95 protein-coding genes and 1 pseudogene (1 of these 96 running past the window's edge) are annotated in these 115,343 nt (G+C 41.5%); 58 read left to right on the top strand and 38 right to left on the bottom strand.

Annotation, left to right across the window (positions count from 1 at the left end):
• Positions 1 to 4: 4 nt before the first annotated feature.
• Together R0123_RS06675 and R0123_RS06680 are read right to left on the bottom strand one after the other, a co-directional pair.
• Complete coding sequence (locus R0123_RS06675; RefSeq protein ID WP_323843507.1) at positions 5 to 142, bottom strand: hypothetical protein; 138 nt, start codon at positions 140 to 142, stop codon at positions 5 to 7.
• Positions 135 to 1,145 (bottom strand): class 1 fructose-bisphosphatase, encoded by a 1,011-nt coding sequence (locus tag R0123_RS06680; protein WP_323843602.1) that lies wholly within the window; start codon positions 1,143 to 1,145, stop codon positions 135 to 137. Before R0123_RS06680 ends, R0123_RS06675 begins: the two co-directional genes overlap by 8 nt.
• Positions 1,146 to 1,557: 412 nt before the next feature.
• Between R0123_RS06680 and R0123_RS06685 the strand changes: the two genes are divergently transcribed.
• The 6 genes from R0123_RS06685 to R0123_RS06710 all read left to right on the top strand — a co-directional run bounded on the left by R0123_RS06685 (position 1,558) and on the right by R0123_RS06710 (position 8,885).
• On the top strand, positions 1,558 to 2,202 hold the full coding sequence (locus tag R0123_RS06685; protein ID WP_323843508.1) for a hypothetical protein: 645 nt from the start codon (positions 1,558 to 1,560) through the stop codon (positions 2,200 to 2,202).
• A 186-nt stretch (positions 2,203 to 2,388) separates the two neighbouring features.
• The gene (locus R0123_RS06690; protein WP_323841978.1) at positions 2,389 to 2,985 is read left to right on the top strand and encodes a hypothetical protein; all 597 of its coding nucleotides are present in this window, start codon (positions 2,389 to 2,391) and stop codon (positions 2,983 to 2,985) included.
• A 28-nt stretch (positions 2,986 to 3,013) separates the two neighbouring features.
• Positions 3,014 to 5,479, top strand: coding sequence for a carboxypeptidase-like regulatory domain-containing protein (locus R0123_RS06695; RefSeq protein WP_323843509.1), 2,466 nt, complete (start codon positions 3,014 to 3,016; stop codon positions 5,477 to 5,479).
• Positions 5,480 to 6,352 carry a hypothetical protein gene (locus R0123_RS06700; protein WP_323843510.1) on the top strand — a complete coding sequence of 291 codons (873 nt, stop codon included), beginning with the start codon at positions 5,480 to 5,482 and terminating at the stop codon, positions 6,350 to 6,352.
• A 183-nt stretch (positions 6,353 to 6,535) separates the two neighbouring features.
• Entirely contained in the window at positions 6,536 to 7,558 is a 1,023-nt protein-coding gene (locus R0123_RS06705; RefSeq protein WP_323843511.1) for an aspartate carbamoyltransferase catalytic subunit, read from the top strand.
• 175 nt (positions 7,559 to 7,733) lie between these two features.
• A complete protein-coding gene (locus R0123_RS06710; RefSeq protein WP_323843512.1) occupies positions 7,734 to 8,885 on the top strand; it encodes a dihydroorotase in 1,152 nt (383 codons plus the stop codon).
• Between the two features lie 126 nt (positions 8,886 to 9,011).
• On the opposite strand, the gene R0123_RS06715 is transcribed toward R0123_RS06710, so the two are convergent.
• Positions 9,012 to 10,508: a YihY family inner membrane protein gene (locus tag R0123_RS06715; RefSeq protein ID WP_323843513.1), complete on the bottom strand. Its 1,497-nt coding sequence runs from the start codon at positions 10,506 to 10,508 to the stop codon at positions 9,012 to 9,014.
• 398 nt (positions 10,509 to 10,906) lie between these two features.
• On the opposite strand from R0123_RS06715, the gene wrbA reads away from it, so the two are divergent.
• Complete coding sequence (gene wrbA, locus R0123_RS06720; RefSeq protein WP_323841984.1) at positions 10,907 to 11,506, top strand: NAD(P)H:quinone oxidoreductase; 600 nt, start codon at positions 10,907 to 10,909, stop codon at positions 11,504 to 11,506.
• Between the two features lie 162 nt (positions 11,507 to 11,668).
• Here wrbA and R0123_RS06725 read toward each other — a convergent pair whose 3' ends face one another.
• Positions 11,669 to 12,382: a DUF3108 domain-containing protein gene (locus tag R0123_RS06725; protein WP_323843514.1), complete on the bottom strand. Its 714-nt coding sequence runs from the start codon at positions 12,380 to 12,382 to the stop codon at positions 11,669 to 11,671.
• Between the two features lie 361 nt (positions 12,383 to 12,743).
• Here R0123_RS06725 and R0123_RS06730 point away from each other — a divergent pair, with 361 nt between their 5' ends.
• From R0123_RS06730 to R0123_RS06775, 10 genes are all read left to right on the top strand, one after another.
• Positions 12,744 to 13,031 carry a co-chaperone GroES gene (locus tag R0123_RS06730; protein WP_416381511.1) on the top strand — a complete coding sequence of 96 codons (288 nt, stop codon included), beginning with the start codon at positions 12,744 to 12,746 and terminating at the stop codon, positions 13,029 to 13,031.
• 73 nt (positions 13,032 to 13,104) lie between these two features.
• Entirely contained in the window at positions 13,105 to 14,739 is a 1,635-nt protein-coding gene (gene groL, locus R0123_RS06735; RefSeq protein ID WP_416381512.1) for a chaperonin GroEL, read from the top strand.
• 311 nt (positions 14,740 to 15,050) lie between these two features.
• The gene (locus R0123_RS06740; protein WP_323843515.1) at positions 15,051 to 16,697 is read left to right on the top strand and encodes a peptide ABC transporter substrate-binding protein; all 1,647 of its coding nucleotides are present in this window, start codon (positions 15,051 to 15,053) and stop codon (positions 16,695 to 16,697) included.
• Between the two features lie 167 nt (positions 16,698 to 16,864).
• Complete coding sequence (locus tag R0123_RS06745; protein ID WP_323843516.1) at positions 16,865 to 18,418, top strand: U32 family peptidase; 1,554 nt, start codon at positions 16,865 to 16,867, stop codon at positions 18,416 to 18,418.
• A 464-nt stretch (positions 18,419 to 18,882) separates the two neighbouring features.
• Entirely contained in the window at positions 18,883 to 20,178 is a 1,296-nt protein-coding gene (locus R0123_RS06750; protein ID WP_323843517.1) for a porin, read from the top strand.
• 41 nt (positions 20,179 to 20,219) lie between these two features.
• Positions 20,220 to 21,359 (top strand): hypothetical protein, encoded by a 1,140-nt coding sequence (locus R0123_RS06755; protein ID WP_323841991.1) that lies wholly within the window; start codon positions 20,220 to 20,222, stop codon positions 21,357 to 21,359.
• Positions 21,360 to 21,472: 113 nt separating this feature from the next.
• Positions 21,473 to 24,223: a prolyl oligopeptidase family serine peptidase gene (locus tag R0123_RS06760; RefSeq protein WP_323843518.1), complete on the top strand. Its 2,751-nt coding sequence runs from the start codon at positions 21,473 to 21,475 to the stop codon at positions 24,221 to 24,223.
• Positions 24,224 to 24,801: 578 nt separating this feature from the next.
• Positions 24,802 to 25,176, top strand: coding sequence for a DUF4298 domain-containing protein (locus R0123_RS06765; RefSeq protein ID WP_323841993.1), 375 nt, complete (start codon positions 24,802 to 24,804; stop codon positions 25,174 to 25,176).
• Positions 25,176 to 25,433, top strand: a complete 258-nt coding sequence (locus R0123_RS06770) for a YfhL family 4Fe-4S dicluster ferredoxin (protein WP_323841994.1) — start codon at positions 25,176 to 25,178, stop codon at positions 25,431 to 25,433. The genes R0123_RS06765 and R0123_RS06770 overlap by 1 nt, the downstream gene beginning before the upstream one ends.
• Before the next feature lie 302 nt (positions 25,434 to 25,735).
• A complete protein-coding gene (locus tag R0123_RS06775; RefSeq protein WP_323843519.1) occupies positions 25,736 to 27,769 on the top strand; it encodes a TonB-dependent receptor domain-containing protein in 2,034 nt (677 codons plus the stop codon).
• 510 nt (positions 27,770 to 28,279) lie between these two features.
• Here R0123_RS06775 and R0123_RS06780 read toward each other — a convergent pair.
• From R0123_RS06780 to lptM, 4 genes are all read right to left on the bottom strand, one after another.
• Positions 28,280 to 29,299 (bottom strand): tyrosine recombinase XerC, encoded by a 1,020-nt coding sequence (locus tag R0123_RS06780; protein WP_323843520.1) that lies wholly within the window; start codon positions 29,297 to 29,299, stop codon positions 28,280 to 28,282.
• A gap of 73 nt (positions 29,300 to 29,372) precedes the next feature.
• Positions 29,373 to 30,275, bottom strand: a complete 903-nt coding sequence (gene dapF, locus R0123_RS06785; protein ID WP_323843521.1) for a diaminopimelate epimerase — start codon at positions 30,273 to 30,275, stop codon at positions 29,373 to 29,375.
• Between the two features lie 250 nt (positions 30,276 to 30,525).
• The gene (gene lysA / locus R0123_RS06790; protein WP_323843603.1) at positions 30,526 to 31,866 is read right to left on the bottom strand and encodes a diaminopimelate decarboxylase; all 1,341 of its coding nucleotides are present in this window, start codon (positions 31,864 to 31,866) and stop codon (positions 30,526 to 30,528) included.
• Positions 31,867 to 32,036: 170 nt separating this feature from the next.
• The gene (gene lptM / locus R0123_RS06795; protein ID WP_323841999.1) at positions 32,037 to 32,201 is read right to left on the bottom strand and encodes an LPS translocon maturation chaperone LptM; all 165 of its coding nucleotides are present in this window, start codon (positions 32,199 to 32,201) and stop codon (positions 32,037 to 32,039) included.
• Between the two features lie 241 nt (positions 32,202 to 32,442).
• On the opposite strand from lptM, the gene R0123_RS06800 reads away from it, so the two are divergent.
• Both R0123_RS06800 and pta read left to right on the top strand, forming a co-directional pair.
• Positions 32,443 to 33,630: an acetate kinase gene (locus R0123_RS06800; RefSeq protein ID WP_323843522.1), complete on the top strand. Its 1,188-nt coding sequence runs from the start codon at positions 32,443 to 32,445 to the stop codon at positions 33,628 to 33,630.
• A 643-nt stretch (positions 33,631 to 34,273) separates the two neighbouring features.
• Positions 34,274 to 35,314, top strand: a pseudogene (gene pta, locus R0123_RS06805) (phosphate acetyltransferase); the annotation flags it as partial.
• Between the two features lie 110 nt (positions 35,315 to 35,424).
• Here the strand turns inward: pta and R0123_RS06810 are convergent.
• The 9 genes from R0123_RS06810 to R0123_RS06850 form a co-directional block, all read right to left on the bottom strand.
• Positions 35,425 to 37,842: a PBP1A family penicillin-binding protein gene (locus R0123_RS06810; RefSeq protein WP_323843523.1), complete on the bottom strand. Its 2,418-nt coding sequence runs from the start codon at positions 37,840 to 37,842 to the stop codon at positions 35,425 to 35,427.
• 208 nt (positions 37,843 to 38,050) lie between these two features.
• Positions 38,051 to 39,229: a 2-methylaconitate cis-trans isomerase PrpF gene (gene prpF, locus R0123_RS06815; protein WP_323843524.1), complete on the bottom strand. Its 1,179-nt coding sequence runs from the start codon at positions 39,227 to 39,229 to the stop codon at positions 38,051 to 38,053.
• A 65-nt stretch (positions 39,230 to 39,294) separates the two neighbouring features.
• The gene (locus R0123_RS06820) at positions 39,295 to 40,047 is read right to left on the bottom strand and encodes a HEPN domain-containing protein (protein ID WP_323843525.1); all 753 of its coding nucleotides are present in this window, start codon (positions 40,045 to 40,047) and stop codon (positions 39,295 to 39,297) included.
• Positions 40,026 to 40,676, bottom strand: coding sequence for a hypothetical protein (locus R0123_RS06825; protein WP_323843526.1), 651 nt, complete (start codon positions 40,674 to 40,676; stop codon positions 40,026 to 40,028). The genes R0123_RS06820 and R0123_RS06825 overlap by 22 nt, the downstream gene beginning before the upstream one ends.
• An 84-nt stretch (positions 40,677 to 40,760) precedes the next feature.
• Entirely contained in the window at positions 40,761 to 43,352 is a 2,592-nt protein-coding gene (acnD, locus tag R0123_RS06830; protein WP_323843527.1) for a Fe/S-dependent 2-methylisocitrate dehydratase AcnD, read from the bottom strand.
• 29 nt (positions 43,353 to 43,381) lie between these two features.
• Entirely contained in the window at positions 43,382 to 44,197 is an 816-nt protein-coding gene (locus R0123_RS06835) for a hypothetical protein (RefSeq protein ID WP_323843528.1), read from the bottom strand.
• A 78-nt stretch (positions 44,198 to 44,275) separates the two neighbouring features.
• The gene (prpC, locus tag R0123_RS06840) at positions 44,276 to 45,436 is read right to left on the bottom strand and encodes a bifunctional 2-methylcitrate synthase/citrate synthase (RefSeq protein WP_323843529.1); all 1,161 of its coding nucleotides are present in this window, start codon (positions 45,434 to 45,436) and stop codon (positions 44,276 to 44,278) included.
• 206 nt (positions 45,437 to 45,642) lie between these two features.
• A complete protein-coding gene (prpB, locus tag R0123_RS06845; RefSeq protein WP_323842007.1) occupies positions 45,643 to 46,521 on the bottom strand; it encodes a methylisocitrate lyase in 879 nt (292 codons plus the stop codon).
• 264 nt (positions 46,522 to 46,785) lie between these two features.
• Positions 46,786 to 47,721, bottom strand: coding sequence for a LysR family transcriptional regulator (locus R0123_RS06850; RefSeq protein ID WP_323843530.1), 936 nt, complete (start codon positions 47,719 to 47,721; stop codon positions 46,786 to 46,788).
• Between the two features lie 353 nt (positions 47,722 to 48,074).
• Here R0123_RS06850 and R0123_RS06855 point away from each other — a divergent pair, with 353 nt between their 5' ends.
• The 7 genes from R0123_RS06855 (at position 48,075) to R0123_RS06885 (ending at position 57,067) form a co-directional block, all read left to right on the top strand.
• Complete coding sequence (locus R0123_RS06855; protein WP_323842009.1) at positions 48,075 to 48,341, top strand: DUF4212 domain-containing protein; 267 nt, start codon at positions 48,075 to 48,077, stop codon at positions 48,339 to 48,341.
• 3 nt (positions 48,342 to 48,344) lie between these two features.
• Complete coding sequence (locus tag R0123_RS06860; protein WP_323843531.1) at positions 48,345 to 50,120, top strand: sodium:solute symporter family protein; 1,776 nt, start codon at positions 48,345 to 48,347, stop codon at positions 50,118 to 50,120.
• A gap of 240 nt (positions 50,121 to 50,360) precedes the next feature.
• The gene (locus R0123_RS06865; RefSeq protein ID WP_323842011.1) at positions 50,361 to 50,831 is read left to right on the top strand and encodes a hypothetical protein; all 471 of its coding nucleotides are present in this window, start codon (positions 50,361 to 50,363) and stop codon (positions 50,829 to 50,831) included.
• 146 nt (positions 50,832 to 50,977) lie between these two features.
• A complete protein-coding gene (gene tsaD / locus R0123_RS06870) occupies positions 50,978 to 52,027 on the top strand; it encodes a tRNA (adenosine(37)-N6)-threonylcarbamoyltransferase complex transferase subunit TsaD (RefSeq protein WP_323842012.1) in 1,050 nt (349 codons plus the stop codon).
• A 300-nt stretch (positions 52,028 to 52,327) separates the two neighbouring features.
• Positions 52,328 to 53,773 carry a C13 family peptidase gene (locus R0123_RS06875; protein WP_416381702.1) on the top strand — a complete coding sequence of 482 codons (1,446 nt, stop codon included), beginning with the start codon at positions 52,328 to 52,330 and terminating at the stop codon, positions 53,771 to 53,773.
• 282 nt (positions 53,774 to 54,055) lie between these two features.
• Entirely contained in the window at positions 54,056 to 55,396 is a 1,341-nt protein-coding gene (gdhA, locus tag R0123_RS06880) for an NADP-specific glutamate dehydrogenase (RefSeq protein ID WP_323842013.1), read from the top strand.
• Between the two features lie 276 nt (positions 55,397 to 55,672).
• Positions 55,673 to 57,067, top strand: coding sequence for an FAD-binding oxidoreductase (locus R0123_RS06885; RefSeq protein WP_323843532.1), 1,395 nt, complete (start codon positions 55,673 to 55,675; stop codon positions 57,065 to 57,067).
• 61 nt (positions 57,068 to 57,128) lie between these two features.
• Here the strand turns inward: R0123_RS06885 and R0123_RS06890 are convergent, their stop codons facing one another.
• Positions 57,129 to 57,944: a sulfite exporter TauE/SafE family protein gene (locus R0123_RS06890; RefSeq protein ID WP_323843533.1), complete on the bottom strand. Its 816-nt coding sequence runs from the start codon at positions 57,942 to 57,944 to the stop codon at positions 57,129 to 57,131.
• A 43-nt stretch (positions 57,945 to 57,987) separates the two neighbouring features.
• Positions 57,988 to 58,161: a cbb3-type cytochrome oxidase assembly protein CcoS gene (gene ccoS / locus R0123_RS06895; protein ID WP_323842016.1), complete on the bottom strand. Its 174-nt coding sequence runs from the start codon at positions 58,159 to 58,161 to the stop codon at positions 57,988 to 57,990.
• A 305-nt stretch (positions 58,162 to 58,466) separates the two neighbouring features.
• On the opposite strand from ccoS, the gene R0123_RS06900 reads away from it, so the two are divergent.
• Positions 58,467 to 58,982: a hypothetical protein gene (locus R0123_RS06900; protein ID WP_323842017.1), complete on the top strand. Its 516-nt coding sequence runs from the start codon at positions 58,467 to 58,469 to the stop codon at positions 58,980 to 58,982.
• Between the two features lie 138 nt (positions 58,983 to 59,120).
• On the opposite strand, the gene R0123_RS06905 is transcribed toward R0123_RS06900, so the two are convergent.
• Together R0123_RS06905 and R0123_RS06910 are read right to left on the bottom strand one after the other, a co-directional pair.
• A complete protein-coding gene (locus R0123_RS06905) occupies positions 59,121 to 60,587 on the bottom strand; it encodes a protein adenylyltransferase SelO family protein (RefSeq protein WP_323843534.1) in 1,467 nt (488 codons plus the stop codon).
• A 140-nt stretch (positions 60,588 to 60,727) separates the two neighbouring features.
• Complete coding sequence (locus R0123_RS06910; RefSeq protein ID WP_323843535.1) at positions 60,728 to 61,909, bottom strand: acyl-CoA desaturase; 1,182 nt, start codon at positions 61,907 to 61,909, stop codon at positions 60,728 to 60,730.
• 355 nt (positions 61,910 to 62,264) lie between these two features.
• On the opposite strand from R0123_RS06910, the gene R0123_RS06915 reads away from it, so the two are divergent.
• The gene (locus R0123_RS06915; protein ID WP_323842020.1) at positions 62,265 to 62,864 is read left to right on the top strand and encodes a TetR/AcrR family transcriptional regulator; all 600 of its coding nucleotides are present in this window, start codon (positions 62,265 to 62,267) and stop codon (positions 62,862 to 62,864) included.
• 76 nt (positions 62,865 to 62,940) lie between these two features.
• On the opposite strand, the gene nhaA is transcribed toward R0123_RS06915, so the two are convergent.
• Positions 62,941 to 64,170: a Na+/H+ antiporter NhaA gene (gene nhaA / locus R0123_RS06920; RefSeq protein WP_323842021.1), complete on the bottom strand. Its 1,230-nt coding sequence runs from the start codon at positions 64,168 to 64,170 to the stop codon at positions 62,941 to 62,943.
• A 132-nt stretch (positions 64,171 to 64,302) separates the two neighbouring features.
• Between nhaA and R0123_RS08520 the strand changes: the two genes are divergently transcribed.
• The 6 genes from R0123_RS08520 (at position 64,303) to R0123_RS06945 (ending at position 70,355) form a co-directional block, all read left to right on the top strand.
• On the top strand, positions 64,303 to 64,557 hold the full coding sequence (locus tag R0123_RS08520; RefSeq protein WP_416381704.1) for a 4-fold beta flower protein: 255 nt from the start codon (positions 64,303 to 64,305) through the stop codon (positions 64,555 to 64,557).
• Between the two features lie 235 nt (positions 64,558 to 64,792).
• On the top strand, positions 64,793 to 65,542 hold the full coding sequence (locus R0123_RS06925) for a TSUP family transporter (RefSeq protein WP_323842022.1): 750 nt from the start codon (positions 64,793 to 64,795) through the stop codon (positions 65,540 to 65,542).
• 213 nt (positions 65,543 to 65,755) lie between these two features.
• Positions 65,756 to 67,012: a bifunctional phosphopantothenoylcysteine decarboxylase/phosphopantothenate--cysteine ligase CoaBC gene (coaBC, locus tag R0123_RS06930; RefSeq protein ID WP_323843536.1), complete on the top strand. Its 1,257-nt coding sequence runs from the start codon at positions 65,756 to 65,758 to the stop codon at positions 67,010 to 67,012.
• A gap of 275 nt (positions 67,013 to 67,287) precedes the next feature.
• A complete protein-coding gene (locus R0123_RS06935; RefSeq protein ID WP_323843537.1) occupies positions 67,288 to 68,997 on the top strand; it encodes an AMP-binding protein in 1,710 nt (569 codons plus the stop codon).
• Between the two features lie 186 nt (positions 68,998 to 69,183).
• Entirely contained in the window at positions 69,184 to 69,900 is a 717-nt protein-coding gene (rph, locus tag R0123_RS06940) for a ribonuclease PH (protein WP_323842025.1), read from the top strand.
• Positions 69,897 to 70,355, top strand: coding sequence for a hypothetical protein (locus R0123_RS06945; RefSeq protein ID WP_323843538.1), 459 nt, complete (start codon positions 69,897 to 69,899; stop codon positions 70,353 to 70,355). The genes rph and R0123_RS06945 overlap by 4 nt, the downstream gene beginning before the upstream one ends.
• 241 nt (positions 70,356 to 70,596) lie before the next feature.
• On the opposite strand, the gene R0123_RS06950 is transcribed toward R0123_RS06945, so the two are convergent.
• From R0123_RS06950 to serB, 4 genes are all read right to left on the bottom strand, one after another.
• On the bottom strand, positions 70,597 to 70,986 hold the full coding sequence (locus R0123_RS06950; protein WP_416381705.1) for a CopD family protein: 390 nt from the start codon (positions 70,984 to 70,986) through the stop codon (positions 70,597 to 70,599).
• A 129-nt stretch (positions 70,987 to 71,115) separates the two neighbouring features.
• The gene (gene bioB / locus R0123_RS06955; protein ID WP_323842028.1) at positions 71,116 to 72,171 is read right to left on the bottom strand and encodes a biotin synthase BioB; all 1,056 of its coding nucleotides are present in this window, start codon (positions 72,169 to 72,171) and stop codon (positions 71,116 to 71,118) included.
• Between the two features lie 201 nt (positions 72,172 to 72,372).
• Positions 72,373 to 72,852: a hypothetical protein gene (locus tag R0123_RS06960; RefSeq protein ID WP_323843540.1), complete on the bottom strand. Its 480-nt coding sequence runs from the start codon at positions 72,850 to 72,852 to the stop codon at positions 72,373 to 72,375.
• Positions 72,853 to 72,956: 104 nt separating this feature from the next.
• Positions 72,957 to 74,072, bottom strand: a complete 1,116-nt coding sequence (gene serB, locus R0123_RS06965; protein WP_323843541.1) for a phosphoserine phosphatase SerB — start codon at positions 74,070 to 74,072, stop codon at positions 72,957 to 72,959.
• A gap of 363 nt (positions 74,073 to 74,435) precedes the next feature.
• On the opposite strand from serB, the gene R0123_RS06970 reads away from it, so the two are divergent.
• The 7 genes from R0123_RS06970 (at position 74,436) to R0123_RS07000 (ending at position 82,445) form a co-directional block, all read left to right on the top strand.
• A complete protein-coding gene (locus R0123_RS06970; RefSeq protein WP_323843542.1) occupies positions 74,436 to 75,740 on the top strand; it encodes a hypothetical protein in 1,305 nt (434 codons plus the stop codon).
• Positions 75,741 to 75,893: 153 nt separating this feature from the next.
• Complete coding sequence (locus R0123_RS06975; protein WP_323842032.1) at positions 75,894 to 76,112, top strand: hypothetical protein; 219 nt, start codon at positions 75,894 to 75,896, stop codon at positions 76,110 to 76,112.
• A gap of 179 nt (positions 76,113 to 76,291) precedes the next feature.
• Positions 76,292 to 76,813 carry a YecA family protein gene (locus tag R0123_RS06980; protein ID WP_323843605.1) on the top strand — a complete coding sequence of 174 codons (522 nt, stop codon included), beginning with the start codon at positions 76,292 to 76,294 and terminating at the stop codon, positions 76,811 to 76,813.
• Between the two features lie 163 nt (positions 76,814 to 76,976).
• Positions 76,977 to 79,823 carry a valine--tRNA ligase gene (locus R0123_RS06985; protein WP_323843543.1) on the top strand — a complete coding sequence of 949 codons (2,847 nt, stop codon included), beginning with the start codon at positions 76,977 to 76,979 and terminating at the stop codon, positions 79,821 to 79,823.
• A gap of 72 nt (positions 79,824 to 79,895) precedes the next feature.
• Positions 79,896 to 80,780: a DNA adenine methylase gene (locus R0123_RS06990; RefSeq protein WP_323843544.1), complete on the top strand. Its 885-nt coding sequence runs from the start codon at positions 79,896 to 79,898 to the stop codon at positions 80,778 to 80,780.
• Positions 80,781 to 80,783: 3 nt separating this feature from the next.
• Positions 80,784 to 81,626, top strand: coding sequence for a type II restriction endonuclease (locus R0123_RS06995; RefSeq protein ID WP_323843545.1), 843 nt, complete (start codon positions 80,784 to 80,786; stop codon positions 81,624 to 81,626).
• Positions 81,627 to 81,686: 60 nt separating this feature from the next.
• A complete protein-coding gene (locus R0123_RS07000) occupies positions 81,687 to 82,445 on the top strand; it encodes a site-specific DNA-methyltransferase (RefSeq protein WP_323843546.1) in 759 nt (252 codons plus the stop codon).
• 545 nt (positions 82,446 to 82,990) lie between these two features.
• On the opposite strand, the gene R0123_RS07005 is transcribed toward R0123_RS07000, so the two are convergent.
• Together R0123_RS07005 and R0123_RS07010 are read right to left on the bottom strand one after the other, a co-directional pair.
• On the bottom strand, positions 82,991 to 83,902 hold the full coding sequence (locus R0123_RS07005) for a histone deacetylase (protein WP_323843547.1): 912 nt from the start codon (positions 83,900 to 83,902) through the stop codon (positions 82,991 to 82,993).
• A 26-nt stretch (positions 83,903 to 83,928) separates the two neighbouring features.
• A complete protein-coding gene (locus R0123_RS07010) occupies positions 83,929 to 84,561 on the bottom strand; it encodes a hypothetical protein (protein ID WP_323842038.1) in 633 nt (210 codons plus the stop codon).
• Positions 84,562 to 84,702: 141 nt separating this feature from the next.
• Here R0123_RS07010 and ccmA point away from each other — a divergent pair, with 141 nt between their 5' ends.
• Both ccmA and R0123_RS07020 read left to right on the top strand, forming a co-directional pair.
• On the top strand, positions 84,703 to 85,338 hold the full coding sequence (ccmA, locus tag R0123_RS07015; protein ID WP_323843548.1) for a heme ABC exporter ATP-binding protein CcmA: 636 nt from the start codon (positions 84,703 to 84,705) through the stop codon (positions 85,336 to 85,338).
• Positions 85,335 to 86,009, top strand: a complete 675-nt coding sequence (locus R0123_RS07020) for a heme exporter protein CcmB (RefSeq protein WP_323843549.1) — start codon at positions 85,335 to 85,337, stop codon at positions 86,007 to 86,009. The genes ccmA and R0123_RS07020 overlap by 4 nt, the downstream gene beginning before the upstream one ends.
• 261 nt (positions 86,010 to 86,270) lie before the next feature.
• Here the strand turns inward: R0123_RS07020 and R0123_RS07025 are convergent, their stop codons facing one another.
• From R0123_RS07025 to R0123_RS07050, 6 genes are all read right to left on the bottom strand, one after another.
• The gene (locus tag R0123_RS07025) at positions 86,271 to 87,662 is read right to left on the bottom strand and encodes an APC family permease (protein WP_323842041.1); all 1,392 of its coding nucleotides are present in this window, start codon (positions 87,660 to 87,662) and stop codon (positions 86,271 to 86,273) included.
• Positions 87,663 to 88,024: 362 nt separating this feature from the next.
• Positions 88,025 to 88,798: a pteridine reductase gene (locus tag R0123_RS07030; protein ID WP_323842043.1), complete on the bottom strand. Its 774-nt coding sequence runs from the start codon at positions 88,796 to 88,798 to the stop codon at positions 88,025 to 88,027.
• 13 nt (positions 88,799 to 88,811) lie between these two features.
• Positions 88,812 to 89,975, bottom strand: coding sequence for a tRNA nucleotidyltransferase (locus R0123_RS07035; protein ID WP_323843550.1), 1,164 nt, complete (start codon positions 89,973 to 89,975; stop codon positions 88,812 to 88,814).
• A gap of 116 nt (positions 89,976 to 90,091) precedes the next feature.
• Positions 90,092 to 92,425, bottom strand: coding sequence for an NADP-dependent malic enzyme (locus R0123_RS07040; RefSeq protein WP_323842045.1), 2,334 nt, complete (start codon positions 92,423 to 92,425; stop codon positions 90,092 to 90,094).
• 238 nt (positions 92,426 to 92,663) lie between these two features.
• Entirely contained in the window at positions 92,664 to 93,668 is a 1,005-nt protein-coding gene (gene hemB, locus R0123_RS07045) for a porphobilinogen synthase (protein ID WP_323842046.1), read from the bottom strand.
• Positions 93,669 to 93,812: 144 nt separating this feature from the next.
• The gene (locus R0123_RS07050; RefSeq protein WP_323843551.1) at positions 93,813 to 94,973 is read right to left on the bottom strand and encodes a D-alanyl-D-alanine carboxypeptidase family protein; all 1,161 of its coding nucleotides are present in this window, start codon (positions 94,971 to 94,973) and stop codon (positions 93,813 to 93,815) included.
• A 279-nt stretch (positions 94,974 to 95,252) separates the two neighbouring features.
• Between R0123_RS07050 and R0123_RS07055 the strand changes: the two genes are divergently transcribed.
• From R0123_RS07055 to R0123_RS07065, 3 genes are all read left to right on the top strand, one after another.
• On the top strand, positions 95,253 to 95,606 hold the full coding sequence (locus R0123_RS07055) for a helix-turn-helix transcriptional regulator (RefSeq protein ID WP_323843552.1): 354 nt from the start codon (positions 95,253 to 95,255) through the stop codon (positions 95,604 to 95,606).
• An 89-nt stretch (positions 95,607 to 95,695) separates the two neighbouring features.
• Positions 95,696 to 96,754, top strand: a complete 1,059-nt coding sequence (locus R0123_RS07060; RefSeq protein WP_323843553.1) for an NADH:flavin oxidoreductase/NADH oxidase — start codon at positions 95,696 to 95,698, stop codon at positions 96,752 to 96,754.
• Between the two features lie 156 nt (positions 96,755 to 96,910).
• Positions 96,911 to 97,573 (top strand): NAD(P)H-dependent oxidoreductase, encoded by a 663-nt coding sequence (locus R0123_RS07065; protein WP_323843554.1) that lies wholly within the window; start codon positions 96,911 to 96,913, stop codon positions 97,571 to 97,573.
• 166 nt (positions 97,574 to 97,739) lie between these two features.
• Here R0123_RS07065 and R0123_RS07070 read toward each other — a convergent pair whose 3' ends face one another.
• Positions 97,740 to 98,207 carry an MCR_0457 family protein gene (locus tag R0123_RS07070; protein ID WP_323842051.1) on the bottom strand — a complete coding sequence of 156 codons (468 nt, stop codon included), beginning with the start codon at positions 98,205 to 98,207 and terminating at the stop codon, positions 97,740 to 97,742.
• A gap of 431 nt (positions 98,208 to 98,638) precedes the next feature.
• Between R0123_RS07070 and ruvB the strand changes: the two genes are divergently transcribed.
• The 10 genes from ruvB (at position 98,639) to R0123_RS07120 (ending at position 111,678) form a co-directional block, all read left to right on the top strand.
• Positions 98,639 to 99,625 (top strand): Holliday junction branch migration DNA helicase RuvB, encoded by a 987-nt coding sequence (gene ruvB / locus R0123_RS07075; RefSeq protein WP_323842052.1) that lies wholly within the window; start codon positions 98,639 to 98,641, stop codon positions 99,623 to 99,625.
• A gap of 191 nt (positions 99,626 to 99,816) precedes the next feature.
• A complete protein-coding gene (locus R0123_RS07080) occupies positions 99,817 to 101,064 on the top strand; it encodes a phospholipase A (protein WP_323843555.1) in 1,248 nt (415 codons plus the stop codon).
• Positions 101,045 to 101,809 (top strand): hypothetical protein, encoded by a 765-nt coding sequence (locus tag R0123_RS07085; RefSeq protein WP_323843556.1) that lies wholly within the window; start codon positions 101,045 to 101,047, stop codon positions 101,807 to 101,809. Before R0123_RS07080 ends, R0123_RS07085 begins: the two co-directional genes overlap by 20 nt.
• A 30-nt stretch (positions 101,810 to 101,839) precedes the next feature.
• The gene (locus R0123_RS07090; protein WP_323842055.1) at positions 101,840 to 102,382 is read left to right on the top strand and encodes a type IV pilus modification PilV family protein; all 543 of its coding nucleotides are present in this window, start codon (positions 101,840 to 101,842) and stop codon (positions 102,380 to 102,382) included.
• 25 nt (positions 102,383 to 102,407) lie between these two features.
• The gene (locus R0123_RS07095) at positions 102,408 to 103,412 is read left to right on the top strand and encodes a PilW family protein (RefSeq protein ID WP_323843557.1); all 1,005 of its coding nucleotides are present in this window, start codon (positions 102,408 to 102,410) and stop codon (positions 103,410 to 103,412) included.
• A gap of 11 nt (positions 103,413 to 103,423) precedes the next feature.
• Entirely contained in the window at positions 103,424 to 104,095 is a 672-nt protein-coding gene (locus tag R0123_RS07100; protein WP_323843558.1) for a hypothetical protein, read from the top strand.
• A complete protein-coding gene (locus tag R0123_RS07105) occupies positions 104,085 to 106,121 on the top strand; it encodes a PilC/PilY family type IV pilus protein (RefSeq protein ID WP_323843559.1) in 2,037 nt (678 codons plus the stop codon). Before R0123_RS07100 ends, R0123_RS07105 begins: the two co-directional genes overlap by 11 nt.
• 383 nt (positions 106,122 to 106,504) lie before the next feature.
• On the top strand, positions 106,505 to 107,314 hold the full coding sequence (locus R0123_RS07110; RefSeq protein WP_323842059.1) for a hypothetical protein: 810 nt from the start codon (positions 106,505 to 106,507) through the stop codon (positions 107,312 to 107,314).
• Between the two features lie 348 nt (positions 107,315 to 107,662).
• Positions 107,663 to 110,230, top strand: a complete 2,568-nt coding sequence (pepN, locus tag R0123_RS07115) for an aminopeptidase N (RefSeq protein ID WP_323843560.1) — start codon at positions 107,663 to 107,665, stop codon at positions 110,228 to 110,230.
• An 86-nt stretch (positions 110,231 to 110,316) separates the two neighbouring features.
• Positions 110,317 to 111,678, top strand: a complete 1,362-nt coding sequence (locus R0123_RS07120) for a 3-deoxy-D-manno-octulosonic acid transferase (RefSeq protein WP_323843561.1) — start codon at positions 110,317 to 110,319, stop codon at positions 111,676 to 111,678.
• Between the two features lie 69 nt (positions 111,679 to 111,747).
• Here R0123_RS07120 and asd read toward each other — a convergent pair whose 3' ends face one another.
• Positions 111,748 to 112,587, bottom strand: a complete 840-nt coding sequence (asd, locus tag R0123_RS07125) for an archaetidylserine decarboxylase (RefSeq protein ID WP_323843562.1) — start codon at positions 112,585 to 112,587, stop codon at positions 111,748 to 111,750.
• A 150-nt stretch (positions 112,588 to 112,737) separates the two neighbouring features.
• On the opposite strand from asd, the gene dtd reads away from it, so the two are divergent.
• Positions 112,738 to 113,190: a D-aminoacyl-tRNA deacylase gene (gene dtd, locus R0123_RS07130; RefSeq protein ID WP_323843563.1), complete on the top strand. Its 453-nt coding sequence runs from the start codon at positions 112,738 to 112,740 to the stop codon at positions 113,188 to 113,190.
• Positions 113,191 to 113,198: 8 nt separating this feature from the next.
• Here dtd and R0123_RS07135 read toward each other — a convergent pair whose 3' ends face one another.
• Together R0123_RS07135 and R0123_RS07140 are read right to left on the bottom strand one after the other, a co-directional pair.
• On the bottom strand, positions 113,199 to 114,530 hold the full coding sequence (locus tag R0123_RS07135) for a D-amino acid dehydrogenase (protein ID WP_323843564.1): 1,332 nt from the start codon (positions 114,528 to 114,530) through the stop codon (positions 113,199 to 113,201).
• Positions 114,508 to 115,182, bottom strand: coding sequence for a folate-binding Fe/S cluster repair protein (locus R0123_RS07140; RefSeq protein WP_323842065.1), 675 nt, complete (start codon positions 115,180 to 115,182; stop codon positions 114,508 to 114,510). The genes R0123_RS07135 and R0123_RS07140 overlap by 23 nt, the downstream gene beginning before the upstream one ends.
• Positions 115,183 to 115,339: 157 nt before the next feature.
• Here R0123_RS07140 and R0123_RS07145 point away from each other — a divergent pair, with 157 nt between their 5' ends.
• Positions 115,340 to 115,343, top strand: the 5' portion of a protein-coding gene (locus tag R0123_RS07145; RefSeq protein ID WP_323842066.1) for a zinc ribbon domain-containing protein YjdM. 335 nt of this gene lie beyond the right edge of the window; only the first 4 of its 339 coding nucleotides appear in the window; the start codon lies at positions 115,340 to 115,342; its stop codon lies off the right edge, out of view.

Here is a 115,343-nt window from a genome sequence, read left to right on the forward strand (position 1 = left end):
TTGTTTAGGAGTTTTTTGATGATGTTTCACGTGGATTCATTTTATTTTTGGTTGGGTGTGTCATCAGGTGTTCTCCAATCAAATGGCTGATACCAACCATTTGATTGGGCGTAGCGGTGATGTCAAAAGTTGGCTTATTCATTAAAGCCTTGTTTTTCTCCGTTGGCCAAAATCCCTGCCTTGGCGTGCAGTGCTTTGACATACTCAACTTCTTGTTTTGCACCCAGTACCACAGGAATACGCTGATGAATGCCAGTCGGCTCAATGTCCATGATTCTTTGTACGCCGTCTGTACTGGCACCGCCTGCTTGCTCGATGATAAAGCTCATTGGATTGGCCTCGTACATCAAGCGAAGTTTGCCTGCTTTGCCTGCGATTTTGGTGTCAAATGGGTACATAAAAATGCCGCCACGAATCAAGATGCGATGCACATCAGCAATCATCGCCGCCACCCAACGCATATTATAATCTTTGTTGCGTACGCCTGTATCGCCTTGGGTCAGCTCTTGTATGTATTGCTGAATTGGTGCAAGCCAATAGCGACGATTTGATGCATTGATGGCATATTCTGCGGTATGCTCGCTGATGGTAACGCTTTGGTTGATTAAGATATAATCTTGAGAAACAGGATCAAAGCTAAACATGGCAACGCCTGCCCCAAAGGTGAGTGCCAACATGGTAGATGTGCCATAGATGAAATAGCCTGCACCCACTTGGTGCTTACCTGCTTGCAAAAAGTCGGATTCGCTGACAGCTTGCCCTTGGTTGTTGTGTGGCAAGATAGAAAAAATCGTGCCAACCGTCATGTTGATGTCAATATTAGACGAGCCGTCCAGTGGGTCAAAAGTAACCAATAGAGTGCCGTTGTCATTGGCAGGGCTGATGTCTTCTAGCTCTTCTGAGGCGACGCCTGCACAATGAGGGTTTTGGATTAGGGCGTTTAGCAACAAATCGTTTGAGATGACATCAAGCTTTTTTTGGTTTTCGCCTTGCGCATTTTGACCGCCTGCCTCGCCATGAATACCAGCCAATGCCCCTTTGTCAAGCAAATCGCTGATGGCGATGCTGGCTGTGGCAAGTGTCATGACGGTGCTGGCAATCTGTGGGGTGGTGTGTGTGTTTAGATACTGAGCAAGTGTGGTCATGGTGGTCATAAGAATCCTTGTATGCTTAGATGATAAAACTAGATGATAAAAAATGATGTATAAGATGGGCTATTTTAGCATGATTTGACAAGATTTTGGCGGTGGTGTGGATTTTTGTGGTCAGCATTTTATGGTGGGCATTAAACATGACAGCAAGCAACAGTTACCCAAATGCCCAGAATGATTGGTTGTTTTTTTACAAAAACATACACGATGAATATAATATTACGCAAAAGTGGATAAAAACTACATAAAACCGTTTTTTTTTTTTTGGTTTTTTGGGTATAATAGCAAAAATTAAACCGTATCGCTGAAAAACTGATATCGCCAGTAAAGTTGTATAAAATGATTGGCATCATGGATTGGTGGTATTATTGGCTTTTTGCCATTTTTTTATCAATGGAGATTTAACATGAATATGTTAACAAAATTAGTAACCGCCCTAGCGGTGGTGGGTGCTAGCGTGTCTGTGGCGAATGCTCAGCAAAAAACAGTGTCAGGTACTGTGGATTTTAAAGTGAATATGCCAAGCGTGCTGGTGCTGTATCATTGGGACGAAGCAGGTATTGACTTTCAACCCCAAGTTGAAGCACAAATATCAGGTCACGGCGTTGAGCAAGTTGATGCAGGTGAAGCCAATGTTTCGGTGACTACCAACAATAATACTGCGAATGTTTTAGCTCTCAATGATGAAGCGCTATCAGCAACTCAATTTAAAGGTCATGATGCTCAAACAGTTAAAGTAACTTTACAAGACGCTTGGGCTGTGCGTAGCATATCAGAAAATGGTGTAGAATTAATTGTTGAGACTACCGATAAGGCACACAAGAATGACCTTGATCCTACCTCTGTAATTAATGTAGAAAATACTAAGGTTAAATCCACTGAAGCCGTAGGTGTTGATACAGGGATAGGAGCTGACAGAATTCAACTGCCTTCTAAATGGGTACCCATCAAGGGTGATATTACCTTTGATCTTGATTTGTCAGGTGCAAAAAAATCAGGACTTTACGCATCTCAAGGTCAAACTTTTACATTAAAATTGTCAGCCAAATAATGTCTGATACTTAATTGGACATTGACCAGTTAATCCAAAAAAAAGAGTATTAAACCTTTATTAATACTCTTTTTTTAATACCTTTTTATGGCACATTACTGGATAAATCTGTTAAAATTTGACACGCTGTTATTTGGCATGGTTTGCCATCTGTGATATCCACCCAACCGATTGAGTAACTGTCGTATGATCCCAACAAAACCTACCACAAATCCCACCACAAAACACGCCCCACTCGCCATGCGTGCGATGATTGGCCTGACGGCTGTATTGGGCATGACAAGCCATGCCACCACCTTGCAGACCACCTTAGAGCAAGACGCACAAGGGGCAAAACTGGTGGTGGTACAAAAAGACGCACAAGGACGCCAGCTGGATATGCCCCCAGCCCAATTGGGCATCTCGCCACCAAGCATCAATCTACAAGCCCATGGCAAAAGAACCGATACTTCGGTTACTTTTTATAATTATAGCGATGAGCCAAAACGCATTGAATTGTCTTTGGTGGATACCGATGAGCAGTTTGAGCCGATTGACAGTAGTGCAGACACGCTCAAATCTTGGACGGTGGTCGCTCCGCAGTCTTTTGAGATTGTGGGTGGCGGTCATCAGACCATTCGTCTGTCGTTTCGTGTGCCTGAAAACTTCCCAAAAAAGACACATCATGCTTTTTTGATGATTAACCAAAAAATAGACAAGCCCATCGTAGAGCAAACAGAGGCACTGACGGTGGTCAAAATCGGCTCTCAATATCAGTTGCCGATTCGTCTGACGACTGACTGATGATAAAATGACAAATTGAGGCGTAGCGATGATTGATAAGGTACTTCGTGGGGCAATGATTGGGGCGATGACAAGCCTTGTGGCATTGCCTGTGTGGGCAGGCGAGCTACAATTGGTTGGGCTAAAAGTCAATCACGAGGACAAAGGCGGTATTGATGCTTTGTGGCATGATGAGCGTTATCATGTCAGTGTGGCTGATTTGGCATCGCTTGATATCAGCACCAAGAGCCAAGATGATGGCATGCAGTTTCAGACACCGCTAGGGGAGGCAACCTTAAGTTTTGATCAACTGGTTTATCATGACGGTGTGGCTTATGTGTCATTAGATACGCTAAAAATACTGGGGATTACAGCGGTCTATTCGCAGGCAGATTTACAAATTCATTTGATCATGGCAACCCTACCCAAACAACAACCAACCCAAAAGGCTGAGCCTATCATCACGCATACGCCGAGTGTGGCAGGTTTGCAGGGTTTGAATTTTGATAGCCAGGTTACAGGTCGCACACATGGGGTGGATAATAGTCATCATCAATTAGACGCTTTTGGCTATGCACTGGGTGGCACTTGGGGGGTGGCAGTCAGTAAGAGCGATGGCAATAAGACACAGCTTGACAATGCCTATTGGCTGACATCAGATGATGATATGGCGGTCAGATTTGGTAGTACCGATACGCCATTTGGCACCATCACAGGGGCAAATTTTGCTTATAGTAATGCCAATATCGCACGGCATTTGACAACCCATGCGGACGGCAGAACCACCACGCTGATCAATTCATCTAGCCATGACTATCAGCATATCAAAGGCGTAGGGGTTGCAGGTGGCTTGGCAGAGCTTCGTATCAATGGCAGGGTTGTGGCTCGTGTGCAGAGCTTGCTAGATGGTCGTTATGAGTTTTTGAATTTGGATATGTCTGCCATAGACCGCCAAAGTCTGATTGAAGTGGCGATATTTGACAATCCATTATCGGCTGTGCCAATGCGTGTAGAGCGGGTATCTTTGGCTAAACGCTATGGCTCGGTGGCGACAGATGAGCTTTTGGTACAAGCAGGCGTGGGGCGTGTTGGGGTGTTTGATGATCGTACTGCCAAAACCGCCTATACCAATGTTGCCTATGGCTTAAATAATAAGGTAAGCCTAAGAGCTGGCTTAAAATATCAGCAAAATGGTAATACCAGTTGGCAAATGGGGGCAAATATTGCCCCAGACCCACACACCAATGTGGATTTGGATTATCGGCATAATGGTAATTTTCGTTTAGACGCACGCCACGAACAAAAAACATGGCAAGCCAATTACCGCTATACCTCGTCTGCTCATCGTGATGGTCGTCATTATTTGGGGCTGTACTATACTCCTGATGATCATAGGCATTTGTCATTAACTCAAAGTAGTAAGAATACCAGTGTGTATGCTCGCTATAAAATCAATGACCGCTTAAGCCATGACATACAGTATCAATCGCACAAGGGTTATTGGCGTTATCATGTGAGTTATCGGCAGATTGGTGGTCGCTTTGATGGTAGCTATCAATACAGCATTGACCCACACAAGCACCATCTATCGTCATCGCTACGCCTAACAGGCGATACCACGCTACAACAAAGCGTATATATTGGCCATGGTGCTAATAAAACCCATGATAACAAGCGAGCCTTTGGTGTGGAAAGTAGCTTGCAGCACCGCATTTCTAATAATCAATCGCTGTCTTTGGGTGCGTCATGGCATAATCTTACCCATAAAGATAACATTTTGCTACAAGGTCAATGGCAATACCAAAGCAAACACGGCATCAATGTCAGTGCAGGCTATCGTCATGGTGGCAATCCTTGGCATGGGCAGTATGAAGACCGAATTGGCAAGGGTTATTTTAATGATACAAAACAAAGTGCAGGCGAGTGGTTTTTGCGTATTGGCTTAAATGCTTATAAAGCCCCTGCCAGTTTGCCAAAACTTGGTAAATATGTTGCCAGTGGCGGTACTGACGGACAGGCGGTAATTACTTTATTGCATGACCGCCAAGATTTTCGCAAATCAGCTGATGAGCCGATGTATTTTAATGTCGATCACAAACTCATACCAGCCAACGCCCTAGCTGGTACCGATAAAAAAAGTACCTATCTGTTAGATTTGCCCAAAGGCGTGTATGAGATTAAACTGGACGGACGCAGTCTGCCCATTGAATACGCCCTACCGACCAAGGCGGTGGCTAAGATAGATGCACGCCTACCTACCTATATTGAGTGGCAGATGACCCAAGTCTATGGTATTCGTGGGCAACTGTCGCTGGCCGATGTGCAGGTGGAAGTATGGCAGGGCGATAAGCTCATCGCTGATACCAAGACGGATACAGACGGCTATTTTTTGCTAGACGGATTGCCAAAGGGTGAATATGTCTTGCGTGCCGATGGCTATCTGCCCAAACAAGTGGTGGTCGTAGATGATTATGTGTTGGGTGTGGTGCTAGATAGGGCATTTAATGATCAATAAATGACAAGTGAGATGGTGATGAAACAGCGACTGACAACAAAAATGCTAAAACTTGGCTCAAAAACCCTGCCGATCATACTGACTGCACTGCCTTTTATGATGATGTCGCAGGCGTTTGCAGACCAAGCTAATTGTGGTCCTAATACTGCTTTTAAAGGTGTTTTTGATTCTCAGATATTCAAACAGGTAAATAACGACCCCGACCCAGATAAAATTATTTATTTTTGTGCTCGTGGAGATGCCCCTACCCAAGAGATTTTTAATATCCCAGATGGCGATCTCATCGAAAATAGCAGAAAAGTGATTAATATGGGTCGAACCAAAGCAACGGTAAATATCGGTACAAGCCGTATTGATGTGGCGGGCTTTAATGTTAATGATAATTTACGCTTGCCAACAGCCTATGTTTTTAGGCCATTAAAAACATTAGATAGAGACATTCTTAGAGAGAAGTTTCATTTTGTTACTTATAGGCATAACAATGATAACAGGGTGAGAGGTAATTCTACTAACTTTTACGATTACTGTCAGGGTGTGCAACCCACCAATCCACGAGGCGTAAATTTTTATCAAAATATTTTTGATTACCTAAAAGGCAATGCTCATCTATTTACAGTAAATGGCACACCTGCTCAACCTTTTGTTAATGGTGTCAATACTGGAGCGGATAGTCAGTTTGCCTTTGCAAGAGTAACGGTTGATGGTGCAGACATGATAGTAAAATTTTTTACTAGGCAAAAAAGCGGTTTTTTTCATAGGCATAAAAATCATGATGCCATTTATTGTCTATTGACCGTGGAGGTAAAAGCGGAGATTGATGTCAATACTGCCCAAGCCAGAAGCTACAATTTACGAGTAAGATTTGCAAATTAGATACGCTGGTAATTAACCAGTCATCAATGACAAAAGGGCAGGAAAATCTTGGTTCTTTTGTGGATATGTTGTGATGAATTTGTGATAAGGCGATACAAATTTTACTTTTCAAACATAGATGAAATTGGTAAAATGTATCATTTTATTGGCTAATTTGGTTTTATTGTACACACAGGAAGCACCATGACTGACATTGACATTCGTACTTGCTTGCACCAATCTTTGGCTCGTCCACAATGTACCAAAGATGGCGGTATTTGTCATTTTATTGGTGTAGAAGGGCTGACTCGCATTCAGCTTGAAGCCATTATTGATAAGGCGATGGGCTATTTTGATGAGTCTGGTCGGCTGATCAATACCAATGAACTTGGTGGCTGTACTGTGATGAATTTGTTTTTTGAAAATTCAACTCGTACCCGCACGACTTTTGAGGCAGCCCAAAAGCGTCTTGGGGCCAATGTTTTAAACCTTGATATTGCTCGCTCATCAGCCAGCAAAGGCGAATCTTTGCGTGATACGCTGTGGAATTTGGAGGCGATGAGTGCAGATATGTTTGTGGTGCGTCATTCATCAAGTGGGGCAGCACACTTTATGGCGACAGAAGTTACACCAAATGTTGCCATCATCAATGCAGGCGATGGTTGGCATGGCCACCCTACGCAGGCGATGCTTGATATGCTGACCATTCATCGTGAATTGTGTCTTAAATCAGGCAAATCATTTGACGATCTTTCTGTTGCCATCATTGGCGACATCAAGCATAGCCGTGTGGCTCGCTCGGACATTTGTGCATTGCAGACTTTGGGCGTGCGTGATATTCGTGTCATTGCCCCTAGGACTTTGTTGCCAAAGGGCATTGAGCGCTATGGCGTATCCACTTTTAACGACATGGATAAGGGCATTGTGGACGCTGATGTATTGATCGGTTTGCGTATCCAAAATGAGCGTATCGGTTCACCCTTACTGCCATCTACATCAGAATATTTTAAAATGTATGGCATTACCGAAAGCCGCCTTAGACTTGCCAAGCCAGATGCTTTGGTCATGCACCCAGGCCCTATGAACCGTGGGGTAGAGATCGCTTCAAGCGTGGCAGACGGCGATCAATCCGTCATCTTAAAACAGGTGAATAATGGCATTGCAGTTCGCATGGCGGTCATGGCGATGGCGATGCGTGGTCAAGATAAGAATAAAGGGCTTATTTAAAAGCGGATTGTGCTTAGGGTTGTACTTAGGGTTGGACGATGAGTTGTCGGTGTAGGCCGTGTATTGTCCAAATCAGAGGATAAAAATCATAAGATGCTAAGCCAAGAACACTGGGCAATAAGCAGTGATGAATTGAATAACAAGATTGATTAACTAAAAAACAAAAGAAAAAGCCATGAAAAATCTACTTCCCAAAAACTGGCAACAACCAAAGCTGGCCAATGTTGATACTGATGGAAAATGGCTTATGCCACCCATTGTGGATTTGTGTGGTCGTCTGCGTGAACCGGGTCATCAGTCGTATGGTACGCTGGCAAGTGAAGGTAGGGCGGCTCGTCAAAATGGCATTTTGCACATCGTATTGCCACCTGACACCAATCCTGTGCTAGAAAATGGCTCCTTATTCAAAGGATTGCGTGAAAAGGCATACCAAGATGGCAGTGTTTATCTGCATATCTTGGGTGCATTGACCGCAGGACTCAAAGGTGAGCAACCTGCCAACTTGGCGGGTCTAAAACAAGGCGGTGCAATTGGTGTAACCAATGCCAGAGCGGGCTTTGATGATGATATGGTCATGCTAAGAACGCTAGAATATGCAGCCACCTGTGGTCTTAAAGTGTTCTTTTATCCTGATGAGCCTAGCCTGTCTAGGAGTGGCGTGGCTCATGATGGTTATATTGCTTCGTTTCATGGATTGGCAGGCATTCCATGGCTTGCTGAGACCATTGCACTGTCCAAACAGCTTTTGATGGTTGAAGAGACAGGCATTGTTGCACATTTTGGCCAGATTACTTGCCGTACTTCGGTAGAGCTGATTCGCTGGGCAAAAGCCAAGGGCTTGCCAATCACTTGTGATGTTGCCATGCATCAATTGCATTTGACCGATGATGATCTAGAAGGCTACAACACCAATGCTTTTGTTTATCCGCCACTTCGTTCCAAGACCGACCAACGAGCGTTGATTGCAGGTTTGCAAGATGGCACGATTGATGCGATTTGTAGTCATCATGAGCCACTGTCAAGCAGTGCCAAGCAAGCTCCGTTTGGTGAATGTGTTGCTGGGATTAGTAATTTTGATACCTTTGTATCGTTGGGTTGTCAGCTTGTGGCAGATGGTATTTTGACTGCCGAGCAATTGGTTGAAAAAATTTGTACCAATCCTGCCAAAATTGCAGGCATTAAGGATTATGAGACCATCGGTGGGGCAGTTTTGATTGACCCTGATTTGTCATGGCAAGTGGATAAGAATACCATGCTGTCTAGTGGTAAAAATACACCATTTATGGGTGAAAAGCTGACTGGCAAAGTGGTGGAGATTTTCTTTTAAAAATTGAGTGCTAAAGATGTTCAAAACATGAGCCAACAACAAAAAATACCAATAATAAAAAGACCATCAATTTTGTGATGGTCTTTTTATTATTGGCTCATGTCATCAACTGCCTAAAACAAGTGATCATAAGCCTTTTTTAACATCGTTCATGGCTTTTTTGCTTTGACCAAACAGATGGTAGGCCTTTTTGAGTAGGCGAATCACTTTGGTTAGGCGGCTTTCGGTCAGCATGGCTTTGCCATCTGGGACGATAAATACATCGCCGTTGTCGTCAATTTCTTGGCGTGTACCGTGATTAAAGCCGTCAACATCACTTTGTGCATCGGCATCTTCATCAACAATGCGTACAATTTCTTCTTTTTGACGAAGTGGCGTACTTTCAAATAAATTTGACAACCGCACATCAAGCTCGCCTTTGGCGGCCCGCTCAATTTTAGTGAGGTTTTTGTAGATTTCTACAAACCAAGGGTCATAGTCTGCCTCTTTGAGGGCGTCCAACTCATCTTTGATGGGCAATGGGTAGGGCAGGGTTTTATAAAATTGCCATAGACTGATGCTACTAAGGTCTGTTTTGAGTAAATATTCGTCTTCTTTGGTGCGAGTAATGAGCTCGGCATCAACAAGCTGTTCAATGTATAACCCCCATTTTGGCAATTCTCTGCGACCTAATACGCTACGCAATTCATGCTCGCTGACGGTTTTGCCTTCTTTGTAGCGTTTGTAGGTCAGATTTAGCATATCAAGCAGACTTAATAGCGGATGACGAACAGGCACTTCCTTGGTGTCAAAGATGGTCAAAGTATAGCTGATTTCAACACCCAAAAGAATGATGTTCCATGACAAATAAATCCAAAGTAGGAAAATTGGCAAGGCAGCAAAAGCACCATAGATGGCTTCATAGCTTGTAAAATTGGTCATTACCATGCCAAAGACAGAACGCAAACTTTCAAACAACACAGCCGAAGCCAACCCTGCAATGACAGCATTTTTAAACGGTACCTGCACTTTTGGAATGAGCCAATACATGCCAATAAATCCTGCAACGGTAATCAGTATTGACACCAAATATGCCCACACCGACCAATCTATCCCATAGCCTGCGATTTGGCGATTTAAAAAGTCCGCGCTTTGAATGGCACTTGATGCACCAAATGTGATGCCAAGCACTATTGGGCCTAGCGTGATGAGAGTCCAATAACGAATGATGCTGGCTGTACCGCCTGAGCGTTCTTTGACACGCCAAATTTTATTAAAAGCAGTTTCAATTGTTATTAGGGTTATGATGGTTGTGATGAATAAACCAAGCACACCGACGATGCCCAAATTGCTGGATTTTTCAGCAAAGCTGTCAAAATATTGCCCAATTTGTGCACCTGATGACGGCAATAGATTGTTATAAATCATTGCTTGCATTTGTTCACGCATACCAGAAAGAGCAGGTATGCTTGAAAACACCACCAAAATCACCGTCAGAATCGGTACCAGTGAAAGTAGGGTGGTATAAGTGAGACTGGCTGCTTTTTGTTGGCAATCATCTTCCATGAAATGACGCACAAGCAAGCGTAGATACATGAACCATCTGTGATGGGCGAAGGGCAATTTGTTCAAAAAATTTGTCATAATCTTCAAAAGTAAATACAATCAATAAAGTAATCAATGTATCAAAAAAATGCACTGAGAAAATAGTAAGTAGATAGTGTAGCAAATATCACACATTTTTAAAAACTTTTTGGTGAAATATTACAAAATTATTAAAATGGCAATGCTTTTAATGTCATTTGATGGCGTTTTTGGTTAATTGATGTTATGGGTTAATTAATGTTAAATGTTAAATGATTTAAGCCATAAAATCCTTTTTGGTGCTTTGTGTATTTTGGTGGGTTTTGGGCTATAATGACAAAAGCCGATGAGTCAAGCTGGCTTGATGTTTGAATATGGTTGAGTGGTGAATTTGCCACCAATTATTTTAAAGCACAAACCATCTCAAATTAAAATCAGTGAAAAAAATAAGGAAAAATATGACAGACGATTATTATGTTCTTGTTTTGTATGACACAAATCATGATCGCACCAAAGAGCTTGCTTATGCAATTGCTGAGGGCGTGTTCAATGCAGGCATGGCGATCAAAATTCGCCGAGTGCCAAAAGTATCTACTACCACCGAGCAGGTCGCACCTGATATTCCTGATGAGGGTGATTTGTATTGTACGGCAGATGATTTGTCTGATTGTGTGGGTTTGGCGGTGGGTAGTCCAACCCATTTTGGCAATATGTCAGCGAGCATGAAGTATTTTTGGGATAATACAATAACGCATTGGCTTTCAGGTGATTTGCAAGGCAAGCCTGCTTGCGTTTTTACCAGCACAGGCACCATGCACGGTGGCAATGAGGCGACATTGCTTTCTATGATGATGCCATTGCTACATCATGGCATGATGCTATTGGGTTTGCCTTATGTACATGAAGAACTAAATCGCACGATGCGTGGTGGCACCCCTTATGGTGCAAGTAGCGTGTCAGGTGTGTCGCATGAACTTGCCATGACTGCAGATGAGCGTGTCTTGGCCGTCCATCAAGGCGAGCGACTTGCTCATGTCGCCAAAAAATTAGCCAAATGATTGACAAGCTTAAAACTTGGCTAAAAAAAAACACTGCACAAGCAAAAAACTAAGTTTTTAAGTTGATTTTTATCAAAATAAGGTCTTAAATCAAAAAAAGTGAACAAATCTTTATGTTGTGCAGATTGTTTATCAGCTGTGTTTGGTTAAGTTGCTTTGATTTTAGTGATTGATTTTAGTCAGCTCCATTGAAATCATCTTGCCACCGCTGGTCTGGCTGACCTTAATGGGTAGGTAATCTAAGCTGGGTGCAAGCCAAAAACTTGTCGCACGGCTTTTGTCATCATGGATTCTATCAATACGAATTGCTTCATAAGTTCCTGCTGGTACGATGATTTTTGAAGTGCCAGATTTTTTGAATTTGGTGGTCTCAATGTCGGTTTTTTTCACCAATTGATAAGTGCCACTAAATTTGCCATCAATCAGGTCTTGGCGAATTTGTGATTCTAGGCTCAAATCATCATAGACTTGCCCATTCATTTTTAGCGTGGCTGTTTTGTTTTTATAAGTAGATGAGATGGTTTGTGCGTCATGACTAAAAATGACTTTATGTGTATTGCCCACACCAAAAACTTTGGCTGACATAGAGGAGTTTTTTGGTGTGATTACGCCGTCTGATAGGCTAAACTGTGCTGATTGATTTAGGTTGATGATGCCTGCTACCAAACCTTTGACACGATAATGATAGTCATTGCCTGATTTGGTGAGTGTGCGAGTAGCGGTGCCAAGTTTGTCATAGGCTTTGACGGTATAAGTTGCTGAAAATGTTGCCAATTCATTGGCATGAGTGGGTAGGCTTATGCACAGTATGCTCATGGTCAGTGCGACAGTGCTGATGTTTTTTCTTAAAAACGACCTTACGGCTTTATTTTTCATGTTGCTTCGCTATATTGCTGTATTGTTGGCTATATCTATGGATTATATGAATAAAATTGTGATGATTTCAAGCACTTTATGTGATTTTTCATTTGCGACTGCCAAAAAGGATAAAGATATGAAATAAAGAGATGTTATTCTTAAAATGTATTTAATTGTTTAATAAAGTCGTTTGTCCATAAAGACAATGTTTAAGAGCAAAGAACTGGCGTATTCATGATTTGTTATAAAAATTTTTTTTTGGGCAACGGCTTGAAATTTTTTGGATAAAACCCTATCTTTATAGCCATCCTGACATTGTCAGTTGTGATCATTTATTTTTATAATTTATTGTCATTTCATCGTAAGTTTAATGGAGAAAATTATGTCAATTCGTCCTTTGCATGACCGTATTGTCGTACGCCGTACCGAAGAAGAGCAAAAAACCGCAGGTGGCATTTTGTTGCCAGGCTCTGCCCAAGAAAAACCACAACAAGGTGAAGTCATTGCTGTGGGTAATGGTCAGGTAACTGACAATGGCGTGCGCGCCTTAGATGTTAAAGTTGGCGACAAGGTATTATTTGGTCAATATGCAGGCCAAACTGTAAAAGTTGATGGCGAAGAGCTTTTGATTATGAAAGAAAGTGATGTGCTTGGGGTGCTTGAATAATCACAATCACACCGATTAGCAATATTTAACAATGATTCATCAAAAACAATGATTTATTATTAAGAGAGAAATTATTATGGCAAAAGATGTAAAGTTTGGCGTATCTGCCCGTGAAAAAATGATTGATGGCGTAAATGTCCTAGCCAATGCTGTTAGAGTTACCCTAGGGCCAAAAGGTCGCAATGTTGTGATTGACAAATCTTTTGGTGCACCAACCATCACCAAAGATGGTGTGTCTGTTGCCAAAGAGATTGAACTAGAAGATAAATTTGAAAATATGGGTGCACAGCTTGTGCGTGAAGTGGCTTCTAAGACCAACGATGTGGCAGGTGATGGCACAACAACTGCAACTGTCTTGGCACAAGCCATCTTGACCGAAGGCATGAAAACTGTTGCTGCTGGCATGAATCCAATGGATTTAAAGCGTGGTATTGATAAGGCAACTCGTGCGGCTGTTGAGCAAATCCACGCACTATCAACGCCAGCAGATGATTTTAAGGCGATTGCACAAGTTGGTTCTATTTCTGCCAATTCTGATACCAAGATTGGGGAGCTGATCAGTGAAGCCATGAAAACTGTTGGCAAACAAGGTGTGATTACCGTTGAAGAAGGTTCAGGCTTTGAAGATACTTTGGAAGTTGTTGAGGGTATGCAGTTTGATCGTGGTTACATCAGCCCTTATTTTGCCAATAAGCAAGACAGTTTGACTTGTGAATTTGACAATCCATTTATCCTGTTGGTGGATAAAAAAATCTCAAACATTCGTGAGATTGTACCACTACTTGAACAAGTGATGCAGACCAGCCGTCCGCTACTGATCATTGCAGAAGATGTGGAAAATGAAGCATTGGCAACCCTTGTGGTGAACAATTTGCGTGGCGGTCTAAAAACTTGTGCAGTAAAAGCCCCTGGTTTTGGCGACCGTCGTAAAGCCATGCTACAAGACATTGCCATCTTAACAGGCGGTATTGTGATTTCTGAAGAAGTGGGCCTAAGTCTAGAAACCGCAACGGTAGAGCACCTAGGTACTGCCAAAAAAATCACTGTTGGCAAAGAAAACACCGTCATCGTTGATGGTGCTGGAGAAAAATCACAAATTGACAGCCGTGTAGATGCAATCAAGCGTCAGATTGAAGAATCAACTTCTGATTATGACAAAGAAAAACTACAAGAGCGTGTTGCTAAGCTGTCTGGTGGTGTGGCGGTCATTAAAGTTGGTGCTGCTACCGAAACTGAAATGAAAGAGAAAAAAGATCGTGTAGATGATGCATTGCACGCCACTCGTGCAGCGGTAGAAGAAGGCATTGTCCCTGGTGGTGGTGTGGCTCTTGTGCGTGCCTTATCAGCACTTGAGAGCCTAACAGGTGATAACGATGATCAAAATGCAGGCATCAATATTCTGCGTCGTGCGATGGAAGCCCCACTTCGCCAAATCGTTACCAATGCAGGTGATGAGGCAAGTGTTATCGTCAATCAAGTTAAAAATGGCTCTGGTAATTATGGCTATAATGCAGCGACTGGTGAATATGGCGATATGCTAGAAATGGGCATTCTTGACCCAGCCAAAGTAACTCGTTCTGCCCTAGAGCATGCAGCATCTGTAGCAGGTCTGATGCTGACTACTGAAGTGATGATTACTGACCTACCAAAAGAAGAACCAGCTATGCCAATGGGCGGTGGTATGGGTGGCATGGGCGGTATGATGTAATTATCGTCAAACCTAGCCATCTAAAAATCCTCCAACAAAGTTTGGGGGATTTTTTTTATAAAGTAATCAGATGGCATGATTTGTGTTGTTAATTTTTGTTGGCTTGGTAAATTTGATGATAAAAACTTGTTTAATGAGATTTTTATTGAGATGGTGAAGTATTGTTATTTTATGAAAATTTTTTTGTCATTTGGTATAGACTTTGTGCTGAATTTAGGGTAAATTGCGATGGCAATATTTGCCACACCAATTGTAATTATTGATGGTCTGTCTTTTGTATTATGGTATTTCTCACAAAAAAAGGATGATTTATGAAACTCAAACCTACCTTGTTATTTGCCAGTCTAACCGCAAGTTGTTTATTGATCACTGCTTGTGGTGATAAAGCTCCTACCTCTGATAAAGGTGCTACCAAGTCGTCAAGCGTAAAATCTGCCAACAAAATCGCTGATGTCGTTATCGTCAATGGCGTTGAGCCAGAATCACTGGATCCGCAAAAAGCCTCTGACATACCTTCTTTTTCCATTCATCGCCAGATGTTTTTGGGTTTGACTGCCTCTGACAAGGAGGGTAAAACCGTCCCTGCCATGGCGACCGAATGGGAAAGCACTGATGATAAAGTATGGGTTTTTAAGCTACGCAATGATGTCAAATGGTCTGATGGCTCGCCTGTAACGGCGCATGACTTTGTTTTTGCATTGCAGCGTTTGACCGATCCAAAGACAGCATCGCCTTACGGTACTTATCTGGTGGATGCCAAAGTGGTGAATGCACAAGCAATCAGCGAGGGCAAGGCTCAGCCAAGCACATTGGGTGTCAAGGCGCTAGATGACTACACTCTTGAAATCACGACCACAGACCCTGTTCCTTATTTGGCGGATTTGATGCTGTTGCCTGTGACATTTGCCACACCAAAACAGGCCATTGAACAGCACGGCAATAAATGGACAGATGCTGCCAATATTGTGGTCAATGGTGCTTATAAGCTACATGATTGGCAGGTTAATGGGCACATCATCTTAAAGCGTAATAAAAGCTATTTTGATGATGCCAATACCAAAATCAATAGCGTGGCATTTTTACCAGTAACAGCACAGGCAGCGATGTCTCGCTATAAGGCTGGTGAGGTGGATTTTTCTGGCGTGCCTGCTGAGATGTTTAAGGACTTAAAGGCGGAGCTGCCTGACGAGGTGGTGGTTACACCGACATTGTGCACAAGCTATCTTGAGTACAATACCAAAAAAGCACCGCTGGATGATGTGCGTGTGCGTAAAGCCTTGTCGATGGCACTGGACAGAGATTTAATCACTAAAGAGGTGCTGGGTCGTGGTGAGGAGTCAAGCTATCAACTCACACCGCATTACACTCAAGGCATGAGTCAAGTTTTGCCAGATTGGGCAAGCCTGCCAATGCAAGAGCGTGCCAAGATGGCAAATGATTTGCTGGCACAAGCTGGATATAGTCAGCAAAACCCTGCCAAAGTAGAGATTTTGTATAGTACCAGTGAAGGTGGCAAGCGTTTGACATCAGCGATTTCATCACTATATAAGCAGTATTTGCCAAACGCACAAATTTCGGTCATCAATCAAGAGTGGAAAATGTTTCTTGATGCTCGCCATCAGGGCAACTTTCAGATCTCGTTCCCTTCATGGTGTGCAGATTATAATGAACCATCGACTTTCTTGAACTTGATGCGCACTGGCAGTAGTAATAACACCAGTTTTTATAGCAATCCTGAGTACGACAGGCTGATGAACTCTACATTGTCTGTCGGTGCAACAGATGAAAGTCGTCGTCAGGCGTATGTCGAAGCTGAACGATTGCTACAAAAAGATGCGGCGATCATGCCTTTGTTTACTGGGGTAAGTCCAAGTCTGATCAAAACATACTTAAAAGGCATCAGTCCAAACGATCCTCTTAAGAACTGGTATATTAAGGATTGGCAAATTGCGGAATGATGTTAAATCATCAGTTGCAAATAACAGTCATCGTCAGATGGCTGTTTTTTTATTTGCCCTTATAATCAAAGTGGCTGGCAATGTGATAAGCCTTATAAATTTACTATGATTTTTGTCTGCAAAATTGCTATAATGCAAGCAATTTTCTTTTAAAAAAGCCAACTGCCATGACCAATCCACAAATTACCAACCAAACCGAACTTCTTTGCCCTGCTGGTACTTTTAAAAATATGCAATACGCTTTTGCCTATGGAGCGGACGCTGTGTATGCAGGGCAAGCACGCTATTCTTTGCGGGTGCGTAATAACGATTTTGATGAAGACAATTTAAAAAAAGGCATTGACTATGCCCACTCAATCGGCAAAAAGTTTTATGTGGTGGTCAATATTCAAGCCCACAATGCCAAATTAAAAACTTTTATAGAAGACATTACGCCTGTTATTAATATGAATCCAGATGCACTGATTATGTCGGACGCTGGTATGATTATGATGGTGCGTGAGCATTTTCCCCATCAAGAAATTCATTTGTCGGTACAAGCCAATGCGGTAAACTGGGCAACCGTTAAATTTTGGCAACAAATGGGCATTAGCCGTGTGATTGTTAGCCGAGAGTTGTCCTTAAAAGAAATTGGCGAGATTATCAAAGAAGTGCCTAATATGCAAATAGAAGTCTTTGTACACGGTGCATTGTGTATGGCGTATTCTGGGCGTTGTTTGTTATCAGGTTATATCAATAAACGAGATGCCAATCAAGGCACTTGCACCAATGCCTGCCGATGGAGCTATAATACTTATAAAGCGGTGGAGAATGAAACAGGCGATATTGTGCCAGTTATGCAAAATGACAGCCAAAATAATACACAAAATAATATCGCCAATGCCGAACTTTTTATTCCCAATCCCAATAAAAACAGCATTGACAATGTTAATTTAAATGATAGCCAAACCGTTCACCCTGAGCTTGTCGAAGGGTCGGTTTCGCTTAATGGTTCGACAAGCTCACCACGAACGCAAAACCGTAATTTAAATGGCGATAGAGTAATGGGCGATGATTATGCCCAAAAACCAAGTGATGAAGTGGTGTTATTAGAAGAACAAGGTCGCAAAGGCGAATTGATGGCGATGTATGAAGACGAGCACGGCACTTATATTATGAATTCCAAAGATTTGCGTGCGGTGGAATTGGTGCCTGATTTAATTAAAATGGGCGTGCATTCACTCAAAATTGAAGGGCGTACCAAATCGCATTATTATGTGGCACGCACCGCCCAAGTGTATCGCCGTGCCATTGATGATGCCCTTGCTGGCAAAGAGTTTGACGCAAGTTTAATAAGTGCTTTGGACGGTCTTGCCAATCGGGGCTATACCGAAGGTTTTTTAAGACGGCATATTCATTCGGATTATCAAAATTATGAACACGGTTCATCAAAAACCGACCATCAACAATTTGTCGCAGAAGTAACCGAATTAAAAGACAATAAATTGGTTTTGCAAATCAAAAATAAACTGTCGGTGGGCGATGAAATTGAAATTATGACCCCCAAAGGCAATATTATTTATCCTTTGCGGGCAATGTGGGACAAAAAAGGCAATGCCATAGAATCCGCCTTAGGCTCTGGCTGGATTTGCCAAATTGACAATCCCTTTACCGAGCTTGGTTTTGATGTCTTGCAATTTGCTCTTGTAATGAAAAAGGTTGATGAGCCGATGTTTAGTTGAAATCTAGTAAGGCAATCAAAAGCATTATGGCATTGGCTATAATGCTTTTTTATGGATGTGAAGTAAGGGGCGATTGGTGGATTTGCTGTATCCTATTGAACGGGTTTAGAATTGGATTAAGGAATTGAGGCAGGGTTGGGGGAGTGGACTGTATTGACAAGTTGTTCTTTTATTTTATGTGGATTTTTGGTGGTTTTTGGGTTTAGTTGGCGTACAAAAAACTTCAATGTAATAAAATATCAAAATCCATCATGCCAGAAAGATTGGCACTGTATAAAAAACATTCATTAATATATTAGATATTTTTGATTGTTTTTGGTAACATTATGTGTTATAAATGTTGCGTCAATCAGACAGGCTTAGGTTGTGATGGTGCATATGTCCACCCTCACAGTCAAATTGATAAATCCGCCCCATGACTTTGTCATGTTTTTTATGTTTTGCAAGTTAAGGATTACTTGTTTATGAAATTAACGAAATTAGCATTTGCACTTACCATTGGTGGTAGCTTGATGCTGACTCAAACAGCATCCGCTACATGGATTGAAAATATTCATGGCAGCGATGGCGTGCGTGGCTTTTTGATCGGTGGTTCACTTAATCCTGAGTTGAGTGGTTACAATCGTGAGTTTAACTATGTTTATGGCAACCCAAATTTGATTGGCGACCCAGATGGCGATACACCGCATCTGCAAAGCTTCTTTGAAAGCCTAGATGAAGAGGCTCGCATTGAGAGAAAATCACTAAATGCACAAATGGGCGTGGATAATGCGATCATCATGCGTGTGAATCGTCGCATCAACGACAAAGACTATGTGGTCGGCAGTCTTGCTCTTTCTCCAGATAGTCAGAGAAAACTGCTGTCTGCAGAACCAATGTGGGGCGTGCAGTATATCCGTGAGGATTTGGGCGACATTTCATTTGGTCGTATGGGCGTAACCATCAACCCACAAGCGACCAACACTTATTCGCCATTTACTTCAGTAAACCGCAACAGTGGCATCAACGGTGCAACCGTGACTTTTGATAGATATAAAAACTGGAATGCCAAAGCGTTTTATTCATTGCCAACCACCGACAATGTCCTTAAGCCAAGCGCGATGACACATAGCGGTTATGGTGCAATGGCAAGCTACACCCAAAAAATTACCCCAAATCATTATGTGACAGTTGAGGGTGGTTATAGTACATTTGAGCGTTCGCCAGCACATAATCGTGCTCAGCTCATACCGAATGTCGGTGGTCGTAATATTTACCAAGCACCGATTAAAGAGCATAACTATGGCGGTTCGATTACTTATCGTTATGTAGACTGGACGGTCGCACTTGATATGGGTCGTAAAGAAGGTAAGATTCCAGGTGCACCGATTGTTGATTCGGTGATTATTAATAACTTGGGTCTAAAAGTTGCTTATCAAGCAACACCACGCTTGACGCTTGCTGGCACCTACGGCATCCAAAAAAGTAATGCCAATGAAGTGGAGAAATGGGCATTGTCTGTGCCACAGATTTTTCCAAAACCAAAGCCAGACTCAAGTAAACGCTTGAAAGACTATCTACAACGCCGTATTTTTGAACAATATTTGTTTAAGCAAGTGCATAGCCGACAAGTGAAGCTAGAGGCTGACTACAAATTCAGCGACAACTTCTCTGGCAAGGCCGTATTTGTGCGTGAAAAAATCGAAAACTTCGCACCAGAAGGTAAGTTTAGTGAACGACAAAATACGGAATATGGTCTTGGCTTGACTTATTTATTCTAAGTATTTTTTAAATCATCATTTTATTTTTTAAGGACATGACAATGAAACTAAAACTGCTTACTCTTAGTGTTGCACTGATAGCGACCAGCTCGGCCCATGCTGTATTTAATGTATATAATAGCGGTGACGGCACAACTTTGGACATTCATGGTGAAGTCAATCTACAACTTCAAAACAAGGGTGACTTTATTGAAGATGTGTACAGTAATGCATCAGCAAAAGCAACCGATGAGCGTACTCGTTTTGGTAACGACTCTGGTAACACTTGGGTTGAATTTCGTGCTGCACAGACTTTTGGTAAAGACTACCGTGCAACGGGTGTCATTGGCTATGGTTATAAAAATGTCAAATTGGGTGGTTCCCAAGACACCACTTTCTTGGCAATTGACAAGAAAAATGTTGGTTCGATTGCAATCGGTCGCCAATATCTACACTCTGGCTATGTGCTAAGATCAGGTACTTTTAGCACGCTTGATGATTACGGTATCTCGGTAATTCGTGGCGATTTCACCAAAATTCCAAACTTACACCTAAGTGCATACCACAACTTACCCGATACAATTGATACTCGTGCAGAGGATGGCTTGACTCGTACCGGAGGTAAAGGTGCGTCATTTAGCTATTTAGTCCCTCTTAAAGGCAATCAAAGTGTTCGTGTGGCGGGTGGTTATACTCAGCATAAAGTCAATGTGGACGAAGGGTTCAAAACGGTATTGCCAAGCGAGCGTGAAGGCTATGCTGGCTCGCTTGAATACAGAAACGACCGTATCGTCGTTGGGGCGGATCTTGGTAAACAAAAGCTGACACATGATAAAAACACACTGGTCGATACTGGCGATATTAATATTATTGGTGCTAAAATCGGTTTCTTTGTTAATCCAAAAGTAACGCTGGCAACTGGTTATGGCGTTGAAAAAACCAAGCGTGTCGGTGGCATCACTTCTACGCCAATTGAATCGATCAAACAAGAATTGCCACAAAACGCATTTGGCATCACTGAGTTTATTCATGACGATGAAGAAACCAAGCGTTTCTATGTGCGTGGTGACTACTATGCTCGTGAAAATGTGCGTTTCTATGCTCGTTATGATTTGCACGAAAAAACAGGCAAGATTCAAGGACAGCTGATCAGCAGAGAAAAAGCCCCAGAATATCGTGTGGGCGTGAGTTTGAGCTTCTAATTGCTGACAGTTGACTGTGATTTTTTTTGGTAAAACTGTGATTGCCCTAAAAATGTTTTAGGGGTGATTGCAGTGACCACTTTCTTTGCCTGATTTTTTATGGATTAAAAATTATGAAATTAACCAAATTAGCATCAATGGTAGCGTTTGGCTTGTCGTGTGCTTATTTGACGCAATGCACCAGCATGCCAAGTAGCGTAACACCATCAATCCCAAGCAAAACCAATGGGCAATACCCACAGGTACGCATACATCAAGACTCCTTGGATCATTATCTGCACGGCGAATACGGTCGTCCAGATGGTCTATCTGGCGAACAGTTGCGTCCTGAGACAGCGCCCATCGCTCGTCCTGATGATGGCGTGGATCATTATACACACGAAATAATGACCGACCGTTATCGCTGGATGGAGCGTGCGGTAGGCAATATCGATGCTGACTACAACTCAGACCCCATCTATGGTAAGGACAATGCCAAATCTCGTGATCGCAATTTGTTTGGTTCTCGTACCGAAGCAGACATAGGCGATAGCCAATTAAACGATCGTCAAGCGTTCCGTTCTGAGGCTCGTGTTTTTAATGGCTCGGTGGGCGGTGCAAAAATGGGTCAGAATTCCACTATGGTTGCTGATGGACCATTGGACAACCGTGCCAGAGATTTCATCAAAAATGCACCACGAGAGCAAACCAGTGAGGAATTGACAGACTGGATCAATACGCAAGACCAAATGATGCAAGATTATTTGGTTAAAGATCCGATTTGGCAAAAAGTCAAAGGCAACCTAAACGAATTGTTAGATTATGAAACCGTCGCCAGCAAAGAAAAATTTGATGGTGTTGGTACGATTGAAATGATCCGTGATTTTAAAAGAGGTATCCGTGTTGAGCTGACCGATATTTACGGCGAAAAACGCACCATTTTAGATGAGCAGGATTTTCGTTATCACGGCTTGGGTGGGTTTGGTTATACGGGTAAGCCAGTGGTTAGTCCAGAGGGTACTTACATCGCTTATGCCACTCAGTTGAGCGGCTCAGATGATGACGAGACCACGCTGTATGTCAAAAAAATTGCCACAGGCGAGATTGTTGCCGAAATTTTCAAGGCAGAAACCGAGAGTTTTGTTTGGTATGATGATGACAGCTTCATTTATCGTAAATTCCCAAGAATTCTACGCCATGACATTGGTGTAAAACGCCAAAACGATCCCATCGTTTTGGACATGAATGACGTCAACATGCGTCTGGGTAAAGAGGCGAATTCACCTGCATTTGACTTGTATGATGCCAGCGAAACCGATAAAAATCGCTATCTTGCAATCGGTGGTGGCATATCAATTTCAACTTTCTTTATTGTTGATATGAAGACTGGCTACATTCATCAAATCCATGATGAAGCTTACTTCCAAAAACACAATAAACCATATGCATCAACTTATACAACGCCTGCTAAGTTGGTACATTTTGATCCAAAAACGCTGGATGTATGGTTTATCTCAACGGAAAATACCGAAAAAGGCGAAATCTTAAAGATTAACCTAAAACAACCAAAAAATCGCCAAGTGGTTGTCAGAACGCCAGCTGATTATAACTTCATGAAAAATGCGGCTTATTATAGCGAAAGTGGCGGTCATTTCTTGGTCAGCTTTTCAAAAGATGCATCTGATAAAGTTCTGTTAATCAGTAGTGATGGTAAGACAGCCAAAGACTTGACCCCTATGGAGCTTGGTGTTGCTGATAAGCTAAAAGCTTATGTGGTTGGTCAAGACGATAAAGACAAAAAAGGCAATGATGGCAGCGATGTTGAATCAGACGAAAGCTATGTTCGTTTTGACTACTCAAATACCGTCAGCCCAATCAAACGCTACAAATATAGTGTAGAAAAAGATCAACTGATTGATGAACGCTATCCATTCCCAACACCTAAATTTAATGCAGAAGACTATGAAATCAAGCGTGTCTTCTATCGCTCAAAAGACAATACTGCCATTCCGATGGTGATTGCTCATAAAAAAGGCATTAAGCTCGACGGCACAAACCCAACCTTGCTATACGCATACGGCGGTTTTGGTGTGAAGGGAGACATGGCATTTAGCTATGGCAACGCATCTTACCTAGACGCAGGCTTGGTTTATGCTGAGGCGTTCATCCGTGGTGGTGGCGAATATGGTCGTGATTGGCATAAAGCTGCCCAATCAGTCAATCGTGATCGCCAGTTTGAAGATGTGGCAGCTGCAGCAGACTTCCTAAAAGAGCAAGGCTACGCTGACAGTAAGCACTTGGCGTTGTCTGGCTGGTCACAAGGCGGCTTTATGACAGGTGTCATGTTGACTTTGTATCCTGAGAAATTCCGTGCGGCGATTCCGGGTGCAGGCGTGTTTGATATGTTCCGCTTCGACACCATGGACCGTGAAGACTACTTCATGAAAGAGTATGGTCTGTCATGGGGTTCAAAAAAGCAATTTGATGCAATCAAGCGTTGGTCACCATACCAAAATGTCAAATCAGGTGTGTGCTATCCATCGACTTTAGTGGTCGTGCCAACCCGTGATGACCGTGTGTGGCCTGCCCATTCGTATAAGTTCACCGCTGCACTACAAGAACATCAATCGTGCGATAACCCTGTGCTGATGTTCCCTGTGCATGGCGAGGGTCACAACCCAATCACTCGTGAGGGTCAGGTTGATCGTTTGCATCGTACCATCGCCTTTACTCTAAAAGAGATTGGTGTGACCGATGTGCCCAAGAATGTTCGTCCAGATTTTGAGACGCTAAAAACACAAGCTCAAAAGGACGAAGAAGCCAAAGAACAGGCCAAAAACGAAGCCGAATGGCAAAAAAACCGTCAAGAAAGAGATCGTAAATAATTTGCGATTCAATTCAATCAAAGCCGTCATCATCGTATGGCGGTTTTGTTTTGAGAATCTTGACAAAGTGGAAGACCGATCAATTTGTGATTTTTAAGTTTGAGGGTATGATAAAATTGCCCATATTCACAAAGAATGAATCTTAATAACCGCACCCACCCAACAATCAAGACTTTATTGAAACCAAGACTATAAAGATATTTAAAAAAAGCTGATCAGATCAATCATCAAACCACACTTAATCATTTTCATCATCGTAAAACCAGATCAAATAAAACTTGGCTTGATGAATGTCGTTAGTTTACTTTATATAATTTATTGATATGATTGTAATTAAAAAATAACAAAAATATGATCAAGACACTTTCAATCAAGTAAAAAAATGTGAAAGTTTTGATAAGCAAGAAATTTATTTCCCAAAACGCAAAAAGGCCATTAGTTTAAAATGCCAATGAAATTATTTTTATCAATGCTGGCTGTTTGGTTGTGATAGCTGCGGCAATTTATTTGATGATGCTTTGTCGGGTGGTGAATGATGTGCTATAATGGTTAAAAATTTTTACAAAATATAAGTAGTCATGACCCCTCAAAACCGCATTAACGAAATCCAAGCCATCTATAAAGAGTGGCAAGATCTGCACACACGCCTAGAAACCGCTTGCCAAGAGCTAAAAGAAAGCCAAGCACTCATCAAACAAATGGAGCGGTTTTATTTTGATGGGCATTGGATTGAAATTTACGAACAAATAGAAAATGGCCTGAAAGTGGATTTGATCACATCTGGCGAGTACAGTGTGATGAGTGAAGACACGCTGTGGAATGCTTTTCACGAACAGCAGGTTTTGCTTTGGGATTTTTTGCGTACCGCCACAAAGGCACTTGACAAAGATAACCCAAGTTTTTATGCCCAAGATACCGATAACCAAACAGGCAAGCAAGCCCAAAAAGACTGATGGCACTTAAAATCACAACCGACTGTATCAACTGCGATATTTGTGAGCCTGAATGCCCCAATGACGCCATTTTTTATGACCAAAAAGGGCAAAAAACCTATGTCATAAAGCCTGATTTATGCACCGAATGCGTGGGCTTTTATGACACACCCACCTGTGATAAAGTCTGCCCAATAGACTGTATCATCAAAGACCCTGAGCATACCGAAAGCGATGATGCGCTTTTGGCAAAGTATAAAAGAATTTGGGGAAAGTAAACCGCTTATGGCGGTTTTTTCATGCCAAGCTGATGGTATATGACCAAAAATCTTTTCTAACAAGTTTTTATATAAATCTGCCATATTTTGTATTTTGCCTAATCAAATCTATGGCTGAGTTAGTATGTTAATTGTTTATATCATATGGGAATTGTTTATTAATATAAATAATAATAATTTTTGTTTGCAAAATATTTTATATTTGATATAATTGTTGATAGTTTCTTACTTAATGCTAAGATTATGGCAAAATTGTCAAGAGTTTTAGCATATCATTAATCATAGACATCATGGGGTAACACATGAAAAAAATATTAAGACATTTGCCATTGACTGTGGCGGTACTTAGTGCATTAGCAACAAATGCAAGTATGGCCCAAGAACTGCCGACCATTCAGTTGAATAAGATTAAAGTAACTGTTGACCGTCAGGGTTCTAAAGTTAAAACAAATGTGGTCAATCTAAAACAAAAAGATGAAAGCACCGCTACCGAGCTTAGAGATTTGCTTAAAGGTGAGCCTTCTATTGATTTTAGTGGTGGTAATGGTACTTCTCAATACATTGCTATTCGTGGTATGGGTCAAAACTCGGTAGATGTTAAGATTGATGATGCTTATACTGACAGCCAAATTCTTTACCACCAAGGTCGCCATATGTTAGACCCATCTTTGGTAAAAATTGTTTCTGTTCAAAAAGGTGCTGGTTCAGCATCGTCTGGTATCGGCGGTACAAACGGAGCAATCGTTGCCAAGACCTTGGGAGCAAATGATTTATTAAAAGACGCTCAGAATCTTGGCTTTAAAGCAGGGGCGGGTTATAGCTCTAATAATGAGCGTTCCTATAATGCCGCCGCCTATGGCAAAGTAGGTGATTTTGATTTTCTGTTAAGTGCTAATAAGGTTGATCAAGGTGATTATAAAGCGGGTAAAAAAGTAGGCAAAGATGAGAAAATTGCTTTTACTGCTCTAGATAAGGTCAACTATTTGGCAAAGGTGGGGGCAAATTTTGGTGATCATCGCTTTGAGCTTAGCCACTTACGCCAAGAAAATAAAGGCACTCGCCCAATTCGTGAAGAGTTCATTAATTTTGATACCAATAGCCAAGATCCACAATATCGTGAAGTTAAGACTGAAAATACCAACCTTAGCTGGAATGCTAAGAATCTGGGCATGGTCAATGAAGCAACTGCTAACGCATATCACATTGTAAATTCTCGTTATACTGCCGATGATAGCAAAGCAGGCTATGCAGGCAAGTTGGCAGGTGCGAGCAAATCTAGCATTGATACCAAGGGTTTTAACGTCAATCTTGATAGTCAAATCAATGATGAAGTGTTGCTTAAATATGGTGCTAACTACCGTCAGCAAGAAATCATCCCAAACAGACGCAAGACTGGCATTGTTAATCAAGAAAAAACAGACGCAGGCGTGTATGTGGAGGCGATTGCTGACATTGGTGATCTGACTGCCACTGCAGGGGTTCGTTATGATCACTTTAACATCAAAGACATGGTAGGTGGTCGAGTTCAGGGCGGTAATTTGAATCCAAGTATTGGTCTTATTTACCAAGTAACCCCAAGCTTGAGTTTGAGTGCTAACCATAGCTATGCCACTCGTAGTCCACGCCTATATGATGCTTTAACAGCCCATGGATACCGTGCCGTTGTTAAAGTGGTAGATGGTCTAAAAGCAGAAAAAGCTCAAAATACTGAGATTGGTTTTAACTTTAATCAAGGTAATGCCTTTGTCAATGGTAGCTATTACTGGCAGAGAATTGATAATCTGTTAAAAAGTGCAAAAAATGGTACAAAGCACGCCAATGGCACAGATATTGATGAAATGAAAAATGTTGGCTATGCTAAAAACAGAGGGTATGAGCTCAATGCTGGCTATACATGGCAAGGTCTGACTGCTCGTGTAGGTGTGGCAGATGGCAAGCCTGAATTCCACAGCTCAGAGAATTTTAGCAACCGTGAGTATGCTTCTCGTTTGGGTCGTACTTGGACGGCAGCTCTATCTTACCGATTCGCTCAGCCAAACCTAGAAGTTGGTGTGCGTCATCGCCGTGCTGATGATGTAAAAGGTGATTCGGCTTGGTTAGGTAAGGTTGTTAATACTGACCCAAGAAAGAATCATGATCCTGAAAAATTGCGTGCTGGCTATAATACTACTGATGTTTTTGCCAACTGGAAGCCTTTGGGCGATGACAAAGTGAATGTCAATATGTCAGTTAATAATATCGCTGACGCATACTACACTCCGCATCTTTCTAGTTCTGGCGTAGCAGTTCCTGCGGCAGGTCGTGAATATCGTGTTGGCGTGAACTTCACTTACTAATTGTTGATTCACAAATTTTTATTGTTGGATTAAATTTTTCTCCACCCACCTTGTCTCATGGCAAGGTGGTTTTTTATGGCTAAATTGATGAATTCTTACAAGTTATCCACAATTGTATAATGAAATTCTAGAAGATTTTGTGAAACATTTAATGGCATTTCCGCAATCGGCAAAAAAGTCAATATATAAAATAAGATATTTTTATAAGTTATTGATTTTATTATAAAATTAAAATAATTGCATAATTATACTTAACAATTAACAGCACGGTCAATACACCATGAAATAAAGGATTGGAGGGTAAAATCATCTCTTTTCCACAAAGTTATCCACAGATTTTGTGGATAATGAATTAAACCGAATGGTAGTAAGGCTTTTGATGGTGTTTTTGTAAATTTTGATAAAAAAGAAGTTGGTGAGGCGTGTCTATTGTTGAGGTGTTTTTTGATTGGTTTCACAGCGATCTAAATTTGGCATTTTGACCAAAATATCACTCATTTCAAAAATGGCTTAAGGATTACTTATTTTTTTAGATTTATTGATGAGATGGGTTACTGCTCTGGGGTGGGCTTTATCATAGACACGAGTTAGGGCATTAAAATCAACCTGAGTATAAATTTGGGTGGTGCTGATATCGGCATGACCGAGCATCTCTTGGATTGCACGCAGATCACCACTTGATGAGAGCATATGAGAAGCAAAGCAATGTCTTAGTAGGTGAGGGTGTAGGTTTTGGGCAATGCCTGCATTGGTGGCACAGGCATTTAGGCGTAGTTGCACGGCTCTGGTGGAGAGCCGTGTGCCGTACCGCTCACTGATGAATAGTGCTTTGGTGTCTTCTTGCCATAGCTCACGATGTGGCAGATAGATATTGATGGCACTGATGGCTTTTTTGCCAATGGGGACAACACGCATCTTGTTGCCTTTACCAAGTACTCTTGCCATACCAGAGGATAAATCAATATCGTCAATATTTAGCCCCACCAGCTCAGACAGTCTTAGGCCACTACTGTACATCAGCTCAAACATTGCACGGTCTCGTATCCATAGGCGTGCTTTAGTAGCATCTTGTGGCATGGGCTGGTCAAGAAGCTGTGCCATCATGTCCACATCAGCAATTTTAGGTAGTGGGCGTGGCTCGGCTTTTAGGCGGTAGCCTGAGGTGGGATTGTGTGTGGTTCTTCCTGATTTGATGAGATGAGCATAAAACTTGCGAATGGCAGAAAGTTCTTGTTTAGCACTGACCGCCTTAATGTTGTCTTTTTCTAGGCGAATGCCGATAAACCTTGTCAAATCTTTTTTATCCAATGCTAAATAATCGCCTTGTAATCGCACATCTTTTTCTGTGAATAGCATCAGTCGCATGAGTGTGGCGGCATAGGCACTGATGGTGTTGTGCGAGTAGTTTTGTAAGCAAAGTTCGTCTAGCCAAGATTGTGCATCTGACCAATTTTTGGGTAGTTCTGTTTGAGGCTGTGAGTCGTTGGCAACGCTTGGGTGGATTTTTGCTAATAAATTGGATAGTCGCATGGCTGTAGTTTGGCTGTAATGACCAAATAAGGCGTGAAATTACGCCTTATTGAATGTAAAAAATGCCAAATGGCTATTGGTGGTTTTCTGATTCATTGGGGGTTAGGTTGATGCCTGCTTGGGCGGCAAGACCATCTGGGCTAAATACACCTTCAAAAACGAATGCTGTCGGACCTGTCATGATGACAGAATAACCATCTTGCCAGCGAATTGCAAGACTGCCACCATAAAGTTGTGCACGAATATCCACGCCCTCATCAAGCCAGCCTTCTCGAACGCCAATAGCCACAGCTGCACACGCGCCTGTGCCACACGCTTGGGTTTCGCCCACACCTCGTTCGTAGACTCTTAGGCGAATGTGACGCTGATTGATGACTTGCATGAAGCCAACATTGACACGCTCAGGAAAAGCGGGGTGGTTTTCAATGGCTTTGCCCAGTCGTTCAACATCAGCAGTCAACACATCATCAACTTTGATGACGGCGTGCGGGTTGCCCATGTTGGCAAGATATAGTTGAATGGGCGTACCTTCCACATTCAGTCTGTAAGAATTGCCCACTTTGGTGATGGACTGTGGGGCAAATGGAATCTCATTTGGGGAGAATTTTGGTTTGCCCATGTCTACTTGTACCCAACCATAGCGGTCGATGGCCAATGTGATGATGCCACTGGCTGTTTCGACACGCAGACGCTGTTTAAAAGACAATTTGCGAGCCTGTACAAATGATGCAAAACAGCGAGCACCATTGCCACATTGGCTGACTTCCTGCCCATCGGCATTAAAGATACGATATTTAAAATCAACATCAGGACGGCTTGGCGGTTCAACGATGAGCAACTGGTCAAAGCCTACCCCAAGATGGCGATTGGCAAGTAAACGCACAAGATCGGTGGTTAGGTTCATACGCTGGGTAACTAGGTCAATAACCATAAAATCGTTGCCCAGTCCGTGCATTTTGGTAAATTCGATGAGCATTGTTGTTCCTTTTTCTAAGTTGAGACAAACATCCTTGTGGTTGCATTTTGGTCATCACATCCGTGTGGGTTCATGACTATCTTATCATGATGTAGGGTGATTTGCCTAATAAATTTGCCCAAAGCTTAAGTGATGGAATCAATTTTACTAAAAATTTTGTTAATGCTTTTTAAGCCATCATCGGTCAAGCTGACATTAACAAAGCCACACCCAATTGTGGGTGTGGCTTAAAATTGATTGGTTGCTAGAATCAAATACTTTCACCACGCCATAAATCGTCTAAGGTTTCACGCATACGCACCAAGCGGTGTGTACCATTGTCCGTCATGACTTCTGCTGGGCGTGGGCGAGTGTTATAGTTGCTTGCCATGGTAAAGCCATATGCCCCAGCTCCTGTAACCGTGAGCAAATCGCCAACAGTTAATGACAAATATCTGTCTTTGCCAATAAAGTCACTGGACTCGCATACCGCACCAACAATATCCCAAGTTTGAGCGGTTGGGACTGTCTCATTTTCACATGGCAAATTGGCAGGAATGATTGCCATTACCGATTCATACAAAGCAGGGCGAATCAGCTCACTCATAGACGCATCAACGATGGCAAAGTTTTTATGTTCGGTAGGTTTTAGCACATCAACTTTGGTCAAAAGCACACCAGCGTTAGCGGCAATATTACGCCCTGGTTCTAGATGCAAACCTATGTTGTATTTGGCTTGCAGGGTAAGTAATTTTGGTAGCAGTGCTTCGGCAAATTCATGCACACTGACAGGATTTTCATCAATATAACGCACACCCAAGCCACCACCTAGATCAAGATGTTGCAAGTTGATGCCATGAGTGTGCAACTCATCAATCAGCTCAATCATTTTATCAAGTGCATCAATAAACGGCTTCACTTCGGTGAGCTGTGAACCGATATGGCAGTCAATGCCGATAATATTAAGATTTGGTAGGCTTTTGGCGTATTTATAAGCTGTTATTGCCATATCGTGAGAGATGCCAAATTTGTTGTCTTTCATGCCTGTTGAGATGTATGGGTGTGTTTTGGCATCAACATCTGGGTTGATACGCAAGGCAATCGGAGCAATTTTTCCTAGATTTTGAGCAACTTGATTGATGGTATCAAGCTCGCTGAGAGCTTCAACATTAAAACACCCAATGCCTGCTTCTAGTGCCTTTTGTATGTCTGCTGGGCTTTTGCCCACACCAGAATACACCACGCGTGAGACATCACCACCTGCTTTCATCACTCGTGCCAACTCTCCTGATGATACGATATCAAAGCCTGCACCTGCTTGGGCGAGCGTAGCCAGTACAGCAAGGTTGGCATTGGCTTTAACTGCATAGCAGATTTGCACATCGTTTAAGGCACTAAAACTCTCCACATAGGCGGTGTAATTGGCAAGTAGGGCATTCTTAGAGTAGGCATAAAGTGGCGTGCCATATACTTGGGCGAGTGTGTTTGTATTCACACCGTCAATGTGAAGTTTGCCGTTTTGATAATCAATAAAAGGCAGGGTGTCGGTTAATTTTTGTGCGTTAATGGTCAGTGCACCATCGTGATTTTGGCTGGCTGTACTAAAAGTCATCATCTTATCTCGTTGTTTTTATCTCATTGTTTGGCCAGTTAAAAGCTTTGGCAATTTAGGGTCTAAATGATTAAATTAAAAGGCTGGGCGGTGATTAAAGCAAAGTTAAAGTTAAAAAAAAGTGTGATTGTGTTGCTGTTGTACTTATTTCTTTTTTGATTTAAAAAATATCAACCATTGCTTGGGCTATTGATGACTGCATCTAAGGTGGATTCATCAATAATATTTGAATTTAACTTTGTGGGGGTGGGCGTATTTGGTAAATATAACGCACCTTTTTGACCACAGGCGGATAACAAGGCACAAAGCATGGCTAAAATAAGGGTGTTTTCCATGGTGATTTTTTGTTAAAAATTGCAAAAATATTTTACCTAAATTTTATTAAAATACCAATAAATTTTCGTTAATTACAGCTAAGTTTATGATTATCAAAGAAAAACACATGACAAAAATTGATAATTTCTTAAAGGTTAAAGACTTTTGATGATTTTATTGCTATAATGCTAAAGAAAAAGACTGATTTATTTTTATTAGCAGTCAATCCAATTTAGACAAGTAATGCAATAGGAAACGACAATGGCATTAATCAACCCAACACTGGTATTAAACTGTGGTTCTTCATCATTAAAATACGCCTTGATCAGTGAAGATGGTGAAACTCGTATTGAGGGCTTGGCAGAAGCACTTGGAAATAGTGATGCACGCATTAAACATAAGGGTCTTGATGGCTCTAAGGTTGAGATTAATATTCCAAACTCAGGTGCTCATACAGAAGCACTTCAAATCATTTTAGGTGAGCTTATCGCCGAGCATAAGCCTGTGGCAGTAGGCCATCGTGTGGTTCATGGTGGTGATAAATTCACCAAAGCAACCATCATTAATGATGAGGTGTTAAGTCATATTGAAGAGCTTGCCAGCCTTGCACCATTGCATAACCCTGCTAATGCCGCAGGAATCAAGGCGATTAATGAACTATTCCCAGGGTTGCCACAGGTTGCTATTTTTGATACAGCGTTTCACCAAACCATGCCCGATGTTGCGTTCCGTTACGCCATTCCAAAAGAGCTTTATGAAAAAGACCGTATTCGTCGCTACGGTTTTCACGGCTCTTCACATGCTTATGTATCAAATCGTGCCAGTGAATTGACCAGCAAAGATGGTCAGCATGGCTGGTTGGTGGCGCATCTTGGCAATGGTTGCTCAGCAACAGCCATCTATAACGGCAAGAGCCTTGACACTTCAATGGGTTTGACGCCACTAGAAGGTCTGATGATGGGTACTCGCTCAGGTGATGTAGACCCAAGCTTGCACATTCATTTGCATCGTACATTAGGTTTGTCCATTGAAGAAATTGACACGCTATTGAATAAAAAAAGCGGTATTTTAGGTGTCTCTGGGCTATCAAATGATATGCGTACCGTTGAGCAGGCTGCCGATGAAGGCAATCAAGATGCAATCCTTGCTCTAGATATTTTTGCTTATCGTGTGGCTAAATATTTGGCAAGTTTAAGCTGTGCTTTGCCTGATTTTACAGGCATTGCCTTTACAGGAGGTGTGGGTGAGAATGCAGCGGTCATGCGTGCTAGCATTGTTGGTCATTTACGCCATTTTGGTATCAAAATCAATGAGGCTAAGAATGCTGAGTTGTCTCGGGGTGCAGAAGGTAGCTTCCACGCTGATGATTCGTCAGTTGAGCTGTGGGTAATCCCAACCGATGAAGAATACCAAATCATGAGCGAATCTCGTGCAGCGTTAGGCTTGTAGACCCTAAATAAAAGCAAAATAAAAGCTTGAGCATTTTTTGGCTTGATATTGGTTGTGTTGTGCAGAGCGACCTTAAAGGCAAACTGTCTGACAAGATGAATTATCCTTTGGTTTGTCATCTTTTAAAGTAAGGCTACTGCGGTTATTGTGATCATAAAAATATGTTTGCCGGTGGTGCATCAAGCTATTGTTTAATCATTTGTTAAGGAAAGTCATGAAAACATTACTACTAATTCCAACAACTCGTCAAGTGAACATTGATAATTTGGCACAAAATGTCGCTCAATTATTGGACGCTTCGGTGCTAAACATTCCAAGTCATCATGAGCTTGGCGATGCCATCAGTCAAGGGGGGCTAGACAGTCTGCTTGAGTCGTTTATTGCCAAGCAAAATGCCCCTGTGAATGTGGTGGCAGGTGTTATGGCTGATGAAAATGCACCATTTGCCAATGAAGTAAACAGTGAGTTGGCAACAGGTCTTGATGCTCAAATCATTCTTGTGGGTGATGATTCTTCTCGTATGCGACTGTTTGCATCTGCCTTTGGTGGCATCAAGGGTGAGCGTATTTGGGGTTTGATTGGCACTTCTGAATTATCTGGTACACTACAAGTGGTAGCACGCACCGATGTAGATGGTCAGCTGTCTGAAATTGATACTAATGCTTTTGAGGCCTACAAGACCGCTGAGCGTACTCAAAAATTATCGCCATATGCGTTTCGCAATCAGGTGGTGCGTTTGGCCCAGTCTGCTAAAAAACGCATTGTTCTGCCAGAAGGCGATGAGCCACGCACCATTGAAGCGGCGACAATTTGTCAAAATCGTGGCATTGCACAATGCGTACTACTTGGCGATGCTGCTAAAATCCGTGCGGTAGCCGAGCAGCGTGGCGTGGTGTTGCCATCAGATATTGAAATCATTGAGCCTAGTGCGATTATTGAGAAATATGTTGACCCAATGGTTGAGCGTCGTAAGGGTAAAATTGATCAAGAAGGTGCAAGAGTTGCCCTGCAAGATACGGTGTATCTTGGTACAATGATGTTACAAGTTGGTGATGTTGATGGCTTGGTTTCTGGTGCAGTGCATACCACAGCCGACACCATTCGCCCAGCATTTCAGTTGATTAAGACCGCACCAGAGTACAGTTCGGTGTCTTCTGTCTTCTTTATGTTGTTGCCTGAGCAAGTGGTTGTTTATGGCGACTGTGCAGTCAATCCAAATCCAACGGCCGAACAGCTTGCTGAAATTGCCATGCAATCGGCCGAATCTGCCAAAGCATTTGGTATTGATCCAAAAGTGGCGTTAATCAGCTACTCCACCATGGATTCAGGTTCAGGTCCTGATGTGGATACCGTTAAAGCGGCATTGGAAATCGTGCGTGAAAAAGCACCAACACTTAAAGTTGATGGTCCATTGCAATTTGACGCAGCATCTGTACCGAGTGTTGGTAAGCAAAAAGCACCAAACTCTGCTGTTGCAGGTGAAGCCAATGTGTTTATATTCCCTGATTTGAACACAGGCAATACCACCTATAAGGCGGTACAGCGTACTGCAGGTGTGATTAGCGTAGGCCCTATGTTGCAAGGCTTGAATAAGCCTGTTAATGACCTGTCTCGTGGCTGTTTGGTAGATGATATTGTTTATACCATCGCTTTGACTGCCATTCAGGCGATTGGCAATAAATAAGCATGATTAGGTGCCTAAATCGCACAACAAAACCCTGTCAAACGACAGGGTTTTGTTGTATGAAAAGATTGTATTGGGCATCGGTCGGCTAATGAAGCATGAAAGGCTAATCAAGGGCTTGATTTTTGACCAGCTGGTACATCGTCGGTAAAGTTGATGATGTGCTGAGTTGCTTTCTTGGATTTTGAGCGGTTATCGGCCGAAACCCATTGTACGGGCGTGTCATGCAACTGCTGGCGAGTAAAATTCATCCAAATTGGTAATGCCGCCACACCGCCATATTCACCTGCACCCATAGGGGCGGGGTTATCAAAGCCAACCCATACGACAGTTGAGCTTGTTGGGTGTACGCCAGCAAACCACGCATCTTTAGCTTGGTTGGTTGTACCTGTTTTGCCACCAACATCAGCACGACCCAACGCTAAGGCCTTTTTGGCCGTGCCACTTGTGATGACTTCACGCAACATTCCTGCCATTTCGTAAGATGTTTTTTGACTGATGACTCGTGGTGCTTGGTTGGCGTTGGCATACAAAGCAGGGGAGATGGGTTTTAGGCGGTCGTGCTTGGGGGTTGCGTTTGGTTGATTGTCTTGTGTGATAGACTTATCTTTTTGATTTTGACCAAAGGATATGGCAAGCGATCTATTTAAATGTTTTAGGTTGTCATTAAAACACAATGCACACGCCTGAACAGGGTTGGCCTGAAAAATAACTGTGTTTTTAAAATCATAAATGCGTTCGATAAAATAGGGCTGTATTCGATGACCGCCATTAATTAAGGTTGCAAAGCCTGTCGCCATTTGTAGTGGCGTAACACTGGCTGCACCAAGTGCAAGTGCCAATGTTGTGGGCAGGCGTTCTTTTTCTAAGCCCATCATATTAAGTGTCTGCCGTGCATTGTCAATGCCTGTTGATTGCAACAAGCGAATTGACGGTGTGTTACGAGACAAAGCAAGTGCACGGCGTATGGGCATGGCACCTGTATAATTACCATCGGCATTTTTGGGCCGCCAGTTACCAATACTGATGGCGGCATCAGATATGAGACTGTCTGGGGTGAATTTGCCTGTTTCAAGGGCAGCGGCATAGATGAGTGGTTTGATGATAGAGCCAGGTTGGCGATAACCTTGGGTAACACGGTTAAATTTACTGTGATTAAAATTAAAGCCACCAACAAGTGCTCTTACTGCACCATTATCAGGGTGAATGGATACTAAGGCACCTTGAATTGATGGTGGCTGTGCCAATCGCCAAGTGTTTTTTTCTTTATTCAGCGGTGTTACACGCACAATATTGCCAACTTGAAGCATCTGATGCGGGTTGGTAAAATAGCTACCAGCACGACCAGGTCCAAGTGAGCGACGCGCCCAGTTCATGCCACCAGACCAAGCCACATTGATGATGTTGCCTGATTGTAATTTGGCTTGAAATCCGCTGTTTGTTACTTTAATGACCTGAGCGGCATACATGTTATCATAAGTGCTAAAATTATTTAGTTTACCAGACTTGGCTTCTATCCCTTGCCAGCCATTACCATGGCGAGCATCATAGCTTTTTAGACCTGAAATCAGTGCATCTTCGGCAGCAATTTGTTCGTTGCTATTAACGGTCAGTTGTATACGCCAACCGCTGTCCATGACTTGCTTGCCATATTTTTCTACCAAACTACTACGAGCCATTTCTGCCAAATAGGGCATATTTAGATCAAGTTTTTCACGATACAAATGCAGTCCAATCGGTGCATTGATTGCCTCATCATGCTCGGCTTTGCTGATGTGTCCGTCTTGGAGCATTCTTCCAATAATCCAGTTTCGGCGAGTTAAGGCTCGTTGTGGATTAGCGACAGGATTGTAAGCAGAAGGGGCTTTTGGTAGGCCTGCAATCATTGCCATCTCAGCAATGGTTAATTTGTCTAAAGTTTTGCTAAAATAAACACGAGCAGCAGCGGCCACACCGTAAGAGCCTTCACCCAGATAAATCTTGTTGACATAAAGCGTCAAGATTTCATCTTTGGTCATCTCGTTTTCAATTTTGCGAGCAATGAATAATTCGGTCAGCTTTCTGTTTAAGGTACGCTCGGTGCTTAAAAAATAGTTTTTGGCAACTTGCATGGTGATGGTTGAGCCACCTGTTTGTGTGTCATCGTTGGTAATCACTTCGGTAATGGCACGCCCAATACCTTTGACACTGATGCCACTATGTTCAAAGAAACTCGAATCTTCTGCGGACAAAAAGGCATTAATGAGCTGTTTGGGCATTTGCTCATAAGTGACAGGCATTGAAAAACGGTTGCCGTATTGGCCGATGAGCTTGTTGTCCGCTGTGTAGATTTGCAATGGCATCTCAAATTTGCTGGTGTTGATATTTTTGACATCAGGCAGATTTGGTTGTAGATACATTGCCATGCCATAAAAACCAATAGGAAAAGCAAGCACCAAAATCAAGATGAATGCAATGATTGCAACCAAAAACCGAAAAATTATGGAAAGTATTGATGCGTTAAGTGGGGTGTCTGGAGTGTCAGTCATGGCATTGTTTTTTTTGGATTTGAGTACAAAGATGGGCTTAGGTGGCACGATTTTATTGGACCGAATTCAACTAATTTCCCATTTTACCATGTTGTGATAAAAATATCAGCATTGTGTGATATTTTATATGATTGTGTTTGTCATATCCCTTGGGTGTTTTTGATTGTTTAAAATGGGCAGACTTAAAAAGATTTGTTGTGGCTTTTAATCATATTTTAATCAAAAAACTATCCATAGGAACAAATACCTGCCCCACCATCAGCCGTCTTGCCGAACGGCTCATAGATACTTTGCGAGCGAGCCATTTGCCGTTCACGTATTCAGACTGTGCACCAACAGTAAGCACCCCTGATGGATGTCCAAAACAGACTTCTGTCAAATTCCCACCACCTGCCACATCATTGACAATCGTGCCGACTATCGTCCCTGCTGTACCGATTGCCACGCTAGCCGTACCCATCATCGCATGGTGCAACTGCCCCATACTCATCGCACGGGCTAATAGGTTGATGTCGTTTGCTTTGACTGTCTTTCCACTTGACGACACATAGTCGCAAGGCTCTGCAACCCAAGCGATTTTTGGCGTGTGTTGGCGAGTTTCGGCTTGCTCTATATCGTCAATCAAGCCCATTTTGACCGCCCCAAAGCTACGGATTTTTTCTAATTTGTCTAAAATTTCGCTGTTTGAATTGATGTCTTTTTGCAATTCTGTCCCTGTAAAACCCAAATCTTTGGCACGCAAAAATATCGTTGGAATGCCAGCATTGATAAGTGTTACTTCAAATTCACCCACATCAGGCACACTCAAAGTATCTTTTAAATTGCCTGTTGGGAACATTTCGCCTGTATCTTCCACAGGGTCAATAAATTCAATTTTAATCTCGCTAGCTGGGAATGTTACACCGTCTAGCTCAAAATCGCCTGTTTCTACCACTTGTCCGTTTTTGATTGGAACATAGGCGATAATGGTTTTACCGATATTTTGTTGATAAATTCGTACTGTGCAAATGCCATTGTCAGGGATTTTATCTTTTGCAATCAAGCCATTAAAAATCGCAAAACTGCCGACTGCCCCTGTCAAATTGCCACAGTTGCCCGACCAATCAATCATCGCCCTATCAATCGCCACTTGCCCAAACAGATAATTGACATCGTGCGTGCCGTCTGTGCAAGGCGAGATAATCACGACTTTGGAAGTGCTTGATGAGCCATTGCCCAGTCCGTCAATTTGCTTGCCGTAGGGGTCTGGACTGCCGACCACTCGGAGCAAAAATGCGTCTCGTGCTTGTCCTGCCACTTGGCAAGGCTCTGGCAAATCCGCCAAATTAAAAAATGTGCCTTTTGATGTGCCACCACGCATATAAGTGGCTGGGATTGGGGTTTGCATTTTGATTACTCCTTGATTAATCTGATAACGAACTATAAAAATTGATGATGTATTTGCATTTGAGGTTATTCCTTAACTATGGGTAAATCTTTTATATCTTTTAGCTCCCAATTTGACTCAACAATTGCATCGATTTCTTCAACCGATAATCCAATCAAATGAAGTATATTAACAATAATTATTAAATAAACTTTTTGAGTAACATTAATTAATTGTTTGCCGTTTGCTCTTTTATTTTTTAAAACTTCGTCATAATGAGTAAGATAATTCCTAGTATCTAAGATTAAGTTAATCAATTTATTTTTCTGCTTACGCAAAATAATTATATCTTCAAATGGTTCAATAGTTCTTTGAATTCTTTTTCTAAAACTGATTTCATTTCCATGAAAAAACTTAGGCTCTAACCATTGTGAATATTTTTCTGGACACACTCTTTTAAGTTCAGACACCAATAAACTAAATTCTTCTTCATTTAATAACTTTTCATTTGAAGTTCTACGATGAAGAGACTCTAAAGCTTGAGCCAAGAATAAAAACTGTGATTCACAATGTGTGTATTTACCATACATTATTGAAAAGAATAAATTTAGAGTTGGTTCTATGGTATTGTATAAATCAATCCATTTAGGTAAATATGATTCAAATTTATTTTCGACTTGATAAAACAAAAAAAGAGGTGTTTTAATATCTTGATTATCAAAATTATCGAAAAAATTAGAACTATGATAAATTATTCTGGTTTTTTCTAAATTTAGCGAATCCTCATTGTTTTCATAAAGTGAGCAATAAACCTCTTCTATGGAAAGTGGAGTTTGCATAATAAAGCTAAAAAATTGGTAATTTTATAAGTTTCTTTTATAAATTCATCAATTTTTTTTAAATTATTTTTTGAAGTTAATCTAATACTAACATCTTCATGAATTTTATTGCAACCAATACGAAAAGTTTCATTCATTGATACTTGATATAATATTTCAAAGTCAAAATCATCAGAAATTGAAAAATTTACATCTTGTGGTTCATTGTAGGTAATTGAAAATCCGGAATTTTGCGTAAAATTTGAATTCACATTACTACTAAAAAAAGAATTTACCCCATCAATTTTGAATCTTATAGAATAAAACTCAGCATCTCTTATATCAACCAACTCTTCTGAGAGAAAAGCATAATTGGCAATTATTTTTGTAGATGTGGGATAACAAGATGAGTATCTTACATTAGTATAGAAGCAATCAAATAACTTTACCATTGAAAAACCATCTACTTTTCCATAGATATCAAAAAAATCATTAGAAACATTTGGGAATTTCGTGTCGTGAAATTCTCCCAATACCTCTAATGAAATATCTCCATTATTTGCTACGGAAAGAACTCCTGCAAGTTTTGAGTTTTCTAGACCTTCGAGCCAAAACTCACCGAGCATTTTCATAGGTTGTTTGATTTTCATACTTTATCCTTGAGTAAAAACCAAGTATTTATACTTGATACTTGGTTTTTAAAAATTCAATAACTACAAATCAAAGGTATATAACTATACTATATTACCACCCAAAAACCTCCCCGCAAACTCCCTAAGCACACCACCTGCCTTATAAGTTCTCACATCACTATCGCTATCAAGGCGACATAACACAGGCACGGTTTGGGTCTCGCCATTTTTGCGTTCAATGACAAGCTCTAATTGAGAGCGAGCCGAAATATCGCCTTGTACCGCATAAATTTCCGTACCGTCCAATTTTAGCGTATGGCGATTTTGACCGCCCACAAATTGCAATGGCAACACACCCATTCCCACAAGATTGGTGCGGTGAATGCGTTCAAAACCTTCTGCGACAATCACTTCCACGCCAGCCAGTCGCACGCCTTTTGCTGCCCAGTCTCGGCTTGACCCTTGCCCATAATCCGCCCCTGCGATGATGATTAAAGGCTGACCACGCTCCATATAGGTCTCAATCGCTTCCCACATTCGCACAACCGTACCGTCTGGCTCAATCCTAGCAAGCGAACCTTGACGCACTGTACCGTCTGGATTTTTTACCATTTCATTAAACAGTTTTGGATTTGCCAAAGTCGCTCGTTGTGCGGTCAAATGGTCGCCTCGGTGCGTGGCATAGCTGTTAAAATCTTCTTCTGGCACGCCCATTTTTGCCAAATATTCGCCTGCTGCTGAATTTTTGACAATGGCATTGGACGGCGATAGGTGGTCAGTTGTGATATTATCAGGCAAAATGGCAAGCGGTCGCAAATTGGTTAATTGACATTCTTTTGCCAATGCCCCTTCCCAATAAGGCGGACGGCGGATATAAGTGGACATTTCACGCCAGTCATATAGCGGATTTGCCGATTTTTGTGATTTATCCAAATCAAACATTGGGATATAGATTTCACGAAATTGTTCAGGGCTGACGCTTTCTGCGACAATGCGGTCAATCTTGTCATCGCTTGGATAGATGTCTTTTAGATAAATGGGCTGGTCATTATGATAACCCAAAATATCATTTTCAATGTCAAAACGAATCGTCCCTGCAATCGCATAGGCGACCACCAAGGGCGGGCTTGCCAAAAAGGCTTGTTTTGCTTGTGGGTGAATGCGTCCGTCAAAATTGCGGTTGCCAGAGAGTACCGCTGTGGCGTATAAATCTCGCTCTACGATTTCTTGCTCAATTTCAGGTCGTAATGCACCGCTCATGCCATTACAAGTAGTGCAAGCATAAGCAACAATACCAAAGCCCAATTTTTCAAGTTCTGTTAATAATCCTGCTTTTTCAAGATACAATTTGGCAACTTTTGAACCCGGTGCAAATGATGTTTTGACCCACGGCTTTTTGCTTAAGCCCAATTCATTCGCCTTTTTCGCCAAAAGTCCTGCGGCTACGGTATTTCTAGGATTTGATGTATTGGTACAAGATGTAATCGCTGCGATAATCACCGCACCGTCAGGCATTAGACCGTCTGTGCGATTTTCCACCACGCCTGCAATGCCTTTGGCTTTTAATTCATTGGTAGCCACTTTAGCATGTGGGTTAGATGGACCTGCGATATTGCGTGTAACTTTGGATAAATCAAAGGTCAATACTCGTGGATAAACTGCCTTGGTCATTTTATCTGCCCACAGCCCCACAGTTTTGGCATAATTTTCCACAAGTTTTACTTGCTCGCTCTCTCGCCCTGTCAAGGTCAAATAATCTAGCGTGTTTTGGTCAATATAAAACAGCCCTGCGGTTGCACCATATTCAGGGGTCATATTGGCAATGGTCGCTCTATCGCCCACCGATAATGAGTTTGCCCCTTCACCAAAAAATTCAAGATAAGCCCCAACCACTCGCTCGGCTCGCAAAAATTCGGTTAAAGCCAGTACGATATCAGTCGCCGTTATCCCTGCTTGGCGTTTTCCAGTCAAATGTACACCGACAATCTCAGGCGTACGCATCATAGACGGTTGCCCTAGCATGACGCATTCGGCTTCAAGACCACCCACGCCCACCGAAATCACGCCCAAAGCGTCCGTGTGTGGGGTATGGCTATCTGTGCCAACACAGGTGTCAGGGAATGCCACACTGTCTTTAACCTGCACCACAGGCGACATTTTTTCAAGGTTAATCTGGTGCATAATGCCATTACCAGCACCAATCACATCTACATTTTCAAAGGCGGTTTTTGTCCAGTTGATAAAATGAAAACGGTCGTCATTTCGGCGGTCTTCAATGGCACGGTTTTTGGCAAATGCGTCAGGGTCATCGCCACCGTGTTCTACGGCAAGCGAATGGTCCACAATCAGCTGAGTTTGCACCACAGGATTGACACGGCTTGGGTCGCCCCCTGCTTCACTAATGGCATCACGCAGTCCTGCCAAATCCACAAGAGCGGTCTGTCCCAAAATGTCATGACATACCACACGGGCAGGATACCAAGGGAAGTCCAATTCTTGTTTATTATCAATGAGTTGTGCTAAATACTCGCCTAATTGTGGGTCATCAGGCTTATTGCGAACCAGTTGTTCAGCAAGTATTTTTGCGGTATAGGGCAATTTATCGTAAGCGTTGGGCTTGATATCGTTAATCGCCTGTTCTACATCGTAATAATGTAGCTCGGTATTTGCTAAGGGTTTGCGGTAGTTTTTCATTGCTGTTTCCTTTTGGCTGTGATATGTCGTTATTTATTCAAATCATTAAATGATTTAAAATTGGTTGGTGTAGCACCAGAATTTTGGTTACTTAAATTTAATGTAGAACATAATCTTGCATAAAATTTTGGGTCAATTCCACCGATAAAATCCCAAGTATCTGAACCCTTACTCATTTCCAAAACACCAGCAAGGTGTCTATATTTGTTGCCTAAGCGATTTCTTTTTATATAGTTTGAAACTTGATTGCTATGAGTAAAGCTGAAACTTTGAACTTCATTAACTAACTGCTCAAATTCACGCTCTTGAATTTGTTCAAGTTCTTTCCTTTTTTGAATTTCTTGTTGTCTGATAGCCATTAATCTATCATTTTCCGCCTGTATTTCTCTTTGACGCTCAATTCTTTTTTGGTTTTCTATCTGTTCTAAAATATTTCTTGCATTTTTTAGAATTTCTATTTCTTTTTTATCCAATACATCATTGACCGCTAACTCAATCCATTTTGGTAGCGAAGTAGAAGTATCAAGAAATTTATTTTTTAAAATTCCAATAAGTGTAGGGTTATTTTTAATTTGTTCATCATCTGGCTTTAATAATCTTAAAACTTGCTCTCCTTTGTCTGTTTTTTCAATTTCAAACCAAAAATAAATGTCGTTAATATTACCATTTTCTAGATTGTTGAAAATTTCATCATTAAACTTTTTGATAGCTTTAATGTGGAAAAATGCCTTATGATTATTGCTACTAAATGGATAATTATCATTTGCTCTTTTAAAACAACAAATGACAAAACCAAACCCCCTGTTTTGGATATATTTTTCAACTTTACCAAATTCAATAGCCATACAAAAATACCTTTTATAAAATTAACACCTTAAAAACAAAGGCACATTTTTCCATAAAATATGCCCTTGTCTTATCAATTAACGCTCATTCATCGGCATAAATTTTAAATCTTCAGGGCCAGTATAATTGGCACTTGGGCGGATAATTTTGCCGTCTGCTCGCTGTTCTAAAATATGAGCTGACCAACCTGCCGTCCGTGCAATCACAAACAATGGGGTAAACATCGCCGTTGGCACGCCCATTTTTTGGTAAGAGACCGCAGAGAACCAATCTAAATTTGGGAACATCTTTTTCTCATTCCACATCAAAGTTTCTAAGCGTTCAGCAATATCAAACAGTCGCATATCGCCTGTTTCTTCCGATAAATCTTTGGCGACTTGTTTAATCACTTTATTTCTTGGGTCGCCTGTGGTATAAACAGGGTGTCCAAAACCGATGATTATTTCTTTTTTGGCGATGCGTTCTTTAATATCGGCTTCGGCTTCATCAGGCGTACGATAGCGTTTTTGAATGTCATAAGCGACTTCATTGGCTCCGCCGTGTTTTGGACCTTTTAACGCCCCAATCGCACCACAAATGCACGAATACATATCCGAGCCTGTTCCTGCAATCACTCGGCTTGTGAAGGTGGACGCATTAAATTCATGCTCGGCATATAATATTAGGCTAATGTGCATCGCCTTTCTGTGGTATTCATCAGGACGCACACCGTGCAATAAATGCAAGAAATGCCCGCCAATAGAATCTTCTTCACTTTCCACGCTAATGCGTTTGCCATTATGCGAATATTGATACCAATACAACAAAATAGAGCCAAGACTTGCAAGAAGTTTATCGGCAATATCACGGGCTTCACTGGTAGGCATACTTTCTCGCTCTGGAAAAACACAGCCCAACATTGACACGCCCGTCCGCAAAACATCCATGGGGTGCGTATGAGCAGGCAAACTTTCCAATACTTCAATGACACGAATTGGCAAGCCTCGCATTGATTTTAATTTTTGCTTATAGGCGATGAGTTCATAGCGATTTGGCAAATGTCCGTGAATGAGCAAATGAGCGACTTCTTCATATTCGCAATTATTTGCCAAATCCAAAATATCATAACCACGATAATGCAAATCATTGCCAGATTTACCAACGGTACAAAGGGCGGTATTGCCTGCAATTTGTCCGCTTAGTGCCACGCTCTTTTTGGGTTTAAAGCCGGGGGTTTGCGGTAGATTTTGTTCACTCATAATATAGTTCCTTTTGTCCTTAATGGGAAATGATAATTTATTGAACGCTTTAAATGTCAAATAAACTATCGGTTTTGGGATAATTATTTTAAACTGATTAAATAATTATCCAATTCTAAATATCTGTTTATAAGATATTTAAAAAGGTTAAAATTTGGTTTTAAACGGTGAATAATACACATCTTACGCACAATATTATCACAGTATTATTTAGCAAAAGATTTATCCAAATAATTCTCAAATTCGTGATAGTTAATGCGTTCGTACAATTCGGCACGAGTTTGCATGGTATCCACAACATTTTTTTGCGTACCGTCCGCTTTAATCGCCTGATAAACATTCTCGGCGGCCTTATTCATCGCACGAAACGCCGACAGCGGATACAGCACCAAACTCACATCAACCCCAGCTAACTCATCGGTGGTATAAAGGGGCGTTGAACCAAATTCGGTGATATTAGCAAGGATTGGCACGCCTGTTTTTTGGGCAAATTCACGATACATGGATAATTCGGTAATCGCCTCTGGAAACAGCATATCAGCACCCGCCTCAATGTATGCACCTGCACGGTCTATTGCCCCTTGCAGACCCTCTACAGCCAGTGCATCGGTACGAGCCATAATCACAAAATTCTCGTCCGTGCGAGCATCTACACACGCTTTAATTCTATCTACCATTTCTTGCGTACTGACAATCGCTTTGTTGGGGCGGTGTCCACAGCGTTTTGCCCCCACTTGGTCTTCGATGTGCATTGCCCCTGCTCCAAACTTAATCAGCGATTTGGTCGTGCGTGCGACATTAAACGCACTTGCCCCAAAACCTGTGTCAGCATCTACAAGCAGTGGCAAATCGCACACATCAGTGATACGGCGTACATCGGTCAGCACATCGTCAAGATTGCTAATGCCCAAATCAGGCAAACCGAGCGACCCTGCCGCCACACCGCCACCTGATAAATAAATCGCACCAAAACCTGCTCGTTTGGCAAGTAAGGCGTGGTTGGCGTTAATTGTGCCAACGACTTGTAGTGGTTTTTGATTGGCGACAGCTTGACGGAATTTTAGACCTGCAGATGTGATATTCATGATGATTGTCCTTTGTCCTTAAAAGCAGCAAAAAAGCTGGCTGTGAGTGAATATGAGTGATTTAAAGCAAAATTGAAAATGATGCAATTTAGTATAGCCATAAGTTTGAAAGATTGCCATAGATGAATGGCAACAGGCTATTGCTGTACAAAAGAGCTTTACGATATTATGCAAAAATTAAATAATATACCCCATTTATTGGATATTATTAGGGCTAGATTTATGCATATTCTGGATATTTCTAAGAATATTTGAATTATTTTGTTACAAATTTTGCAACAAAGGATTAGTTTGGGTGATATTTTTTTGCTCATAAATGGTATGAATTGATTTTAGTAGAGCAAGAATGTTTGGGTTTTGGTCGCCTGACAGCGTATTTAAATAGATAGACGAGGTGATATCGTTGGGGCTAAATGGCAGATAGGTGATTTTGTCTTGATGAATTCCCTTTAAGCTCATGGGTACGATGGTAATGCCTTCACCTGCCGATACCAACCCTAAGGCAACTTGTATGTCCCTGACTTTTTGTGTGTGTTTTGGGGTGAGGTGCCGTTCATAGAATAAGTGCAAAAGCGGATCAAATGTCTGACCTGTACTAAGAAGCATGGGCGTACGATGATATAAAATCAGCATTTCATTGCTTAGTGCTTCAAAGGTCATGCTGTGATTTTTGGCAAGTTGATGTTGTGTAGGAAGTGCAACAACAAGCTGTTCGTGTCTTAAAAACAGTTGTTGTATGAAAGCTTGGGAAGATAAAAAGCGACCAAATCCAACATCAATCTCGCCTGTCTTTAACGCATGAGTTTGCTCGTCAGAACTGACCTCTATGAGCCGTATGTCAAGATGTGGCAGGCGTGTTCTTAGTTCACTGATCACATCAGGCAGTAGCCCATATAAAATAGATGCGACAAAACCAATATTAAGAGTATTTGGTGTGGATTTACCAAAATTTTTGGTCAAAGTGATGAGTTCGGTCAATTCGTGTAGATTTTTCTTGGCGTGTTGATAAAAAAAGTTGCCTGCTGGCGTCAGTTTTATCGGTCGGTGCTGGCGGTCAATGAGCTTTTGTCCAAGAGTGTGTTCTAGCTGAGTGATGTGTCGTGAGAGTGTGGGTTGTGGGACGCCAAGCATCTTAGCAGACTGGCTGATGTTGCCTGTCTTTGCTACATGAATGAAAGTGTTAAGATGAGATAAATCCATGATACGCACCAAGCTACGCCATAAACTGGTGTCATTAGAGTAGCACAAAATGATGGCTTTGTGGAGAGTTGTTTAATTGGGTTGCTATATTGTTGCAATAAGGTTAAAAAAATTCTCATATTTTGTACAAAAGTGCTTGAAATGCTAAAAAATTGTGATATTATGCGGTTACTGGTGTATTTATGGGTTTTATACTATCAATGTGTAATCAACATGATACATTGGCTTGTTTATGGTCTGCTTTCTTAACAGGATTTAAGTGGTAGATTTTTTTAAGGTAACTTGCCTTAAAAACGATTTTGTTAGGAAAGCGTATTATTAAAATTGCTATCGCAATTTACAAGGAGGTTACCATGTTACATGGTACAGACAAAGACATTTCTGGCTATTGGAAAGCCAATGTCCGTATTATTATTGGTTGTTTGATCGTTTGGGCAGTTTGCTCACTTGGTTTTGCCGTTCTATTACGCCCAGCATTAATGGGCATCAATTTCATGGGCACGGACTTGGGGCTGTGGTTTGGTCAGCAAGGTGCCATTCTTACCTTTGTTGCTTTGATTTTTTTCTATGCTTGGAGAATGAACAAGCTGGACAAAGAATATGGCGTAGAGGAGAATTAAGCCATGAGTCAATTTGTTATCAACCTTATTTTTGTTGGCTTGTCATTTGCTTTGTACTTTGGCATTGCATGGTGGGCAAGAGCAGGTTCAACGGAAGAATTTTATGTTGCAGGGGGCGGTGTTCACCCTGTGGTCAATGGTATGGCAACAGGTGCTGACTGGATGAGTGCTGCGTCATTCATCTCTATGGCAGGTATGCTTGCCATGGGTGGTTATGCGGCCTCTGCCTATCTGATGGGTTGGACAGGTGGTTTTGTATTACTTGCCTTGTTACTTGCCCCTTATCTAAGAAAATTCGGTAAATTTACCGTGCCTGACTTTATCGGCGACCGTTTTTATTCTAAGCCAGCTCGTCTGATTGCAGTTGTTTGTTTGATCCTTGCTTGTACCACTTATGTTATCGGTCAGATGACAGGTGCAGGGGTTGCTTTTTCTCGTTTCTTGGAAGTTGATAAAAATACAGGGCTTATCATCGCTGCGGTCGTTGTGTTATTTTACGCAGTCCTTGGTGGCATGAAGGGCATTACCTATACTCAGGTTGCTCAATATGTGGTATTGATGATTGCTTATATCGTTCCTGCCATATTCATCTCACTAAACATTACTGGCAACCCAATCCCAGCTTTGGGTATGTTTGGCAATGATGTGGAAAGTGGTATGACCATGCTATCAAAACTTGATGCATTGGTTACCGATCTAGGTTTTGCTGCTTATACTGCTGATGTGCCAGATAAGCTAAATATGTTTTTGCTAACCCTATCGCTCATGATTGGTACAGCTGGTTTGCCTCATGTTATCATTCGTTTCTTCACAGTAAATAAAGTCTCTGATGCTCGTTCATCAGCAGGTTGGACATTGGTTTTTATTGCTTTACTATACACAACCGCTCCTGCGGTAGGTTCAATGGCTCGTATGAACTTGGTTGAGACAGTTTATCCAAATGGCACGACTTCTGCACCTATTGACTATGAAGCGCGTCCAGAGTGGATGAAAAATTGGGAAGCCACAGGCTTGCTAAAATTTGAGGATAAAAACGCTGACGGTAAGATTGACTACTATAATGACAAATCGAAAGATGAAGCATTTGTAGCTGCCGCTGAAACTAAGGGTTTAAAAGGTAATGAGCTTGATGTCAATAACGACATTATGGTATTGGCCAACCCTGAAATTGCCAATCTGCCAGGTTGGGTTATTGGTCTGATTGCAGCAGGTGGTATTGCAGCAGCACTCTCAACAGCAGCAGGTTTATTACTTGCCATTTCATCAGCCATTTCGCATGATTTGATTAAAATGGTTATTAAGCCAGATATTTCAGATAAGGGAGAACTGAATGCTGCTCGTATTGCGATGGTGGTATCTATTGCGGTGGCGACTTGGCTTGGTATGAATCCACCGGGCTTTGCAGCACAGACGGTTGCTCTAGCGTTCGGTATTGCTGGTTCATCGCTATTCCCTGTGTTGATGATGGGTATTTTCTCAAAACGCATCAATGACAAGGGTGCGGTTGCAGGTATGCTATCAGGTTTGATTGTTACTTGTGTGTACATATTCTTGTTCAAAGGCTGGTTCTTTATTCCAGGCACAAACTCTCTACCTGATGATGCATCAGGCTGGATTATGGGCATTAACCCACTGGGCTTTGGACCAATTGGTGCTTTGATTAACTTTGTGGTTGCATTTGCAGTATCTTATATGACTGCACCACCACCAAAAGAAATCCAAGACCTTGTGGAAAGTGTCCGCTATCCAAAAGGTGCAGGCGCAGCGATTGACCATTGATTGGCTCGCAAAACCTAATAAAAAAATGCAGGTCTTAAAAGACTTGCATTTTTTATTTAATATTAATAAAACCATGATAATAAAAGAAATTTTTATTAAAAATAAGTTGAATGACATCAAATTTTGCTACTCAATTAATCATCTTTGTGCTATAGTGAAAGTGGTTTTTGAGTTGTCTGCTTGATTGAGCGATACCAAATTATGATATCTGTTAGTTGCATTTTACTTTAAGGAAAAAAGATGTTTTGGGAATTGATTGCAACCATTTTATCAGGGTTTATGGCGGCGGGTGTTGCATTGTCATTAAGACTTGTGATAAAAAAACTGCCTCGCTGGATAGTACCTGCGGCAGCAGGACTTGGTATGTTGGGGTTTCAGATTTTTAGTGAATATATCTGGTTTGATCACACCAAATCACGCCTGCCAAAGAATGCATTTGTCGTAGCAACGCACAGTGAGCCTGCATTTTATAAGCCGTGGTCGTATCTAAAAGCACCAACTTTTAAATTTGTGGTGGCTGAGAAACCATCTCATGAAATGAATCAAAGCATCAAAAAGGTTAATTTGTACTTTTTTGAAAGACGCATGGCCACGCAACATACTCAGATTTTGGTGGATTGTGAAAATGGCGTGCAGTCAGACTTTTCCCAAAACCCAAATTGGGGCAAGGTGGTGATGACTGATGATATTGTCAAAGTGGCGTGCGATTGATTTTAATTGATAATGATTCACTTGTGGTCATTTAAAAAGTTAAAGAAAAAAGTGAAAAGCTGTCCTAGATGGCTTTTTCTCGTCTAAGCGATGTGCCAAAATGTGCTATAATGGTTAAATTTTAGAATTGTTATCAAGTGGAAATCATGAAAGTTTTAGGTTTGGAAACTTCTTGCGATGAGACGGGTCTTGCTATTTATGACAGTAAGATGAATGATGGTCAAGGTGGTGTGCTTGCCCAAGTGTTGTATAGTCAAATTGAGTTGCACGCTGTTTATGGTGGTGTTGTACCTGAGTTGGCAAGCCGAGACCATATTCGTAAGCTTGTGCCATTGTTAAATGAGTTGCTAGATAAGGCGAATCTGAATAAAACAAGCATTGATGCTGTTGCCTATACTAAAGGGCCTGGGCTGATTGGGGCATTAATGACGGGGGCGTTGTTTGGTCGAACACTTGCTTATGCTCTTGATATACCAGCTGTTGGCGTGCATCATATGGAGGGGCATCTGCTGGCTCCGATGATTGAGAATAAGGACATTAAATTCCCTTTTGTCTGTTTGCTTGTGTCTGGTGGTCATACCATGCTTGTACGAGCAGATGGTGTGGGGCAATACACGATACTTGGTGAAAGTATTGATGATGCGGTGGGTGAGTGCTTTGACAAAACTGCCAAAATGCTCAACCTTCCTTATCCAGGTGGGCCAAATGTGGAACGCTTGGCCAAAGGGGGTAATCCTAAGGCCTATGAGTTGCCACGCCCTATGATTGGCAAAGGGTTGGATTTTAGTTTTAGTGGCATGAAAACAGCAGTGCACAATCTCATCAAAGATACTAAGGGTTCGGACGATGATGCTGGCATACGCTCTGACATTGCCAGTAGCTTTCAGTATGCGGTGGTGGATACATTGGTTAAAAAATGCACAAAAGCACTTAAAGAGACTGGACTAAAAACGCTCATCATTGCTGGTGGAGTTTCTGCCAACCAAACCTTACGCACTGAGTTGGAAAAATCTCTTGCCAAAATAGGAGCTGTTGTTCATTATGCCCCCTTGCACTTATGCACTGATAATGGAGCAATGATAGCCTATGCTGGCTACCGTCGTCTAAGTATGGGGCAGACAGATGGTTTGTCTGTGGCTTGTGTGCCAAGATGGAATATGCAAACGCTTGATGTTCACGCATCAATCAGCCGATGATAAGACTAAGGGGTATGGGTGCAAGCTTATACCAATGCCATCTTGCGATGACCTGCGATACATTTTATTTGTCGTATATTAAATTTTGACCAAAAAAGTTAATGCCATTTATCTTTATCCGCCATAAACAGTTTTGGGTAATCGATAGGCTTTAAGCAATAGGCTTTAAAGCATACTGACCGTCCTATCATTTGTGTGAATCATCTTAATCATACAGAATCCTTGTGGGCAAATACATCTTGCATGACGAGGTGTATTTTGAGAAAATAAAATGATTTTAACTTAAAAAAGAGCTTTGTCTTGTCGTTATCATCTCTAAAAATTGAATCCTTACCTAAATTTTCTGCAAATTTACTTTCTAATATCCATGCTGCTTTGCATATGTTGGTTGGCAGTGTTCGTGCGTTTGCATTGGTGCGGCCAACTTTTGCACAGTTTGCGGTGTTGCTGTTGGCGGCGTTAGGAGCTAATATTTTATTTGGCTTTTTGGCGGTCAGTGACAGAAGTTATTTTAATGAACAGGGTTTGATTAGCTATTTGGTCTGGCCAGTGATTATTTTGGTTGTGGGCATCATTTTGGCCAGACGCACAATGAATTATTCGCTAATTTTTGTGCCTGTGGTGTTGTGGCTGACAGCTGATACCATGCTGGTATTATCACAAAGTGGCATTCAGTTTTTAGACATCAAAGGCTGGTTGCCATCAATTTTGTACGGTTTTTTACCTAATCTGTTTACTTTTTTATTTGTGTGGCAGACGGCATCTTTGTTGTGGATTTTTGCCAAAAAGTTACGCTGGGTGTGGTGGGAGCGTCTATTGATGCTAGCTGGCGCGGTGGCACTGCTTGTTGTTTGGCAAAAAAATGTTGTTAATCAGCCGATTTTTAAGGTAGAAAATGTTGCACCAACCTTAAATGAGCGTCAGTTTCATGAGCAACACACCCTGCTTAATAAAGGCTTATCCGATATTGCTAAGGGTGTCAAGGGTAAAAATGAATGGTATTTTGTTGGCGTGGCAGGTTATGCTGAGCAAGATGTATTTGCCAGTGAAATTGAGCAGGCAAATCAGCTGTTTGATGTGCGATTTGGTATGAAAAATCGCTCAATAGCCCTTATTAATAATCACCATACTTGGGAAGAATATCCAATTGCATCTCGTACAAGTCTTGCTCAGACACTAAAAGAAATTGGCACCAAAATGAATGCAGATGAAGATGTGCTGTTCTTGACGCTCAGCTCGCATGGAGCAGTTGATGAATCTGGCAGTATTTTGGGCGATTTGGTGATGACCAATCCGCCTTTGACACTAGATGTGATTGACCCTGTATGGTTGCGTGGTGCACTTGATGCATCGGGGATTCGCTGGCGTGTGATTGTGATTTCATCATGCTATTCAGGGTCGTTTATTCCAGCTTTGTCAAGTCCGACAACCGTCATCATCACTGCCAGTCGTGCCGATCGTGCATCCTTTGGGTGTAGCAATGATGCGGACATGACCTATTTTGGGCGTGCATTTTTTGCTGAGAGTCTGCGTGAACAAAATACGCTGATTGATGCATTTAAACAAACGCGTCGTCGTGTCAGTGAGCGTGAGGCACTGATGGGTTTTGAGCCCTCTGAGCCACAGATGGTGGTAGGTGCAATGATGCAAATGGTACTGCCTGAGTTTGAAAAAGTACTTTTTGATCATACCAATAACCCTAGTATCCAACTGCCTAAATTTACCGAAAGTGAAGGGCTAAGATGATTTTTTGGCTTAAAGTCAAAAGTTCATTATTGGCTATTTTTTAATCTATCACAAGACAAAAAGCCCTTCAAAGCCTGTGGATATATCTGTAAAAACTGATTGATGAGCATTGATATATCATAATTTTTAATATATATATTAAAATTTTTGAATAATATTTGCAATTTGTCATGGTTTTTATTATATTATGTTTGGCGATAGACATATCAGTCAAAATAATCAATCAAAGTAGCTGACTGCATTTTGCAGTCAACCCAACTACTCTTAATAAGGAAACTCGTCATGACCATCAAAACAGCCATCGAAAAAGTTGAAAAAAATTATGCTCACCAACCAGAATTCATTCAAGCAGTGAAAGAGGTTGCCATGACCATCGAGCAGGTCTATGCTGATAATCCAAAGTTTGAAGCACTTCAAGTTTTTGAGCGTCTGTGTGAGCCTGACCGCATCATTTCTTTTCGAGTAAATTGGGAAAACGACAAAGGTGAGGTGCAGGTGAATCGTGGCTGGCGTGTACAGTTTAGCAATGCCATTGGTCCATATAAAGGCGGTATCCGCTTTCATCCGACTGTTACTGAAGGCACTTTGAAGTTTTTGGGTTTTGAGCAGATTTTCAAAAATGCTTTAACAGGTTTGCCGATGGGCGGTGCTAAGGGTGGATCGGATTTTGATCCTAAGGGTAAATCAGAAGCTGAAATCCGTCGTTTTTGCTACGCCTTCATGCGTGAATTGCACAAAAATATCGGCAAGGATATGGATGTGCCAGCGGGTGATATCGGTGTGGGCGGTCGTGAAGTGAACTATATGTTTGCGATGTACAAAAACCTAACTCGTGAGTTTGAGGGTGTGTTGACTGGCAAGGGTGTAGGTCATGGCGGTTCTTTGATTCGTACCGAAGCAACAGGCTATGGCTTGGTATACTTCCTTGACAATATGCTAAAAGTCAACAATGAAACCTTAGAAGGCAAAACAGTGCTAATCTCAGGTGCAGGTAATGTGGCACAGTACGCTGCTGAAAAATGCCTACATTTGGGTGGCAAGGTCATTACTTTTTCTGATTCAAAAGGTACTTTGGTGGACAAAGATGGCTTTACCCAAGAAAAGATTGACTGGGTGAAATCAGCCAAGCAAGATGGTAAGGCATTGGCCGACTATGTGGCGGAGTTTGGTGGAGAGTGGCTGGCAGACCAAAAACCATGGCAGTTTGATGCTGATGTGGCATTGCCTTGTGCTACCCAAAACGAAGTGGACGCAGACAATGCTAAGGCTTTGGTTAAACATGGCATCAAGTATATTGGCGAGGGTGCTAATATGCCATTGACAGCTGAGGCCATTGATGTGGTGCGTGATAATGGCATCGCCTATGCACCGGGCAAAGCTGCTAACGCTGGCGGTGTGGCAGTTTCGGGCTTGGAGATGAGTCAAAACAGCGTGCGTCAATATAAGAGCTTTGAAGAGCTTGATGAAAAACTACAAAGTATCATGAAAAACATTCATGATAATTCACTAGAGGCTGCCAAAAAATATGGCACAACCAAAGGTGCGGTAGATTATATGACTGGTGCGAATGTCGCAGGCTTTACTCAGGTGGCGAATGCACTTGTGGCATATGGCTACTTGTAATGAAAATTGCTTAACTCTTAAATATGGCATTTAAGTGTCTTATTTGATAACAATCCGTCCTTATGGGCGGATTTTTTTGGTAGATGCTTGGTAATTTTATCGTGCTAAGATTAGATTTGGACTGATTTGCCTTGCTGTCTGTATCATGTTAAGGTGGTTTTTGGGTGGTGTGCGTTTACACCATCTATTGGAAAGGTTATAATGTACACTGCCGTTAAGCATTGTCATAAAATTCACAAAGTTTGGTATCCACATACTTATTCATAGAGAACCACCATGAGCCACAGCAATTTTTTGGTAGATGTCGCCAAGATACTCACCGACAACCAAATCAAAACCGATGCAGATAGCCTGATGAATTGGGGAAAAGATTGGACAAAGCACTTTACGCCCAATGCTACTGCCATATTATTTCCAAAAACGACCGAAGAAGTCGCCCAAATTGTCAAACTTGCCAATGCTCATCATGTCTGTTTGGTGCCAAGTGGTGGGCGTACTGGTTTGTCAGCTGGGGCGGTAGCAAGCAATGGTGAGGTGGTCATTAGTCTGGATAAAATGAATGCGATTGGGGTGTTTTATGAAGCTGACCGTATGGTGGAAGTAGAAGCTGGCGTGGTTACCAAAGCGTTGCAAGATTTTGCTGAGAGTAAAAACTTATACTATGCGGTAGATTTTGCATCAAGTGGTTCTAGCCAAATTGGTGGCAATATTGGTACAAATGCAGGCGGTATCAAAGTGATTCGCTACGGCATGACAAGAAACCAAATTTTGGGTCTTACGGTAGTTACTGGCAAGGGCGATATTTTGGAGCTTAATGGCGGTATGCTAAAAAATGCTACTGGCTATGACTTTCGTCATCTATTTATTGCTGCAGAAGGTACGCTTGGCATTGTTACTAAGGCGTTGATTAGGCTGGAAAAGCAACCTGTAAACTTGACGGCCATGGTGTTGGGTGTGCCTGATTTTGATTCGGTGGTAAGATTGCTTGACAGGTTTGGTGGGGCGTTAAGCCTAACTGCTTTTGAGTTTTTTGACAGTGTGGCGATTGATAAGGTGTTGTCGGCAGGTCATGCCAAAGAGCCGTTTGAAAGTCGCACACCTTTTTATGTTTTGCTTGAATTTGAGGCAATCAGCGATGGCGTACTAGATACCGCCATGAGTGTTTTTGAGGCGTGTATGCAAGATGGCTTGATTGAAGATGGTGTGATGAGTCAAAGTGTCTCACAGTTGCAAGAGCTTTGGAAACTGCGTGAGAGTATTTCAGAGACAATCTCGGCATTTACGCCATACAAAAACGATGTTTCGGTGTTGATTACACATTTGGGTGATTTTATTCACGACATTCAGGCAGTTGTTAAGGACAGCTATCCAGATTTTGAGATTTGCTGGTTTGGGCATATTGGTGATGGCAATCTGCATCTCAATATCTTAAAGCCTGACGATTTAAGCAAAGAAGACTTTTTTGCTAAATGCCAAACAGTCAATCAGTATGTTTTTGAGGCAGTGAAAAAATACAAAGGATCAATCTCTGCTGAACATGGCGTTGGCATGACCAAAAAGCCCTATTTAGATTATACTCGCTCGTCTGTTGAAATAGAATATATGAAAGCTATTAAGGCGGTATTTGACCCTAATGCAATCATGAATAGAGGCAAGATTTTTGATGTGTGATGATTGATTGCTAAAAAAATGAAGCACTCTTTTGAGTGCTTCATTCTATTGATGCTGTTAATCAATGATGGCTGTGTGAACTGTGGTCATCATGACTGTGATTTTCATGATTGTGTGTATCATGTCCATGCTCATGTCCATGTTCATGTCCGCTGTGATGAGCATGTCCAGCATGATGATGGTCATGTCCGTGCATCATATGCATGATGGTTGGTGATAGGGCGATTGCAAGCCCTGAAACCAACATCAACACGCCACTGAATTTTCTTAAATTAAATTTAGCAACGATTTTTTGTAAAAAACCAATCATCGTATCGGTGGCGACAAGCATTGGTAGGGTTCCGAGCCCAAAAAATAACATGAATAACGCACCAGACAGTATGTCAATCTGTGCGACTGAAATACTGACCGCCATCACAAGTGCACCATAAACCAGGCCACAAGGCAGGAATCCCCAAAGTATGCCTGCACCCAATGCCTTTGGAATATTGTCAATGGGCAATACTTTTTGGCGAATGGGTGCAAGTCGGTTCCAAAGCCCTAAGCCAAGTTTTTCAAGCCGATTTAATAATGGCAATCCCAACATGAGTAGTGCAGCAAAAATCATCGCACCACCTAACAAAATTCTTGGTAGGGCGTTATCGGTCAAAAATGGAGCAATCACTTGGCTGCCCAAAATGCTGGCAATAATGCCAAGTGTCATGTAGCTGATGAGTCTGCCTATGTGGTAGGTCGTGATGAGTATTTTGCGTCTGGCAGGGCTGAGATTTTTCATAGAAATGCCAAAAGCGGCAACGATACCGCCACACATACCTAAACAGTGAGGTGAACCAAAAAAGCCCATGGCAAGTGCAGCTGGCAAAAGAGTTGATATCATAAATCACCCATAAATTGTAATAAATTAAAAAATGTCTGTTGTGTTATTTTGCTTGTTTTAAGGCTTTGCGACGCTCTTGGCGATCGTCTAGAATGATCTGCTCTGGTGCGTTGTCTAGGTCTTCAAATTGGTTAGACTTTACAGCATACCAAATCGCCCAAATTGCCACCACAAATAACATGAGGCTGAGCGGAATGAGCAAATAAATGCTTAGCATCGTTATTCCTTATTAAAATCAGTATGGAGGGAAAGTGCTTAATAATGACTGTAAACTGTCAATTGCATTATAACATACTATTATTGTGGATATGAAATAAAAGTGTGATGTATTACGCCATAAGCTATAAGTCATCTGACCACTTATGGCTACAAAAGTATAACGAATAGATGGGGTGAAAATCTTGTATTTTTATCAAAAATGCGTAATACTCAACATACTCACGGCTTTCATGGTATTTTGTCTAATGCGGTTTTTATTCGTTTGATATGTTATTATTGGTTATTAAGATTAAGTTGGCAGTTATGATGATCATTAAAAAGTGGCAGGCCATGACTGTGCTTGTTGCCTTCGCATCACTACTTGTGGGCTGTGACAATCTCATGTCGTCAAATCCTCATACCAAGATGGATACAACAGCAGCCATGTCTATTGACAGTATGCCCAGTGCTGCTGTCGTAATGGGAAAAACTAAGGCCACAGAGCAATTTATTGCCAGACAATGGCAAGTGGTTAGTATGAATAATAGGCCTGTTGGTGGTGATCTGGTGCTGGATCTAACAGATTTTCGCTCTGGTAAAGGTGAGTTTCGTGATGGCTGTGAGCGGATTTTGGTAACTTTTAATACAAATGATTTGTCTGATGAACGCCTGCTTATTGACCGCTCTGCCAGAAAGAGTCGTGGCTGTCATAGTGAGCTGATTGATGAAGTGATGTGGACGCTTAGTGATGTTTATGCTTTTAAGAGAAATGGTAATGAGCTAAACATTATTGCTGTCCAAAATATGATCCGTCTGGTGCCAGTCAAACAGCCTTCATGAGACAACCTTTCATTCTTGGTTTCTTTTTAAATTTTCAACGATATTGTTCTTAAATTCACTTAGAGCAATCATTTGCCCCAAGTGAAGTTAGACCTATTTGCAAATTTTTTTTAACCGATAAAGCCAATGTTGGTCAAGCTAGGACATACAACTTATGGGCATCATGTCGTATGGGTGTGTTGGTGTGATATCGTCTGCTGTGGCAATTTCTTGCACAACAAAAGGGTTGGCCAGTAGTTCAAACAATCTTGCCGCCTCATTAAAATCGTGATGAATGGTATGCTCAATCGCACGCTGCGCCATATCGTTTCTAAGTATATAAACAGGATTAACTTGCCTCATGGCATCAATTGCCGTCTTTATTGTGGTACTTTTGTTGATTTTGGTGTGATAACGCACTACCCAGTCTTGCCAACTTTGCAATCCATTTTCTTGTGCATTAAGCTCTTTTGTCATGATGTGTAAGAGCGTTTTTTCATGTTTATTATCATTGGTATTGTCCAATACACCAATCAATGCACGAAAACTGTTGGTATAGTCAAGCTGATAGGTTTTTAATAAGCTAACAAATTCATACGCCAAAGCCAAACTGTCATCATCAAGTGGCAGGCCAATTTTTTGGCAAATGCCCGTGTTGTATTCGGTGTAAAAAGTCTGTTCGTATTCATCAAGACAAAGTGCCATCACGCTTTGTTTTATGGACAATAGATCAAAGCAAGCAAGCCATTTTTTTAGATTCCAATGCCCTATAGTGGGCTGATTTTGATAGGTGTAGCGACCAAGATGATCGGATTGATTGTTAATCCAATCTGGGTTAAAACGCTCCATCATGCCAAACGGACCAAAATCCAATGTTGTACCTGTGATGTTGATATTATCTGTATTCATCACGCCATGACTAAACCCAACCAATTGCCACTGGGCGATGAGTTTGGCGGTATTTTGGCAAACTTGTTTCAAAAAGCCACTGATGTCATGTCTGTCAAGTTGTGGATAATAGGTATCTATCATTTGGTGAGTAAATTCACCAAGCAGTTTAGGGTGATATACAGCAAGCCATTCAAAGTGTCCAAGCCGTACATGACAGTCGCTTACTCGTAACAAGGCAGCAGCACATACCATTTGATGGCGAGCAATGATGGTATCTGATACGACAAAGCCAAGTGCGTTTGAGCTGGGAACGCCAAGGCAGGATAAAGCATGACCACATAAATATTCACGAACGGTGCTGTCTATCATCGCACGCCCATCACCAAAACGAGAAAAGGGTGTTTTACCTGCACCTTTTAGATGTAGGTCTTGTATTTTTCCTTGATGATTGATGACTTGGGTGAGTAGTAAGCCACGCCCATCACCAAGTTGTCCTGCCCATTGACCAAACTGATGTCCTGCATAGACCATGGCAAGTGGCCTAAACTCACTGGGAAAAGTATCGTTGTCTGCACCGATGATACCACACCAATCAAAATGATCAAATGGCAAGTTGCTCAGAGTTTTATATAACGCATGATTAAAATGAACCAGCCTTGGATTGTCAAGTGGGCTGGCGTGTTGCTTGTGATATAAAATGGGATTTAATGTCAGATAATGTTGATGATGTTTCATGATGGATTGGTTTGTCAAGATGAATTTGATTGTACCATAAAAAAAGACCCTTTATCATAAAGATAAAGGGCGAGGAGAAAATTTTGTATGTTTTTAAGACTTACCTTTTTGCTTTAGAAAAAAATAAGAGCAGATTTTAATCATTGGGCTGATTTACCTTTAAGATGCAAATAGGCGTTTTCAATATGCTCACTATGTGCCAAAATTTTAGCCTCAATTTGTGCAAATTGTTCTTTGAGTTTTTCATCAGCTTCATGCAAGCGATTGGCAAATTCGGTGCGTTTTAGTTCAACTGATTTGGCTTTTAGGGCGTGCCATTCTTCGACTGTCTGTGTGAATGCTTCGTATTCTGCACTGATGCGTTCTTTAAATAGTGCCAGTCTGCCATCAAGGTTAGTCTCACCACCTTGTGCAATGCGTTTTTGTGCTTTTTTAAATTTCATGGTAACTTCGGCGTGTTTGATGGTTACATCATCAACGCGTTTTAAATCTTGGGCAAGTCCAACTTTTTGTAGTGCTTTAATGAGCCACTTGGTTGGGTCATATTGCCACCACTTGACACCATTGCGATAGTCGTATTGAAAGTAGTGATGGTAGTTATGATAACCTTCACCCCAAGTAAAAATTGCTAAAATTGGATTATCGCGGGCTGTATTCTCGTCAGTATAAGGGCGGGTGCCAAACATATGACACAGTGAATTGATAAAAAAAGTAAAATGATGTGTCAATACCATGCGTAAAAGACCTGCGATGAGAAATGTGCCCAGCATATCGCCTGTCAAAAGACCTGCAAAACCGACAACCACAACATTTGTCAAAATCACCCAAATGCCATAATATTTGTGTTGTAATTGTAATATCTTGTCTTTTTTTAGGTCTGGAATATTTTTGTAATCATATTGACCGCTTGGGTATTTGTGGAGCATCCAATCTATGTGGCTAAACCAAAAGCCTCGCTTAGAAGAATATGGGTCGTCGTATATATCATCAACATGGCGATGATGTGTGCGATGCCCAGAGCACCAATCAAAAGCTGAACTTTGTACCGCCAAAGTAGCACCCAGTAGTAAAAAATACTTTACGACTGGGTGTGCGTCATAAGATTTGTGTGCCCACAAGCGATGATAGCCTGCGGTGATGGACAGCCCTGTCCATGCCATAAAAAAGGCAAATGCTGTCCAAACAGCAGGATTGACACCATGCACCCATAAATACCAAGGCACAAGCACGATGGCCAGCAATGGGGTGGATAACAAGACAATGGCAGGCGTCCAATTGATTGGTGCCTTTTCAAAGGCTTGTGGATTTCTTTCGACGCTCATAGTATTTCCTATTGGTCAAAAAATTAAAGAAAAAAGATGAGATTTTATTGATGTTTTTAGCCATATTATAGCTGAAAAATCCAAAAAAGTGAACAAATATTCACATTAAATCGTGAATATTTGTAACTGATCTCATCTACAGCTGATGACCGATGAAACAAAGGCTTGAGGGTGTTGTCATTTGTGTTGGATTTTTATGAAAATGGCTATTATTCGTCAGATGAGTTTGTTATAATTTTTGGCTTATGTATCATGATTATTGTACCATTAGGATCGAACCCACTCATCAATAGATTAGATATAGATTGAATACTGGCAATGATAATACAATCAAAAAGAAGCGATAAGGAAAGTTATGTCAAATCGTAAGGAATTATTTGAAATGCGGGAATCAAAAATCCTTGAAACTGCTGAGCAATTGCTTTTGGAGTCTGATGAGGGGGATTTGACACTTGACAGTTTGGCGCAACATTTAGATGTGGCAAAAGGCACGCTGTATAAGCATTTTTCTAGCAAAGATGAGCTATTGCTTCGTATTTTGATCAATCATGAGCAAAGATTGCTTTGCATGAACATGACGCAAGATGGTGCAGGAGCAGGTGTGGCACGCATGGCATTACTACAATTACGATTGCCACAACGAGCGATGTTGTTTAATCACATTGAAGAGCGGCTGGCTGGTACATCGGTGGGGCTAAATAAGGTTTTTGGTGAGCTGTATCAAGTACGCCGTCAGCGTATGAAGCGACTGATGGAGATTGCTGAGCAATATCTGAATGAGCAAAACAGTGCCATGGCGGTGCGTGACTATGTGGCATTCATTTGGGCAGTGGGGCAAGGGGGTGCTGGGTTGCTCAATTCTAGCTTTTACCAGCGATATTTGGGCAGTCGTGAATCTTTAAAGCTCGCTTTTGTTCAACAGCTACTTGATTTACCAAAAATGTATCCAAAATAACGCCCTTAAAACCCAAACAAGGTGGAAACTTAATCTCCACCTTGTTTGTTTTTGTATTGATGTATGATATATGGTTTTAATGTTTTGGCAGTTCGCCAGTCCCAAGATACATCTCATCATTTTTGGTCAGTGTGGGGTGGTCGGCATTTTTGATGTTGCGGCGTAGTATGACATAACCTGCAATGCCAGCAATGAGCGAGCCTAAGATGATACCAAGTCGTGGGTCGTATTCTTTGGGAATGCCAGCATATGCCAAACCAGAGATGAATAAAGACATGGTAAAGCCAATGCCACACAATAAGGATACGCCATAGATTTGCTTCATATTGGTGTTGGTGGGTAGCTTGACCAGTCCGAATTTGACGGTCAAAATGACAGGCAACATGACGCCGACTTGTTTGCCGATAAATAGACCCAATGCAATGCCCAAAGGCACGCCATGCATGAGGCTATCAATGCTTGTGCCAGCCAATGAAATGCCTGCATTGGCAAAAGCAAATAATGGCAAAATGCCAAAAGCCACCGTATTGTGCAAGTCGTGCTCCAACTCTTCTAGGGGTGAGTGTTCTGGGTCTTTATGATTGCGTAGAGGAATGAAAAACGCCAATAATACCCCTGCTAATGTTGCGTGTACACCTGATTTTAACATTGCTGCCCAAAGAATCAGACCGATGAGTAAATAGGGGGTGAGGCGTACAATATTTAGACGGTTGAGAAAGAATAGAAATGGCAAGCACACCGCTGCCACACCAAGTGAAACAAGTGACAATTCGGAAGTGTAAAACAGGGCAATGATGACAATTGCTCCTAAGTCATCAAAAATGGCGATGGATACCAAAAATACTTTGAGTGCATTGGGTACTTTATCACCCAGTAGGCTTAGTACACCAATGGCAAAAGCGATGTCAGTTGCGGTTGGGATTGCCCAACCCTTCATGGCACTTGCATCACCATGATTGAGTGCGGCAAAAACAAGGGCGGGTGCTGCCATGCCTCCGACAGCACACAAAGCAGGCAGGACGATTTGCTTGATGTCAGACAGCTCGCCAATTAAGGCTTCTCGCTTTAATTCCAAACCTACCAAAAAAAAGAATATTGCCATCAGGCCGTCATTAATCCAATGATGAGCATCTTTGGCAATTTCAAATGTTCCGATTTTTACCAAAACAGGGGCGTGAATGAAAGCGTGGTACAGGTCGTGCAAAGGTGAGTTGGCAATGATCATTGCCAGCATTGCAGCAATTGCAAGTATGATGCCACCTGCGGCTTCTAGTTCAAAAAATTTTTTGATGCGGTTCATCGGCATGGCTGATTCTCTTATGGCTTTTGTCGGTGAATGGTGAATATTGATAAAAAATGATTAAAAAAACGATGAAATAAAATATGATTAGAATATTTAGAAATATATCATAAAAACTAATGGGGCTAAATGGTTTTTATGATATTGAGGCCAAAAAATTACAAAAAACCTATTAAACCTATTAAACCTATTAAACCTATTAAACCTATTAAACCTATTAAACCTATTAAACCTATTAAACCTATTAAACCTATTAAACCTATTAAGAGGATAAGATATTGCCATCTATCATTTAAGATACAATCAAAATTAAGATATGATCAAAATCAATTTAAAAAAACAGGCAAACTGATAACCAAAAAAATCTGGATTTTAAGCGGATCAATGTCGTGATGAGTCTTTGGTGGTGTCATTTGTTGTCTGATGGCTATTTTTTTTAGGGCTAAATTTGATATCAAATTTTAGTCGTATTTTATGTCGTAAGAAGCCACACTCTAAAATTTGCTTGAAAGTCTGTGAGTTAGTTTGTATGATGAATGCCTTTATCTATATCTATATCCAATCTATATCTATCAATCTTGTTGATTGATGACGCCAGTCCACCGAGAGGTAAAAAGAAGGAATCTTTATGGTGCTTACCATTCAAATGCTTGTGGTTTTATTTTTTGTTGCGATGGTGGCAGGATTTGTTGATGCAATGGCGGGCGGTGGCGGACTTCTGACCATTCCTGCCTTGCTTTTAACAGGTATGAATCCTGTGGCAGTGTTGGCAACCAACAAGCTCCAAGCCTGTGCAGGCTCATTCTCAGCAAGTTTGATGATGATAAAAAAAGGCCTAATTCACCCAAAGATGATGAAAACAGCACTCATCATGGCGTTGCTTGGCTCTGCCATCGGCACAATTTTGGTGCAGATGTCCCCACCTGATTTTTTACGAAAAATATTACCCTTTGTGATTGGTGCGGTGGGTCTATATACACTATTTTCCCCCAATCTTGGCAAGCTACAAACCACGCCAAAAATCAGCCAGACCGTCTATGATAGGACTTTTGCTCCTTTGATTGGTTTTTATGATGGTTATTTTGGGCCGGGCGTGGGGACATTTTTTAGCTTATCTCAGGTTGTATTGCGTGGGCGTGATTTGGTGCAAGCAACAGCAAGGGCAAAATTACTAAACTTCGCCACCAATATGGCATCTTTGATATTCTTTATTGTGGGCGGGCAAGTGGTGTGGCTTGTTGGTTTTGTGATGATGATTGGGCAAGTATTTGGTGCGTATTTAGGTTCTCAGATGGTCGTAAAAAACGGCACAACACTCATTCGCCCTGTGATTGTCATCGTTTGTTTTATGATGGTGGCAAAATTGGTATTTTTCTAGGCTTATTTTTGCCTACTTTGATGGCAGGTCAAATCAATGGTGCTTATAATGCTCTTTGTGGTGCTAAGATGATGGGGTGTTTGTCATCAGTGATTTTGTATTTTTGGCTTTTTTTGTAAGACGCTCATCATCTTTGGTAATGAATCAAGTTTTTTGGTATAAAGTTTAGTATAATAATCAGCCATTGTATTTTAGCAATCCTACCAAGACATCATGAATATATCTACATCCGCTATTTTGCCCAAAAAAATATTGCTTGCATTAACAGGTGGTATTGCTTGTTATAAGGTTGCCATTTTAGCACGCCTTTTGATGAAAGCTGGGTACACTGTCCGTGTGATGATGACGCATGGAGCGTGTGAGTTTATCACACCCATGACTTTGCAAGCTTTGACAGGGCATGAAGTTCATACTGAATTATTAGACGCCCAAGCTGAAAAAGGCATGGGGCATATTGAGCTTGCTAAGTGGGCGGACTTAGTGGTTGTTGTACCAGCTTCGGCAAATACAATTGGCAAGCTGGCAAACGGATTAGCAGATAATCTGGTTACTACTGTATGCCTTGCTACCACAGCCCCCATTTGGCTTTATCCAGCGATGAATCAGGCAATGTGGGGTAATGCGATGGTACAAGCTAACTTAGCCAAACTTCATGATTTTGGTTTTAAAATCAGTTCTCCTGATAGCGGTGAGCAGGCTTGTGGAGATGTTGGAGTGGGCAGACTGCCTGAACCTGAGATGATTTTTAATGAAATCTCCACTCATTTTCATCGGCAGGCCACCCCCCAAATCTTACTTGATAAAACCGTCGTTATTACCGCAGGAGCAACCCTTGAACCTATCGATCCTGTCCGCTATTTGTCCAATCACTCCACAGGCAAAATGGGCCATGCTCTTGCCACTGCTTGCATCAATGCAGGGGCGATGGTAATTCTTATTGTAGGGCAAAAAGTCAGCTTGGCCACACCTATGGGCGTCAAAAAAATCACGATAGGTACGGCTGATGAGTTATTGCAGGCGAGTTTGGAGAGTTGCAAAATGGCAGATATTTTCATCGCCACCGCCGCTGTTGCAGATTTTAAAGTCAAACAAGTGGCAAACCAAAAACTTAAAAAAACAAGCGATGATGTTTTGACCTTGGAGCTTGTCAAAAACCCTGATGTGCTAGCGACAATTTCAAATGCCTATCCACACCTTTTGACCGTTGGTTTTGCTGCCGAAACCAACGATGTAGAAGATTATGCTCGTGGAAAACTCATCGCCAAAAACTTAGACATGATAGCGTGCAATGATGTTTCGGACAAAACCATCGGGTTTGGTAGCGATGATAATGCCATGACGGTGTTTTTTGCCCAAAAATACAATAAAGATAAAGCTGTGCTAAATAAGGCGAGTAAAGATGACATCGCCAGACAACTTGTGATGGCAATCGGCGAAGTTTTATCCCAAAAATCAACAGGTCAGCTTTGATTGTTGCATTGTTCATGAAAACTGGCCATATTTTCATAAAAATAATCAAAAAGTGTGAAAAAATGGCATTTAAATGCAAATTTGATTGGTAAATTATAAAAAAATGGTGTATTTTGTTAAATATAAGAAAGGACACTTTTTTGTCAAAAAATGACCGCAGTATTATGATGATATGGCTTTAAGATGCTGTTTTGATATTGATTGACCAATTTGACAAGATTTGTTCATAAGATTTACAAGGTTAAAATTGACAAGGCTAAAAGGAGATTGTTACTATGAGCACCGCCGAATTTAACATAACAAGTGATGATCTTTGGTATGGTACCTACCAAAAATACGGCATCAGTACAGATTTTAATATTCCTGAACATATACAGTCGCTGGCTGATGTTTTTGAAGATAATATTACCAACCATAGAGGGGCCATCGCCAGTACCTTTATGGATAAGTCAATGACTTATGGCGAGCTTGATGAGGCGAGTTTGAAGATTGCGGCTTATTTGCAGTCGCTTGGTCTTGAAAAGGGCGATAAAATTGCCTTGATGATGCCAAATGTCCCGCAATATTTGGTTACGATGTTTGGCGTGATTCGTGCAGGCTACACACTTGTGAATGTCAACCCATTGTACACCAGCCCTGAGCTTGAACATCAACTCAATGATAGTGAAGCTAAGGTTTTGTTTATTATTGAAAATTTTGCCAAAACTTTTGAGCAAGTGAAAAATAAGGGTAAGGTTGAGCATGTGGTTGTTGCCAGTATTGGCGACATGCTTGGATTAAAAGGCCACATTGTTAATTTGGTTGTGCGTCATATCAAAAAAATGGTACCAAGTTATCACATTAATGGTACAACCAGCTTTAAAGATGCTCTAAATTCTGTGCCAGCCAATAAGTTTAAGCGTCCAATGCTTACCCTTGATGATGTGGCGGTATTACAATATACAGGTGGTACAACTGGTGTGGCAAAAGGTGCAATGTTAACTCACCGCAATATCATCGCCAATATAGAGCAGGCGAGCAACTTTGTCAGCACTGCTTTTCCTGATGGCAATATGAATGGCAAATATATAACCGTGGCACTGCCTTTGTATCATATTTTTTGTTTTATGGTCAGTCAGCTGGCGATGAAATACGGTTTTGCACTTTTGCTCATTCCAAATGCGCGTGATTTTGCCGACTTGACCAAACAGCACGCCAAATATCGCCCTGTATTCTTTATGGGTGTTAATACTTTGTTCAATGCTTTGACCAATCATGAAGGATTTAAGAGTATTGACCATGGCAATATGAAGTTTAGTTTGGCAGGTGGTATGTCTGTATTGCCTAGCACTGCTAAGGCATGGGAGGCGTTGACAGGCACTCACATCACCGAGGGCTACGGTTTATCAGAGACCTCTCCTGTGCTTACGGTTACACCACCACCAGCAGGCTACTCTGGTAAAATCGGTATCCCTTTGCCAGCGACAGACATCGTCATTCTTGACGATGATGGCAATCGGGTGCCATTGGGTGAAGCGGGTGAGATTTGTGCTAAGGGTCCTCAGGTGATGAAGGGCTATTGGGGACGCCCTGATGAGACCGAGAAGGTGATCACAACAGATGGATATTTTCGCACAGGCGACATAGGCATTATGGACGAGCAAGGCTATATCAAAATTGTTGATAGAAAAAAAGACATGGTATTAGTCTCTGGTTTTAATGTTTATCCAAACGAAGTTGAAGAAGTTGTTGCGGCACATCCAAAAGTGCTAGAATGCGGTGTCATTGGTGTGCCAGATGAGCATAGTGGCGAGGTGGTGAAAGTCTTTGTTGTCAAAAAAGATGAAAGCCTGACTGAAAAAGAGATTGCAAGTTGGGTGAAGGAGCGACTAACTGGCTATAAGCGTCCAAAGATTGTTGAATTTGTCAGTGAGCTACCAAAATCCAATGTTGGTAAAATCTTACGCAAAGAGCTTCGCAATCTAGAAAAACAAAAATCATCTTAGTAAAGATGGTTTGATGTATGGTGGAATACAACAAAAAAGACTTGCTACAGCAGGTCTTTTTTTGGATAAAAGTTTTTTTACAAATGAGTGAGTAAAAAAACTAACAAGGCAATCGTTTTTGTGTTATTGTCAAGAAATTGGTACAATACGATTTTAATTATTTTCAATAGTCAAAAGTGGGCAATCATGCGTCATAATAATCGTGCTTTAAATGAGCTTCGCTCTATTTCATTTACTCGCCACTACACCAAGCATGCCGAGGGTTCGGTTCTGGTTTGTTTTGGAGATACCAAAGTGTTGTGTACTGCAAGTATTGAGCAGGGTGTGCCACGCTGGTTAAAAGGTCAGGGAAAGGGTTGGCTAACAGCTGAATATGGTATGTTGCCACGAGCCACAGGTACACGCACCGACAGAGAGGCTGTGCGTGGCAAACAATCTGGACGCACTCAGGAAATTCAGCGTTTGATTGGGCGTTCGTTGCGTGCAATGCTGGACTTGACCAAACTTGGTGAAAATACCATATATATTGACTGTGATGTCATTCAAGCAGATGGAGGTACTCGTACTGCCAGCATTACAGGGGCGGCTGTGGCACTGATGGATGCACTTGAAAAATGGCAAAGAAAAGGCAATTTAAAAAGCGACCCCTTTGTTGGTTTGGTGGCGGCAGTATCTGTGGGCATTAAAAATGGCAAGGTATATTTGGATTTGGATTATAGCGAAGATTCAACCTGTGATACTGATTTGAATGTGGTGATGATGCAAGGTGGTGGCTTTATTGAGATTCAAGGTACAGCAGAAGAAGCGCCATTTAGCCGAGCTGAGGCTGATGCCATGCTGGATTTGGCAGAATCAGGCATTCTTACGCTGATTGGCGAACAACAAAAGGCACTTGGCTGGTGATGAAAGTTATTGATGATGGAGTGGAAATTGTTTTGGCGGGTAAAAATACCGATGGTATGTTCGTTTGGTCGGTAGCCATGCTTGTCTGTGCTTTGGTGGTGGCTATTATTTGTTTTACCCTGCCTGTGCCATATGCCATCAGTGCGGTAGGGGTTTGGGCGGTATTGATGTATTTTTTTAATCAAAAAAAACATATTGCCAAAACTCAAAAGCATCATGCACAAGGTGTACTCATCATTAAAAACCATCATTTTTCTATTAATGGTATGTCAACAAGCCTCAGCAAAGCGGCCCAAATTTCTAGTGATGGCAAGCATCTGATTATCAATGATGATGGGGTGTTTTATTATTTTGGGGGTTTTGCTGGTGAGCATGAGATTGATGTTGCTAAAGCGGTATTAAATGGTCAAAGTATTGTCAAACGCACAAAAACCATCAAAATGAGTGTTGGTTAGTTGATGGGATAAATAATTAAGATGGGATGGATAATTAAAAAGTGCGGTTAAGCCTCCATATTTTGTATTTCTGGTCGGACTATGGTAAAACTTGCCATAGCCAAACCCTGTTGTCTTTTGATCATTTGATCAGCTCATGATTGGGGCGAGTGTTTTACCCCAAATATGCCCTCAAATAATGATGCAAAAATTCAATATTGGTATTGGGTTTTTAGTTTTTTTTATCAGTTTGTTGGGTTTATTAAAATGGCTTAACCACCACCAAAATGACCACTGTAATCAAGATGAATACAGGGATTTCATTAAACCATCGCCAAAAAATATGTGTTTTTAGTTTTGGGTTGTCGGCAAGTTTTAGGCGATATTTTCCGCACATGATGTGATAAGCTGTCAGCAAAATGACAAGTGTGATTTTGGCGTGTAGCCAGCCTTGGTTTTTATAGATGTCCCAATTCATCACAACCATTGTCATGCCAAAAAGCCAAGTTGCCATCATCGCAGGATTCATAATCCCTCTGTACAATTTGCGTTCCATGATGGCAAACCGATTTTGACTGACGATGTCGTCGCTCATGGCATGATACACAAATAATCGTGGCAAATAAAAAATCCCTGCAAACCAGCAGATCATCGCAATGATGTGAAAGGCTTTGATGTATAAAAACAACGCTATCACCCCTAAAAAAAGATGGTGTATTATACCATAGGTTGTAAAACTGGGCTGGTATTTGATGTCAATGAGAAAAGCAAAAAGGTGCCATCAAGCAGACATTGGGCAACCTTCTGGCAACTCGCTAAAAGTGCTTTCGCTTTTACCTGTCATGGCGTTGATGATTTTTGGTTTTGGCTTGGGTTTTTCGGCACTCAGACCAAGCATGGCCATCAGTCGGTCGTCATTGGCCTGTGATTGATTATTTGTGGTGAGTAGTTTGTCGCCATAGAAAAATGAGTTTGCCCCTGCCATAAAAGCCAATGCCTGCTCGCCATCAGTAAGGCTTTCACGGCCTGCTGATAGACGCACATAACTGGTTGGACAACAAATGCGAACAACGGCGATTGTGCGGATCCACTCTATCACAGACAAACGACCATCTGCCAGCACCTTATCGCCAAGAGGTGTGCCTGCAATTGGTACAAGCAAATTAACAGGAATGGACTGTGGTGGCATGGGCATTTGGACGAGCTCATGTACCCAATCAATACGATCTGAACGACTTTCACCCATACCAACAATGCTACCACTGCACACATTGATGCCTGCTTGACGGACATGATCTAGGGTTTGTAAACGCTCATCATAGGTGCGAGTGGTGGTAACTTGGTCGTAGTAGTTGCGTGAGGTGTCAAGATTATGATTGTAGTAATCAAGGCCAGCGTCAGCAAGAGTTTTTGCTTGTTCGGGTTTAAGCATTCCTAAGGTCATGCAAGTTTCCAGCCCAAGCGACTTAACTTCGCTGATCAGCTCTACCAAATAAGGCATGTCTTTGGCGGAAGGATGTTTCCATGCTGCACCCATGCAAAATCTTGATGAACCAGATGACTTAGCAAGTTTGGCGGCATTGATGACTTTTTGAATTTCAAGGCGTTTTTCAGCTTCAAGCCCCGTTTTGTCTCGATGGTGTCCTGATTGACTACAATAACCACAGTCCTCTGGACAATTGCCTGTTTTGATAGAAAGTAAGGTGGAGATTTGTACTTCGTTGGCATTAAAATGGTTGCGATGCACTGCCTGAGCCTGCATAAGTAGGTCTAAAAGTGGTAAATCAAAAAGAGTGGCAATGTCTTCCTTGGTATATTGTTTTGACAAGTAATTCATGATAAGTCTCTGGTTAAAACAGATAAGTTTGCCATTTATAAAATTTATAAAAAAGCATCAATTTGTTAAAATAGTAAACAACTGTTCCTATTTTAACAAATTTTGGCAAGATGATTCAACTTATCTTTTTTTTTGTTTAATGATTGAAATATTTTATGTCTTTTAAGTGTTGAATTATTGTTTTGTCAAATCTTGATTGGTTCATTTGTTCAGTTTTGATTTGATGATGCTTAGTGCTTGTTCAGCAAAAGGTTTGGCAGTATCAATGTAGTTTTTGTATTTGTCTGGGACTTTGGTAGCGTGTTTGGCAATGCCAGAGAGCCATAGCACAAGTTTATAGTCGCCTGTGATTTTGACATCACCGTCTTGGACGGCGGTCATAAAGGTGGCGACATCGCCTTTGGTAAGTAGTTTTGCACCTGTAACTGAGTCTTTAAAATCAATCGTTAAATCAGCATCGGTCAGGTTGCCAAGAGCATGGTTAAATATGCCGTCACGAAATTCATAATAGCGATTGGTGGTTGGGCTTTTAAATTGAATGGTGATATTTTTGCCATCAATCAAGCCATTTAGTGCATCGTTGCTACGGCTTGTGATGAGCGATTGTAAGCGAAAACCAAGTGCGGCAAGTAGTGCATCAAGTGCATCGGCTTTGACATCTAAGATGGGCAATGTAAACATATGTCTTTTTCCTGCTGGTTAATCATTTGATGGTATTTTAACAAAAATACCATCAATGAGTGCGATATTTTTTGTATCTTTGTTTTTTATCCATGTAAGTGTGGTTAAGACTTGATGGTTTGGTTGCACGCATCAAGACGATGACCAAGTGCATACAACACACCTTCAAGCCCTGTGATATTTATGGCGGCGTCGGCTTTTGCTCTGACAATGGGCTTGGCGTGATAGGCGATGCCAACATCAGCTGTTGCCATCATCGCCAAATCGTTTGCACCATCACCAACACAGACGACTTGATGCATATCAAGTTTTAATTTGGTGGCGGTATCAATGGTGATGGTGGCTTTTTTGTTGCCATCAATCAGATTGTTGTCAACCTGTCCTGTCATTTGGTTATCTAGTATGGATAGGGCATTGGCATGGTAAGCATCCATACCCAATGAACAAGCCACATATTCGGCAAAAGGAGTAAAACCACCTGAAATAAGCACTGTGTGATAGCCGATGGCTTTTAAGGCAGCGATTGTGGCGTGTGCACCTGCACTGAATGTAAGATGTTTGGCGATAATTTCACTAACCACAGAGGCGTCCACACCTTCAAGCAAGGCCACACGACGAGCAAAACTGGTTGCAAAATCAATCTCACCACGCATTGCCTGTTCGGTAATTTCAAGCACTTTATCCTCAATGCCACAGTATCGAGCAAGCTCAACGATGACCTCTTGTTCAATTAAAGTTGAGTCCATATCAAAACACGCCAAACGGTGTTTGTGTAGCATTTGTGAGATGGACATAATGTGTACATCGGCGTCATTGCCTAATTTGTTGGCAAAATAACTGGTGATTTGCTCATCAATAATGTGTGCCTCAGCCTCTTTTTTGGCATCGCTCATCTGGGTGTGTTTGGTGGGTGCAAGTAAATAACGGTGGATTGACACATCAGCCAGTGGGGTGGGTGATGTGATGATGTGGGCATTTTGCTTGGCAATCTCATCATCATGGACGGCAACAGATTGCCAATTGGCTTGACTGTTTATCCATGTTTGCATGAGTACATCAACATCGTTGTGTGGTCGCTTGGCGATGATGATGACGGCAAAGATGGGTAATGCTGTCATTGGAGTGCTGTCAATTTTCATGCCATCTGGCAAAACATGGGCAACCGATGCTAAGGCATTTTGCCATGCTTGTGAATCTTTGGGTAGAGCGTAAGTAATCATAACAAATTCCAGTCGGGTTCTAGTAAATTGGCTAAAATGTTGAAATTAAAATTAAGTCAAGGCAGTGTTTATTAAATAAATATTCATGCAATCTATCATGCCCAAAACTTCATAAAAATACAAGTCTAATTGTCAAAATTGTCTAAATTATCAAAAATTCAAAAGCGACATAAAAAAAACAATCACAAAAACCCATCAAGACATACCAAGGTATGGTTAAAAAACACTTGAATGGCAATGTTGAATAACACCAAGAAAATTTCAATAAAAACGATTAAATTTAAGCATAAGCATGGTAAAATAGGCACTTTAAATATTTTTTTGTAGAGACATTCTGCAACACTTTCTCTTTTGGTTTGACTTATGACTTTTTTAGCACCACGACAAGGACTGTTTGCCATCATTATTTTGGTCAGTTTATGCCTGCATACGCTGTTTTTTGTGCTTTCAGAAAAGCATGAAAGCACGGAGCGTCAGCGTGTGATGGCAACGCAATCAACAAGTGAGCTTGTTCGGCAATTAAAAGTACCGATGGCAACAGACGACCGCATTAGCATGAGCGTCATTGCTGATAAATATACCAAAGAAGAGGAAATTGCTTTTGTTGGTGTGTATGATGCTAAAGATGTGCTCCTTGTGCCTGTGGGAGTGGAAAGTGCTGATGGTTTGTCTTTAAAAGAATCGGTGGTCTCAGGAACGACTGTACTAGGTAGCGTGGTGGTGAAGACGCCTGCTGTGGGTTATGTTCAGGTGATTTCTAAGCACTGGCTATTCTTGCTTGGTGTGGTAGGGCTACACACGATATTGTGGTTGCTGTATGGCTACTTGGCACGCCCAACTCGCCAGATGTGCGAGGTTATTGGTCAAAAGGTACGCATGGAACTGCTTGATAAGGGCATCTTACAGCAACAGTTTGGGCAAACGGTAGGTCAAAGCGATGCAACCAATACTTCTGATGACGACCCTAATTTACAAGCAAATATCTCATCAGTAACCTCCATTTTGCATAAAACCAAACCTGCCGACAGCACCACTGCTAACAATGATGTCTTAGCTGACGATAAAAATAGTACATCAGATTGCAACGATGGTTGTAGCGATGGTTATGTCGTGCAGATATTGTTTGAGGATCCAAATCATTTGTTGTCAGCCATCAGTCATGACAGTAAAATGGCATATTTTGCGTTATGCGACCAGCTACTTGATCAGGCGGTTTTGCATTTGCTTGAGTTGCCACTTTTGGCGGGTGTGACTGCTAAGGTGGTCAAATATTATGATGATAAAGGTGCAAAAGTTATCTTGTATGGGATCGCACCTGCCAAAGCCGCCACTGCTGCGGTATTCTTGTCTAAGCTGATGCTGATGCTAAACCAAGTCGTCTATGACAAGCATCGTGAAATTAAGCGTTTTACTTGGCAGATTCGTACGACTGTCAGCGATGGTAGTAATGCTGATGCGGTATTGGACTTGACCAAACGCCGTCGTGAATCACCAATGATTTTACTTGATGAATCTGCTCAAAATGAAGTGAAAATCTATGCCGAACTCATGCGTCTTGATGCTCCAATGTCGGTTTATGAGCGTGAAAGTTGCAGTTTGGCAAGCGTGACTCGTGCCACTGCTGAGCGATTGCGTAGCGTGAGAGATAAAGTTTTATTAGGCGATTGATTGGCTGGCTGTTATTGTGCTGACTTAATTTAACTGAATTCAAAAAAAATACTTGACAATTAATAAAAATACCGATATAAGGCATGGAATGTTGGTGTGAATAACTAGCACCAATCTGCTTGCAACTTATAGATATAGATATTAGGAGTCATGATGAGTGAAATTGATGATTTTGATGATGACAGCTTTGAAGAAGATGCAGACGCACAACTGGCAGACGAGACAAAGGCTAAGCCTTTGGAAAAGCGTTTAAAGATTGATGCACTACTAGAGCGACAGCGTCTAAAAAAATTAGAGCAAGCTCTTGAACAAGAAGATGAGTTTGCGGAGTTTGATTTTGACGACGACTTTGACGACGATTTTGATGACTGAAATAAACACCTTGTCATCATAGTTTAAACCACACTTAAAATACCATAGATAATGGGTTTGTATGGCATAAAGATAAATACAAACCTTTTTATAGAGTAAATTAGAATAAAGCCAAACTAGCGATCACTTGTTATAAAGTAGGTTGGCGATACATTAACATAAAAGAGTATGATATTATGATGAATAAGCAAGAATTATTTGATTATTTGGCATCTGATGCCAACCAATTGGGTCTTGACCCAATCGCTGCCCATGGATTTTTAACCGCAACTGTTGTGGGTAAGCCTTTGCCAAATTGGTTGTCAGCTTTTTTTGAAGGTGGCGAAGCTCAAGTATCAGATGAAGTTAAAGATGCCCTAAAAGCATGGCAACAAGAACTGTATCATACGCTAAAAGCCGAAGAGCCTATTGAGCTGCCCTTTGATGCCAGCGAAGAGGCGGAAGATTTTAGCGAAGAGGGAGATTTGGCAGCATGGGCAATTGGTTTTGTTGATGCGATGTACTCTGATGAGAATGTTGATTGGTTTGATGATGAAAGCACCGAAGAAGATGTGGCGGAACTGACCTTACCAATGGTGCTGTTGTCTGGTATTGATCCTGAGATGGATGATCTGCGTGATGAAGAAATGTTGGCACAGATGGCAAATGCCTTAGAGGACAACATTACTGAACTATTTTTGTTATTTCATACCGACGATTGATTTTTTATTTAAAAAAAATATGATGTATTTTTAAATTAAAGGCCATTTTAATTTAAGCTGTTTAATAAAAAAGCCATTTAAAATCATTAAAAACTGTTTTTACCCCCTTATTTTTGCTAAAATAAGGGCTATTTTTTACCCAAAAATCCTAAAAGAGAGCATTATGAGCATTTTGGACAACCTACCCACCGCCTACAACCCTGCCGACTTGGAACAAAAATGGTACAAGCACTGGGAAGCACAAGGTTTTTTTAACGCCACCACCGACAAAGACGATGCTTTTTGTATTGTGCTACCACCGCCCAATGTAACAGGCTCGCTTCATATGGGGCACGGCTTTAACAACGCCATTATGGACGCACTTACTCGCCACCAAAGAATGCTTGGCAAAAATGTCTTGTGGCAAGGCGGAACTGACCACGCAGGCATCGCCACGCAAATGGTGGTGGAACGCCAGCTTGGTTTGCAAGGGATTAGCCGACACGATTTGGGTCGTGAAAAGTTTTTGGACAAGGTGTGGGAATGGAAAAATGAATCAGGCGGTACAATTACCCGTCAAATTCGCCGTTTGGGTTCAAGCGTGGATTGGAGTCGTGAACGCTTTACGATGGACGATGACTTATCCGATGTGGTCAAAGAAGTCTTTGTCCGTCTGTATGATGAAGGGCTAATTTATCGCAAAAAACGGCTGGTAAATTGGGATATTAAACTGCAAACCGCCATTAGTGATTTAGAAGTAGAAAATCGTGATGAAAAAGGCTTTATGTATCATGTTCGCTATCCTTTTGTCAAAGGGCAAACGGACGCCAATGGCAATAGCCTTGACGGTCAATATATGCACATTGCCACCACTCGTCCAGAGACGATTTTGGCGGACGGCTGTTTGGCGGTACATCCTGATGACACACGCTACACGCACCTTTTAGGTAAAATGGTAGAAGTGCCACTGACCGACCGCACCATTCCTGTATTGGCTGACCCTTATCCTGACCCTGAATTTGGCACAGGCTGTGTTAAAATTACCCCTGCCCACGATTTTAATGACTATGAAGTGGGCGAACGCCACGATATTGAGATTATCAATTTAATGAATTTGGACGGCACAATGAATGAAAATGCTCCGTCTAATTATCAAGGGCTTGACCGTTTTGAAGCTCGCACCAAAATTATTGACGATTTACAAACACACGGCTTTTTAGAAAAAGTTGAACCCCACGAATTAAAACGCCCTTATGGCGACAGAAGTGGCGTGGTCATTGAGCCATTACTCACCGACCAATGGTATGTCAAAATTGATACACTTGCCAAACCTGCGATTAAAGCGGTAGAAAATGGCGATATTCAATTTGTGCCAGAACAATATACCAATATGTATATGGCGTGGATGCGTGATATTAAAGATTGGTGTATTTCTCGCCAATTATGGTGGGGGCATCGCATTCCTGCGTGGTATGATGACAATGGCAATTTTTATGTGGGGCGAGATGAAAATGAAGTTCGCCAAAAATATAATTTAGGCGATATATCTTTACGCCAAGATGATGATGTTTTGGATACTTGGTTTTCATCAGCCCTTTGGACTTTTTCAACGCTTGGTTGGAAAGGCGATGAAAGCGATTTTGACAATCAAATTTTGCAAACTTTTCACCCCACTTCGGTACTCGTTACAGGTTTTGACATTATCTTTTTTTGGGTTGCCAGAATGATAATGATGACTTTGCATTTTGTCAAAGACAAAAACGGCAAACCGCAAGTACCCTTTAAAACCGTCTATGTACACGGGCTTGTGCGAGACGGACAAGGGGCAAAAATGAGCAAATCAAAAGGCAATGTCTTAGACCCCATTGATTTGATTGACGGCATTGATTTGGAAAGTTTGATTGGCAAACGCACGACAGGCTTAATGAATCCCAAAGACGCCGACAAAATCAAAAAAGCCACACAAAAAGAATTCCCAGACGGTATCAATAGCTATGGCACAGATGCACTAAGATTTACTTTTTGTGCTTTGGCAAATACAGGGCGAGACATTAAATTTGACCTAAAACGCATTGAAGGTTATCGCAATTTTTGTAATAAAATTTATAATGCCACACGCTTTGTCTTGATGAATGTGGACGGTAAAGAAATTCATCAAACTGCAAAACCAGAATTATGGGAATTGCCAGAACAATGGATAATGAGCCGTTTACAAAAATGTGAGCAAGCGGTTAAATTGGCCTTTGAAACTTATCGTTTGGATTTGGCAAGTCAGGCGATTTATGATTTTATTTGGAATGAATATTGCGATTGGTATGTGGAATTAACCAAACCTGTCTTAAATGACTCAAATGTCAGCGATGAGCGAAAAGCCCAAGTGCGTTTTGTATTATTATCGGTATTGGAGACGGCATTAAGGCTGGTTCACCCCATTATGCCATTTATCAGCGAAGAGCTTTGGCAAACCATTGCCCCAATGATTGGGCGTGGGGGCGAAAGTATTATGCTTGCCCAGTATCCAATCGCTAATGAAAGTCGTATTAACGAGCAAGCCGAAAATGATATGGCGTGGTTACAAGGCTTAATTGGGGCGGTGCGAAATATTCGTGGTGAGATGAATTTGGGCAATAGCGTCAAATTGCCTGTGCTACTACAAAATCTACAAGACGATGAAAAAGCACAAATCCAAAGAATTGAGCCATTATTTAAAGCCCTTGCCAAAGTGCAAAGTGTGGCGTTTTTGGGCGATAATGACAAAGCCCCTTTGTCGTCATCAAGCGTGATTGGGCAGGCGGTGGTGTATGTGCCAATGAAAGGGCTGATTGACCCCAAAGTGGAGCTTAACCGCCTAAATAAAGAGCTGGACAAACTCACCAAGCAATACGAGCAAATCAACAGCAAACTTGCCAATGAAGCCTTTGTTGCCAAAGCCCCTGCCAATGTGGTAGAAGCCGAAAAAGTAAAACGCTTGGAATTAGAAGGGCAGATTGGGAAGGTTAGGGAGAGTGTGGGGGAGATTGAGAATTTATAAATTCAAAAAAAAGCAAATAGATCATTATCCGATCTATTTGCTTACCGTTACTAATTAGGGTAATAAAAATAAATGAAACCTTTTGTAAAATGGGCAGGTGGTAAAACCTCTTTGCTTGATGAAATTCAAAAACGCCTGCCTAATTATATTTATTCACAAGATTTTTGTTTGGTAGAGCCTTTTGTTGGCGGTGGGGCGTTGTCTTTATGGGCATTGTCAGAGTTGCCACATCTTAAAAGGCTAATCATCAACGATTATAATGCCGATTTAATCAATGTTTATCAAGTGATTAAAAATAACCCTAATGATTTGATAGAATATCTTAAAAAAATACAAAACGATTATGATAAATTAACAGATCTAGAAAGTAAAAAACCTTATTTTTATCACAAACGAGATGTTTTTAATCAAAGAACCAGTAATGATATTGAGCAGGCAGGGTTATTTATCTTTTTAAACAAATCTGCTTTTAATGGCTTATATCGTGTTAATAAAAATAATCAATTCAACGTTCCCATTGGTAGTTATAAAAAACCAAATTTTGTGGATAAAGAAAATATTTTAAATATTTCAAAAAAACTACAAAACACCCAAATATTAACAGGAGATTTTGAATCGGTTCTACCTTATTTGCCCAATGATTTGCCTTGTGTATTTTATTTTGATCCGCCTTATCGTCCGATTAGTGATACAGCAAGTTTTACTGCTTATTCTGATAGCGGATTTGATGATAACGAGCAAAAAAGATTGGCGAAATTTTGTAAAAAAATAGATAAATTGGGTCATTATTTTTTATTAAGTAATTCCGATCCAAAAAATACCAATTCATCAGATGATTTTTTTGATGAATTGTATCGGAATTTTAAGATTGAAAGAATACAAGCCAATCGTGCTATTGGTGCAAGTGGTGGTAGTCGTAAAAAAATCAATGAAATTATTGTTAGTAATGGATTTTAAAAAATGAAATTAGCGTTTGATGAATTTTTAAATAGTATGTCAGAAACAAATGCGACTTTGGATTATTTTACCGATTTTGATAAAGTAAAAAATAATGTTGCTCAAATTGAAATAAAATTAAATCAGCTGAATTATTTATTGGGAAAAGATGACTTAAAACAAGCTGTTTATGATTTGTATGTAGAATGTCCTAACGCTTTTTCTGTGTTAGAAATATTGATTGCGGTTAGACAAAAAGAACAAAAGAAAACCTTAGATAAGCAAGGTCAGGTGGTGCTATTAAATAGTTACCTTCAATCGGCAGATAAAATTATAGAGTTCCTTAAAAATACAGGGCTTGCCAATGTTTTTATGGATAAAAATATCAAAAATTTGGTGGATTATGTATTTGGTATTGAAGTAGGATTGGATACCAATGCTCGTAAAAATCGTGGTGGAGATAATATGTCAAAAGCGGTTCAGTTGTTATTTGATAATGCAGATATTTATTATAAAAAAGAAGTGAGAAATACCATATTTACAGAAATTGAAAGTTTGGGAGCTGATGTTAAGCAGTTTGATTTTGTCATCAAAACAAACATAAAAACTTATGTCATTGAAACCAATTATTATAATAGTGGTGGTTCAAAATTAAATGAAGTTGCCAGAGCTTATACCGATGTTGCACCTAAAATTAACCAATACCCGCAATATGAATTTGTGTGGATTACCGATGGTCAAGGTTGGAAAACCGCCAAAAATAAACTTCAAGAAGCCTATATTCATATCCCTTCGGTCTATAATTTATCTACCTTGCCAAGTTTTATTGAACAACTAAATAATGAAGGTGTTATAAGAGATTGGTAAATGAGATTGCACCCTTATTTTGGCAATGATAGGGCATTTAATATCTATCAAGGAAATTGCATGGATATTATGTCGCACTTTAATGATAGTTCTATAGATATGATATTTGCCGATCCGCCTTATTTTTTATCCAATGGTGGATTAACTGTTAAAAATGGCATTATTCAATCGGTTAATAAAGGTGATTGGGATAAAAATGATAATATTGAAAATATAGATAATTTTAACAATGAATGGATAAGACAAGCTAGAAAATTATTAAAAGACAACGGTACGATTTGGATAAGTGGTACACATCATAATATTTTTAGTATCGGTCGGACATTACAAGAAAATAACTTTAAAATCTTAAATATGATAACTTGGGAAAAGCCCAATCCACCGCCTAATTTCTCTTGTCGTTATTTTACTTATTCAAGCGAATGGATAATTTGGGCAAGAAAATATGCCAAGATACCACATTATTTTGATTATGAGCTGATGAAAAAATTAAATGGTGATAAACAACAAAAAGATGTATGGCGATTGTCTGCGGTTGGCAGTTGGGAAAAAACACAAGGCAAGCACCCCACCCAAAAACCGCTTGGACTCTTATCTCGCATTATCTTATCATCAACCCAAAAAGATGATTTGATTTTAGATCCATTTTCAGGTTCTGGCACAACAGGTATTGCAAGCGTATTATTGGATAGAAATTATATCGGTATTGAGCAAGAATTGGAGTTTTTAGAGTTGTCAAAAAGGCGTTATCAAGAGATTACACCTAAATTAAAATATGAATTTAAACAAAAAATTCGCAAGCAGATTAGTGTAATTTAGTTACTTCTCTCACCACCCCAAACACTACGCCATACCCCTGCGAAATGTAAAATCAGGGGGGTATCGTTTAAAATTTGATAATTTACATAAACCTTGCAATAGTCATCAAGACGACACAGAAAAAAACAACCCAACCCCCAAACTTTAAAACCACAAAAAACAAACCAAACCACACTTATCCACTTACCAAAAGCAAAATTGCGTATAGGATATTTTAAAAGTTTTTTAAAGACTTCGCCAAGTCATCAAAAATCTACTGATAAACTGTGTGCCGAGAAATTAGATTACACACGGTTGTTATCGTATTGACAAATGCAAAACAATGGTTTGGGAGAGTATGCAATAGAAATGGCAATTAAAGGAAAATACCAGTTTAACCAAAATATTATCTACTATCCCAAACACCCGAGCCCTACCGCAATTAACATTAGTGGCATAAAGAATTTTTCATAAAGCCAATTTTGCTTTTGATATAATTTATATTAATTGGGCGATTATGCTAAAATTGGCGATGGCAAGTATCAAGAATATCTGATTGGGTTTTATTAGGCAGGTGGTTTAAAGATGGTCTGAGCGGCTTTAAATACCAAACTGTGTCCTTTTACAATCACATCAACATCAGGGGCATAGCCACCACCCATCACTATCGCTATTGGGATTTGTCTTTGTTGGGCGGTATTTATCACAAATTTTTCCCTTTCATACAATCCATTCATCGTTAAACTGATCCGTCCAAGCCTGTCTTGTGCCAGCACATCTACCCCTGCTTGATAAAAGACAAAGTCAGGGGCGAATTCATCAAGTACCTTGGGTAAATGGTATTTTAAAACAGGTAAATATTCATCATCACCCACACTATCTGCCAAACCAATATCTAAGTCAGATTTGGGTTTGTGATAAGGATAGTTTTTGTCGCCGTGCATACTCATCACAAAGACATCATCGTTGCCTGCCATGATAGATGCATTGCCGTTGCCCTGATGAACATCTAAATCAACAATTAAAATGCGTTTGGCAAGATTCTCTTTTAATAAGACATGGCTTGCCACGCAAACATCATTAAGTACGCAAAATCCCTCACCATGGTCAGCAAAGGCATGGTGCGTACCGCCTGAAGTGGATAGACTAATACCGTCTGCCAAAGCATACTTAGCACATTGTATGGTTGCTCCCACGACATAGCGTTCACGCTGTATTAAGTCAGGCGACATGGGCAAGCCAATTTTGCGACATTCTTTGGGAGGTAAAGTACAAGAATCTAACATTTGCCAATATTGTAAGGTGTGTGTTGTTAAAATTTCGTTGACACTTGCCATTGTTGGCGTAAACAACTGATCAGCTGTGATGATGCCATCTGCCAACAGCTTTTTTGGCAACATTTCATATTTTGCCATTGGAAAGCGATGTCCATCTGGCACGGTTAGGGCAAAAGCGGGGTGATGGGCGACTTTAAACATTGTAGATATCGTCAAATACAAAAAAATTATTGGTGTACTTGCGTTGGCATAAAAACCCCATCATCATATTCTTGTGTGCCATCGCCATGTAATTCTGATATGTCTGGCAGATAATCATGCCAAAAAGGACTGGGTTCAGCTTCGCTCAGCACATCATCATAAAGTCGCTGTGCTAGTTCAACAAGGCCTGCAGTTCCTTGTAAATAGCAACCAAGTGATTTGTCGCTGAGTGTGCTGAATTCGGCATCAACTGACATTTTGGTGCGTATCTCACCATCGGTGGGGTCAAGTTCAAGGCTACCAAAAGCAATGTTTGTATTGGTATGGGCGATTTTCATCAGCATGGGTGCAAAATGACTGGGCGGTATGGTATCAGGTAGCACGCCAAACATTGAGATGAGCTGGTTGCCTTCATTGATACGAAACACACAAGTCCAGTCAGATGTATTGTCTGTAAAATTTAAAATAATGTGATGTGTTTGTTTATTTTTATTGTCGGGCTTGCGGTGTTCATAACGCCAATTTTGCCTATCTAGCCATGCCATGATGTGCATTGTTAGGGGGCTGTGATGTTGGTTATTTGGTGGGGTGAGCGTATCGCTGTTAGAGGTTGTTTTATTATTGGCAAAGATGTTTTTTAGCTTATCTATTAATTTCATGACAATACAGTTCGTCTTATTTTTTCAAATTGTAGCCCAAAGGGGGAAATTATGCAAAGTAAATCGCCTAAAATCGCATAAATTGGTTTTGATTATGAGTGTTTTTTGGTATTATGAATCATATTTTTGGAAAATGATAAAATGACTGTATTAGATCAATCGCTCATGACGCATGACATCGTGACACTAGATAATGTTGATGTGCAACGGGGGGATTTTGTGCTGTGTCAGGGAGTGAATGCAACCCTAAAAGCTGGCGATGTTTGTCATTTGATTGGTGAAAATGGATTGGGCAAAACAACACTGTTGTCGCAGATTGCTGGGCTTTTGCCGATCATGGTAGGGAGGGTCATTTACCACCAAAAGAATGTTCGCCCTGTTTATATCTCTCACCAACTTGGCATCAGTGGCAACTTAACGGTTGCACAAAATTTGCATTTTTTGTTGTCTTTGTACGGCGTAAATGCCGATTGTGATCTGGTGAATTTTGCCCTTGAGCAGGTAGGTCTGTACGGTCTTAATGATGTGTCAAGTATGCAACTTTCGGCAGGGCAAATGCGTAGAGTGGGGCTGGCAAGACTGTTTGTTATGACGCCTGATCACTCACCTTTTTGGTTGCTTGATGAGCCATTAACCGCACTTGATGTTGATATGGTGGCGTGCATTGAGAATCAAATCAGTGAATTTGCTAATATGGGCGGGGTGGTTTTAATGACCAGCCATCAGGCCATTAATATAAAGACGAGAGTGTTGGATTTGGCGAGATTTGCATTATGATGAACCATGCCTTTAAGACCATGCTGGTGCGTGAATGGCACATCAAGCGACAAGGTGCGGTGCAGTGGCTATTCCCCTTGATGATTTTTTTGATCATCATCACGCTGTTCCCGCTTGCTGTAGGTAGTGAGTCGGCGTTGCTATTACGCCTTGCGACATCGGCGGTGTGGATTGCGACCTTGCTGTCGTTGGTGATGGGAGTAGATGATTTATTTAAAATGGACATGGATAATGGCACGCTGGCACAGCTTGTGGCATCTGGCGCATCTTTATCTGTTTGGGTTTTTACGCGTTTGCTTGTGCATTGGCTATTTAGTGCAGGCTTTGTGGCAGGATTGTCCTTGCTTGCTACGCCATTATTTAATATGCCTATCAATGAGACGCTCATGCTCATGCTTTCCATTATTGTTGGATCACCGCTCATGCTCATGCTTTCTGCGATTGCCAGTAGCTTGACTTTGAGCTTAAAAAATGGGGCGGTGCTTGTGCCATTGGTTGCTCTGCCGATGCAGTTGCCTGTGTTGATTTTTGCAACAGGTGCGGTAGATTTGTATGCAACAGGACTCAATGCCCTACCAACGCTTGCTCTGCTTGGGGCAATCAGCATGATCTCAGTCATCATCACCCCTTGGGTGGTGGCACAAATTTTAAAGATGGCGTGGTCAAATTAAACTGTCTGTAATAAGATGTATTAAAAATGTGCAGTCTTTTATTTGTAGTCAATTAATACGATTGAATGACTGGCGTGGTTTTAGCCCAAAATAGTCAAAATAGATCTGTTTATACCAAAAGATAATTGGCTAACTCATCAAAAAAACCATTTGCTCTGTAATGAAAAAATGAATGGTTTTTTGCTTTGAATTGACATCATTCATCATCTAATAAAAAAACCTTGCCAAATAATGACAAGGTTTTTTTGTTTGTGGATGATATTACAAATCTTCTTCTTTGTATTGTGGCACAGGTTTTTTGAAACCACCTGTCTTGATGCCAAGCCAGATAAAGCCAAGTGCTGCCCAGAAGAGGCCAACTTTTAAGGTGATGCTATCTACTTCTAGCCACATTAAAAATACACTGATAAAGCCCAGTACAGGCACGACAATATAGCTTAGCATTTGCTTTGGCGTGTTGTATTGTTTATTTCGGAATACATAGTGGAACAATACCGAAATATTGACAAAGCTGAATGCGGTCAAAGCACCAAAGCTGATTAAGTTTACGACTGTTTCTAAGCTGATAAAGCCTGCGGTCAATGCCACACCACCTGCAATAAGGATATTGTTGACAGGTGTGAATAATTTGGGGTGAATTTTGCCAAAAATATTTTTGCTGATGACATCATCACGACCCATCACATACATCAAACGAGATACGCCAGCGTGTGCTGAGATGCCAGATGCCATGACGGTAACAATCGCAAAACCAAGTATGACGGCTTGGAATGCCGAACCACCAACCAACAATAAGATTTCTGCCTGTGTCTCGTCCACTGCGTCAAAGTAGATTGATGGCTCGCTTGGGAAGAAAGTTTGCATAAAATAGGTACTTGCGATGAATACCGCACCAGCGATGAGTGAAGTTAACACCATTGCTTTTGGTAGGGTGTTTTTGACATCTTTGGTCTCTTCAGCAAGGCTAGATAGTGAATCAAAACCTGTGAATGAGAAACATAAGATGGTAGCACCGGTAATCAATGCACCCACTGAGGTCATCTGATTCCAAAATGGCTCTAAGCTCCATAGGGCATATTTGTCAGCATCTAGCGTACCATCAGCATAAATGCCCATTTGTAGCTTGCTATAGATCAAATAAACAAACACGCCAATGATCAGTAGCTGTACCAATACAATCCAGCTGTTAAAATATGCCACAACTTTCGAACCAAATAAGTTCACGCCTGTCATGAGTGCTGTAAGCCCAATGACCCACACCCAATGGTTTACATTTGGGAATAAGGCTTCAAGATAAAGTACAGCAAGAATGATGTTTACCATCGGTGATAGTAGGTAATCAAGCCAACTTGACCAACCAACCATAAAGCCCATAGATGGGTTGATGGATTTTTGAGTGTAGGTATAGGCCGATCCTGATGAAGGGTAGGCACGAATCATATGACCATAACTGAATGATGTTAAAATCACCGCCAACAGGGCAAAGATATAAGAAGTTGGTACATGGCCCACGCTATCACGGGATACCATACCAAAAGTATCAAGAAGTGTCATCGGTTGGATATAAGCCAAACCAATAATGATGACGTGCCATAAGCCAAGATTTCGCCGTAATTTAGCGGCTTGGGCAATAGGGGTAACAGGTGTACTCAACGGTGAGTCCTCCAAAAAGCGTGCGTAAACGCAAAACAGAGAAAAGGCGTTGGGGTGCTAATACTGTTATCAAACTTACTTTTGGCAGATTGCAAATTTGCAAAAATCTGTTATCGGGCGTGTTTGAGATTTGATTAAGCTATCAACTCCAATAATTGTATAAAATAAAACCCAAAAACCCTAACGGATCATTTGGGGTATTTTTTTAACGAAAATAAGGGGCGTATTTTACCGCAAAAATTACCCCTTGTCAGCCTTATTTGCCAAAAAATAATCACAAATAGCAATAATTTTGTAACTTTTTTGTATTGTATGTTCTGATTATCTTATGTCATTACAAGTTTATTGATGTTTTTTTAGCATCACCCGCCCCTTAAAGTCAAACTTCGGCCTCCATCTACCGCCAAGACCTGCCCTGTGATGTAAGATGAGCTGGTTAAAAAAACAACTGCCTGAGCGATGTCAGCTGGCGTGCCAATTCTGCCCAAAGGAACAGATTGGGTAAGGGCATCTTTGGTTGATGAATTTAGTGATGAATTTTGATCATCATCAGGAAAAATATTGACCCCAGGTGATATGCCATTGACACGCACATTGGGGGACAGCTCCAAGGCAAGCGATTGTACCATGCCTAAGTGAGCCGACTTTGCCATATTGTAAATGGGATAGCCAACAAAGGGTTTGTCTCGTGCATGAATGTCAAGTAGGCTGATAATACTGCCATTATTGATGGCAAGCTCATCTTTAAAAGCAAGACTTAAAAATAACGGTGCCTTGGCATTGGTTAAGAACAAATCGTCCCAGTGCTGATATAACTGACTAAATGAACAACCGTCCAAATCACTAGGATAAAAACTTGATGCATTATGTATCAATAAATCAAGCCTGCCAAACTGCATTAATACTTGATTTTTAAAAGCATAAAGGGCGTCTTGATTGTCTGCAAGACTAAGCGATGCTTGTATGGTTTTGGCTGAGTTGGGACGAATGCTGTTCAGTTCATGTGCCAGATTGTATGCCTCTGCTTGACTGTGATGACAATGGATAATCACATCAAAACCTTGCTTGTGCAAAGCTTGGCTGATGGCACGCCCAATACGCCGTGCACCGCCTGTAATGAGTGCAACTTTATTCATCATGATACCCTTATTATTGAAGTTTTTGTAATAATTTGTCAATTTTTTGCTCTCTTACGGCGGTCAGAGCAAGCCCAATTTCCCTACCTTTTAAATTTTTATTGATGTCGTCAATACCGATGCTTTTGTAAACAGAGATGCAATTTTTTAATAGCATATCAGCTGACAACTTACTTATCGCAGTGTCTTTGTTTGTGATAAAAATGGCAGTTAAGACATCATCTAGAGCCTGTGTATTCCCCTGATGTGCCTTGGTTTTTCCTAGTAATTTGATGATATCATCTGCTTTTGGTTTGTCGTTAAAAATTTGATAAAACTCACTCAATAGTTGGGCAATGTGTATGGGGTATTTTGGTGCATTTAGGGCGTGGGCTGTGGTTTTAATCAGTGTGTTTTGTGATTTTTCATCGCCCAAATAACCGCCACACAAAACGGCAAATTGTACGGCAATATTCTCATGTTTGGCAAGTTTTAACTGGTTGATGACTGCATCAAAAGTCATTTGGTTTTGCCAGCATTCATCTAATTGGGTCAAAAAATACGCCAAGATTTCAAGCTCTTTTAAGTGTTGCCAATAATAATGTGCTGTGCCATTTTCCATGGCTTTGACGCTTTCTGTCCATAGGCGTTCACGGCTTAAATGTGATAGCTCGCCGTTTTTTGCCATGCTTTGCATGAGCTGTATGGTTTCGCTGGCAATTTTAAAGCCTAAATTATAAAATCTTGCCAAAAACCGCACTGTTCTTAAGATACGAAGAGGGTCTTCGCCAAATGCCTCTGAAATGTGTCGCAAGGTTTTGTTGCGTAGGTCTTGTATGCCGCCATAAAAATCTATGACTTGTCCTGTGGTTGGTGTTTCATCAAATAATCCACCAACTTCAATGGCAAGGGCATTAATGGTTAGGTCTCGTCTTAATAAATCATCGGCCAATGTAACACCTTTTGTTTGGGTGATAAAGTCTTGATGGCCCTCCCCATTTTTTCGCTCAACTCTGGCAAGGGCGTATTCAAAATGGGTATTGGGGTGTAAAAATACAGGAAAATCTACTCCAACTTGAGCAAAGCCCAGTTGTTTCATCTTATCAGAATCTAAACCCACGACAACAAAATCCTTGTCGTAAACAGGTAGTCCCAATAAGCCATCTCGTACTGCACCGCCAACCAAATATACTTTCATCGCATTTTTTTTATGATGTTAAGAATTTATTTGATTGTACTGTTTTTTTGACATAAAAAAAAGACCCTATGGAAAGGGTCCTTGTAAAAAAACATGAATAAAAAACCATGAATAAATCAGTTGGTTTTTTGGGCGTCTTGTACATCAGTTACGGCCAATGCAGTCATGTTAACAATACGACGCGCAGTGGCTGATGGTGTCAAGATGTGTACAGGTTTGTCTGCACCCAGTAAAATAGGACCAAGTGCTGCCGAACCTGTGGCAGTTTTTAGCAGATTAAAGGCAATGTTTGCGGCATCTAAGGTTGGTAAAATCAGCAAGTTTGCCGAACCTGTGAGCGTGCTAAATGGGTAGTTTTGCTGACGCATACGCTCATCTAATGCCACATCACCGTGCATTTCACCATCAAACTCAAAGTCCACTTTCATTTTGATTAAAATGTCATGAACTTTACGCATTTTAATCGCTGATTCTTTGTCTGATGTGCCAAAGTTGGAGTGCGATAAAAGAGCAACCCGTGGCGTGATGCCAAAACGACGCACAGTCGCTGCTGCCATGACGGTCATCTCTGCCAATTCTTCTGCTGTTGGCTCATCGTTGATATAGGTGTCAGCGATGAATAGGTTACGGTTTTGCATGAGTACGGCATTCATGGCATAAAAATTAGTAACGCCATCACGCTTGCCAATGACTTGGTTTAAGTATTTTAGGTGCAAATGATAAAAGCCAAATGTGCCACAAATCAGACCATCAGCATCACCAAGCTCTACCATAAGAGAGGCATGCAGGGTGGTTTTGCGACGCACATCACGGCGTGCAAGCTCAAGACTGACCCCGTTTCTTTGGTTTTCTTTGTAATAATGTTCGCAATAAGCATCATAGCGTGGGTTGTTGTTTGGATCGATGATGGTGATGTTTTTGCCATCAACCAAGCGAAGACCTAATGATTTAATCTCATCATTGATGACATTGGGTCGGCCAATGAGAATTGGTTTGGCAATCTGTTCGTCCACAACGACTTGTACTGCACGCAGAACATTTATGTCCTCACCTTCAGCGTAAACAATGCGTTTGGGATCATGCTTGGCCTTATTGAAAACAGGCTTCATCGCAAGGGCGGTATTGTACACAAATTCAGACAGCTTTTGACGATAGGCATTAAAATCTTCAATTGGCAAAGTCGCTACACCAGTGCTCATCGCTGCTTTTGCCACAGCAGGAGCGATTTCTAAGATGAGATTTGGTTCTAGCGGTCCAGGAATCAGGTAATCTCGGCCAAAGGATTTGGCAGATTTGCCATCGGCATCTAGGTCGGCTGATTCGGTGTGTGCCATGGCCGCAATTGCGTGTACGCAAGCCAGCTTCATTTCCTCGTTGACAACCGTTGCCCCTACATCAAGTGCACCACGGAAAATGTAAGGAAAGCATAGGGCATTATTGACTTGATTGGGGTAGTCCGAGCGACCTGTTGCCATGATGACATCTGAACGCACCGCATGAGCAAGCTCTGGCATGATTTCTGGGGTTGGGTTGGCTAATGCAAAGATGATTGGGTCTTTGGCCATTGAGCGTACCATGTCTTGCGATACCACGCCTGGCCCTGATAGACCCAAGAATACATCAGCACCCACCATGACCTCCGCCAGTGTGGTTTTATCGGTATCACGAGCAAAACGAGCCTTGGACTCATCAAGGTTTTTACGAGCGGTGGTTACTACGCCTTTGGAATCTAGTACATAGATATTTTCTTTTTTGACACCAAGAGCGACAGCCAAATCAAGGCATGAGATGGCGGCTGCACCTGCACCCGAGCATACTAAGGTGATTTCATCAATTTTTTTACCATTTAATTGCAAGGCATTCAGCAAGGCTGCTGCCGAGATGATCGCTGTGCCGTGTTGATCGTCATGAAACACAGGAATATTCATGCGACGACGAAGTTCACGCTCAATATGAAAGCATTCTGGTGCTTTGATGTCTTCTAGGTTAATACCACCAAAGGTTGGTTCCAAACTTGCGACTGTCTCAATGAATTTATCTGGATCGGTTTCGCTGATTTCTATGTCAAATACATCAATGCCAGCAAATTTTTTAAACAAGACGCCTTTACCTTCCATGACAGGCTTAGACGCCAATGCACCAATATTGCCCAAGCCAAGCACAGCTGTACCATTGGTAATGACACCAACAAGGTTGCTACGAGCGGTGTATTTGGCGGCAAGTTTGGGGTCTTTTTCAATTTCAAGACAAGGTACAGCAACCCCTGGCGAATAGGCAAGTGCCAAATCTCGCTGGTTGGCAATTTGTTTGGTGGGAGTTACAGAAATTTTGCCAGGTCTGGGGTGTTCGTGATAATGTAGGGCGTTTTGCTCAAATTGCTGACGCTGAGCATCAATATCAGATTGAAAAGCTGTATCATCTGTTTTTTGTTGGTTTGAAACTTGTGTCATGAGAAGTACCGTTAGGTGAAGAATAAGACCAAATGGGCTAAATTGACGCCAAAAGTCTTTGATTAAAAAAAGTTATCCTATTCTAACATGATTTTGGGGTCGGTGCTAGGTTTTGATTGGTGCGTGTTTTTAAGTGGATAATAAAAAAATTAAGTATAAAAAGATGATGGTAAGGTCCAAACCACCTCCAAAAAAGCGGTTTGGTTGATTGTTTATTAAGGGATTTGTATTTTACATTTTAATCATTTAACATTCTGCTTGCTTTTAGGGCAAAGTAAGTCAAGATACCATCACAACCTGCTCGGCGAAAACCGATCAGGCTTTCTAAAATGACCGCTTCGGTCAGCCAGCCATTTTGTATTGCTGCCATGTGCATGGCATATTCACCAGAAACTTGATAGGCAAAAGTGGGCACACCAAAGTTGTCTTTGACTTCACGCACGATGTCAAGATAGGGTTGTCCAGGTTTTACCATCACCATATCCGCCCCTTCTGCAATGTCTAAGGCAACTTCGTGCAGAGCCTCAGCTCGATTGGCAGGGTCCATTTGGTATTGTTTTTTATGCCCTTTTAAATTGCCAGAGCTGCCAACGGCATCACGGAACGGTCCGTAGTAGGCTGAAGCGTATTTAGCAGAATATGCCATGATGGCGGTGTTGTAATGACCATCAGCTTCAAGCACTTCACGCATGGCACGAATGCGACCGTCCATCATGTCTGATGGGGAGACGACATCAGCACCTGCTTGTGCATGAGCAAGAGTTTGCTTGATGAGTGCATCGGTTGTGATGTCATTTAGCACATAGCCTGTCTCATCAATGATACCGTCTTGGCCATGCGTGGTGTAGGGGTCTAGTGCAATGTCGGTCATGACAATCATCTCAGGCACAGCGTCTTTAATCATTTTGACTGCACGCACGGCAAGTGTATCAGCGTGGTAGGCATTTTCACCATTTGGAGATTTTAAGGTAGGATTGATGACAGGAAAAATATCCACCATACGCACGCCTTCACGGTAGAGCTGTTTGACATAATCAATGGTCAAATCAATAGAAAGTCGTTCTACATTGGGCATACTCATGATGCTTTGTCTTGTGTTTTGCCCCTCAATGACAAACAAAGGGGCGATCAGATGGCAAGGCTTTAGATGACTTTCAGCAACCATCTCACGAATGCCATCGGTGGTACGCATACGGCGTAGACGAGTTAAGGGGAATTGGCGGTTGAAAGTGTAATTACTCATGCTTTGCTCTTTATTATTAAACATATTAAAATTCGTGCCATATCTTACCAAATTTTTATCAAATAAAAAAGCCAACCTAAGATTGTCGGCTTTTTTGTTTCAAATTTTTACGAGTTTTTGCCAGCATTGACAAAATTTGAAAACTTAGAATAAGCTTGCAAACCAATCAATCACACTTTGCCAAATGCGACTAAATAGCCCTACTTGTGCCACATCAGATGCGGCAACTATTGGGGTTTTGGCGACTTCTTTGCCATCAACCATTGCCAGTATTTGTCCCAATTCTTGACCTTGCTTGATGGGGGCGGTGATGTTGTCATTTAGGCGAATGATGGTGCTTGGTGTCGCTTTGTTGTCTTTATTGGTCAAAACTTTTAAATCGTGCAATGCCACCGCATCAACTTCTTTGATTTGACCAAATTTCACAGGAGCTTTGGCGATGGACTGCCCTTTTGTTGCAAGAATGGTGTTAGAAAAATTTCCATAGCCATAGCCTAAAAGCTCACGCATTTGGTTGGCTCGGTCGTCCATACTTTTTGCACCCATGACGATGGCAATGAGGCGTAAGTTGTTGCGATTTGATGATGCGGCAAGTAGATAGCCTGCCTCAGAGGTATGTCCTGTTTTTAGTCCGTCTACGGTAGGATCGGTATGTAGCAAAATGTTGCGATTTTGCTGTTTGATGTTGTTGTAGGTAAATTCTTTTTCGGCATAAATGGCGTAGTATTGTTCGCTGTTTTTGATGATGGCTCGAGCAAGTGTCGCTAGGTCTTTGGCACTTGCTAAATGACCATCAGCAGGCATGCCTGTGGCATTTTTAAAGGTGGTGTTGGTCATGCCAAGTTTTGCTGCTTCGTCGTTCATCACGCTGGCAAACGCTGTCTCAGAGCCAGACAGGTACTCGGCAAATGCTACCGATGCGTCATTACCTGATTGAATGATGATGCCACGCAAGATATCAATGGCACGAGCGTCCTCACCAAGTGGCACATACATACAAGATTGGGTGCTAGAACCACGGCACCATGCTGTTTTGCTCATTTTAATGGGTGTGTCTTCTTTTAGATCACCAGACAGCAGCTGTTGTTCAAGTATGTAGCTTGTCATCATTTTGGTGAGTGATGCAGGTGGGAGTGGTGTATCGGCATTTTTTTGGGCCAAGACTGCCCCTGTGTCATAGTCCATCAAAATATAAGCAGTGTTGTCCAGTGCTGGTGCTGGAGCGATGGCATGAGCGGTGATGCTTGTACCAAAAATAGTAAGACCAAAAAGAACAGTGGGTGAAAAAAAGTATGGTTTCATCATAAACATCACATTAATGGCATCAAATTACAAAATGAGCAATTATACCAAAAATTGTGTGTGCTTTAAATCATTTGGGAGAATTTTTAAAAAAATAATTGTAAGGATTTTAAATTGTGGTCATTGATTGTCATCGTATGGCGTGTGCTTTTATTTTTTTGCTCTTTTTTTATGAGCTTTTAAAAAAATACTGACCAATCATATTGAATAATGCCATACAATATAAAAATACAGTCAGTATCACCCCATTGACATATCTAAAAAAATAGATATAATACCGCTATGAATGACACAACCCAACAAAAGATAGACCAAAAAATCATCAACCAACAAGCCACAGAAGTATTTAAAGCCCTTGCCAACGACTATCGGCTGGATATGCTTATATGGCTTAAAGACCCAAAAACGCATTTTCCCAATCAAACTTCTTATCCAGATGAGTTTGACGGTGGCGTATGCGTAGGGCAAATTACCCAAAAAACAGGGCTTGCTCAGTCGGTAGTGTCAGGTTATTTAAATAGCCTGAAAAAAGCTGGCTTGGTTCAGTCAAAGCGTATTGGCAAGTGGACTTATTATCGTTATAACGGTCAAGCGGTTCACGATTTTTTGGGGCAATTAACGCACCTTTTGAGTTAGGTTAAGTGTTTACATTAAGTCAAATTTTTATTAAAAAATTATCACTTATTAAATCTAGTTTTCTATATATCACTATATAAGGTAATCTTATGGCAAAATTTCGTTATTTACAAAAACCTTTTACACTCAAAGGTTTAACGCTTAAAAACCGCATTGTGATGCCACCGATGTGCCAATACCAAGCCACAGACGGACTGCCAAACGATTGGCATTTTGTACATTATACCGCTCGTGCCATTGGTGGTGTGGGGCTTGTGATTGTTGAGATGACCAATGTTGCTCCCAATGGGCGTATCTCGCCTAATTGCTTGGGGCTTTGGAATGACAATCAGCGTGATGAATTTGCCAAAATCGTGGCAAGCGTGCATAAATATGATGCCAAAATCGCTATTCAAATCGCCCACGCAGGACGAAAAGCCCAAGATTGCGATGATGTGGTTGCTCCTTCTGCTATTCATTATGGCGATTTGGATTTTGTGGGGCAAAATTTAAAAACCCCAAGGGCTTTGAGTATTAATGAAATTGATGAGATTATTGACGGTTTTGTGGCGGCAAGCAAGCGGGCGATTGACGCAGGTTTTGATGCTATTGAGCTTCACGGTGCTCACGGTTATTTGGTTCATCAGTTTGCGTCCCCAAAATCCAATCAGCGTGATGATGAGTACGGTCAAGACCGCTTTTTGTTTGGGGAAAAAATCATCAAGGCGGTCAAGGCAATAATGCCAAAAGATATGCCCCTCATTATGCGACTGTCAGCACAAGAGTATGGCAAAGACGGCTATGACAGCGATTATGGTGTGCAAATGGCAAAACGCTATGTGTCAGCAGGGGTGGATATGCTACACATTAGCGGTGGTGGCGACGGCGTGCTTGTGGCAGGCAATTATCCGCCCATTGGAGCTGGCTATCAAGTGGGATTGGCACGCAAAATTAGGGAGGCGACAGGTGTGCCTGTGATTGCGGTGGGAATGCTGGACAATCCACACCTTGCCGACAGCGTGCTTACTCGTGATGCCGACCTTGTGGCGGTGGGGCGTGGGCTACTTAGAGACCCACATTGGTGGCTAAACGCCCAGTACAACCAAGTGGGGGTGGACAGCGAACCTATGCAAAACGTGCCTGAATCTTATGGGCGTGGGTATGCTTAAATATAAACATGCTTAAAGTATTTGACCACAACAAAGCCGTTGGTTTTAAGGCAACGATTTTGTTGTATGGCTTTGTAAAATTAAGTTGGTAAAAACTTTAACAGCATATTTAATCACTTTACTATTTAACCAATTTATCAATAAAGAGATAAAACAATGAAACTATTTGACAAGAACGATATTTTACAAGTTTTTAAAAGCCGTGCGTCCACTCGCTCTTATGACGGCACGCAAAAAATCAGCGATGACGATTTTAATGCTATTTTGCAGTTTGGGCAGTTAAGCCCAAGCTCGGTCGGTTCTGAGCCGTGGCAATTTTTGGTGTTACAAAACAAAGACTTACGCCAAAAACTAAAACCTGTGGCGTGGGGTATGGTGAACACGCTTGATACAGCCAGTCATATTGTGGCGATTTTGGCAAAGAAAAATGCCCGTTTTGATACGCCATTTTTTGATGAAGTGATTGCACGGCGTGGCTTGACCGATGATAAAAAACAACAAGCCTTAGCTGTTTATGAAAAATTCCAAAGAGATGACATTGCCATTTTGGATAGTGAGCATGCTTTATTTGACTGGGCAAGTAAACAAACTTATATCGCTCTTGGCAATATGATGACAGGGGCTAAAATGCTAGGCATAGACAGCTGTCCGATTGAGGGCTTTGATTACAAAGCGGTCAATCAACTATTGGCAGATGAAGGGCTGTTTGACCTAAACGAGTGGGGTGTGTCGGTAATGGTAACTTTTGGGTTTAGCGACAAAGAAATTCGCCCAAAATCTCGTAAAAGCTTAGATGAGATTGTGAAGTTTGTTGAGTAATGCTTTTGTAACTTATACCAACTTTCTATCCTAAATTTATCCCAAATAAATTTGACTTAAATCTGGCTCTGTGTGTTGAATAACGAGGGTGCAGCCAATACTAAGAGCATGAATGGCCTAGGCTGTCATGCTCTTAGTTGGTTTAAATCTTTGACAATCGCTCAGGCTAAAATGACACCTCAGAAAATTGTAGGCAAATTTTGCGGTTTTGGTCAGGGGAATAAGTTGCTGTCCATGCACGGATATTTTGTAAAGCGGAGCGATAGCTATGCTGAGTGTGCAGATAATGCAAAGTGTTGTTAAGGTTGGTAGATGTTGGCATGAACGAACGAAGATGTTGGTGATAAGCGTGTGCAAATTGAATGCGTTGCTGGTTATTGAGCATGGGCGGACAAATTTCAAACAGCACTTGTACAAGAGCTAATTCGTATTGCGAAACAGCCAATTCGCTGTTTGATGTTTTGTAAAATTTGCCCTGTACGCTGGTCAATCGAGCATTGGCATGGCTTGTGGTTGCCAAACAGGCCATCATCAACAAAATGGCAAATGCCGTCCTATTTGTCTTATTTGATGATAAAAACAGACTTGGCAGACATGAATGTCTGGGGCTGTTTGTGGTTGATAGCTTATTCATATCAAAAATACGCAAAATCAAAACTGTGTATATAATAAATCTTTACAACCAAAAAGTCATACCTAAACCATAATTAAAGTGTTGTTTTATTGTTCATTTTCAGCCAAATTCAGTAACATGAGCGTAAATCTTGCAAGGTTTGTGTTTGTAATTTTTTTGATAACCGATTGAAAAATAAGCGGTAATGACAAGACTATTGACTTTTAATTGGTAATGATTTTGTCAGTTTTGGTTTTGTTATAATCATCTTCAATAATTATTAAAAAAACTATTAAGATTTTGAGTTTTAGGAATTTAATATCCTAATTTTTAAAAAAATATCAGACCAATAAAAATAAGAAACAGGCGACAACCTGCCGAAAATTCATTATAATAATAAATTTGTGTGGCGTATCGCTTAATGGTGCGTCCAATTTTTTAATGAGTTGTTCATGAGCCACAATCGCCTAATCGATCCTTCTTTAAAAAAAGACGACGCATTTGATCGTGCCATTCGCCCTGCGACCTTGTCTGATTATATCGGTCAGCCTAAGGTGCGTGAGCAAATGGAGGTATTTATTACAGCAGCTCGCCAGCGTGGTGAAGCACTTGACCATACGCTGATTTTTGGTCCACCAGGTTTGGGGAAGACAACCTTGGCAAATATCATCGCACGAGAGATGGGTGGTAATTTGCGTTCGACAAGCGGTCCTGTGTTGGAAAGGGCGGGCGATTTGGCAGCGATGCTGACCAATTTAGAAGAGGGCGATGTATTGTTTATTGATGAAATTCATCGTTTGAGCCCTGTCATTGAAGAGATTTTGTACCCTGCAATGGAGGATTATCAGCTTGATATCATGATTGGGGAGGGGCCTGCAGCACGCTCAATCAAACTTGACTTACCACCATTTACTCTTGTGGCAGCGACCACGCGGGCAGGCCTTTTGACGGCACCCTTGCGTGATAGATTTGGCATCGTACAAAGGCTTGAATTTTATAGTGTGTCGGATTTGACAACGATTGTTGAGCGTGCAGCACGACTCATGAATATTGCAATGGATAAGGGTGGGGCTGTTGAAGTGGCAAGGCGTTCTCGTGGTACGCCACGCATTGCCAACCGCCTATTAAGACGAGTGAGAGATTATGCTGAGGTTAAAGGTGATGGCTTGGTTACAAAAGACATGGCAAGCTCTGCACTTGATATGTTGTCGGTGGATAAGCAGGGCTTGGATCATCTTGACCGTCGTTATTTGCTCATGCTCACTGAGCGTTTTGATGGTCGTCCTGCGGGCGTAGAAGCGATAGCAGCGGCGATGGCAGAAGACCGTGGTACACTAGAAGATGTGATTGAACCGTATCTGATTCAACAAGGCTATATTCAGCGTACACCAAAGGGTCGGATACTGCTTGATAGGGCAATCGGGCTGGATTTGTCATAAATTTTTTTATTGTTCTTTTTATTTTTTTGCCATTTCATACAATCATGCCCATTTTTATAACTATAAATATACCATAATTATAATTATAAAAATGGGCATGACAGCTGGTTTGATTTAAAGTCATTGTCATGGGCATTGAATAAAAATCAACAGATCGTTTAATATTTAACAAGTTAAGATTGGGTGTAGTGATGTTTCATCAAATTTTTCAAAAAGGGTCGCTGGTCATGGCGGCTGCGATTGCCACAAATGCCATGGCAACAGATGAGATTGCTGATACACAGCGGCTGGCACTGATGGTAAAAGAAGCTCAGCCAAGCGAACAGGTAGAGGAGCTGATGATTAAAACTCGTGAAGCGGGCGAAGCGATGTTTTATGACTGTGCAATGATAGCAGCTGATGCAACTCGCTTGGGGTGTTTTGATGCAATTGCAGTGGGTAAAACGCCAGCCATCTTGCAACAAAAACAGCCTATTGCTTTGAGTGAAACCATCAAAAGTATTACAGGCGACAGGCAATTGGTTTTTGCTGATGATGCCGATGATACAACAAAAGATGAAAATGTCATTGTTGCCAGCGAGAATGACTTAGACAAAAGATGGAAAGCTGAACGCTATTCGCCACTGTCCATCAGCTATGACTTAAATCAAAATGGTGAGCAAGGGTTGTGGGGTGTGCGTCCGCACAATCCTGTTTATATTTTGCCAATATATTTTCATGGTAAGCCAAACCGTGATCCAGTAACGCCAACTCAAAAAGCTTGGCATTATACTACCGATGATCAATATGCTTCTGAATTGAAGTTTCAACTGTCTTTAAAATCAAAAATGATGGAAGATGTGTTTGGTACAAATGCCGATTTGTGGTTTGGTTATACGCACATGGCACATTGGCAAATTTATAATGAAAAAAATTCTCGAAAATTTCGTGCACATGATTATAAACCTGAGATATTTTTGACCCAGCCTGTATTGGCAGATTTGCCATTTGGAGGAAGGCTTAGAATGCTTGGTGCTGGCGTGGTGCATCATTCTAATGGTGAGAATAATCCATGGTCCCGCTCGTGGAATCGTGCCTATGTGATGGCTGGCATGGAGTGGAAAAATCTCACCGTCATGCCACGCCTTTGGGCACGAATCATAAAAGGAGGCAATAGCTTACGACCTAATGACAATCCAGATGTGCTGGATTACTATGGCTATGGTGATGTTAAATTCTTATATCAATTACAAAGCAAAAAGAGTATTTCAGGGCTTTTGCGTTATAACCCAAAAACAGGCAAGGGTGCATTGCAACTTGACTATGTCCACCCTATTGGCAAAGGCATCAGTGGTTATGTTCAGCTGTTTCAAGGTTATGGGCAGTCGTTCATTGATTATAACCATGAAGCCACCTCAATTGGTGTGGGTGTGATGCTTAATGGCTGGATGGGGTTATAGGTTGGCGTTTAATCATCGGCGTGAGCGTGCCAAATTGGTGCATTGGCCACCATATGCATTGGCAAAATGGAGTCAAAGATGGCATGGGCTTTGTGTGTTGTGTCATGAGCCTATGACAGATAACGGCAATTTTACCTCCATGCTTTGTGCTACTTGTCATTCATTGATGTCGTGGCATTTACCACCCATTAAACTTCAAATTAATCAGACAGACCCTCAAAAATTACAGCAATCATATCAATTTCATTTGTATTTTGCTACTTTTTATCAATACCCTATGAATCGGGCGATGACTCGCTTTAAAGACAGTGAGCATCTGCCGTCTTTGATGTTGCTGATTCATGCCATTGAGCAGTTGCCAAAACCGATCGGTGCTCATGCGGACAATACTGTCATCATACCCATACCAACCACCAAAAAACGCTTGGCCAAGCGTGGTTTTGACCCTGTAATGGTGCTGGCCAAATCCTTATCATATCATTGGCAACTACCGCTGTGGCAGGGACTTGACCGTATTGATGATGTTCATCGTCAGCGTGGTCTAAGCCGCCAGCAACGATTGAATAATGTCATTGATGCATTTATATTAAATGGCACGCCACCTGCTAGGCGAGTGATTTTATTTGATGATGTAGCAACGACAGGGGCAACTTTGCAAGCGGCGGCAAGCGTCATCATTCGCTGTGTGCCTAAAATATCGTTACTGGCGGTATGTGTTGCACATGGCGTTCAAAACTTTTCATAAACTCACCATTTAATCTGATGAGGGCACGCCATGAAAGTCATGAGATTTTGGCAAAACCAGCAAGGATTTAGTTTGATTGAGATGCTGGTGGCATTGCTACTGGTGTCGGTGGCATTTTTGGGGTTTTTGATGGTTCAGGTCAAAGCAAATGGTGCCAGCAAAGATGCCAAAATGCGTACAACAGCGGTATCGCTCATGACGGCTCATGCTGAGGTTTTAAGAAATGCCAGTGATGCTGATAAGCAAATCCATGCCGAGCTGTTTGGTCGCCTTAATCGTTCAAATGGCACAAGCATACAGATGATGAATGATTATCGTATCGCCATCAATGCCATTTTTGTGTCTTGTCAACAATCAGGGTGCAACTCCACTGAATTCATCAAATACCGCACTTTGTGGACCGCTAGACTTGCTGCCAAAGAGGGCGTTCGTCTAAACGCCATTTCACAAAATGGTACATATCAATTGATTGCCGCTTGGGGAGATACGCCAGCCACACAAGGTAAAAATGGCTGTGTTTTGCCAGATGGTAAAATTAATCGTGATGCTCACTGTATGACAATGACATATTAATATTAATGGTGTTTGGGGTGGCAAAATGACAGCAATGCACCACCTGCGTGGTTTTAGTCTGATAGAGATGATGGTCGCTTTGTTCATCGGTGCATTGATTGTGCTGATGGTAGGTCAGGTGTATGTGATGAGTTCGCAAAATGCTTTGAGCCAGCAAAATGTTGCTGACGCTATTAATCAGCAGGTATTTGCTTTTGATGGAATGATGGCAAATTTACGCTTGGCAGGTCTTGGTATTGATGGGTCGGTATTGACCCAAGCGACACCCAGCGGTATTTTGATTCATGCCAAACAACTTGATGGGCAAAATAAAAGTGGCGAAAATTTATCTGCTTACCTAACTGCCAGCCGATTCATCAAAAACGCCCATACCAACCTGCCATCTGATCAGCTGACCATCATCTATCGTGCACCTCAGGATATGTGGAGTTGTGAGGGCGAGATGGTATTGGGTCCTCGTCGTGTTCGGCTAAAAAGTGGCGAAATGGCTGATGTAGATGGTCAAGTGGTGATTGAGCGATATTTTGTGCAAAATGATGATGGCGTGATGAATTTGCATTGTGATTCGGCAAAATTCATTGTACAAAATATTGCTCGTGATGGCACAAGAGATAGGCGGTTTGGACAAAGCTCAACCAGTTTTATGAGTGCTATCATTGACGATGACGCCAAAAGAACAAAAAGTGCTAATGTCATCTATGGATTTGGTGGGCAAGGTGGTGGCCAAATCATTGCTCATCATGTTGAGGGTATGTGGGTGCGATTTGGTGTGCAGACTACCGATGGCATCAAGCTGATGGCATCAGGTGACTATGATGCTACTTTGGCGTTACCCATCGTATCGATTGATTTGGCATTGCTTACCCATTCATCATCTTTGATCAATGATAAAGATGATGGGCTAAACGAACAAAGTTTTGCCATATTTGATAAAACAGCAAGACTGACCAATCACGCACCTAAAGGTGATAGACAGCTGCATCAGATGAGTATTGAACTAAGAAATGCCCAGTCAGGCATCAATGACTAGGAGAGCAAAAGATGAAAGTGGAGCGTGGCTATGTACTGCTGTTGGTGCTCGTTGTGGTGCTTGTTGTGATGAGTTTATCAGCGATGGCCATTCGCCAAAGTCTCACCGATGGCAAACTCGCCTTTGCGACAGGTAAGACAAACTCGCTCTTTGTCATGGCAGATACGCCACTTGCACAGCTTAATCGGTCCGATGTTCGCCAGTTCATGAGTGCTGATGATGGCATCATCGCCAAAATGATGGCTTGGCATGAACAAAATTTTGACAACCAAAATATTAACGATGCTAACAGCTTTCATGCCAAAAGCAAAAGTTCGCCACAAACGATAGGCGTGCTGTGCTATCATTTGGCGGCGGGTTTGGAAAATTTTCATCAATATAAGTTGTCATTAAATCCAAGCAATGCACGCTGTGGCAATGGGCAAGTTTGGTTGTGGCTGGTGCTGACTGATGTACCGCAGTTAAATGACTTTGCACACTTACCGTCTGGTGTGGATATTGATGATATCGCAGACGGTAAGAACATACCTGCACTGAAGGCTTATCATTTGACGATATATTCATTGGCAGCCGCTCGAATGGATAGCCCTTGTGCCAGCCACCCTTTACAGGTCAAATCATGCCTAGAAGAGGGTGGTATTTCTCATCAAATGTTAGTGCAAGAATATCAATATGGCTATTGACAGTGTGAAAAAAGTGACACCCAACAAATTATATGATGTGATGTTTTGGCCATTTGCCATTTTTATGTTTGGCATCATGCCAGCTGCTGCCGAACAATTTGGTTCAAGTGTGCTGGCGTCACATTCATCATCTTGTGTTGATGATACGCCTATCATCACAAGTGTTAAGGCTATGCCACATCATGCTTATGTTGGCATGGCTTATCGAGGTGATGGCAGCTGGCGGGGTGCATTGCTTAAATACCGCATGGCACAAGGTGCTATGGTTAGCACCGATGGCAAGCTGATTTATGAAAATAATCAAGCAAGGGTGCGTCCAGATATTTGGGCGGTGGGCAAGCTGGTGCAAGGTTTTGGTACCCAAGGTCAGCTTAATCAATCAGCAGGCCGTCATCTGTGGGTCTTAAAGGATAAAAATGGTAGGCGTGATGGTGATTTGGTTAAGCTGACAGATGCTACTGACGATCATTTAAGACAGCTGGTTGATTATACTGATGATGAGCTTGCCAAAATTAAGAATGCCTTGAACAATGATGGCATCGGTGCGGTCATGTATCCGCCAAGCACTGATGATAAATCTGGTGTGTTGATTTATACGGATACCAAGGGTGTGTTACGCTTAATTGATGGCAACACAGGCCGACAATTGATGGCGTATTTATCATTACCAGACTTTGATGATCGTGATGGTGGTATTGATGCGGCATGGCGACTGTATCGAGTGCGTGTTGATGGTGGTCAAAACTGGCAAGATAAACTGATTGCGGTGGGTGGTTTTGGGCGTAGCAATAAGGGCCTGATGGCACTTGATGTTACTGATGCCAATCACCCAAAAATGCTTTACCGTCTGACAGAAAGTGAGCTGCCTGATTTATCGCATATTCATGCACCTATCAGTTTGGGTTATATTAGACAAGCTGGCAAGCAGATGGCGGTTTTTGTGTTTGGGGGCGGGTCAGATACCTGTTATCAAGATGGTACAGCTTGTAATAAAAGCATTGCAGAAGGTGCTGTGGTATATGCCATCAATGCTTGGACGGGGCAAAAGGTGCAAAGATGGGTAGGAGGTAGTGAATATGCCAAACACAGCTTTGCAGGGGAAGTTACGCTCATTGATAGGCAGGGTGATGGTGTTTTTGAACATATCTATGCAGCGGACTTAGGTGGGCAGATTTTTCGCTTTGATGTGCACACAGGTGGGGTGAGTCGTGTGTTTGCTGCAAATGATGGCTTATTGGCATTTTCTACAAATTTATTTGCCAGCAATCATCAAAGATTTTACCAAAAGCCCATCGTCAGTTTGTACGATTCGCGTGATTATCCTTTATATCCCAATCGTAATAGACGCTTTGCACTCATCAGTATTGCGTCAAATGATCAGTTGCCTGATGTTAATGGTAAGATGAATCATGTGTATGGTATTTTTGATGACGGGTTGATTGATCTTAATTCACGGCCAACCATTACGCCCAGTGATTTGATTAATATTGATGACAAGACTCAAAATCCAGCTTATTGGCTTGGGTCTGTAGCAAGAGCAAAAGGCTGGATGCGGGTGCTTAATATTGATGGTGATACCAATGTAACGCTGATGAATGGTGGTGTGGTTGTGCCAAGTGGGCGTCATTTTGCTCGTCGTGGTGTGCGTGCATTATATCACCTAAGTGTTGCCAAAGTACCACAGTGCTTACATGATATGACCGTACAATCGCAGGGGTTTTGTTTGCCATTTGGGGTGTGTGCCCACCATAAAACAGGGCAGCTATTGACCAACAATGCAAATACCACTATTTTAAATACGCCCACCATTCGTGGTAATTGGCTTACAACTGCCACCAAATCTAGTGATGGCAATTCTTTGGCATGGCAGATTTTGATGCCAAGTGCAAATGTGTTGAATGCTCAGTTGATGAATGGTGGTGTGAGTGATCAGGGCGATGATGCTGGCAAATCAAACTTTGATGTATCTATCGTACGCAATTTGCGGTTTTTGAGGTGGTACGATGTGCGTAGCACGGGTAATTGATTTTCAGTGGTGCTAGGTTGACTGATGAGTATTATAAAGAAAGATTTTCTAAACATTAAAATTGTGATATAATAAGCACCCTGTATTGAATTGCGTCAGCGAATACCCATATAACTCATGCAATCGTGCAAAGCTTGTATTTTTGTGTAAAGTTCTTATCTTATGTTGCTAAAATTATTGACTTTGTAATGTCTTTAATAATAGTTCATATAAATACATACAAAATATACAAAACTTGGCTGGACAAAACGGAAAAAATCGTTTTAAATACACTCAAGATTGAGCATGCCGTTTGAGCCCCTTTGGATTTTTTATTTTTTTAGGAAATTGAAATGGATCAGCGGTTTGTTTTTTTGGGTAAATTTAATTTTTGGAGAAAATTTATGAAAGTTTTGAATCTGACTGTGATTGGTGCTGCGGTACTACTATCTACCAGTGCAATGGCAAATGTTGCTGTGGATAGCACGAAAACTTTATTCAAAACTGCAACTAACCCAGCGGCAGTTAGTGCAGAAATTGGTACATTGGGCTATGGTGCAAACATCGGCTGGTCATTGAACGACCGCGTTGAACTACAAGCTGGTTGGACAGGTGGTAAAACCAATCAAGCGATTAAGAGTGATGACATTGCTAAGGTTGTTAATGTCGCTAAAGCGCTGAACAATAACGCTAATGGTGCCAAAGTTGATGATTTGAACCTTGCGGTGAAAATCAATGCTTCTAACCCTTATTTGGGCGTTCAGCTTCGTCCAGCCGCCAACTGGTTTACTGTTGGTACAGGTGTAATCGTTCCTAACAATAAAATCGAAGTTGAAGTGCAGCCAGGTGCGGGCGACAGTGGCAATTATCACATCGGTGGTGCTAAGTACTCAAAAGATGCAGTCGGTACTCTAAAAGGTAAAATTCAACATCGCAATACCTTGGCTCCTTACCTAACCGTTGGCTTCCGTCCAAATATCGGTAATAACTGGGGTCTATTTGGTGAAGTGGGTGCAACTTACCTAGGTAAAGTTAATGTTGATATTGAAAATACCAAAGACAACGATGTAACTGTAACTGCTATTGACACTCAAAAGCCTATCAAGCTTGCTGAGCTAGTAGACCAAGCTGAGCGTGATATTGAATCTAAAAAAGATTTAAAATGGCTAAGCTGGTTCCCAATTGTTAAAGTTGGTGCTACTTACCGTTTCTAATTCATTTTGAATTTAAGCACATAAAACAATCCCAGCCTTTTGGTTGGGATTGTCTTTTTATGGCTATGTTTTATATGTAAAACTTGGTGTGCTTAAAAAAACCAATGATCAGTATAAATTCATCGCATCAAATACAGATATACAGCTTGGTAAATTCTTGATATAATTAATAATACTAAGTAATGATTTGACCATTTAATCTGGTTGGCGTGCCCAATCTTGTCGTTGTAGATTGGGTGTGGCACGATGAACCATTGAGTTCATCATAAAGTGGTTGGATTTGTTAACTTACCAAATTTAAACTTACCAATTACCAATTTTACCAATGTAAAACACGGAGTTTTAAAAATGTCAGGGCAAGCCCCCACCAAAGTTTATCTAAAAGATTATACGCCACCTGTTTTTAAGGTTGCTAAAATTGACCTTGATATTAAGTTGTATGATGGCCATGCTACTGTTGATGGCATGCTGAATATGATAAGACAGCATGATGGCGATCTTGTGCTTTTTGGGCGTGAATTAGAATTAAAGTCAGTAATCATGAATGGTGAAGTACTGACTTCTGATGATTATACACTAGATGATGAAAAATTGATCATTCATCATGCACCAGATGAGGTGGTTGTTCACACTTCTGTGGTAATTTATCCGCAGAAAAATACCGCACTTGAAGGATTGTACCAAGCTGGCACAGGGGCAGAAACGATGTTTGTTACCCAGTGCGAGCCAGAGGGTTTTCGTAAAATCACTTTCTATCCTGACCGCCCAGATGTGTTGGCAGAGTTTACCACTCGTGTGGAGGCGGATAAAGCATTTCCGACTTTACTTGCCAATGGCAACTTGATTGAGCAGGGTGATTTGGGTGATAGACATTTTGCCATTTGGCATGATCCAACTTTAAAGCCAAGCTATTTATTTGCCTGCGTCATTGCTGACCTTGATGTGATGCAAGATAAATTTACCACTTCTGAGGGTCGAGAAGTGTTGTTGGAAATCTATGCCACCAAGCAGGATTTGGATAAATGTCATGTTGCCATGCAGGCTTTAAAAGATTCAATGAAGTGGGACGAAGATAATTATGGCTGTGCTTATGACCTAGACCGTTATATGATTGTGGCGACGGGCCAGTTTAATATGGGGGCGATGGAAAACAAAGGCTTGAATATTTTTAACACTTCTTGTGTCTTGGCCAGCCCAGAGACAGCAACCGATGAGCGTAGTTTCCGAGTTAAATCAGTTGTAGCACATGAATATTTTCACAACTGGACGGGCAATCGTGTTACCTGCCGTGATTGGTTTCAGCTGTGTTTAAAAGAAGGCTTGACGGTTTTTCGTGATCAGAGCTTTTCTGGTGATTTTCGTTCAAAAGCGGTACAACGCATTGAAGATGTGGCAGTGCTACAAGCACATCAGTTTGCCGAAGATGCTGGACCACTTGCTCATTGCGTTCGTCCTGAAAGTTTTGTGGAGATAAATAATTTTTACACCACGACCATTTACGAAAAAGGTGCAGAAATTGTTCGTATGATTGCCAATCTTTTGGGTAAGGAAAAATATCGCCAAGGTACAGATGAGTACTTTTCTCGACATGACGGACAAGCGGTAACCATTGAGGATTTTTTAGCCGCTTTATCGGTGGGTGATCAAAGGGTGATGGACTTTTTGGCTTGGTATCGTCAGCCTGGTACACCTGAATTATTTGGTGATTTTGAGGTTGATGGCAGTAAAGTAACCATCAATTTGTCTCAAAAAACTCGCCATGTAGCAGGTTTTGATACGCCAGTTGCCTTACCAATTCCTGTGGATACGGCAATTTTTAATGGTGAAACTGGTGAAATTTTGGCACAAAGAATGCTTCTTTTGACCAAAGAATCAGACAGCTTTGTATTTGAGGATTTAGCACTTGATGGTGTGCGTCCTGTCGTATCGGTATTGCGTAATTTTTCTGCTCCTGTCAAATTAAACTTTGAATATGGTGATGAGGATTTGATGAAGTTGGTGGCCTTTGAAAATGAAGGTTTCAACCGTTGGCAGGCGGTACAGATATTTGTCAATCGTCTGCTTTTGGGTAAATCTGACAACATCAAGCTTTTGACCGATACGCTGCGTGCAGTTGTGCCAAGTTTGATGAATACCGACCCTATGTTGACCGCCCGCCTGTTTGATATACCAAGTGAACAAGAATTGGCGATGGCGTACGAATCAGATTATCAGCCTTCGGCAGTCAAAGCGGTTCGAGATGAGCTAAAAAAAGCGATTGCAAATGATTTGTCTGATGTCGTAGGTGAGTGGTATCAGATGTTGCCAATTGAGCCGTATGAAGATACGCCTGATGCTCGTGGCCGTCGTCTGTTGCGTAATGTGTTATTAGACATTGCACTAAGTGCAGGTGTGGACAATGCAGAAAATTGGACATATCGTCAATATGATCTTGCTGTATGTATGAGTGAAAGATTGGGTGCACTGTCGGCAATGGTTGAGTTTGACTTGGCAAAATCTGCTGATTATGTGGCAGACTTTTATGACAGATTTGCTGATGATGATTTGGTCATTGATTCTTGGTTTAGCATTCAGGCACGAGCAGGCAGTCGTGATGTGGCGTTCATCAAGTCATTGATGCAAAGAGACGACTATGATTGGAATACGCCGAATCGTGTGCGTACCACGCTAGGCGGCTTGGCTACCAAGTCTGTTCAGCTATGGAGCGAAGAAGGCTTATCGCTGTATTTTGATGCCATCATTCGCCTTGATGCAACCAATCCTGCATTGGCATCACGACTGCTATCTAATTTGAGTCATTGGTACACACTAAGTGAGGCAAGTAAAGCACAAGTTAAAGAAAGGTTAATTGCTTTGCAGACTGCTGCCAAATCCAAAAATGTGTTAGAATTTGTTAATAATATGCTAAACGCCTAACCATGACCATAAAATACGGTGAGTCTGACTTGCCGTATTTTTTTGTTTCTTTTACAATCAATAAAGACTAAAAATACCCAAATTCAATGAAGCCACCTTTTTATTACACCCCAATCATTCGTCTTGCCATGCCAATCTATCGTTACATGGTCAAAAGAAAATCGCAACATTTGTTGACTTATGAGCGAGAGTTGAATGAACGATTTGGCAAAAAATATCTGCCTGTGCCAGCAATGACCTTTTTAAAAGATTGCTTGGACGACTTGGATTGTTTTGGTGAAAAATCAATCCAAAATAAAGTCTTGATATGGTGTCATGCGGTGAGTCTTGGTGAGCTAAATACTGCTTATCCATTATTAAAAATCTTATTAAATCAGGGGTTTGGACTTTGGATTACCAGTAGTACACAAACGGGTTTTAATCGAGTTGGTGTGCTATTTAAGGGCGAGTTGGGAAAGTCGGTTAATCATAGTTTTGTGCCTGTGGACGACTTGATTGTCATTCGGCGATTCATTGCTCATGCTCGCCCAGTCATGGCAATATTTGTTGAGACAGAGCTGTGGGCCAATATTTTGTATGAACTCAATCGTCAAAGCATTCCATCTGTCTTGGTCAATGCCAGATTGACCAAGAAGTCTTTTGATGGTTATGCAAAATTTGGCAAATTGAGCCAAAGCATGATGCAAAACCTGACCGCCATCATTGCCCAAGATGAAGTATCGGCAGACAGATTTGCTAAATTGGGTGCGAATAAAGAAAAAATTCATGTTGCCAACTCTTTGAAATGGGCAAATCTTGGGCAATTATCAAACGAAAATCAAGACCTTGTGGCTAAGATTGCTACTTGGCAAATCGGTCAAAGACCAATCTGGCTTGTCGGTAGTACTCATGAAGGTGAGGAGATACTGATGCTTGAAGTTCAAAAACAGCTATTAAAATCTGACAAAAACCCTTTGCTAATCCTTGTGCCACGCCACCCAGAGCGTTTTGATGAGGTGGCGGTTTTGTGTCAATCATCAGGGCTTATCACACACAGACGCTCGCAAAATGAACAAATCACACCAGATACACAGGTGTATCTGGTGGACAGTATGGGTGAGCTTTTGGCATGGTATAAAGTGTGTGATGTGGCGGTGGTGGCTGGATCATTTGTTGATAAGGGCGGGCACAATCCGATTGAGCCTGCATCTTTTGCAAAACCTGTGGTGATGGGGCGGTTTGTCAAAAATTGCGAGGCTTTGGTGGCACAATTGTCGCAAGTTTCTGCACTTGTGCAGACAAACAGTGTGGCAACTGATATTGCTGAGGCGGTGGCGTGCTGGTTGTTTGATGTCAATGCAGCAACAATATCAGGACAAGCTGGGGCAGATTTGGTTACCCAAAAACGACACTCTGCCCAAATACAGGCTGACATTTTGTTAAATTATTTGTCTTCTTGCCAAGACTAAAACTGGTATTTGATGTTTAGATAAACAAAAAAAGAATGCCATCAGCACTCTTTTTTTGTTTTTGTAAATTTAGGCGTTTGGGCAAATCTTGGCGATTTGCTCTCCCATTTGTACCGTTTTACTATGCACAAGGCCATCATTCCACATTGTGCCTGCTGATTTTGGCAGGATGATGATGGCGGTGGAGCCAAGATAAAATTGCCCAAGCTCATCACCTTTTTTGAGTGGCAAATCGTGTGTGCGATGTTGAATATAAGGCGTGCGTTTGATTGCTCCTGTTGCCACACAGCTAATGCCTGCCACTATCATTGCACCCACTAGGACTACGCACGCTTTGCCAAAGGTGGTGTCAAACTCACACACCAGCCGTTCATTTCTTGCAAACAGATCAGGCACATGCTCAGCGGTGGTATTATTGACCGAAAATAGTGTGCCTGGCACATAACGGGTGGCGGTCAGCACGCCATCAAAAGGCATATGTACACGGTGATAGTTTGTGGGTGCCAGATAAATGGTGGCAAAAGAACCATCAACAAATGTCTTGCCCAATTCAAAATCAGCAAGTAATTGTCCTACATCATAGTCATGCCCTTTGGCTTGTAATAATTGCCCTTGATGAATTGTTCCGATTTGGCTGATTTTGCCATCAGCAGGGCAAGCCACGCCATCGGTGCTATCATCTATTGGACGCATGCCATCTTTTAACTCACGAGTAAAAAAATCGTTAAAGCTGTCATAGTCATCTAAGTTGTCTCGCTTGTATTCTGCCAAATCTATATCATAGGCTTTGGCAAAAGCATGAATGAAAGTTTTTTTGATATAAGGATTGTCGCTCCTAGCAAGGTGGCCTGCAATTTTAGAGAGGGTCTGTTGCGGGGCGATATTTTGGGCTAAGGTAAATAAATTCATCATTCCTCCATTTTGTATGTTGTTTGGTGCATTGTTTGGGTTGGTGTATTTTAACCGATATTTGTTATAATGACCGTTTTATTTTTGCAAACTTGTATGATAAATCTGCCATTTGGCTAATCAATTGTAAGAATCAAACTAAGGAAATCTATGAAAGCTTTAATTCAACGAGTTCATTTTGCTCATGTTGAGGTAGATGGTAAAATTATTGGTCAGATTCAAAATGGAGTGCTTGCATATATCGGCATTGGCAAAGATGACGATTTTGGGCGTGCGTGCAAACTTATTGATAAAATTCTAGCCTATCGTATTTTTGAAAATACTACCGAGGTTGAAAAACTGGGCAAGTTGGATAAATCCGTATCTGATTTTGGTGGAGGCTTATTGCTTGTTTCACAGTTTACCTTGATGGCAAAGACGGATAAGGGTCGTCGCCCTGATTTTGCTCCTGCTATGCCACCTGATGATGCCAAACGATTATTTGATCAGTTGGTGGTTTATGCCAAATCAGTTTATCCAAGCGTCCAAACAGGAGAGTTTGGTGCTGATATGATGGTAAGTTGTGCTAATGATGGGCCGATTAATTTCATTTTGGAGGTTTGATGGCAAAATCAGTATCCAATGAATGCAAAATCAAGAGGTGGTATCTTTGCTGTCATCAGCAACGATAAAGCAAGTGCAGAGCCACAAGAGTGTGTAAAGCCAAGTGTGCCATGCCCTGTGTTTAGCCATAGATTATCAAACTGATCACCAGTACCACCATGTTTGATATGACCAAGATAGGCACGCCCGATGAGTGGTACATTTGAGGGAGTCATAGGACGAAGCCCTGTCCAGTAGTTTGGCTCATCATAGCTTAGTGCATCGCCAAATAGCATTTGCACACGCCGTGTCAAAGCCTGACAGCGTATGTCATTGAGTTTGGTATTGTAGCCGTCAAATTCTGCCGTACCAGCCACTCGTAGTACATCACGCTCACCACTTGTGAATCGACTCATGACAAGTTTGTACTCATCATCAATAAGACTGACCTGTGGGACGCGTGTGCCATCAAGCACGGTGTAGGTTGCAGAGTAGCCCTTAGCAGGGAAAATGGGCAAGCTTACCCCAATGGGATTAAGCAAGCGTTTGCCATAACTTGCCAGACATACAACATAATGGTCGGCACGGTGAGCGGATTTGATACCATTTTGGCAGATGGTGATGTGGCTAATGCGTCTGTCTACTGCTACGATTTCATCAATGTGTGTATTGAAGACAAATTTTACTCCATTGGCTTGACAATGTCTGGCAAGCTGATTGGTAAAAACATTCGCATTGGCAGAAAAATCAGTATTTGTATAGGTTGCACCTATAAGCTTATTACCAAGTACTGATAGGGCAGGTTCAATATCAATTGCTTGGTCGGGTGTGATGGGTATGCGATGACAGCCCAGCTCCTGCATTCTTATGGTGGGGGCAATGGCAGACTGGTATTCGGCAAGGTCGGTATAAAAATGCATGATGCCTTGTAGGCGTTGCTCAAATGCTAGCGGTAATTCACTCATTAGTGCTTTTAAGGTTGCACGAGAGTATAGTCCTAAACTGACCATTTGTTTTAAGTTGTCATCAGCACGGCCTTTTGTACATTCTTTTAAAAAGCGTAGGATAAAGCGGATTTGCTCAATGTTGCCATTGGGGCGGTAGAGTAGCGGTGCGTCAGGTTGGGCGAGCCATTTTAAGGCCTTTATGGGTGTGGTAGGATTCGCCCAAGGCGTTGCGTGGCATACAGAAATTTGTCCACCATTAGCAAAACTTGTTTCCATTGCAGGGGAGTTTTGTCGGTCAATGACGGTAACATCAAAACCAGCTTGTGACAGATACCATGCACTTGCTACGCCAGTTACACCAGCACCAAGCACGGTAACGGAGCTTTTGGCATCAGCCACGAGCGACACTGCCATTTAGGTTGTCTGGTAAAGATAAAACAGTTAAATTTTTCAAATCATCAGGGCGTGCAACGACCAAAGCGAGCTGGCCATCGCTATTGACAACGGTGACTTTATTATCAATATCAATATCGCCAGCTTTGACAAGGTGTAGCCATGCTTTCGGGGTGGCCTTAAACCAAAGCCTTGCAATGATCTCCTGCCCTAAATAACAGCCTTTGTCATAATCTACACCACCACGCTGGTGCAGCCGAAGCTCTTGTGGCTGAAATTGCTCACTTGTCTTGGCGGTTATCCAATAATTGCCTGTTTTTAGACTGACTTCTTGCCAAGTTTGCCAATCTGCTTCGCTTTGATTTTCCAAAAAAGTTGGCACATGGTTCATGACGCATGGATAAATTTGGATAGGCTTAGATAAAGATATTTTTGAAAATGTGCCATATTTTTTGATGTGTGCCTGAAAATCATCTGCCAGATCACTTGATAGCACAATGACAAACGCATCGTTTATTTTTTTTATCCAAAGTCCAAATTGCACGCGTCCTTTTAGGTTGCAAATGGCGGTGGGTAGATATTCACTACCGATTTTGGCAGTGTTTGCGGTGATTTGGCCTTGCAAAAATTTGTCAGCGTCTTTGCCACTTAGTGTGAATGCGGTAAAATTCATGGTGATTATCCAAAAACTGTCAATAAAACCAAAATATATCAAACTTCATTAATAAAATGCTAGGTTGGGGAGGCTTCTTAAAATTCAAGGGTAAAAATTTTTCCAAATTTACTGTAAATTAAGTTAAAATAAGAGTTTAATCAACTAGGAAAAGACCATGA

This window comes from Moraxella sp. Pampa (assembly GCF_035181385.1).
Lineage (GTDB): Bacteria > Pseudomonadota > Gammaproteobacteria > Pseudomonadales > Moraxellaceae > Moraxella.

Excerpts from the sequence above, each read along its gene's own strand:
- R0123_RS06675 (WP_323843507.1), bottom strand. The coding sequence starts at position 142 with ATGAATAAGCCAACTTTTGACATCACCGCTACGCCCAATCAAATGGTT.
- R0123_RS06680 (WP_323843602.1), bottom strand. The coding sequence starts at position 1,145 with ATGACCACACTTGCTCAGTATCTAAACACACACACCACCCCACAGATT.
- R0123_RS06685 (WP_323843508.1), top strand. The coding sequence starts at position 1,558 with ATGAATATGTTAACAAAATTAGTAACCGCCCTAGCGGTGGTGGGTGCT.
- R0123_RS06690 (WP_323841978.1), top strand. The coding sequence starts at position 2,389 with ATGATCCCAACAAAACCTACCACAAATCCCACCACAAAACACGCCCCA.
- R0123_RS06695 (WP_323843509.1), top strand. The coding sequence starts at position 3,014 with ATGATTGATAAGGTACTTCGTGGGGCAATGATTGGGGCGATGACAAGC.
- R0123_RS06700 (WP_323843510.1), top strand. The coding sequence starts at position 5,480 with ATGACAAGTGAGATGGTGATGAAACAGCGACTGACAACAAAAATGCTA.
- R0123_RS06705 (WP_323843511.1), top strand. The coding sequence starts at position 6,536 with ATGACTGACATTGACATTCGTACTTGCTTGCACCAATCTTTGGCTCGT.
- R0123_RS06710 (WP_323843512.1), top strand. The coding sequence starts at position 7,734 with ATGAAAAATCTACTTCCCAAAAACTGGCAACAACCAAAGCTGGCCAAT.
- R0123_RS06715 (WP_323843513.1), bottom strand. The coding sequence starts at position 10,508 with ATGACAAATTTTTTGAACAAATTGCCCTTCGCCCATCACAGATGGTTC.
- wrbA (WP_323841984.1), top strand. The coding sequence starts at position 10,907 with ATGACAGACGATTATTATGTTCTTGTTTTGTATGACACAAATCATGAT.
- R0123_RS06725 (WP_323843514.1), bottom strand. The coding sequence starts at position 12,382 with ATGAAAAATAAAGCCGTAAGGTCGTTTTTAAGAAAAAACATCAGCACT.
- R0123_RS06740 (WP_323843515.1), top strand. The coding sequence starts at position 15,051 with ATGAAACTCAAACCTACCTTGTTATTTGCCAGTCTAACCGCAAGTTGT.
- R0123_RS06745 (WP_323843516.1), top strand. The coding sequence starts at position 16,865 with ATGACCAATCCACAAATTACCAACCAAACCGAACTTCTTTGCCCTGCT.
- R0123_RS06750 (WP_323843517.1), top strand. The coding sequence starts at position 18,883 with ATGAAATTAACGAAATTAGCATTTGCACTTACCATTGGTGGTAGCTTG.
- R0123_RS06755 (WP_323841991.1), top strand. The coding sequence starts at position 20,220 with ATGAAACTAAAACTGCTTACTCTTAGTGTTGCACTGATAGCGACCAGC.
- R0123_RS06760 (WP_323843518.1), top strand. The coding sequence starts at position 21,473 with ATGAAATTAACCAAATTAGCATCAATGGTAGCGTTTGGCTTGTCGTGT.
- R0123_RS06765 (WP_323841993.1), top strand. The coding sequence starts at position 24,802 with ATGACCCCTCAAAACCGCATTAACGAAATCCAAGCCATCTATAAAGAG.
- R0123_RS06770 (WP_323841994.1), top strand. The coding sequence starts at position 25,176 with ATGGCACTTAAAATCACAACCGACTGTATCAACTGCGATATTTGTGAG.
- R0123_RS06775 (WP_323843519.1), top strand. The coding sequence starts at position 25,736 with ATGAAAAAAATATTAAGACATTTGCCATTGACTGTGGCGGTACTTAGT.
- R0123_RS06780 (WP_323843520.1), bottom strand. The coding sequence starts at position 29,299 with ATGCGACTATCCAATTTATTAGCAAAAATCCACCCAAGCGTTGCCAAC.
- dapF (WP_323843521.1), bottom strand. The coding sequence starts at position 30,275 with ATGCTCATCGAATTTACCAAAATGCACGGACTGGGCAACGATTTTATG.
- lysA (WP_323843603.1), bottom strand. The coding sequence starts at position 31,866 with ATGACTTTTAGTACAGCCAGCCAAAATCACGATGGTGCACTGACCATT.
- lptM (WP_323841999.1), bottom strand. The coding sequence starts at position 32,201 with ATGGAAAACACCCTTATTTTAGCCATGCTTTGTGCCTTGTTATCCGCC.
- R0123_RS06800 (WP_323843522.1), top strand. The coding sequence starts at position 32,443 with ATGGCATTAATCAACCCAACACTGGTATTAAACTGTGGTTCTTCATCA.
- R0123_RS06810 (WP_323843523.1), bottom strand. The coding sequence starts at position 37,842 with ATGACTGACACTCCAGACACCCCACTTAACGCATCAATACTTTCCATA.
- prpF (WP_323843524.1), bottom strand. The coding sequence starts at position 39,229 with ATGCAAACCCCAATCCCAGCCACTTATATGCGTGGTGGCACATCAAAA.
- R0123_RS06820 (WP_323843525.1), bottom strand. The coding sequence starts at position 40,047 with ATGCAAACTCCACTTTCCATAGAAGAGGTTTATTGCTCACTTTATGAA.
- R0123_RS06825 (WP_323843526.1), bottom strand. The coding sequence starts at position 40,676 with ATGAAAATCAAACAACCTATGAAAATGCTCGGTGAGTTTTGGCTCGAA.
- acnD (WP_323843527.1), bottom strand. The coding sequence starts at position 43,352 with ATGAAAAACTACCGCAAACCCTTAGCAAATACCGAGCTACATTATTAC.
- R0123_RS06835 (WP_323843528.1), bottom strand. The coding sequence starts at position 44,197 with ATGGCTATTGAATTTGGTAAAGTTGAAAAATATATCCAAAACAGGGGG.
- prpC (WP_323843529.1), bottom strand. The coding sequence starts at position 45,436 with ATGAGTGAACAAAATCTACCGCAAACCCCCGGCTTTAAACCCAAAAAG.
- prpB (WP_323842007.1), bottom strand. The coding sequence starts at position 46,521 with ATGAATATCACATCTGCAGGTCTAAAATTCCGTCAAGCTGTCGCCAAT.
- R0123_RS06850 (WP_323843530.1), bottom strand. The coding sequence starts at position 47,721 with ATGGATTTATCTCATCTTAACACTTTCATTCATGTAGCAAAGACAGGC.
- R0123_RS06855 (WP_323842009.1), top strand. The coding sequence starts at position 48,075 with ATGTTACATGGTACAGACAAAGACATTTCTGGCTATTGGAAAGCCAAT.
- R0123_RS06860 (WP_323843531.1), top strand. The coding sequence starts at position 48,345 with ATGAGTCAATTTGTTATCAACCTTATTTTTGTTGGCTTGTCATTTGCT.
- R0123_RS06865 (WP_323842011.1), top strand. The coding sequence starts at position 50,361 with ATGTTTTGGGAATTGATTGCAACCATTTTATCAGGGTTTATGGCGGCG.
- tsaD (WP_323842012.1), top strand. The coding sequence starts at position 50,978 with ATGAAAGTTTTAGGTTTGGAAACTTCTTGCGATGAGACGGGTCTTGCT.
- gdhA (WP_323842013.1), top strand. The coding sequence starts at position 54,056 with ATGACCATCAAAACAGCCATCGAAAAAGTTGAAAAAAATTATGCTCAC.
- R0123_RS06885 (WP_323843532.1), top strand. The coding sequence starts at position 55,673 with ATGAGCCACAGCAATTTTTTGGTAGATGTCGCCAAGATACTCACCGAC.
- R0123_RS06890 (WP_323843533.1), bottom strand. The coding sequence starts at position 57,944 with ATGATATCAACTCTTTTGCCAGCTGCACTTGCCATGGGCTTTTTTGGT.
- ccoS (WP_323842016.1), bottom strand. The coding sequence starts at position 58,161 with ATGCTAAGCATTTATTTGCTCATTCCGCTCAGCCTCATGTTATTTGTG.
- R0123_RS06900 (WP_323842017.1), top strand. The coding sequence starts at position 58,467 with ATGATGATCATTAAAAAGTGGCAGGCCATGACTGTGCTTGTTGCCTTC.
- R0123_RS06905 (WP_323843534.1), bottom strand. The coding sequence starts at position 60,587 with ATGAAACATCATCAACATTATCTGACATTAAATCCCATTTTATATCAC.
- R0123_RS06910 (WP_323843535.1), bottom strand. The coding sequence starts at position 61,909 with ATGAGCGTCGAAAGAAATCCACAAGCCTTTGAAAAGGCACCAATCAAT.
- R0123_RS06915 (WP_323842020.1), top strand. The coding sequence starts at position 62,265 with ATGTCAAATCGTAAGGAATTATTTGAAATGCGGGAATCAAAAATCCTT.
- nhaA (WP_323842021.1), bottom strand. The coding sequence starts at position 64,170 with ATGCCGATGAACCGCATCAAAAAATTTTTTGAACTAGAAGCCGCAGGT.
- R0123_RS08520 (WP_416381704.1), top strand. The coding sequence starts at position 64,303 with ATGATATTGAGGCCAAAAAATTACAAAAAACCTATTAAACCTATTAAA.
- R0123_RS06925 (WP_323842022.1), top strand. The coding sequence starts at position 64,793 with ATGGTGCTTACCATTCAAATGCTTGTGGTTTTATTTTTTGTTGCGATG.
- coaBC (WP_323843536.1), top strand. The coding sequence starts at position 65,756 with ATGAATATATCTACATCCGCTATTTTGCCCAAAAAAATATTGCTTGCA.
- R0123_RS06935 (WP_323843537.1), top strand. The coding sequence starts at position 67,288 with ATGAGCACCGCCGAATTTAACATAACAAGTGATGATCTTTGGTATGGT.
- rph (WP_323842025.1), top strand. The coding sequence starts at position 69,184 with ATGCGTCATAATAATCGTGCTTTAAATGAGCTTCGCTCTATTTCATTT.
- R0123_RS06950 (WP_416381705.1), bottom strand. The coding sequence starts at position 70,986 with ATGATCTGCTGGTTTGCAGGGATTTTTTATTTGCCACGATTATTTGTG.
- bioB (WP_323842028.1), bottom strand. The coding sequence starts at position 72,171 with ATGAATTACTTGTCAAAACAATATACCAAGGAAGACATTGCCACTCTT.
- R0123_RS06960 (WP_323843540.1), bottom strand. The coding sequence starts at position 72,852 with ATGTTTACATTGCCCATCTTAGATGTCAAAGCCGATGCACTTGATGCA.
- serB (WP_323843541.1), bottom strand. The coding sequence starts at position 74,072 with ATGATTACTTACGCTCTACCCAAAGATTCACAAGCATGGCAAAATGCC.
- R0123_RS06970 (WP_323843542.1), top strand. The coding sequence starts at position 74,436 with ATGACTTTTTTAGCACCACGACAAGGACTGTTTGCCATCATTATTTTG.
- R0123_RS06975 (WP_323842032.1), top strand. The coding sequence starts at position 75,894 with ATGAGTGAAATTGATGATTTTGATGATGACAGCTTTGAAGAAGATGCA.
- R0123_RS06980 (WP_323843605.1), top strand. The coding sequence starts at position 76,292 with ATGAATAAGCAAGAATTATTTGATTATTTGGCATCTGATGCCAACCAA.
- R0123_RS06985 (WP_323843543.1), top strand. The coding sequence starts at position 76,977 with ATGAGCATTTTGGACAACCTACCCACCGCCTACAACCCTGCCGACTTG.
- R0123_RS06990 (WP_323843544.1), top strand. The coding sequence starts at position 79,896 with ATGAAACCTTTTGTAAAATGGGCAGGTGGTAAAACCTCTTTGCTTGAT.
- R0123_RS06995 (WP_323843545.1), top strand. The coding sequence starts at position 80,784 with ATGAAATTAGCGTTTGATGAATTTTTAAATAGTATGTCAGAAACAAAT.
- R0123_RS07000 (WP_323843546.1), top strand. The coding sequence starts at position 81,687 with ATGGATATTATGTCGCACTTTAATGATAGTTCTATAGATATGATATTT.
- R0123_RS07005 (WP_323843547.1), bottom strand. The coding sequence starts at position 83,902 with ATGTTTAAAGTCGCCCATCACCCCGCTTTTGCCCTAACCGTGCCAGAT.
- R0123_RS07010 (WP_323842038.1), bottom strand. The coding sequence starts at position 84,561 with ATGAAATTAATAGATAAGCTAAAAAACATCTTTGCCAATAATAAAACA.
- ccmA (WP_323843548.1), top strand. The coding sequence starts at position 84,703 with ATGACTGTATTAGATCAATCGCTCATGACGCATGACATCGTGACACTA.
- R0123_RS07020 (WP_323843549.1), top strand. The coding sequence starts at position 85,335 with ATGATGAACCATGCCTTTAAGACCATGCTGGTGCGTGAATGGCACATC.
- R0123_RS07030 (WP_323842043.1), bottom strand. The coding sequence starts at position 88,798 with ATGAATAAAGTTGCACTCATTACAGGCGGTGCACGGCGTATTGGGCGT.
- R0123_RS07035 (WP_323843550.1), bottom strand. The coding sequence starts at position 89,975 with ATGAAAGTATATTTGGTTGGCGGTGCAGTACGAGATGGCTTATTGGGA.
- R0123_RS07040 (WP_323842045.1), bottom strand. The coding sequence starts at position 92,425 with ATGACACAAGTTTCAAACCAACAAAAAACAGATGATACAGCTTTTCAA.
- hemB (WP_323842046.1), bottom strand. The coding sequence starts at position 93,668 with ATGAGTAATTACACTTTCAACCGCCAATTCCCCTTAACTCGTCTACGC.
- R0123_RS07050 (WP_323843551.1), bottom strand. The coding sequence starts at position 94,973 with ATGATGAAACCATACTTTTTTTCACCCACTGTTCTTTTTGGTCTTACT.
- R0123_RS07055 (WP_323843552.1), top strand. The coding sequence starts at position 95,253 with ATGAATGACACAACCCAACAAAAGATAGACCAAAAAATCATCAACCAA.
- R0123_RS07060 (WP_323843553.1), top strand. The coding sequence starts at position 95,696 with ATGGCAAAATTTCGTTATTTACAAAAACCTTTTACACTCAAAGGTTTA.
- R0123_RS07065 (WP_323843554.1), top strand. The coding sequence starts at position 96,911 with ATGAAACTATTTGACAAGAACGATATTTTACAAGTTTTTAAAAGCCGT.
- R0123_RS07070 (WP_323842051.1), bottom strand. The coding sequence starts at position 98,207 with ATGAATAAGCTATCAACCACAAACAGCCCCAGACATTCATGTCTGCCA.
- ruvB (WP_323842052.1), top strand. The coding sequence starts at position 98,639 with ATGAGCCACAATCGCCTAATCGATCCTTCTTTAAAAAAAGACGACGCA.
- R0123_RS07080 (WP_323843555.1), top strand. The coding sequence starts at position 99,817 with ATGTTTCATCAAATTTTTCAAAAAGGGTCGCTGGTCATGGCGGCTGCG.
- R0123_RS07085 (WP_323843556.1), top strand. The coding sequence starts at position 101,045 with ATGGCTGGATGGGGTTATAGGTTGGCGTTTAATCATCGGCGTGAGCGT.
- R0123_RS07090 (WP_323842055.1), top strand. The coding sequence starts at position 101,840 with ATGAAAGTCATGAGATTTTGGCAAAACCAGCAAGGATTTAGTTTGATT.
- R0123_RS07095 (WP_323843557.1), top strand. The coding sequence starts at position 102,408 with ATGACAGCAATGCACCACCTGCGTGGTTTTAGTCTGATAGAGATGATG.
- R0123_RS07100 (WP_323843558.1), top strand. The coding sequence starts at position 103,424 with ATGAAAGTGGAGCGTGGCTATGTACTGCTGTTGGTGCTCGTTGTGGTG.
- R0123_RS07105 (WP_323843559.1), top strand. The coding sequence starts at position 104,085 with ATGGCTATTGACAGTGTGAAAAAAGTGACACCCAACAAATTATATGAT.
- R0123_RS07110 (WP_323842059.1), top strand. The coding sequence starts at position 106,505 with ATGAAAGTTTTGAATCTGACTGTGATTGGTGCTGCGGTACTACTATCT.
- pepN (WP_323843560.1), top strand. The coding sequence starts at position 107,663 with ATGTCAGGGCAAGCCCCCACCAAAGTTTATCTAAAAGATTATACGCCA.
- R0123_RS07120 (WP_323843561.1), top strand. The coding sequence starts at position 110,317 with ATGAAGCCACCTTTTTATTACACCCCAATCATTCGTCTTGCCATGCCA.
- asd (WP_323843562.1), bottom strand. The coding sequence starts at position 112,587 with ATGAATTTATTTACCTTAGCCCAAAATATCGCCCCGCAACAGACCCTC.
- dtd (WP_323843563.1), top strand. The coding sequence starts at position 112,738 with ATGAAAGCTTTAATTCAACGAGTTCATTTTGCTCATGTTGAGGTAGAT.
- R0123_RS07135 (WP_323843564.1), bottom strand. The coding sequence starts at position 114,530 with ATGGCAGTGTCGCTCGTGGCTGATGCCAAAAGCTCCGTTACCGTGCTT.
- R0123_RS07140 (WP_323842065.1), bottom strand. The coding sequence starts at position 115,182 with ATGAATTTTACCGCATTCACACTAAGTGGCAAAGACGCTGACAAATTT.